This is a genomic window from Rhodovulum strictum (genome assembly GCF_009649175.1).
Lineage (GTDB): Bacteria > Pseudomonadota > Alphaproteobacteria > Rhodobacterales > Rhodobacteraceae > Rhodovulum > Rhodovulum strictum.
Genome location: NZ_WJPO01000009.1, coordinates 1 through 105,117 on the forward strand (window position 1 = coordinate 1; position 105,117 = coordinate 105,117).

A 105,117-nucleotide genomic window follows, 5' to 3' on the forward strand; every position below is an offset into this window, starting at 1 on the left:
GGCGATACATCTCCTCATACAACGCCCCGTCAACATGCGCTCCGCGCGCAAAATCAGGCGAGGGGGGGTAAAGTCTGGTCATCATCGTCATTCCTCCCTTCGGGCTTGCCGGGACGGATGCCGCACCCGCCCGGGCGCCCCGGTTCCTCTTGAACATTTCCTGTCCGGGGCCGGACCCCGGGGCAAATCGCGTCAGGCAGCCCGTGCACGACCATGCCGACCCGTGCACGGGCCCTGCGGGCGATGTTGCGCATCTGCCCGGGCTGGCGCAACTGCCCGATCCGCCGGTCGGCGCGGATCTGCCCCGGGTTGCGGCCGGTCCGCGCGCGCCGCCGGGGCAGGTCTGGCCCGGCGCGATACTTTACGGCGATCCGGCCTTTGGAACGCATTATGGAAAACAAGACGGCAAGAGCTTTTCAGGAAAGTGTTTTCCGGTAAATCTGGGGACTGGTTCTGTAAAGGCACAGGCCACGGAGGGAGAGGACATGCCACGCAGCGCGCTGACCGGCACGCGCATCCGCGAGCGGCGCGCCCTGTTGGGGATGCGTCAGGCCGATCTTGCGCGCCTGGCGGGTATCTCGCCGTCCTATCTGAACCTGATCGAGCATAACCGCCGCAGAATCGGGGGCAGGCTTCTGGTTGAACTGGCCCGCCATCTGGGAGTCGAGGCCAGTGCGCTGACCGAGGGTGCGGGGGCTGCGCTGATCGAGACGCTGCGCGAGGCCGCCGCGGTGCAGGAGGGCGGCAGCGCCGAGATCGACCGGATCGAGGAACTCGCCGGGCGATTCCCCGGCTGGGCGGCGCTGCTGGCCGCGCGTCACCGCCGGGTGCGCGAACTGGAACGCACCGTCGAGATGCTGACCGACCGGATGACCCATGACCCGTTCCTGTCGGCCTCGCTGCACGAGGTGATTTCGGCGGTCACGGCGATCCGCTCGACCGCGGCGATTCTGGCCGAGACCGAGGATATCGACCCCGACTGGCGGCGGCGGTTCCACCGCAACCTGTCGGATGACAGCCGCCGTCTGGCCGAGGGGGCGCAGGCGCTGGTGGCCTATCTGGACGAAGGCGCCGAGGATCCGGGTACCCAATCCTCGCCGCAGGAGGAGGTCGAGGCGTTCCTGAAGGCGCGCGAGTATCATCTGCCGGAACTGGAAGACGCCCGGCCCGCCGATCCCGCGGATATGGTGGCGGCGTCGCAGGAACTGACCTCTGCCCCGGCGCGCGAGCTGGCGCTGGGATTCCTTGTCCGCTATCGCCGCGATGCCGAGCGGATGCCGCTGGCGGAGTTCGCCGCGGCGGCGCGGGAGGAGGGGCTGGATCCCGGCCGGCTGGCGGCGCGCTTCGGTGTCGATCCGGCCGCAGCCTTTCGCCGTCTCGCGGCCTTGCCCGCGGCGCTGGCGGGCGGGCCTGTGGGGCTGGCAATGTGCGACGGGTCCGGCACGCTGACCTTCCGCAAGCCTGTCGAGGGTTTCGCGCTGCCCCGTTTCGGCGCGGCCTGCCCGCTCTGGCCGCTTTATCAGGCGCTGGCCCGGCCGATGGCGCCGTTGCGCGCGGTGGTCGAGCCGGGCGGGCCGATGCCGCCGCGCTTTCTGACCTATGCGTTGTGCCAGCCCGCGCTGGCTGCCGGATTCGATGGCCCGCAGGTGCTGGAGGCGGCAATGCTGATCCTGCCCGCCGAGACGGTCGCGATCCCCGAAAGCCCGGCCCAGCCGATCGGAACATCCTGCCGGATCTGCCCCCGGCGGAGCTGTGTGGCCCGGCGCGAGCCCTCGATCCTGGCCGATGGGTTCTGACGGGTTTTGACAGCGCCGCGCTTTGCGCGGATATTCGGGGGAAAGGCCGGCGAAGAAACGCCCGGGGGGAGGAATGACGGACCATGGGCAAGCGTGTCCTGCTCATCGAGGACGAACCGAACATCATCGAGGCGATCCGCTTCATCCTGTCGCGCGAAGGCTGGCGGGTGGACACCCATTCCGATGGCACCACCGCCTTTGACCGGGTGACCGCGGTCCGGCCGGATATCGTCATCCTCGACGTGATGCTGCCCGGCCGGTCGGGCTTTGACATCCTACGCGACATCCGCGCCGATGCCGGGCTGAACGGGTTGCCGGTGCTGATGCTGACCGCCAAGGGGCAGGTCAAGGACCGAGAGATGGCCGAAAGGGTGGGCGCGAGCCGGTTCATGGCCAAGCCGTTCTCGAATACCGAGGTGCTGGCCTCGGTGCGGGAACTGACGGGGGCCTGACGGCATGGGGCGCGCGACGCTGTTCCTGGCCCGCGAAGGGTATCGGCGGCGGCGTCTGGCGGACATGGCAAGGCTGTTGCCGCTCCTGGGGCTGGCGCTGTTCCTGGTGCCGGTGCTCGATGCCGAGGACGGGCTTACGGCGGCGATGCTGATCTATCTGTTCGCCGTCTGGGGGGGGCTGATCGCGCTGTCGGCGCTGGTGGCGCGGCTTCTGTGCCGTTCGGGCGCGATGGACGATGCCGTGCGCGCGCCCGAGGACGCGCCATGATCGCCTTCGATCTGCTCGTTGCGATTTGCCTCCTTTATGTCGCGCTGCTGTTCGGTGTCGCCTTTCTGGCCGACCGGCGCGCGGCGGCGGGCCGGGGTGGCTGGCTGCGCTCGCCGCTGATCTACACGCTGTCGTTGTCGGTCTATTGCACCGCTTGGACCTTTTACGGCGCGGTGGGTTATGCGGCACGCTCGGGGCTGGAATTCGTCACCATCTATCTGGGGCCGACGCTGATCTTCATCGGGTGGTGGTGGACACTGCGCAAGCTGGTGCGGATCGGGCGCACCCAGCGGATCACCTCGATCGCCGATCTGATCTCGTCGCGCTATGGCAAGTCGAACGCGCTGGGCGTGATCGTCACGCTGATCGCGGTCGTCGGTGTGACGCCCTATATCGCGCTGCAACTGCAATCGGTGACGCTGTCCTTTGCTGTCTTTGCGCCCAGCGGCGCCGGGCCTTGGGCGCTGACCGACCTGAATTCGACGGCGCTGACCGTGGCGGGGGGGCTGGCGCTGTTCACCATCCTGTTCGGCACCCGCAACCTGGATGCCAACGAGCGCCACCACGGCGTCGTGATCGCCATCGCGGTCGAGGCCGTGGTCAAGCTGATCGCGCTGCTGGCGGTGGGGGTGTTCGTGGTCTGGGGCCTTGCGGGCGGCGTCTCGGCGATGATCGAGCGGATCGAGGCCTCGCCGCTGGCGGGCATGCCGATCCAGCCGGGACGCTGGATCGGGCTGACCTTCCTGGCCGCCGCGGCGATCCTGACGCTGCCGCGGATGTTCCAGGTTCTTGTGGTCGAGAACGAGAACGAGCGCCACCTTGCCACCGCCTCCTGGGCCTTTCCGGCCTATCTCTGCCTGATGAGCCTGTTCGTCGTACCCATCGCCGTGGTGGGGCTGGCCGAGATGCCTGCGGGCGCGAACCCGGACCTGTTCGTGCTGACCCTGCCGCTGGCGCATGGCCATGACGGGCTGGCCGCGCTGGCCTTTCTGGGCGGGTTTTCCTCGGCCACCTCGATGGTGATCGTGGCCTCCATCGCGCTGTCCACGATGGTGTCGAACCATATCGTCATGCCGCTGTTCCTGAGCCTGACCAGAACCAGCGCCCCGATGTCGGGAGATGTGCGGATGCTGGTGCTGCGGGCGCGCCGGTTCTCGATCGGCGGGGTGCTGCTGCTGGGCTATCTCTATTACCGGATGTCGGGCGGCTCCGAGGCGCTGGCCGCGATCGGGCTGATCTCGTTTGCAGGCATCGCGCAGGTGCTGCCCGCGCTGGTCGGCGGCATCATGTGGCGCGGCGCCACCCGGCTGGGGGCGCTGGCCGGGCTGACGCTGGGTTTCGGGCTCTGGGCCTATACGTTGTTGCTGCCAAGCTTTGGCGGGGGGGCGGTGATGGGTCCGGCGCTGCTGGCCGAGGGCCCGTGGGGCATTTCCTGGCTGCGCCCGCAGGGGCTGTTCGGGCTCGATGGGCTCGATCCGCTTGTCCATGCGCTGGTGGTGTCGATGGCGGCGAATGTGCTGGGCTTCGTCACCGTTTCGCTGATGACCTTTCCCGATCCGATCGAGCGCATCCAGGCCGCGCAATTCGTCAATGTCTTCGACCATTCCTCGGCCGGGCCGGGCTGGCGGCAGGGCGGCGCCGAGGCTGAGGATCTGCTGTTGATGGCCCAGCGCATCATGGGCGCGGACGAGGCGCAGGCGCTGTTCCGGCGAAGCGCCGCCGATCAGGGCAAGCAGGGCTTCCTGCCCGACATCACCCCCGATTTCCTGCAACGGCTGGAACGCGCGCTGGCAGGTTCGGTCGGGGCGGCGACGGCGCATGCGATGGTCGGCCAGATCGTCGGCCGCTCGGCGGTTTCGGTCGAGGATCTGATGCGCGTGGCCGACGAGACGGCCCAGATGATGGAATATTCCAGCCAGCTCGAGGCCAAGTCCGAGGAACTGGCCCGCACCGCCCGGCAATTGCGCGAGGCCAACGAGAAGTTGACCGAACTGAGCGTGCAGAAGGACGCCTTTCTCAGCCAGATCAGCCATGAACTGCGCACGCCGATGACCTCGATCCGGGCATTTTCCGAGATCCTGATGGGCGCGGACGGGATGCGGCCCGAGGACATGGGCAGGTATTCCCGCATCATCCACGAGGAAAGCCTGCGGCTGACCCGGTTGCTGGACGATCTGCTGGATCTGTCGGTGCTGGAAAACGGTCAGGTCTCGCTGAACCTTCAGGAAGTGACGCTGGCCGATCTGATCGACCGGGCGGTGGCGGCGACCGGCAGCCTTCAGGGCGGGCTGACGATCCGGCGCGATGCGGCGGCCGAACGGGTGCGACTGATGACCGATGGCGACCGTCTGAGCCAGGTTTTCATCAACCTGATCTCGAACGCGCATAAATACTGCGATGCCGAAGGGCCCGAACTGACGATACGGGTGCGGGCGGCGCGGGGTGCTGTGGCGGTGGATTTCGTGGATAACGGCTCGGGCATCCCCGAGCGCAGCCAGGCGATCATCTTCGAGAAGTTCTCGCGCCTGACCGATCCGCGCAAGGCGGGCGGCGCCGGGCTGGGACTGGCGATCTGCCGCGAGATCATGGGCCGGCTCGGCGGCTCGATCGTCTATCTGCCAGGGCAGGGCGGCGCGGCCTTCCGCGTCAGCCTTCCGCAGGTCCGCGCCGAAGCGGCCTGAGCCCGGCGAAACGGTTTGTAAACCGGGATCGTGCGAAAGCTCTGGAAAGCAAGACCTGTGGGCGGCAGATGACCGAGAACGCACATCGCGCGATATTGCGACAGATACTGGGCGATGCCCGGGTTTCGATGCCTTCGGTCCGCACGGCCGAGTCGGGCAGCGACGGGCGTTTCGCGCTGCGCCTTGAAGCGGCGCGCGCGATCCGCGACGATTTCGGCATCACCGGCATGGTCGAGGATTGCGCCCTGTCGCGCCTGCGGCTCGAGGATCTGGGCGAGCAGGTAACGCCCGAGCGGCTGTCGATGGTGCTGCGCAACGGCAAGGGGCGGCTGGGGCTGGCCGTCTATTCGCCGGAACTGGCACTGGCGTTGCTGGAATGGCGTCTTCTGGGGATACTGGCGTCCGAGGCCGCTGCGCCGCGCAGCCTGACCGCGACCGATGCCGCGATTCTGGCCGACCTGACCGACCCGCTCTTGTCGCGCTTCGGCGCGGCGATGGCGGCGCTGCCGGGCGGGGACTGGGCGGCGGGCTATGCGCAGGGCAACGTGATCGAGGATGTGCGCCACCTGCCGCTGATCCTGGCCCAGTGCGGCTATCACGGCTACCGGCTGACGCTGAAGCTGGGCGAGGGGTTGCGCGGGGGCGAACTGTTCCTTGCGTTGCCCGAATCGGCCCAGCCCGAACAGCAGAAGACCCCCGAGAAGGACAGCGCCCCCTGGCCCGAGGCGCTGCGCTCGGGCGTGCTGGGGGCCGAACTGGTGCTGAACGCGGTTCTGTGGCGCACGCGGCTGTCGGCGGCCGAGATCGGGCGGCTTCGGCCGGGCGATCTGGTGCCGATGCCCGCAACCGCGCTGGGCGCCGTCCGTCTGGAAGGGCCGGGCCGGGTCGTCATCACCGAGGGGCGGCTTGGGCAGGCCAATGGCGAGCGCGCGGTCAAGATCGCGGGCCCGGACGAAGACCAGCCGGGCCTGTCTGCGCTGTCCGCCGCGCCGGATCATGGTGCGCCGCCGCCCGGTTTCGCGCCCGAGGAGGAAGATTCAGGTTTCCCCCTTGCCACGGATTTCCCGGCCATGGCGGATCTTCCGGACGAGACGGATTTCCCCGCAATGGCGGACTTTCCCGCGATGGGCGATTTCGACGCCGAGGAGTCAGATTTCGGCTTCGACTTCCCGGCGATGGCGCAGAACTGAGCCGCCGCGCCCGCGGCTACCGCTCTGCGGCCAGCGCCTCGATCCGCTGTTCGAGCCCGGGTGCGGCAAAGCCCGCGCGGGCCAGCGCCGCCATGATCTCGGGGGTGGGCCGATCTCCGGCCATGGCAAGTGCCCAGATCACGGACGAACGGAACCCCGCCCGGCAATATCCGAAATGCGGCCCCGGCAGGTCGGTCAGCGCCCGTCGCTGGGCCGCAATGGTCTCGGGCGTGATCCCGTCATGGGTCACCTCGACCACGGCAAAATCCAAGCCGGCCGCGCGCGCCGCCGCCTCGATATCGGCCGCCTGCTCGCCCGGGGCAACCTCGGCATCGGGGCGGTTACAGATCACTGTGCGGTAGCCCGCGGCCGCCAGCGCCGCCATATGCTCGGCCGAAACCTGCGGGGCGGCAGAGAAATCATCCGTAAGATGAACCATCGGCGGAAGATTGCTCATCTTTTCGCTCCTGCGGAGCGGTTCTGGAAACAAGCTCCGCTCGTGTCGGAAAAACTGCGCATTTTCAGGCGTCTCCTTGGAATCCCACCAGAGATTTCCGGCATTTCCGGTCGAGAATCAATGCCTGCGCAGCGGAACACGTCCGGGAATTGACGTGTGTCAAAGCCGGAGGCGTCCGGGCGGTGCAAAGGTCTGCCGCAGAGCGAACGGGGGACAGTCATGGCGACGCTTGGCGACAGAAAGCAACAGCTTCTGAACCGTTTGGCGGAGCTGGACGGCCGACTCCACGATATCGAGGCCGAGCTTGACACGCATCAGTCCAAGGACTGGGGCGAGCTCGCGGTCGAGCGTGAGGAGGACGAGGTGCTGGAAGGCATGGGCATCTCGGGTCTCGCCGAAGTTAAGCAGATAAATGCAGCTCTCGCGCGAATCGAGGATGGCAGTTACGGTTATTGCGTGCGTTGCGGGGAGGAGATCTCCGAGGAACGACTGGATGTCGTGCCGGCTACGCCGTTTTGCCGCATCTGTGCCCGGTGACTGCAGGTGTAAGGGAACGACCGAAAAATGAGCAACGCGAGCCAAGGCAGCCGTATGCCAGCCTATTCCAACAGCATGATGCATGATGAAACGCGGGCGATGATCCGGGCACGGATCGAGACGCTTCTGACCTCGGGGGCGGTGGCCAGTCAGGTCAGCCGCCGCCTGGTCACCAAGGGCTGTCAGAGCCCCTGGTCCGACACGCCGGACCCGTCCAGGATGGTCGGCACCCGTCCCGCGGAACGCAGCAGCGAAGGGAGATGCGGATGGCGTTCGAACAACTCAAGGCGGGAATCGCTCTGATCCTCGAAGAGATCGAGAAGCGTCCCGACGACCGCCATATCCTTCAGGAACAGTTGCGCGAGAAGATCGCCGAATTCCGGGCGCTGGGCCTGCCGGTACCCGAGGATATCCTGCGGCTCGAAGAGGAACTTGGCGACGACGACGCCGACGACATCTACGACAACATGCCGGTCTGACGCGGCCCCTGCCTGCAAGCGCGGGGGGTGTCATCCAGATGTTGCGTTTCCGGTCCCGCTGTCCCCTAATGGCGCCCAGCGTCTGAGCGCCCGCCTTTGGCGGTGCCGCTTTCCGTCAAGGGGACCGGACAGATGAGCCATCTTGTTGCGGTGGAAGAGCCTGCGCCGGGCATCCGGCGGCTGGTCTTGCAGAACGGCCCGGCAAACACGATGACGCCCGAACTGCTTGGCGCGCTCGACACCGCGCTTGAAGGGGCGCTTGCGACGCGGGGCACGCGCGCGGTGCTGATCGCGGCGCGGGGCGGGCGGGTGTTTTCGCTGGGTCTGAGCCCGACCGCCACGGGTGCCGGGGATGCCGCGCGGCTGCGCGCGATCTGCGCCCGGCTCGACGCCGCCGATATGCCGGTGGTCGCGCTGGTCGGCGGGATGGCGTCGGGGGGTGGGTGCGAACTGGCGCTGGCCGCCCATTACCGGGTGGTGCTGCCCGTCACCGAATTCTGCCTGCCCGACATCGCCATCGGCCTGCCGCCCGCGGCCGGAACGACCCAACGCCTGCCGCGGCTGATCCCGCCCGAAGCGGCGCTGGATCTGCTGCTGTCGGGCCAGCCGGTAGGGGCGGCGAAGGCGCGGCGGCTTGGTCTGGTCGATGCAGTGGTCGATGGCGATCTCGACGCGGCGGGGCTGCGCTTTGCCCTTGGCCTGATCGAGGAACGGGCCGGACCCCGCCCCGCCCCCGCCCTTGCCCTGCCGCCCTTCGAGCGGCTGCATGCCGCCGTGGCCGCCCGCCGCGAGGCGCTGCCTGCGGCCGGGCCGGTCGAGGCGCCCGCGCGCGTTCTGGATTGCGTCGATTCGGCGGCGATGCTGCCCTTTGCGGCGGCGCTCGACTACGAGGCGGCGGCGCATGAGGATTGCCGCGACAGCCCCACGTTCCGGGCCTTGCGCCACATCGCGTTGGGCGAGGCGGCGGCGCGGCGCCGGGCGACCGGCTGGGCCAAGGCCGCCCGCCCGGTCGAGACGGTGGGGATCTGGGGCTGGGGAATAGGTGCCGCGGCGCTGGCGGCAAGCGTTCTGACAGCGGGCCGGGCTGTGTGCATGGCCGCGCCCGATGCAGCGGCGCTGGCCGAAGGCGCGGCCCGTGTCGATGCGATTCTGGGCGCGGCAAGCGGCGGCGGGGCCAAGGATGCGACGGCGCGAAACGCAGCCTGGGCGCGGTTTTCGGCACGCACCGGGCCCGCGGGACTGGCGCGTTGCAGCGTGGTGATCGAGGCGGGGGCGGGGCCGTGGTCGGAGCGCGCGGGCGGGTTTTCGGCGCTGGCCGGTGTCGCGGCGCCCCAGGCGGTTCTGGTCGGTACCGGTGCGCTGGTCGCGCCCGCCTTGCTGGCCGAAAGCGGGCAGCGGCCCGAGGCGACGATCTGGCTGAACCTGCCCGATCTGGTGCCCGAGGCCACGCTGGCCGAGATGGTCTGCACGCCCGCGACCAGCGAGGCCGCGATCGCGACTCTGGGGGAAATCGTTCATGCAACCCAGCGCCTTGGCTTGATCGCCCATGGGGAAAGCCCGGTTCTGGGCGTCCTGATCGGTGCGCTCGAAGCGGCGGATGCGCTGGTCGAGGGTGGCGCCTCGCCCTATGCGGTGGACCGCGCGCTGCGCGATTGGGGGCTGAGCCATGGCCCTTACGAGATCGCCGACCGGCTGGGGCTTCAGACGCTTCTGGCGTTGCGCGCAGACCTACCCGGCGGTTCCGATCCCGAGGCGCGGCCGATCCTTGTGGCGGCGCAGCTTGTCGCCGAGGGGCGGGGGGGGCATGCGACCGGGCGGGGTTATTACGTCTATTGCGAGCCCGGCGCCCGCGGTCAGCCCGATCCCGCGCTCGATCCGCTGCTGGCCGAGGCGCGCGCGGTGCTGGGCCGCAACCCGCGCCCGGTCACCGATGCCGAGATCCGCGCGCAGGTGCTGGCGGGCATGGCGCAGGCCGGTGCGGGGCTGTTGCGGCGGGGTGTGCTGCGCCGGGCGGTCGAGATCGACCTGGCGCTGGTCCATGGCGCCGGGTTGGCGCGCTGGCGTGGCGGGCCGATGCGGGCGGCGGACGAACGCGGGTTGCTCTGGCTGCGGCGCACGCTGCGGCTGATGGCCGAACGGCCCGGCGGCGCCGCGATCTGGACGCCCGACCCGCTGATCGGCGATCTGATCAAGACCGGACGTCAGTTCTGCGATTTCGACGGGAGGGCCGCGGCCGCCCCTGCCGATGTCAGCCCAGCATGATCCCGATCACGACCATCATCAGCCCCAGCGCCGACATGCCCAGCGCGGCCATGTTCAGCGCGACCGCCTTTTGTAGCCGCGCGCGCAGTTCGGATTCTGACAGATTGGCGCCGCGCGCTGCACGCACCTGAAGGATCACCCGGACGATCCCCGCAAGCCCGGCCAGCGACAACGCCGCCCCGATCCAGATCAATGCCGCCATCGCACCCTCCGCCTTGGACTGGCCCAGCGCCTAGTTCATGGGGCGCGGGGGCGCAAGGGGCAGGGGGCTTGCGGGCGGGCGGGCGCGGCGCTAGGTCAGGCCTCCGACCCGCCAGAGAGGAGCCGCGAGCGTGACCGAGACGCCCACCGATATCAGCTATAACGTCACCGCCGAGGAATTGCGCCAGTTCATCGAGCGTTATGAACGGCTTGAGGCCGAGAAGAAGGACATCGCCGACCAGCTGAAAGAGGTGATGGCCGAGGCCAAGGGGCGCGGCTATGATACCAAGGTGCTGCGCAAGATCATCGCGCTGCGCAAGCGCGACCGCGACGAGATCGCCGAGGAAGAGGCGATGCTGGAGCTTTACAAGCAGGCGCTCGGGATGCCGTGACCGGGCGGGCAACGCCCCTGCGCGGTACTCAGACGGTGATGACCTCGACGCCCTTGATGGTGGCAATCGCATCAAGGTCCGCTTCGTAGCGGGCGGTCAGGTCCTCGACCAACTCGCCGAACCAGCCCGGCGCGTCGATTTCCTGATCCACGGCGTCGGGCAGGGCATATTTGTCGAGAAAGGCCGCAACGACGCGGCGGCGCTGCGCCTCGCTGACCGGCGGCTTCTCGTCGAGATAGGCGCGCAGCCGTTTCATGCCGGCGGGCTGCATGATCGTGTCCAGCAGATCGTCGGTCCCGCGCAGTTGCGTGCCTTCGGGCAGGCCCGCGATGCGGGTCATCAGCGCGGGCCAGATCAGCGGCGTGTCCTCGTTGCACCAGATCGTCAGCCGCGCCTTGGGCACCGCATCGCGGATCCGGCGCACCACGTCCGACCAAGTCAGCGAAAGGGGGTCTGTCCCCGCAAGGAAGTCACGGAAATCGCGTTCGGGTGACTTCGCAAAAAGCGCAGGCAGCAAGGTCGCGGGGTTGCGCAGCCCGAGAAAGAACGCGCAGGGCTGGTCGGGAAAGAGTTGCGCGAGCCAATGCGCCTTGGTGCCCGCCATCGGGTAAAGCGTGCCCTCGCCCAGCGCCTTTTGCGGCACGCACAGGAAGGACTGGTTCACCAGGATCAGTCGCTCTGCCTTTTCGCCATTCGTCGTCGCCTCGAAGATCATCTGCTGCATCTCGGCCGTCGCCGGGCGGCCGCGCAACGAGACGATCATTTCGCGCAGGATCGGGCGGTAGCGGCCGGGGCCCGGTACGGCGATGCCCTGCTTTGCCAGGATGCCGCGGTTCTTGAGCAGGCCCTTCAGCAGCCGCTCGTCATCGGTGCAATGCGCGCCGATGTGATAGACCAGTTCCATGCTGCCTGCGCCCCGTTTCTTCGGTCTTCGTTGCGCGCGAGTATACGGGCCGTTCTGGACAGGAAAATGCCTTTCCTGTAATCGCCGGGCATGGCAGCGAGAATTGATCCGGAAAACCGTCCGCAATCCGGGCTCGGGCGTCTGGCCCTGCTGCGCCTGCGGCCCGATCCGTGGTCCCTGGGCGCGCTTCTGATCGCGGCGCTGGTGCTGATGCCGATCCTGTCGGTGATGTGGATCGCGTTCACGCCCAAGCAGAACATCTGGCCGCATCTCGTCTCGACAACGCTGCCGCGCTATCTGTCGAACACGGCCTTTCTGATGGTGGGCGTGGCGGCGCTGGCCTCGGCGGTGGGGGCGGGGGCGGCCTGGCTGATCTCGGTCTACCGCTTTCCGTTCTCGCGCTGGCTGGAATGGCTGCTGCTGCTGCCGCTGGCGATCCCGGCCTATGTGGGCGCCTATGCGCTGGTCGATTTCCTGGAATATGCGGGGCCGGTGCAGACCGCGCTACGCGATCTTTTCGGTTGGCAGAGCGCGCGGGACTACTGGTTCCCGCAGGTCCGATCGCGCGAGGCGGCGGTGATCGTGCTGGCGGCCGCGCTTTACCCTTACGTCTATCTGTTGTCCCGCGCGGCCTTTCGCGAGCAGTCGGGCGGCGCCTATGAGGTGGCGCGCGCGCTGGGGGCGGGGCCGTTTGCGCTGTTCCGCCGGATCGGCCTGCCGCTGGCCCGGCCTGCCATCGCGGCCGGGGCGGCCATCGTGATGATGGAGACGGTGAACGATTTCGGCACGGTCCAGTATTTCTCGGTCCAGACGCTGACCACGGGCATCTTCTCGGTCTGGCTTCAGGGCGGCAATGCGGGCGGCGCGGCGCAGATCGCCATGGTGATCCTGGTGCTGATCCTGGTGCTGGTTGCGCTGGAAAAGATCAGCCGCCGCAACCTGCGCTTTCACAATCTGGGCCGGGCGCATCGTCCGCTGGTTCCGGTCCGGCTGACCGGCCCCGCTGCCTGGGCCGCGACGCTGGCCTGCGCGCTGCCCGTCGCGGTGGGCTTCGTGCTGCCGGTGGGCGTGATGGCGTCGCATGCGCTGGCCAATACCGCGGCCTGGGTCGATCCGGGGTTGCTGCGCGCATTGGCGAACACGCTGACGGTGGGCGGGATCGCCGCTGTGGGCACGGTCGCGGCGGGGCTCTTTCTGGTCTATTCGGTGCGGCTGACCGGGCGCACCCTGCCCAAGCTGCTGCTGCCGATCACCACCATCGGCTATGCGGCGCCGGGCGCGGTACTGGGGGTCGGTCTGCTGATCCCGATGGCGGCGGCCGACAACGCGCTTGCCGATCTGGTCGAGGGCGCCTTTGGCGTCGATATCGGCCTGGTGATGACCGGCTCGGCCTTTGCGATCATCTATGCCTATGGCGTGCGGTTCTTTGCCATCGCGCAGGGGGCCGCGGATGCGGCGATGGGCCGGATCGCGCCCAGCCTGCCGATGGCGGCCCGCTCGCTGGGGCGTTCGGCGCGGGGCACGCTGACTGCTGTCCACCTGCCGCTGATCCGTACCTCGGTCGGCACCGCGCTGCTGCTGGTCTTTGTCGATTGCGTCAAGGAACTGCCTGCGACGCTGCTGCTCAGGCCGTTCAACTACAACACCCTCGCGACGCGGGTCTATGAAAAGGCCAGCCTCGAGAATCTGGGCGATGCCGCACCCGCTGCGCTGCTGGTCAGCGCGGTCGGGCTGGTCGCGGTCGGGCTTCTGGCGCGCGCCAACCGCTGAGCGTGCCCTGCCGCGCGTTAAACCGTCATCTGCGTAAACACCTTGAACACCACTTGCCGTCAGGATGCGGGCAGGGGACCGGCGGGCTTTGCAGCGATTGCCGTTCGCAGCGGCGTCCCGGGGCCGATACGGCGCGGCGGATGGGCGGGGCGGCATTTCGATGGGACGGAACTTCGCCGGGATCGTTCTGACCGCGTGGGCCATGGTCCTTGCCGGGGCTTCGGGGGCGGCTGCCCTCGATCTGCTGGAGGATACCCATCTCATCGACATCCAGGCCGGATCGAACAGATCCTCGGCGGCGCAGGGGCTGAGCGTGGGGGGATACGAACTGGCAGATGGCGGCCGGGTGTCGTTCCGCGACTGGTACACCCCGCGTTTCCCCGACCTGTCGGTGCTTCTGCTGACCCAGGTTTCCGCGAATTTCGGGGTGATCTGGGGGTTCGGCACAGGCGAGCGGGCCCCCAAGTACCGGATCGAGCCCGCGTTTCATCTGGGCTTTGTCTACCAGACCCGGCCCTTCGACGGCGCGACCCTGTCGCTGAAGGCGACCCACCCGATCGGCGGGCGGCTGAGGGAATCGGCCTGCGTAGCGGATTACGGCGATATCGGCGGTGTCGTGCCGGTCAATTGCAGGCTGGCGGCAGACTTGCTGCCGCCAGAGGAAACGCTGAACTACCTGCTCCGTATGAAGGGGCGAAGCGATGCCCGGATCAGTCTGGATTTCGAGTTCCGGTTCTGATCACTTGATCGCGACGGGGGCCAGTGCCCGGGCAATGCTGGCCTCGCCACGGCCATGCAGAGCGGCGGAATAGTCCTTGATCGTGTCCTTGCGCGCGGTGTTCAGCAACTGGTTGGTGATCTGCGTCGGCGTTGCATTGGTGAACTTGCTGCCCAGAACCGCCGAATAGCCCGACACGATCGGGGCGGCAAAGGATGTGCCGTAAAGCCCGGTCGTGTTTCCGGTGACGCCGACGACAAGGAACTGATTCTGAACCGTCGCGTTGTTGCCCGCGGTGTTCGAATAGGAGGCCAGCGAGGCCGGCCGGTCCACCGAGCCATGCGCGCTGAGCGCGCCCACGAAGATCGCCGATTGCTTGCCGATCAGATCGCGGTTCAGGTAGTCCATATTGCCCGATGCGTTGGCGCTGCCGACCGCAACCCCGTCATTGCCGGCGGCCTTGACGACGACCGCCTTGCCGTCCCGGGCATAGGCGATGATCGAAGTCTCGCGCGCGCTCCAGCCGATTGTCGAATACCCCGCCTTGGCGACCATGCCATAGCTCAGGTTGAGGGTGTTCAGCCCCTTTTGCAGCGTCACGGCGCGGGTATTGGTGAAGTCTTGCGTGCGTACCGTCGCGCTCGGTGCCATCAGCTGGGCCTCGAGTGCGGTCCATTCCCCGTGACGAAGCCGTTCGGTCGTGCCGCGGAGATTGCCGCCATAGGTTTGCGTGCTGTTGAAATCGTCGATCACGGTGATCGTGGTGTTCTGCCCCTTGAACCCAAGGCTCCACGCCTGACCGATTTCCGACGGCATCCAGGGCCGAACCTCCTGCGCGGACGCAACAGAGGCAGTCAGTGTCAAGGCGGCTGCCTTCAGCGCCAGCGAGAGAGAGCGGATCAGCGTCATGCCGTCATTCCTTTCCTTCTGTTCCCCGCGACCGCAGCATTGCCGCAGAAGATGGCCGCAATGTGCCGTTTGCGGGCCCATTCCCGGGCGAGGACGCTTGCGCGCCGGGCTGCCGCCCCGTATCCCGGAACCATCGGCCCGGTTTGCGGACCGGGCCCGGACAGAGGTTCCGATGCGTCGCGCCCTTGCCCTGATTGCCGCCCTTGCCCTGGCCGCCTGTGTGCCGCCGGATCCGACAGCCGCGCCCGGGCCGATGCGCACCATGCGGGGCAATCTGGTGCTGCCAGACCCCTCCGATCCCGGCCGGTTCGAGGTCTTTGCCCGGGCGGGCGATTCCGGTGCGGATCTGTGGTGCGCGGCATCTGAGTTTGCCGAGCGCGAATTGCGCGTGCCGGTCAACCGGCGCATCTATGTCGTCACCCCGCGCGGCTCCAGCGCGGCCCGGCCCGGGGCCAGATCGGTCGTCTTCACCGTCGCACCCGATGCGGCCCTTCTGGCCGCGGCCGAGGCACTGCCCATGGGACTGACGATGGATGTAGGCCGGCCCGGGCGCAACTTCCTGCCGGTTCACGGGCGCACCGCCTGCCGACCGCTTTTCGAGCGCCGCTTCGGGCCAGGCTTCACGGTTCCGTGATCGCCCGGCCGAGAACGGTGCGTTTCCGGGAAAACCCGCCGGATGTGACAATTCGTGCCCCGGACAGCACCTGACTTTTGACGTAGGTCAAGTCCTTCGCACGAACATCGCTGTATCGACATCTCCCATGACACCCGATCCCCAGTCCTCGCGCCTTTCCGGCGGGCCCGGCGGTTTTCCGTTCGCGCCGCCGCTTCCGCTGTTCCTTCTCAACCCCATCCTCAGGCGGATCGTGCACCGTATCGCGGTGCAGAACCCCGACATGTTCGATCGGCTCGGGCCGCACCGGCATGCCTATTTCCTGATCGACCCGGTCGACATCCCGTTCATGCTGTATCTGCGCCCCGATCCCGAGGCGCTGGATTTCCGCGCCGTCGGCCGCAGGAATCCGCCACCGCATGCCGCGCGGATCTCGGGCAAGTTCCTCGATCTGCTGACGCTGATGGATACCGAGCAGGATGGCGACGCGCTGTTCTTCTCGCGCGATCTGATCGTGACCGGCGATACCGAGGCGGTGGTCTGCCTGCGCAATGCGCTGGACGATGTGGACGATCCGATTGCCGAAAGCGTGGCCGACATGTTCGGCCCGCCCGGGCGCGCCGCGCTGAACGCCCTGCGCCGTGCCGCCGAAAACGCCCAGAAACGGAAAGGGGCCAAGACATGAACGCCATGGTCAAGCCCGAGCTGATCTGCCCCGCGGGCACCCCCGCCGCGCTGCGCTCGGCGGTCGATGCAGGCGCGGATGCCGTCTATTGCGGCTATCAGAACGCCACCAATGCGCGCAATTTCGTCGGGCTGAACTTCACGCCCGAGGAGATGGAGAAATCCATCCGCTACGCCCATGACGGCGGCACCAAGGTTCTGATCACGCTGAACACCTTCCCGCCCGCGGGCAAGGTCGAGCTGTGGAAGGAGATGGTCGACCTGTCGGCGCGGCTGGGCGCGGATGCCTGCATCGTCGCCGATATCGCGGTGGCCGCCTATATCCGCGACAATTATCCTGACCTGCGGATTCACCTGTCGGTGCAGGCCGCCGCCTCGTCGCCCGAGGCGATCGAGTATTACGTCCGCGAATTCGGCGTAAAGCGTGTGGTGCTGCCGCGCATCATGACGATCAGCGAGATCAAGGGGCTGGTTCAGGAAATCCCCTGCGAGGTCGAGACCTTCATCTTCGGCAATCACGGCCTGATGGTCGAGGGGCGCTGTTCGCTGACCAACTATGTCACCGGCCAGTCGACCAACATGGACGGCGCCTGTTCGCCCGCGGCCTGCGTGAAATACGAACGCGCCGCCGATGGCAGCATGTCGACGATCCTGGGCGATTACATGATCGACCGCTTTGGCCCCGAGGAAACCGCAGGCTACCCGACGATCTGCAAGGGCCGCTACAAATGCGACGCGCGCGACGGCGGCTACTACGCCTTCGAGGAGCCGATCAGCCTGAACGCCTCGACCATGCTGCCCGACCTTATCAGTGCGGGGGTGCATGCCTTCAAGATCGAGGGGCGGCAGCGGTCGCGCGCCTATGTCAAGAAGGTGGTCGCCGCCTTCCGCGAGGCGGTCGATTCGATCATGGCCGGGCAGGAGCCGAAGCTTGCCGATCTCGTCGCGCTGACCGAGGGTCAGAAGCAGACCGAGGGCGCGCTCAAGACCAAGAAATGGAGGTGACGGCATGAACCCGTCTCTGACCCTGGGGCCGAACCTGTTTCACTGGCCGGCCGAGCAGAAGATCGACTTCTACAATCGCATCGCGGATGAAAGCCCGGTCTCGACCGTCTATCTGGGCGAGGTGATCTGTTCCAAGCGCACCCCCTATTTCGACGACGAGCACCTGCCCGCGGTGGCCGAGCGGCTGGAACGCGCGGGCAAGAAAGTGGTCTATTGCTCGTTCTCCGAGGTGGTCATCAAGCGCGAGCGCAACATCCTGATGGAATGGTCCCAGCAGGAAGGACGCGATCTGGAGGTGAACAATACCGCGGCCCTTCTGCACCTCAAGGACAAGCCGCACCGGATCGGCGGGCTTCTGAACGTCTATAACGAGGACACCATGGCCTATCTGGCAGGCCAGGGCGCAACCCATTTCAGCCTGCTGCCCGAATTGCCGCGCGCGGCCATCGCGCGGCTTGGCGAAAAGGCAAGGGAACTGGGTGTCGGCGTCGAGGTGCAGGTCTTTGGCCGGGCGTCGCTTGCGCTGTCGGCCCGCTGCTATCACGCCCGCGCGCATGAGCGGACCAAGGACAATTGCCAGTTCGTCTGCGGCGACGACCCGGACGGCATGACGCTGATGACGATGGACGAAAAGCCGTTCCTGACGATCAACGGCATCCAGACGCTGAGTTACGGCTATCTCGACCTGATGGCCGATCTTGACGACATGCGCGATATCGGGGTGACGCATTTCCGGGTGATGCCGCATACCTGTGACATGATCGCGGTGACACGGGCCTTCGACGACGTGCTGGCGGGCCGGATCGAAATGGCCGAGGGCGAGGCGCGCCTGCGCGGTCTCGGCATCGAGGCGCCCTTCGTCAACGGTTTCTATCGCGGCCGGGCCGGTCATGACTGGGTGCCGCGGGTGGCCGAACCGGCGTGACCCTTGCAGGTGGTGGGTTGACACCCACCCTACGCCTCTCACCCCACCCTACGCCTCTCACCCCATCGCACGCCCCGGCCCCGCGCCGGGGCGTTGCCTTTTGGTCCCGTCAGGCCCGTCGCCGCAACGCCGCAAGTCCGCCGAGCGCCGCCAGCAGCCCGAACCACGACGCGGGCAGGGGCGCCGACACCACGCTGGGGGTCTCGGTGAAGAAATCGTCGCCGGTCTCGTCGGAGAACAGGAACCACATTCCGGGCTGTGCGGTCATTGCCACCGAGGCGTCGCCGACGACGCAATCGGGGTCGGGTGGACAGGAATATGAATATTCGCCGTAGGAACGGACGTGGTCGCCTGCGGTGGAAGAGGCCGTGATCAAATCGTAGTCGATGGCCCCTGTCTGGATGAACAGCCACCAAGACGTTATGTTTGCCGACACATCCGTTGAAAATTCCACGAAGAAGAAGTTGCTGTAATGGTGCGTCCAGTCCCCATCGTCGAAAGTGAACTCGGTCAGTGTGGCGTTTGCGGACTGCCATGTCGAGCTGTGAAAGCCGCCCGATGCCAGTGGTGCGAACGAGATTCCGTTGGCCCCGGCCCAATAATAGGTCTCGGGGGCGAGGGCGAAATCCGTGTCGACATCGAGGCTGAAGGTCAGCGCCGTGGGATTGTCGAAGATTTTCGGAGTTATCCCGCCGCTCAAGTCCGGGTGAATAACGGCATTATAGGCGGTCTCGAAAGGAGAGCCCTGATAGACGAGAGTGGCGGCATCGGCGGAAGCGGGAAAAGTAACAGCGATAACAGGCAACAGCAAAAGAGGACGCAACATGAGAACCATCCGGAATGAACCTTAACCTCTGTTAAGGCTATCCCGGAAAGTGCTTGCTGTCTACGCGAATAGAACATTGGTTACAGCTACTTAAGGTTGATCTGCGCGGGATGCCGCGCCGTCATGGGCGTTCATCGCCCTTCCGCGAAGCGGCGCATGCGCCCCAGGGCCGACGAGGCTGGCGGGATTGTGCACGCAATGGACGCGGCCCTTGATCTCGCGCAGCGCCACGCGTATACGCCCCCGGTGGCCCGCTCGGGCCGCCCATCCACAATCAGGAAACGCCGTGGCCGCCCAACTCGCTTCGGGGGCGCGTCCGGCCAAGGAGAAGCGACATGAAACTGAATGAACTCCGTGACAACCCGGGTGCCGCGAAAAAGGCCAAGCGGGTCGGCCGTGGCCCGGGCTCGGGCAAGGGCAAGACCGCCGGGCGCGGCATCAAGGGTCAGAAATCGCGTTCGGGCGTGTCGATCAACGCCTTCGAGGGCGGTCAGATGCCGCTGTACCAGCGGCTGCCCAAGCGCGGCTTCAACAAGCCCAACCGCAAGGCCTATGCCGTGGTGAACTTGGGCCTGATCCAGAAATTCGTCGATGCCGGCAAGCTCGACGGCACGGTCGCGATCACCGAGGACGCGCTGGTGGCCTCGGGCCTCGTGCGCCGCAAGCTCGACGGCATCCGCGTCCTTGCCAAGGGCGAGGTGACGGGCAAGCTGACGCTCGACGTGACCGGTGCCTCGCGCGCGGCTGTCGAGGCGGTCGAGAAGGCGGGCGGCACGCTCAAGACCGCCGCCCCGGCCGAGGCGACCGAATAAGTGGTTGTTCGCAGGCCCCGGGCCGCTTACATCCTGACCTAGTTTTCCATTGCGCCGCCGGAGCCGGAAGACGGTTTCGGCGGCGTTGTCCTTGAACAGAGGCTCAGCATGGCATCTGCAGCAGAGCAAATGGCCGCGAACATGAGCTGGGGGGCCTTCGGCAAGGCCACCGAGCTGCGCCAGCGGATCTTCTATACACTCGGCCTTCTGATCGTCTATCGCCTGGGAACCTATATCCCGGTGCCCGGCATCGACGGCGTCGAGCTGCGCAACTTCATGGATCAGGCGGCGGCCGGTCTGGGGGGCATCCTGTCGATGTTCACCGGCGGCGCGCTGGGCCGGATGGGCATCTTCGCCCTCGGCATTATGCCCTATATCTCGGCCTCGATCATCGTGCAGCTTCTGGCCGCGATGGTGCCCCAGCTCGAACAGCTCAAGAAAGAGGGCGAGCAGGGTCGAAAGAAACTGAACCAGTACACGCGCTACGGCACGGTGTTCCTGGCGACCTTCCAGGCCTACGGGCTTGCGGTCAGCCTCGAGGCTGGGGGGCTTGCCTCGGATCCCGGCTGGTTCTTCCGCGCGGGCACGGTGATCACCCTTGTCGGCGGCACCATGTTCCTGATGTGGCTGGGCGAGCAGATCACCGCGCGCGGCGTCGGCAACGGCATCTCGTTGATCATCTTCGTCGGCATCATCGCGGAAATCCCCGCGGCGCTGGCGCAGTTCTTCAGCCAGGGCCGGTCGGGTGCGCTGTCGCCTGCGATCATCATCGGCGTGATGGTGATGGTGGTGGTGACGATCGCCTTCGTGGTGTTCATGGAACGCGCGTTGCGAAAGATCCACATCCAGTACCCGCGCCGCCAGGTCGGCATGAAGGTCTATGATGGCGGCTCGTCGCACCTGCCGATCAAGGTGAACCCGGCGGGGGTCATCCCGGCGATCTTTGCCTCGTCGCTGCTGTTGCTGCCGACCACCATCGCGACCTTCTCGCACAATCAGGCTGGCCCGGTGATGTCGGCGCTGCTGGCCTATTTCGGGCCCGGCCAGCCGCTTTACCTTGCCTTCTTCTCGGGCATGATCATCTTCTTCACCTATTTCTACACGTTCAACGTGTCCTTCAAGACCGAGGACGTGGCAGATAACCTGAAGAACCAGAACGGGTTCGTTCCGGGCATCCGACCGGGCAAGCGGACGCAGGAATATCTGGACTATGTCGTGACCCGCATCCTGGTGCTCGGCTCGGGCTATCTGGCGCTGGTTTGCATGCTGCCCGAAGTCCTGCGCGCCCAGCTTGCCATCCCGTTCTATTTCGGAGGAACCTCGGTGCTCATCGTCGTCTCGGTGACGATGGACACCATCCAGCAGGTTCAGTCCCACCTTCTGGCGCACCAGTACGAGGGGCTGATCGAGAAATCGCAACTAAGACGCAAGCGCAAAGGCGCAAGGAAAGGGACAGCGCGCAGATGAACATCATCCTGTTGGGCCCCCCGGGGGCCGGGAAGGGCACGCAAGCCCGCCGGCTCGTGGAGGAACGGGGCATGACCCAGCTTTCCACCGGTGACATGCTGCGCGAGGCGCGCAGCTCCGGCACCGAGATGGGAAAGAGGGTGGCGGCGGTCATGGATCGCGGCGAACTGGTGACCGACGAGATCGTGATCGGCCTGATCGCCGAAAAGCTCGAGGGCGGTGCCGGCGGCGGTTTCATCTTCGACGGCTTCCCGCGCACGCTGGCCCAGGCCGACGCGCTGGGCGCGCTTCTGGACAGCATCGGCCAACGGCTGGATGCGGTCATCGAGATGCGCGTGGATGACGAGGCCCTGGTGGCGCGGATCACCGCGCGTTCGACCTGCGCAAGCTGTGGCGAGGTCTATAACGACAACACCCGCCCGATTCCGGCCGATGGCAGATGCGTCAAATGCGGCGGGACCGAGTTCAGCCGCCGCGCCGACGACAATGCCGACAGCCTGCGCCAGCGTTTGATGGAGTATTACAAGAAGACCTCGCCGCTGATCGGCTATTACCACGCCAAGGGTCAGTTGTCCGGCGTGGACGGGCTGGGCGAGATCGACTCCGTTTCGGCCGAGATCAAGGCTTTGCTTGACAAGGCTTGACACTCCCCCTTGACGCGAAACGGGATTCGCCCTAGGCACGGCGTCTCGAACAGGAATCGACCTTTTGTCGCACGCGGTGGAAGCCGGGGTGGCAGGGGCAGAGCGGCCCGAAGGCAGCATGCTTTCGGGCCTCAGTTGTGAAAAAAGGCTCTGGCGCAACGGAGCCGCAACGAAAGGAAAGACACGCGTGGCACGTATCGCTGGCGTAAACATCCCCACCGGAAAGCGCGTCCCCATCGCCCTGACCTATATCCACGGAATCGGCCCGGCCTCGGCCGACGCGATCTGCACGGCCGTCGGCATCGACCTCACCCGCCGCGTCAACGACCTGACCGATGCCGAGGTGCTGGCCATCCGCGAGCATATCGACGCCAACTACACCGTCGAGGGCGACCTGCGCCGCGAAGTGCAGATGAACGTCAAGCGCCTGATGGATCTGGGCTGCTATCGCGGCCTGCGTCACCGCCGCAACCTGCCGGTCCGCGGTCAGCGCACCCACACCAATGCCCGCACCCGCAAGGGCCCGGCAAAAGCCATTGCCGGCAAGAAGAAATAAGGGAGGGCAGGACAGATGGCACGCGACAAGACCCGCATCCGCCGCAAGGAACGCAAGAACATCGCCGCTGGCGTGGCGCATGTGAACAGCTCGTTCAACAACACCAAGATCCTGATCTCCGATGTGCAGGGCAACGCGATTGCCTGGTCGTCGGCGGGCACCATGGGCTTCAAGGGCTCGCGCAAGTCGACGCCCTATGCAGCGCAGATGGCCGCCGAGGACGCTGGCCGCAAGGCGCAGGAGCACGGCGTCAAGACCCTCGAGGTCGAGGTCCAGGGCCCCGGCTCTGGCCGCGAATCGGCTTTGCGCGCGCTGGCCTCGATCGGCTTCAACATCACCTCGATCCGCGACGTGACCCCCATCGCGCATAACGGCTGCCGTCCGCCGAAGCGCCGCCGGGTCTGATCGGGACTTCTTTGCCCGGGCCGGATTCCCGGCCCGGGTTCGTCGCTATTTCCCTCGGGCGTTCTTCGCTGCGGACATGGGCGAAGGACAGGAATTGAGGAGACGCACATGATCCACAAGAATTGGCAGGAACTCATCAAGCCGGTGGCGCTCGAGATCAAGCCGGGCAACGATCCCGCGCGCCAGGCGACCGTCGTCGCCGAGCCGCTGGAACGCGGCTTCGGCCTGACGCTGGGCAATGCGCTGCGCCGGGTGCTTATGAGCTCGCTGCAGGGCGCGGCGATCACGTCCGTCCAGATCGACAACGTGCTGCACGAGTTCTCCTCGGTCGCAGGCGTGCGCGAGGACGTGACCGACATCGTGCTCAACCTCAAGGGCGTCGCGCTCCGGATGGAGGTCGAGGGGCCCAAGCGGCTGTCGGTTTCGGCCAAGGGGCCGGGCGTGGTCACCGCGGGCGACATCTCGGAAACCGCCGGGATCGAGGTGCTGAACCGCGAGCATGTGATCTGCCATCTCGATGACGGGGCCGACCTGTTCATGGAACTGACCGTGAATACCGGCAAGGGCTATGTCGCTGCCGACAAGAACCGCCCCGAGGATGCGCCCATCGGCCTGATCCCGATCGACGCGATCTACTCGCCGGTCAAGAAGGTCGCCTATGACGTGCAGCCCACCCGCGAGGGTCAGGTGCTCGACTATGACAAGCTGACTCTCAAGATCGAGACCGACGGCTCGGTGACCCCCGATGACGCGGTGGCCTTCGCCGCCCGCATCCTTCAGGATCAGCTGTCGATCTTCGTCAATTTCGACGAGCCTGAATCGTCGAGCCGCGAATCCGACGACGAGGGGCTGGAGTTCAACCCGCTCCTGCTCAAGAAGGTGGACGAACTGGAACTCAGCGTCCGTTCGGCCAACTGCCTGAAGAACGACAACATCGTCTATATCGGCGATCTGATCCAGAAAACCGAAGCCGAGATGCTGCGCACCCCGAACTTCGGCCGCAAGTCGCTGAACGAGATCAAGGAAGTGCTGTCGGGCATGGGGCTGCACCTTGGCATGGATGTCGAGGAATGGCCGCCCGAGAACATCGAGGATCTGGCCAAGAAGTTCGAGGACCAGTTCTGAAGGACGGTGGATTTCACCCACCCTACGCCAGACGGGTAGGGTGGGTGCCAACCCACCGCCGCGACGATACGGGCATTCCGCCCCAAGGAGAGCGGCCCGCACGCATGGGCTGCCGGACAAAGCAAAACCGCCCCAACGAGGGCAATGACGGAGAAAACACATGCGTCACGCTCGCGGCTATCGCCGCCTGAACCGCACCCATGAGCACCGCAAGGCGATGTTCGCCAACATGGCCGGATCGCTCATCGAACACGAACAGATCAAGACCACGCTGCCGAAGGCCAAGGAACTCAAGCGCATCGCCGACAAGCTGGTGACGCTGGGCAAGCGCGGCGACCTGCATGCCCGCCGCCAGGCCGCGGCGCAGCTGAAACAGGACGCGCATGTTGCCAAGCTCTTCGAGGTTCTGGGCCCGCGCTATGCCGAACGTCAGGGTGGCTATGTCCGCGTCCTGAAGGCGGGCTTCCGCTATGGCGACATGGCGCCGATGGCGATCGTCGAACTGGTTGACCGTGACCCCGAGGCGAAGGGCGCCGCCGACCGCGCCCGGGTCGAAGCCGAGGCCGAGTCCGAGGACTAAGCGTCGCAGGCACCGGATACGAAGAAGGCCCCACATGCCGGTGGGGCCTTCTTCATTTCGGGGGTCAGTCCGTGCCGGGCGCCCCGGCCGTGCCTCTCAGGCCATGATCTCGGCGCCCGCCCGGGGCTGGTTGTCCTCGATCATGCGGTCCACATCGAGCAACATTCGTTCGAGTTGGACGTCTGCAACGGGCGTCGCGCCCAGATATTCCAGAATGTCGGTGCGGATGCCGGCGGGCAGCCGCATGAGGCGATTGAAATGGTTGGGGTGGATTGTACGCACCGAATACTCCTTTAGACTATGACTTCACGCGCGTCTCCGCAGCGACAATTTAAGGTTGACTGAAAATCCTGCAACTTGTCTAAAAAGTCATGTTCGAGAAATCGGTGTTTGACAGGGAATTGAGGGTTCTCGACTCGTTGGCTCCTCAGGGGTACAACATCGGGCTACATATCAGGTTCACGTCCCCCCTGATGACCTTCCAGACGTATGATCCGGAGTGGCTGGTCTACTACACCGAACATGGATATGTCCTGCGCGACCCGATGGTGGCGTGGGGCTTCTCAACCACCGGCGCGACACGGTGGAGCAATCAGACAATCCCCGACCCGTTCGGCATCCTCAAGGAAGCGGCGCGGTTCGGCTTGAGGTACGGCGTGACGATCTCCTGGGGGCCGATCACCTCCAGGACCATTGCGAGCGCGGCACGAGCAGATCGGGAATTCGAGGATGCCGAGATCGCCAAGATCGAGTCCCTCGTGCGTCGGTTGCACGACATGACCGAGCCGCCGCAAGAGCTGACCAAGGCTCAGATCGAGGCGCTGAAATGCATCGCGGACGGCGACCGCCATGCGGCCGCTGCCGGCAAGCTGGGGATCTCGGAAAGTGCGCTCAAGGCTCGTCTGGCATCTGCCCGCGAGCGGCTGATGGCGCGCACGACCGCCGAAGCGATTCAGCGCGCAAAGGATTACAGGCTGCTTTGACGGCCGTCGCCCTCCGCAAGGTTTTCGACAACACCACCAACCCTGCAGGAGGCTCTTATGCAGACCACGACCCTTTCCTTCGAAAACATCCACAACCATGGCGAGCTGTTCGCCAACATGCTTCGTGCGCGGCGCGAGCTGTTCATCGAGCGCAACAAATGGGACCTGCCCGAGGCGCTGGGCATGGAATACGATCAGTACGACACCCCCGCCAGCCGCTGGGTCGTCGTCCATGACGAGCTGGGGCAGGTGCTGGCCGGTAACCGGCTGACGCCCACCACGGCGCGCTGCGGCATCTACACCTACATGATCCGCGACGCGCAGAAGGGGCTGCTGGACACGATCCCGGCGAACCTTCTGCACGACGAGGCACCGGTGGCCGAAACCGTCTGGGAAAGCTCGCGGCTCTTCGTGTCGCAGCGGGTGCCGCTGGCCCAGCGTCGGCCGATCTATTTCAACCTCGTGCAGGAACTGGCCAAGGCGGCCCGCAATCTGGGCGCCACGCAATGCCTGACGCTGCTGAACGCCAACTGGACCATGTGGTACAAGCGCGTCGGCATCGACATGACCGCGCAGGGCCCGGTGATGGAAATCGACGGCATCAAGAACCAGGTAGTGTCGATGAACTTCGCCTCGAACCTGCACTAGCCGCGTGTCGGCCTCCGCCGCGAGGGCGGGGGCCGTCCGGTCATTGCACTTGGCAGTCCGCACGCGCATATCCTTGGGCGAGCGCAAAAAAACGGATTGTGCCGATGACCCGCCTCGCTGTCCTTCTCTGCCTTCTTGTCCTTGCCCCGCCGCTTGCGGCCGAGGAACCGCGCGTGCCGGGCAGCCCGGCCGAGATCGCGCTGTCCTTTGCCCCCGTGGTGCGCCAGAGTGCGCCCGCCGTGGTCAATATCTACGCCCGCCGGGTGGTGGCCGAACGCCTGGGCCCGTTCGCGGACGATCCGTTTTTCTCTCAGCTTTTCCGCGATTTCGGCCGGGTCCAGCCGCGTGTCCAGAACTCGCTGGGTTCGGGTGTGATCGTGTCCGGCGACGGGCTGGTGGTTTCGAACTACCATGTGGTCGGCCAGGCGACCGAGATTCGCGTGGTGCTGTCGGACCGGCGCGAGTTCGATGCCGAGGTGCTTCTGGCGGATGAGGAATCCGACCTTGCCATCCTGCGCCTCAAGGGCGCGCAGGGTCTGCCCGCGCTGGCATTGCGCGACTCCGACACGGTCGAGGTGGGCGATCTGGTGCTGGCCATCGGTAACCCGTTCGGTGTGGGCCAGACGGTCAGCCAGGGCATCGTCTCGGGGCTGGCGCGTTCGGGCCTGTCGATCGGGGGCGGGCGGGGCTATTTCATCCAGACCGATGCCGCGATCAACCCCGGCAATTCGGGTGGTGCGCTGGTCGACATGGCCGGTCGGCTGGTAGGCATCAATACCGCGATTCTTTCGCGCTCGGGCGGGTCGAACGGCATTGGCTTTGCGATCCCGGCGAACCTGGTGATGCGCTTTGTCGATCAGGCGCGCGAGGGCCGCGACCGCTTTCAGCGCCCCTGGGCGGGTGTGTCGGGTCAGTCGGTCGATGCCGCGCTGGCCGAGGGATTCGGTCTTGACCTGCCGCGCGGGGTGGTGCTGACGCAGATTCATGCCGACAGCCCCTTCGGCAAGGCTGGGCTCAAGGTGGGCGATGTGGTGCTTGAGCTTGGCGGCGCGCCGGTGAACACGCCGCAGGAAATGCTGTTTCGCCTGTCGGCCGAGGGTGTCGGCGGCAAGATCGCCCTGCGCTACCTGCGCAAGGGACGCGAGGCAGAGGCGCGCGTTGTCCTGATCGCGCCGCCCGAGACGCCGCCCCGCGCGCCCGTGACGATTGCCGGGCGCAGTGTTCTGGCGGGGCTGTCGGTGGTCAACCTCAACCCCGCCGTCGCGCAGGAAACCGGCCTGCCCGGCGATGCGACCGGCGTTCTTGTCACCGATCCGGGCGAAGTCGGCGCGCGGGTCGGCCTGCGCGCGGGCGATATCCTGTTGCAGATGAACGACCGCGCGATCCAGACTACCCGGGATGTCGCCGAGGCCGCGCGCGCGGGCGGGCGCAACTGGCAGGTGGAATACCTGCGGAACGGCCGGCGCGGCCTGCTGCGCTTCCGGGTCTAGGCGGCAGGCATGGCCGATCTTTTCGACCGCATCGAGCCCGAGCAGCCCCACAAGGCTGGCCCCCGGCCGCTTGCCGACCGGCTGCGGCCGAGACGGCTGGCGGACGTGATCGGGCAGGAGCATATCCTGGGCCCCGATGGGCCGCTTGGCGTGATGCTTGCCTCGGGCAGCCTGTCTTCGCTGATCCTGTGGGGGCCGCCCGGCGTGGGCAAGACCACCATCGCCCGGCTTCTGGCCGACGAGACCGATCTGCATTTCGTCCAGATCAGCGCCATCTTCACCGGGGTCGCCGAGCTGAAGAAGGTGTTCGAGGCCGCCCGGATCCGCCATGCCAACGGGCAGGGCACGCTGCTGTTCGTCGACGAGATCCACCGCTTCAACAAGGCCCAGCAGGACGGCTTTCTGCCGCATATGGAGGATGGGACAATCCTTCTGGTCGGCGCGACCACCGAGAATCCGTCCTTCGAGTTGAACGCCGCCCTTTTGTCGCGCGCGCAGGTGCTGGTGCTGGACCGGCTGGATCTGGCGCATCTGGAACTGCTGGCCCAGCGCGCCGAACACGAGCTGGGCCGGGCGCTGCCGCTGACCGGGCCGGCCCGCGAGCAATTGCTGGAAATGGCCGATGGCGATGGCAGGGCGCTGGTGAACCTGATCGAGCAGATCGCGGCGTGGACGGTCGAGGGCGCGCTGTCGCCCGAGGCGCTGGCCAGACGGCTGCAACGGCGTGCCGCGCAATACGACAAGTCGGGCGAGGCGCATTACAACCTGATCTCGGCGCTGCACAAGTCGGTGCGCGGCTCGGACCCCGATGCGGCACTCTATTGGCTGGCGCGGATGCTGGAGGGGGGCGAGGATCCCCGCTTCCTGGCCCGCCGCATCACCCGCATGAGCATCGAGGATATCGGGCTTGCCGATCCGCAGGCGCAGACGATCTGTCTGGATGCCTGGGCCGTCTATGAGCGGCTCGGCAGCCCCGAAGGGGAACTGGCGCTGGCGCAGGCGGTCCTGTATCTGGCGCTCGCCCCGAAATCGAATGCGGGCTATGCAGCCTACAAGAATGCGCGGGCCGCGGCGAAACGCACGGGGTCCGAACCGCCGCCCAAGCACATCCTGAACGCGCCGACCCGGCTGATGAAGGAGCAGGGCTATGGCGCGGGCTACGAATACGACCACGATACCGAGGCCGGTTTCTCGGGGCAGGACTATTTCCCCGAGGCGATGAAGCGCGGGGTCTACTACAATCCCGTCGAGCGCGGCTTCGAGCGCGAGCTGAAGCGCCGGCTGGACTATTTCACCAAGCTGCGCGCGCAGCGGCAGGACGGCGGGTCGTAGCGGCAGGGGTTTCGCCCTGGCTTGCGCCAGGGCGACCGGCTGGGGGGCGCTGCCCCCCAGACCCCCCGGGATATTTGAGGCCAGAAGAAGGCAAGAGCGGGCGGTTGACAATTGCGGCCAAGGCGCAGATGGGAAGCCCATGACAGGCAATGGAACGATCCTTTCGGCGGCGCGGAGGCCGATGCCATGACCGGCGTGCAGACCCTGACCGTCGCCTCGGGCGAGGGCGAGCAGCGGCTGGACCGCTGGTTCCGCCGGCGCTTTCCGCATGTTCCCCAGACCCGCATCGAGAAGATGTGCCGCAAGGGCGAGATCCGGGTGGATGGCGGCCGGGTGAAACCCGCCACGAGGCTGGAAGAGGGCCAGCAGGTGCGCGTCCCGCCGCTGCCCGCGCCCGGCGAGGCGCCGCCGCGCGCCGCGGTCAGCGAGGCCGATGCCGCGATGATCCGCGCGGCCGTGCTTTTTCGCGACGACCATATCATCGCGCTGAACAAGCCGCCGGGGCTGGCGACGCAGGGCGGCAGCGGCCAGACCCGCCATGTCGACGGGCTGGCCGAGGCGCTGCGCTTCGGGCTGGACGAGAAGCCCCGGCTGGTGCACCGGCTGGACCGCGACACCTCGGGGGTGCTGCTGCTGGCGCGCACGCGTGCGGTGGCGGCTGCGCTGACCGCCGCCATTCGGGCGCGCGAGACGCGCAAGATCTACTGGGCCGCCGTCGCGGGCGTGCCGAGCCCGGCCATGGGCACGATCCGGTTCGGGCTTGTGAAGGCGCCGGGCCATGGCACCGGGGGCGAGGGCGAGAAGATGCGCTGCATCCATCCCGACAAGGTGGACAAGACCCCCGACGCCAAGCGCGCCGTCACCGATTACGCGGTGCTGTCGTCGCTGGCCAAGCGGGTGTCCTGGTGTGCGCTGGTTCCTGTCACCGGGCGTACCCACCAGCTGCGCGCGCATATGGCCGAGATCGGCCACCCCGTCGTAGGCGACGGCAAATATGGCGGCTCCGGCCAGGTGAACGAGGGCGAGGGCTGGGGCGCGCAGCTTGGCGGCGAGATCAGCCGCAAGTTGCACCTGCATGCCCGATACCTGCGGCTGGTCCATCCGGTCACCGGCAAGGCGCTCAGCCTCACCGCGCCGCTGCCCGAGCACATGAAACGCACCTGGGACATGCTGGGCTGGGCCGAAAGCGACGTGCCCGCCGACCCGTTCGAGGATCTCGCATGACCGGCCCAAGGCTGGCGCTGTTCGATGTGGACGGCACGCTGGTCGACAGCCAGTCCCATATCGCCGGGGCGATGGAGGCGGCCTTTGCCGCCGAGAACCTGCCCGCCCCCCGGCGAGAGGCCATCCTGTCCGTGGTGGGGCTTTCGTTGCCGCTGGCCATCGCCACGCTTGCTCCCGCCCAGTCCGAACCCGCCCGGGCCCGGATGCTGGACGCCTATCGCGAGACCTATTTCGGCCTGCGTGTCGGCACCGAGGCATCGCCGCTTTTCCCCGGTGCGCGTGCGGCGCTTGATGCGCTGGCCGGTGCCCCCGGTGTGGTTCTGGGCATCGCAACCGGCAAGTCGCGCCGCGGGCTCGAGGCGATCCTTGCCGCGCATGGCCTTTCGCAGCTTTTCGACACGCTGCAACATGCCGACGATCACCCCTCGAAGCCGCATCCCGCGATGGTGCTGGCCGCGCTTGAGGAAACCGGGGTGGCGCCCGGCGCTGCGGTGATGATCGGCGACACCAAGTTCGACATCGAGATGGGGCGCGCGGCGGGGGTGCGGACCCTGGCGGTGGGCTGGGGATATCATCCGGCTGACCGGTTGGCCGGGGCGGATGCGCGGATCGACGGTTTCGGGGCGCTGCCCGCGGCGCTTGACCGGCTCTGGGGAGGCAGCGCATGAGCGGATGGACCGCGAAACGGTTCTGGACGGCTGCCGATGTGGCCGAGGCCGGGGACGGGTTCACCGTGCTGCTGGACGGACGGCCCGTGCGTACCCCGGCCAAGGCCGAGTTCGTGCTGCCCACCCGCGCCATGGCCGAGGCCGCGGCCGCGGAATGGAACGCGCAGGAGGGCGCGTTGCGGCCCCAGACCATGCCCGTCACGCGCGCCGCCAATGCCGCCATCGACAAGGTGCGTGTCCAGCATGCCGAGGTCGCGGCACTGATCGCGGCGTATGGCGAAAGCGACCTGATCTGTCACCGTGCCGAAAGCCCTGCCGAACTGGTCGCCCGTCAGGCGGCAGGCTGGGATCCGCTGCTTGACTGGGCGCGCACGGCGCTGGGCGCGCCGCTCAGGCCGGGCCGCGGGGTTCTGCCTTGTGCCCAGCCCGGCGAAAGTCTTGCCGTGCTGGGCGGGCGGGTCGCGGCGCAGGACGCCTTTGCGCTGACCGCGCTGCATGACCTTGTGGCGCTGTCGGGGTCGCTGGTGATCGGGCTTGCGGCGTTGGAAGGGGCTGTGGCCCCGATCGAGCGGTTGTGGGATCTCTCGCGCATCGACGAGACTTGGCAGCAGGAGCAATGGGGCGTTGATGACGAGGCCGCCGAGGTTGCGGCGGCCCGGCGGCGCGACTTCCTTCAGGCCCGCCGCTTCCTCGATCTGGCCGCGCCGCCCGCCTGAGACCCGGTCCCGGCGCCTGACTGCCCATTCTTCGGGCGGGGCCGCTGCTGCGGCGAATGGCGTGCCGACGCAGGCCCGGATGGGGCAGTGCGGCCTTGACCTGTCGGCGGGAATTTGCCCAAACTTGGCGCGCCGAGGGGGAAGCGGCCTTATGTCTGCCTCCCTTCCAAACCCCGCAGGGGTCAAGAAAAGCCGCCCGAGAGGTGGATATTCAGGAAGAGGTAAACATGAAGTATTCCGTTTTTCTGGGCGCGCTGACCGGTGCCGGTCTTGCCGCCGGGGCAGTGGCGGCCGGGACGCTGGACGACGTCAAGGCCCGCGGCAAGGTGAATTGCGGCACCAATACCGGGCTTGTAGGCTTTGCTGCGCCGGATGCGAATGGCGAGTGGCAGGGTTTTGACGTTGCGCTCTGCCGGGCCGTTGCGGCGGCCGTCCTCGGCGATCACAGCGCGGTCGAGTTCGTCTCGACCACCGGCCGGACGCGATTCACGGCATTGGCCTCGGGCGAGATCGACCTTCTGGTGCGCAACACGACCTGGACCTTCACCCGCGATGTGGACCTGAAATTCACCTTCGTCGGCGTCAACTATTATGACGGCCAGGGCTTCATGGTGCCGAAATCGCTGGGCGTGACCTCGGCCAAGGAACTCGATGGCGCGACCATCTGCATCCAGACCGGCACCACGACCGAACTGAACCTTGCCGACTTCTTCCGCACCAACAACATCAGCTACGAGCCCGTCCCGATCGAGACCAATGCCGAGGGCCAGCAGCAATACCTGGCCGGGGCTTGCGACGCCTATACCACCGACATTTCGGGGCTGGCCGCGACCCGCGCCACGTTCGAGGATCCGACCGCCCATGTGATCCTGCCTGAGATCGTGTCCAAGGAGCCGCTGGGCCCGCTGGTCCGCCACGGCGATGATGAATGGGCCGATGTGGTGCGCTGGACGCTGTTTGCGCTGATCGCGGCCGAGGAATATGGCGTGACCTCGGCCAATATCGACGAACTGGTTGCCAATCCGGCCTCCAACCCCGAGATCAGCCGCCTGCTTGGCACCGAGGGCGATCTGGGGCCGATGCTGGGCCTTTCCGTCGACTGGGCCGTAAAGGCGATCAAGGCCGGCGGCAATTACGGCGAGTTGTTCGAGAAGTTCATCGGCCAGAACACCCCCATCGGCCTGCCGCGCGGGCTGAACGCGCAATGGACCGATGGCGGGCTGCTTTACGCCCCGCCGTTCCGGTAGGGCCAGATCACAAGGGCGCGGGACATCCCGCGCCCTTCGCCTATCTGGCACTGGGACAGGAAAAACCCGGGCAGGGTGCGCCACCGGCAGGGGTGCCCAGGACAGGTCATCGCCCGGGGGCAGCCACAGGGAGCGCCCGCCATGACCATGATGACAGCCCCGCCGAAGCAGACCTTCCGTGTGGGCATGCTGATCCATGACACGCGCTATCGGTCGCTGACGATCCAGATCGTCGTGCTGAGCGCCGCGATGCTGATGGCCGCCTGGCTCATCAACAACACGATCCAGAACCTTGCCGTGCTGGGCAAGCCGATCAGTTTCGGCTTCCTGTCCTCGGCCGCGCAATACGACATCAACCAGATGCTTGTGTCCTATACCAACCAGGACACCCACCTGCGCGCCGCCTTTGTCGGGCTTCTGAACACGCTGCTGGTGGCGGTGCTGGGCTGCGCGCTTGCCACCGTGCTGGGCGTGCTGATCGGCGTGCTGCGGCTGTCGAAGAACTGGCTGGTGGCGCGGCTGATGACGGCCTATGTCGAGATCTTCCGCAATGTCCCGGTACTGCTCTGGATCGTTTTCGCCATGGCGATCCTGATCGAGACGCTGCCCACCCCGCGCGACTTCCGCGGCGAGGAGGCGACTGCCTCGATGCTGCTGGGCGACAGCATCGCGATCACCAATCGCGGCGTCTACATCCCCGAACCGCTGTTCTCCCGCTCGCTGGGCGATCTGCCCCTGCCCGGCGCCGTCGCGATCAGCCTCGATCTTGTGGCGATCCTCGCGCTGTTGGCGGGCGGGCTTGCCGCCAGTGCCGCCATCCGCCGCCGGGCCGAGCGGATCCAGAACGCCACCGGCAAACGCCCCGCAACATGGCATCTGCGGCTTGGCGTGATCGTGCTGCCGCAGGCCGCGCTGCTGGCCGCGCTGGGCTTCCATCTGGGCTACCCGGAACTGCGCGGCTTCAATTTCCAGGGCGGTATCCATCTGCGCAACTCGCTGCTGGCGCTCTGGCTGGCGCTCTCCTTCTACACCGCCGCCTTCATCGCCGAAATCGTCCGCGCCGGGATTCTGGCCATCGACCGGGGCCAGACCGAGGCCGCCGCCGCGCTGGGCCTGCGCCCGGGCCGGATCATGCGGCTGGTGATCCTGCCCCAGGCGCTGCGCGTCATCATCCCGCCGCTGATCTCGCAATACCTGAACCTGACCAAGAACTCCTCGCTCGCCATCGCGGTGGGCTACATGGACATCACCGGCACGCTGGGCGGGATCACGCTGAACCAGACCGGGCGGGAACTGGAATGCGTGCTGCTGCTGATGCTGGTCTATCTGGCGATCTCGCTCATCATCTCGGCGGTGATGAACTGGTACAATGCCCGTGTCCGGTTGGTGGAGCGCTGAGATGCCGGGCCAACCCTTCGTCCGCAGCCATATGCTGCCCGAACGCGCCCCTCCCGCAACCGCCGCGGGACCGCTGCTGTGGCTGCGCGAGAACCTGTTTTCCTCCTGGTTCAACGCGATCCTGACGCTGCTATCCTTGGGGTTCGTCTGGTATGTGCTGGCCCATGCGCTGCCCTGGATCGTGCAGTCGAGCTGGACCGCCAATTCGCTGACCGAATGCCGCCAGCAGATCGCCGCCAGCCACGGGCCGGGCACCTCCGGCGCCTGCTGGGCGGTGATCCGCGAACGCTATCTGCAACTGATCTTCGGCTTCTATCCCTCGCGGCTCTACTGGCGGCCGATCCTTGCCTTCGGCCTGACGCTGGCCGCGCTGGCCCCGATCCTGTTCCCCGCGCTGCCGCGCCGCCTGCTCTGGCTCTCGTCCACGGTGCCCTTCCTCGTGCCCTGGCTTTTGTGGGGTGGCTCGCTCTGGCTGCCGGTCTCGATCGCGCTGGGGGCCGTGCTGGGCTATGCCGCCCTGCGGCTTGTCACGCCGCTGGCCGGGTCGCTGGCGGGGGTGATCGCGGCGGGGCTGGTGCCGGTGCTCTGGTGGCTTTTCGGCGCCGGTCCCGCGACCGGTCTGCTGCAATCGGCACTGCCGCTGGCCATCGACAGCGTGCAAAGCCGCGCCTTCGGCGGCTTCATGCTGTCGATCACCATCGGCATCGTCGCGATCACCTGTTCGCTGCCCATCGGCATCCTGCTGGCGCTGGGGCGGCAATCGGACCTGTTCATCGTCAAGACGCTTTGCGTCGGCTTCATCGAGTTCATCCGCGGCGTGCCGCTGATCACGCTCCTGTTCGTGGCCTCGCTCCTGCTGAACTATTTCCTGCCGCCGGGCACCAGTTTCGACATCATCCTGCGCGTCATCATCATGGTGACGCTGTTCGCCGCCGCCTACATGGCCGAGGTGATCCGCGGCGGGCTTGCCGCCCTGCCCAGGGGCCAGTACGAGGCCGCCGCCGCGCTGGGGCTGGATTACTGGAAGGCGCAGCGGCTCATCATCATGCCGCAGGCGCTGAAGATCTCGATCCCCGGCATCGTCTCGACCTTCATCGGGGTGTTCAAGGACACCACGCTGGTCTCGATCATCGGGCTTCTCGACCCGCTCGGCTTCTCCAACGCGATCCGCGCCGATACCGCCTGGAACGGCATCGTCTGGGAGCTTTACGGCTTCATCGCCGCGCTGTTCTTTGTCTTCTGCTTCGCCATGTCCCGCTATTCGATGTATCTCGAGCGCAAGCTCGCGACCGAACACCGCTGAGGAGGTCCGCGCCATGTCCGACCCGAGCAATGCCCGCGACATCGACCGCTCGCGCATGGCCGTCCGCGACGAAGTCGCGATCCGGATCGCCGGCATGAACAAGTGGTATGGCAGCTTCCACGTCCTGCGCGACATCGACCTGACCGTGCATGTCGGCGAACGCATCGTGGTCTGCGGCCCCTCCGGCTCGGGCAAGTCCACCCTGATCCGCTGCATCAACCGGCTGGAGGAACATCAGTCGGGCAGCATCGTCGTGGACGGGATCGAACTGAGTTCGGATCTGAAGAATATCGACAAGGTGCGCTCCGAAGTCGGGATGGTGTTCCAGCATTTCAACCTCTTTCCGCATCTGACGATTCTGGAGAACTGCACGCTGGCGCCGATCTGGGTGCGCAAGGTACCCCGCAGGGAGGCCGTCGAGACGGCGATGCATTTCCTCGAAAAGGTCCGCATCCCCGAACAGGCACTGAAATATCCCGGCCAGTTGTCGGGCGGCCAGCAGCAGCGCGTCGCGATCGCGCGCGCGCTGTGCATGCGGCCCCGGATCATGCTGTTCGACGAACCGACTTCGGCGCTCGATCCCGAGATGATCAAGGAAGTGCTCGACACCATGATCGCGCTGGCCGAAGAGGGCATGACGATGCTGGTGGTCACCCACGAGATGGGCTTTGCCCGGCAGGTCGCGAACCGCGTGATCTTCATGGATCAGGGCCAGATCGTCGAGCAGAACGCCCCCGAGGCGTTTTTCGGCAATCCGCAATCGGACCGCACGAAACTGTTCCTGAGCCAGATCCTCGGGAATTGAGGCGGGTTTCGGCTTGCCCTGGCAAGCCGACGCGGCCGGGGGGCGCTGCCCCCCGGAACCCCCCGGGGTATTTTGGCCAAGAAGAAGGGGATGTCGGCTTTGCGACGCGGATCGGACAGAAAAGCCGACGACAGCCGGAAATAGGGGCGGTTTCGGGCATCCGGTGCCTTGGCATGATTCCTGCTTGGGGCGGGTAGCGAGCTTCGACCGGTTCGCCCCCCAGAGATCCGCCCGCCGGGCAGCCACAGACAGGAAAAGCAAATGGCCATCGTGACTTTCTCTTCGCCGCTGATGCACAAGGACAAGGCGGTCTACGCCATCGCAGGCGACACCAAGACCATCCTTGCCCTTGCCGAAGAGCACCGGATCCCGATTCCCTTTGAGTGCCGGGACGGAAATTGCGCGTCCTGCCTGATCGAGGTGAGCTATGACGAGCCCGAGCGGAAGAAGGCCATCATGCTGACCGAAAAGGAAAAGACGACGCTGAAGGAGCTGGGCAAGCTGACCGCGCAGGAGATCGAGGATGCCGAGGTGCGCGACATGCCGCCCCGCTACCGGCTGGCCTGCCAGTTCATCGCGCGCGACGAGGACGTTACCATTACCTTTACCGGAACGCCCGGCGGCGCCGATTGAGGTGCGGCTTCCGGCCGGGTCAGGGAGTGATGTCGCGCGGTGTGACGAACTCGACGACCCGGCCGGTGCCCGGGATGACCTCGCTCCAGTCGGCGGCGTCGAATTCGGCCACCAGCGTCGCACAGGTTGGATAGGTCACAAAACGCTGCGTTCCAGGCGGCCGCTGCAACAGCCGCGCGGCGAATTCGGCAATGCCGGGATTGTGGCCGAGCATCAGGACCGGCGATGCGGCGCAATGCTTCAGCACGTCCAGCATGCGTTGCGCAGGCGCGTGGTAAAGAGCGGGATCGCGCCGCATCACCGCGCAATCGCCCAGCACCGGGGCCATCAGTTCCCAGGTCTCGACCGTGCGCCGCGCGGTCGAGGCGACCACCTCGGCCGGGACATGCCCACGCGCGGCCAGCCATTCGGCGATCCGGGGGGCGGCGTCGCGGCCGCGCGCGTTCAGCGGGCGGTCATGGTCATCCTGCCCCGGGTCGTCCCAGCTCGATTTCGCATGGCGGACCAGGATCAGGCGCAGGGTCATCGGCGGGCCGTCTTGCTGCTCGTCGGGTGGGGGCATCCTGTCACAGCTTTCCCGGGCCGACTAGCCCGTTTGACGCGGCGCGCGGATCAGCGATCCCGCCCCGTGATCGGTGAAAAGTTCCAGAAGACAGGCGTTCGGCGCGCGCCCGTCCAGGATCACCACGGCCCGCACACCGCCTTCGATGGCGGCCAGCGCGGTTTCGGTCTTGGGGATCATGCCGCCCGCGATCACGCCTTCTTCGGTCAGCGCGCGGATATGGTCGGGCGTCAGTTCGGTCACCACCTCGCCGCCCGCATCCTTGACCCCGGCCACATCGGTCAGCAGCAGGAGCCGGTCGGCCTTGAGTGCAGCGGCAATCGCACCCGCCGCGGTGTCGCCATTGACGTTGAAGGTCTCGCCCTCGCGGCCCGCACCGATGGGGGCCACGACCGGGATCATGCCCGCGTCGAACAGGCTGTGCAGCACGCGGGGGTTCACCTCCGACGGTGTGCCGACATAGCCCAGCGAGGCGTCGGTCTGATCGCAGATCATCAGCCCGCCATCCTTGCCCGACAGCCCCACCGCACGGCCGCCCTGATCGTTGATCGCCTGCACGATGCGCTTGTTCACGCGGCCCGAGAGGACCATTTCCACCACCTCGACGGTGGCGGCGTCGGTCACCCGCTTGCCGCGCACGAACTCGGACTGCACGCCAAGCCTGGCCAGCATCTCGTTGATCATCGGCCCGCCGCCATGCACCACAACCGGGTTCACGCCGACCTGGCGCATCAGGACGACATCGCGCGCGAAACTCTCCATCTCCTTGTCGTCGCCCATGGCATGGCCGCCGAACTTGATGACGACGATGGCGCCCGTATAGCGCTGAAGATAGGGAAGCGCCTCGGACAGCGTCCGGGCGGTGGCGATCCAGTCGCGATTCATGGCGGTCTGTTTTCTCATCTGGCATGTCCGGCTTCTGGGCGCATGTGTTATCCCGCCCGGACCCGCGCGCCAAGGGTGATTGTCTTTTTGCAATGCGCGCGTAGGGTTGCGCGGCCAGAGGGAAATGCGCGATGGACCAGAAGATCCTGCTCTTGACCGGTGCAAGCCGGGGAATCGGCCATGCCACGGTCAAACGCTTCTCGGCCGAGGGATGGCGGGTTCTGACCTGTTCGCGCCAGCCCTTCGACCCGCGCTGCCCCTGGCCCGGCGGGGCCGAGAACCATATCCAGATCGACCTGGCCGATGCCGCCGCGACGAAACGCGCGATCGAGGTGATCCGCGGCAAGCTGCCCGAGGGCAAGTTGCATGCGCTGGTCAACAATGCCGGGATCTCGCCCAAGACGGAAACGGGCGGGCGGCTGAACACGCTGGAAACCGACCTGCGCACCTGGGGACATGTGTTCAACGTGAACTTCTTTGCCTCGATCGTTCTGGCGCGCGGGCTTCAGGATGAACTTGTCGCGGCGAAAGGTGCGGTCGTGAACGTGACCTCGATCGCGGGCAGCCGGGTGCATCCCTTTGCGGGTGCGGCCTATGCCACGTCCAAGGCCGCGCTGGCCGCGCTGACCCGCGAGATGGCGCATGATTTCGGGCCGCTGGGGGTCAGGGTGAACGCCATCGCACCGGGCGAGGTCGATACCTCTATCCTGTCGCCCGGTACCGAAAGGATCGTCGAGACCCTGCCCTTGCGCCGCCTTGGCCAGCCCGACGAGGTGGCAAGCGTGATCCATTTCCTCTGTTCCGACGAGTCGAGCTATGTCACCGGAACCGAGATCGAGGTGAATGCCGGGCAGCACGTCTGAGGCCGGTGGCCTCAGCCGATGCCCGCGATGATCGCGCGCAGCGTGGCGATGCCGTCGCCCTTTTCCGACGAGGTCAGCACGATTTCGGGAAAGGCCGCCGGGTGGCGGGCCAGCGCGCCGCGCACCTGGTCCAGCACCTTCTCGCGGTCCTTGTCCTTCACCTTGTCGGCCTTGGTCATCACCACCTGAAAGGTCACCGCCGCCCCGTCGAGCAGGCGCAGGATCTCCTCGTCCACCGCCTTGACCCCATGGCGCGTGTCGATCAGCACGAAGGCGCGGCGCAGGGTCTGGCGGCCCGCCAGATAGGCCTTGAGCAGCCGCTGCCATTTCTCGACCACCGCCACCGGCGCCTCGGCATAGCCATAGCCGGGCAGGTCCACCAGGTAATGGCGCTCGCCCAGGGTGAAGTAGTTGATTTCCTGCGTGCGCCCCGGCGTGTTCGAGGCCCGCGCCAGCGCCTTGCGCCCTGTCAGCGCGTTGATCAGGCTCGACTTGCCCACATTCGAGCGGCCCGCGAAACAGATCTCGGCTCGGTCGGCAGGCGGCAGCCCGTCCATCGCGACCACGCCTTTCAGGAAATCGACGGGTCCGGCGAACAGCTTGCGCCCGTATTCGGCGGCCTCTGTGTCGGGCTCGGGGGCCAGCGGGAAGGGCAGGGTGGTCATCGTGCGGCCTCCAGCGCGGTCAGGTCGCTGCCGCGTATGGCGTTCAGGTTGCGGTCGATCTTTTCGGTTGGCCAGTCCCACCACGCGATGGCCAGAAGCCGCGCGATGGTGGCGTCGTCGAAGCGGCGCCGAACCTCGCGCGCGGGATTGCCGACGACCACGGCATAGGGCCGTACGTCGGAGGCGACCACCGCCCCAGCGGCGATGATCGCACCCGCGCCGATGGTCACGCCCGGTATCAGCCGCGCCTCGGTTCCGATCCAGACATCGGGGCCGATCACGGTGTCGCCGCGGTTCTCGGCTTCCCATGTCGCGGGGTCGAACCCCTGTTCCCACCCGCCGCCGAAGATGTTGAACGGAAAGGTGGAAAAGCCCGACATCGCATGGGTGCCGCCATTCATGTGGATCTGCACGCCATGGGCAATGGCAACGAAATCGCCGATCACCAGCCGGTCGCCGACGAAATCGAAATGATGCAGCACGTTGCGGTCAAAGAAATCGCCGGTTTGGTGGCGGTCGTCGTAATAGGAATAGCGCCCCACGGCGACATTGGCGCGCCCCTCGGCCAGCGGACGCAGGAAGGTAACGGCGGGGGCCGCCGCCATCGGGTGCAGGCGGTTCGGATCGGGGGCCATCAGAGCAGCTCCACCCGGTCGTCCAGCGCCACGCGCCCGCCGGCGACCACCTTTGCATAGACGCCCAGATCGGTATGGCCCCAATGCGAGTCCAGTACGCCCAGCGTGTCGGTATCGCGCTTGCCGGTCTCGGGGTTGACGGTGGTTGCCATGCAACGCCCGATCCGCTCGCAGATCTCGACCTCGGCCGCGCCCAGACGCAGCCGCCGGCCGATCCAGTCGAATTCTTCCCAGGGGGCCAAACCTTCGACCCAGAAATTCCCGCGAAACCGCCGCGGATCAAGCGGGCGGCCCACCGCATCCGACAGTGCCCGCAGCGAGGACAGGCCCAGAATGCTGACCGAGGGGAAATCGGTATCGGTCATCCCCCGCCCCGGCACCCGCACGATTCGTACCGGGGCCGCGCGGTCCGCGGGCATCAGCGGCGCCACCCAGTCGAGAAAGGCCGCGGCCTCGCGGTCGGGGGAAAAGGTCAGGTCGGGCCGCGCCGGATGGCTCAGCGTCACGGTTTCCGCCGCCTCGTCCAGCCGCGCCATGATCGCCATCAGTTCCGGCGCCTTCGCCCCGCGCGAGAAATTCGCACATGGCGCCCAATCGGTACCATCGGTGCGGGCGGCGTCATGCGCCACCGCCCATTCCCTGTCCCAGGGCAGCGGGCGCCCCGGCTCCAGCGTGACTGCCCCGAGCGCCTCTGCACCGTGCCCCTTGACGGGATGGCGCCAGATTTGCGCGAGGCGGGCCGTCATTTCTTGCTCGGCTCGGGCTTCTTCTTCTGGAAGCTCGATCGGATATTGCCGAACACGTCCGGTTTGTAGCCATGGCTGCGCATGATCACGTATTGCTGGACGAAGGTGATCAGGTTGTTCGCGATCCAGTAGATGATCAGGCCAGAGGCAAAGCCGCCCAGCATGAACATGAAGATCCAGGGCAGCCAGGCAAAGACCATGGCCTGGGTCGGATCGGTCGGCATCGGGTTCAGCTTCTGTTGCAGCCACATCGAGACGCCGAAGATCAGCGGCAGGATACCGATGAAGACCAGCGCCAGGATCGAGCCGGGCACCGGCGCATCCCAGGGCAGCAGCCCGAACAGGTTGAAGATCGAGGACGGGTCAGGCGCCGACAGATCCTTGATCCAGCCGATCCAGGGCGCATGCCGCAGTTCGATGGTGACGAAGATCACCTTGTAGAGCGAGAAGAAGATCGGGATCTGCACCAGCAGCGGCAGACAGCCCGCCGCCGGGTTCACCTTTTCCTTCTTGTAAAGCGCCATCATCTCCTGCTGAAGCTTCTGGCGGTCGTCGCCTGCGCGCTCCTTGATCTTCTCCATCTCGGGCTGAAGTTCCTTCATCTTCGCCATCGAGGTGTAGGACTTGTAGGCCAGCGGCAGCACCGCAGCCTTGATGATCAGCGTCAGCGCGATGATCGCCCAGCCCATCGCACCGGCCACGCCCAGTTGCACCAGGCTCGCATGCAGCCAGTGCAGCAGCCAGAAGATCGGCTTGGTGAAGAAGAAGAACCAGCCCCAGTCGATCGAGTCGATGAAGCGGTAGATACCCTGCTCGCGCTCGTAGCCGCGGATCGTCTCCCACTCCTTGGCACCGGCAAACAGCATCGATTCCGAGGTCACGCTTTCGCCCGGCGCCAGCGTGAACAGCGGCATGCGGGTTTCCACCTGATAGATGTCCGCGCCCTCGACATATTTCACGACCGAGGTGAATGGCTGGCCCGGCTGCGGGATCAGCGTCGTCATCCAGTACTTGTCAGTGAAGCCGATCCAGCCGTTCTGCTCGACCGGCACGATCTCGGCGCGCGCGGCCTCGCGGTCCATGAAGGACAGGTCGACCAGCTTCTTGTATTTCAGTTCCGACAGCTCGTTGTCGGCCTGCCGTACAACGCCCTCGTGCAGGATGAAGAAGTTCACCGTGTCAGGCTTGCCATGACGCGCGACGATGCCATAGGGCGCCAGACGCACGGTCTCGCCGCTGCGGTTCTCGACGCTCTGCGCGATGGTGAACAGGTAATCCTCGTCCACGCTGATCGTGCGGCGGAAGACCAGCCCGGCGCCGTTGTCCCAGACCAGCGTCACGGGACGGTTCACCCCAAGCGTGCTGCCGCTCTCGACGGTCCATTCGGTATTGGCGCCCGGCACCTGCTCATAGCTCAACTGCCCGGCCGGGGCCCAGCCATGCAGCGCGTAATAGGGGCGCGCGCTGCCGACCGGCGACAAGAGCCCGACAATGCCCGAATCCGGGTCGATCGTCTCGTTGTAATCCTTCAGCGCAAGCTGGTCGATCCGCCCCCCCAGCAGCGAGATCGCCCCGGTCAGGCGCGGGGTGTCGATCTCGAGCCGCGGCACATCGGTCCCGGGGGCGGTTTCGGCGGCGGCCGCGGGCGGTGCCTCTCCGGTGGTGGCGGCAGGCGGCGTCAGTGCCATGCCGGGCACGGCGCTTTCGGCGGGCGTGCCAGGAACGGCCTCGCTGCTTTCGACCGCAACCTGCTCGGGTTCGGGGAACCACTCGGGCATGACCCTCGGCCCGACGGTGTACCACAGAAGGATCACCAGAAAGCTCAGCGCCGTCGCAAAGAGAAGGTTCTTGCCTTGTTCGTCCATGGGAAACCGCCGCCCTGTCCGTTGGAGGTGTGCGTGGTTCAACAGATTGCGCCCGGCGAGGTCAAGCGGTTTTGCCGACGCATGCGGGCGGGTTCGCGCCTGCCTGTCCCCGCGCCCGGCGCATCGCTGTCCCGGACACGAACAGTCCGGCTTTCCTCTTGGCAAAAATACCCAAATCTCGACCGTGCGGCCAGGCGCGCCGTCAGGGCAGGGGCGGGACGTTTCCGGCTGCGGGGGCGGGCCGCGTCAGCCCCGCGAAATCGAACAGCGCCGGGTCAAGAAGGTGTGAGGGTCGCGCGTTCATCAGCGCGCGGAACATCTTCTGGCGGCGGCCGGGATGGTTCGCCTCCCACTGGTCGAGCAGCGCCTTGACCTGCATCCGCTGCAACCCGTCCTGGCTGCCGCACAGGTTGCAGGGGATCACCGGATAGTTCATCGCGCGCGCGAAGCGTTCGCAATCTGCCTCGGCGACATGGGCCAGCGGGCGATAGACGAACAGATCGCCTTCCTCGTTCACCAACTTGGGCGGCATCGTTGCCAGCCGCGAGCCATGGAAAAGGTTCATGAAAAAGGTTTCAAGGATGTCGTCGCGATGATGGCCCAGCACGATGGCCGAACAGCCTTCCTCGCGAGCGATCCGGTAAAGATGGCCGCGCCGCAGCCGTGAGCAGAGCGCGCAATAGGTCCGGCCTTCGGGCACCTTGTCCATCACGATGGAAAAGGTGTCGCGATACTCGATCCGGTGCGGCACCCCCATTCGGGTCAGGAACTCGGGCAGCACGGTCGCCGGAAAGCCCGGCTGGCCCTGGTCGAGATTGCAGGCCAGAAGGTCCACGGGCAACAGCCCGCGCCATTGCAATTCGTGAAGCGCGGCCAGCAGCGTGAAGCTGTCCTTGCCGCCAGACAGGCAGATCAGCCAGCGCGCGCCGCGTTCGATCATGCCGTATTGCTCGATCGCCTCGCGGGTCTGGCGCACGATCCGCTTGCGCAGCTTGCGGAACTCGATCGAAGAGGGCGCACCGAAGAACAGCGGGTGGATATCGTCTTCGGCATCGTCAAGCATGGCGCGCGCATCCTGGGGTCGGAATTGCACGCCATATCGCAAGCGCCGGGCCGCGCGTAAAGTCCTTTGCGATTCGCGCCTTCGGGGCGAGAGTGGGGCGTCCTTGCAGGCTACGGGAGAAGATAGGCCATGGATTACGTCTTCAGCGTGCGCAACATCCGCCGCGGCACGTTCGGCTCGGAACCCGGAGCGAGCCATTTCCTCGAGGTGCCGCAAGACGCCGCCGCGCCCGACCCCGCACACCGGATCACCAAGCGCGACTGGTTCGCCAAGGTCCAGGACAAGGCGAAATCCGGCATGCTCGACGGTCATCCGGCGGGCGATATCGTGATGTATGTCCATGGCTACAACAACAGCCAGACCACGATGCTGGCCCGCCACCGCAAGATCCGCAGGGGGCTGGAGGCGCATGGCTTCGGCGGTGTCGTGGTCAGCTTTGACTGGCCCAGCGCGGACAGCGCGCTGAACTATCTCGAGGACCGCACCGACGCCAAGAAGACCGCGTTCCGTCTGGTGGACGAGGGCATCGCGTCCTTCGCGGCGCTGCAACGCCCCGATTGCCGGATCAACATGCACCTGCTGGCCCATTCCATGGGCTGCTATGTCCTGCGCGAGGCGTTCGACGATGCCGATGACCGCCCGGCCGTCGCCGCCCATAGCTGGTCGGTCAGCCAGATCATGCTGGTCGGCGCCGACGTGTCGGTCGACTCGATGGAGGAGGGCAATCCGAAAAGCTCGTCGCTTTATCGCCACTGCGTCCGGCTGACGAACTACTACAACCCCTATGACAACGTTCTCTCGCTGTCGCACATCAAGCGGATCGGCGTGTCGCCGCGGGCGGGGCGGGTCGGCTTGCCCGACCGGCGGCCCGAGAAGGCGGTGAACATCTATTGCGGTGATTATTTCGACCGCCACAAGGACATGCTGGGCGACCATCCGAACGTCGCGCATAGCTGGTATTTCGACGATGCCCATTTCCTGCAGGACGTGTTCCTGACGGTGCAGGGCGCCATGGACCGGCACGAATTCCCGACCCGGTTGCCCACGACCCAGGGCAATCTGGCGCTCCGGCCCTGAGCCTCAGCCGTCCTGCGCCTTGTTCTTCGGTTCGGGCACCGGATCATAGCCGCAGCCGCCCCACGGGTTGCAGCGCAGGATGCGCCAGGCTGCCATCGCGCCGCCCTTGATCGCGCCATGCTTTTCCAGCGCCTCCAGCGCGTAGGCCGAGCAGGTCGGCTGATAGCGGCAGTTGAACCCGACCCATGGGCTGAGGATCAGCCGATAGGCCCGGATCGGCAAGGCCAGCAGGCGGGCCAGCGGGGTCATCGCGCGCGCCCATGCACCTTGGCCAGCGCGCGTTTAAGGTCGGCCTGCATGGCGGCGAAATCGCGGGTGGCGGTGATCTCGGGCCTGCCGACCAGGACGTAATCCCAGCCTTCGCGGCCATGGGCGGGCAGAACCAAGCGGGCAATCTCGCGCAAGCGGCGCTTGGCGCGGTTGCGGGCGACGGCGTTTCCGACCTTCTTCGAGCAGGTGAAACCGACGCGGATGCGCTCGGCCTCGGCCTCGCCCTCGGCGCGTTCGCGGGCCTGAAGGATGAAACCGGGCGCGGACTGACGTAGGGCGCGTGCGGCACGCAGGAAATCGACGCGCTTGCACAGCACCTTCGGACACAGAGAAGCCGCCGCAGGCGTTTCCGTGGACCCCGGCGTTTCGCCTGCCACGTTCGCCCCCGGCGGTCTCATTGTGTCCGGACTGGTCGGCGCGTGTCTTACGCGCTCAGCCGCTTGCGGCCGCGGGCGCGGCGGGCGTTCAGGATCTTGCGGCCGGCCTTGGTGGCCATGCGCGCACGGAAGCCATGGCGCCGCTTGCGGACCAGGTTCGAGGGCTGGAAGGTGCGTTTCATCGCGCTTCGCTCCGTTCGCTCAGGCCCAAACCGCGTGCGGATTCGAAGGCCCCATGTTGTTCGAAGCCCGGTCTTTAGGGGGTCGGGCCGGACAAGTCAATTCATCCCTGCACGGAATTGTTGCAACAGATGGCGGATTCCATGGCCCCGAATGTTACGGCCGCGTTGCGAATCCCTGCCAAAGCCTGTCCCTTTCGTCACCGCCGATCAAGGCCGCGTGAGGCCCCTGTCAGGAGCATGGCCCGCGGCGCATCTTGCGAGGGCGCGAGACAAGCCGGAAAGAGCCCGAAGGATGAGCGACATGACCGACACGCCAAGGCCCGGCCTGGCCCGCCGCCTGCCGCTGATCGCGATCCTGCTGGTCGCGGCATTGGGGGCGCTGACGCTGCGCGAGCATTTGTCCTTCCAGGCGCTGGCCGAGCATCGCGAGGCGCTGATCGCGTTTCGCGACACCCATCTGGTTGCGACCGTCCTGGGCTTTCTGGCCGCCTATGTGCTGATCGTCGCCTTCTCGCTGCCCGGGGCGCTGGTGGCGACGCTGACGGGGGGCTTCCTGTTCGGGCTGTTCCCGGGCGTGCTGTTCAACGTCAGCGCCGCGACCCTTGGCGCCGTCCTGATCTTCCTTGCGGCCCGCGCCGGGCTGGGCGAACGGCTGGCCGCGCGGCTCGACGCCTCCGAAGGCCGGGTCAAGCGGCTGCGCGAGGGGCTGCGCGAGAACGAACTGTCGGTCCTGTTCCTGATCCGGCTGGTGCCTGCCGTGCCCTTCTTCGTGGCGAATCTGTTGCCCGCGCTGGTCGGCGTGCGGCTCGACCGGTTCGCGCTGACCACCTTCTTCGGCATCATGCCCGGCGCGCTGGTCTACACTTGGGTCGGCGCCGGGCTGGGCGAGGTGCTGGCCCGCGGCGAGAGCCCGAATCTGGGCCTGATCTTCGAGCCGCATATACTCGGACCCCTCCTCGGCCTTGCCGCGCTGGCCGCGCTGCCGATGATGGTCCGCCTTGTCCGCAAGGCCCGCTGAGATGGCGCGCATCAGGACCGATCTGTGCATCCTCGGCGCAGGCTCGGGCGGGCTGTCGCTGGCGGCGGGGGCGGTGCAGATGGGCGCCCGCGTCGTGCTGGTCGAGGGGCACCGGATGGGCGGGGATTGCCTGAACTATGGCTGCGTGCCCTCCAAGGCATTGCTGGCGGCGGCGAAACAGGCCCAGAGCATGCGGCAGGGCGGCTGCGGCATCCCGGGGGTCGCGCCGCAGATCGACTACGCCGCGGCCATGGCCCATGTGCAGGCCACCATCGCCACCATCGAACCCCATGACAGCGTCGAACGGTTCGAGGGGCTGGGCGTGCGCGTCATCCCGGCCTGGGGCCGCTTCCTGAACGAAGGCGAGGTCGAGGCCGGCGGGCACATCATCCGCGCTCGCCGCTTCGTGATCGCCACCGGCGCGCGCCCCTCCATCCCGCCGATCCCGGGGCTCGATAAGGTGCCCTATCTGACGAACGAAACGCTGTTCGACCTGCGCGAGCGGCCCGGCCACCTGCTGATCCTTGGCGGCGGCCCGATCGGCATGGAAATGGCGCAGGCGCATCGGCGGCTGGGCGCCGAAGTCACCGTGATCGAGGCCGAGCGCGCGCTGAACCGCGAAGACCCCGAACTTGCCGCCATCGTTCTGGACCGTCTGCGCGCCGAAGGCGTCCGGCTGATCGAGGGCACCCGGGCCGAGCGCATCAGCGGCCAGCCCGGCGCCGTAACGGTCGAGACCGCCCGGGGCCCGCTCACCGGCACCCATCTTCTGGTCGCGACCGGCCGCCTGCCCGCGCTCGACCGGCTGGACCTTGCCGCGGCGGGGATCGAGGCCACGCAAGCCGGGGTCAGCGTCGGCCCCGACCTGCGCAGTTCCAATCGCCGCGTCTATGCCATCGGCGATGCGGCGGGGGGGATGCAGTTCACCCATGTCGCGGGCTATCACGCGGGCGTCGTGATCCGCCCGATCCTCTTGGGCCTGCCCGCAAGGGCCGGGACCGCCCATATTCCCCAGGTCACCTATACCGACCCCGAACTTGCGCGGATCGGCCCGACCGAGGCCGAGGCCCGCGCGACGCATGGCCCGCGGCTGGAAATTGCCCGCTTCGCCTTTTCGGGCAATGACCGCGCCATCGCCACCGGCCGGACCGAGGGGCTGATCAAGGTGATGGTCCTCCGGGGCCGCCCCATCGGTGTGTCCATCGCGGGCGAGGGGGCGGGGGATCTGATCGGGCTGTGGGCGTTCGCGCTCGCCAATGGGCTGAAGATGGCCGATATCGCGAAGATGGTTGCGCCTTATCCGACGCTGGGCGAGGTTAGCAAGCGGGCGGCAGGTGCGTACTTCTCGCCCAGATTGTTCGAGAATCCCTGGGTCAAACGGGCCGTTCGCATCACGCAGCGCCTCTTGCCCTGAGCCCTGGGGGGCATGGGCGTGTGTGATGTTCCTGAATTCGCTCTCCGGCCGGTTCCTGATGCTGACGATCCTGTTCGTCATGCTGGCCGAAGTGCTGATCTTCCTGCCCTCCATTGCGCGGTTCCGCGAGGATTACCTGCTGTCGCGGCTGGAACGGGCGCAGATCGCCTCGCTTGCACTTCTGGTCACCGACGAGATGATCGACGAGGATATCGAGGCGGAACTGCTGGCCAATGCGGGCGTCTACAACGTCGCGTTGCGCCGCGATCAGGCGCGCGAACTGGTCCTGTCCTCGCCGATCCCCGAGCCGGTCCACCAGAGCTATGACCTGCGCGACCCGGGCGCGGTCGAACTGATCGTGGATGCGTTGCACGAGCTTACCGATCCGGTCCCGCGCGTGATCCGCGTGATCGGCGAACCGGTGCGCGATGCGGGCCTGCTGATCGAGGTCACGATGGGCACCGAATCGCTGCGCGCGGCGATGATCGAGTACGGGTTGCGCATCCTGTGGCTCTCTGCGGTGATCTCGGTGATGACGGCGCTGTTGCTGTTCCTTGCGGTCCAGCGGCTGATGGTGACGCCGATCCGGCGCGTCGTGCGCGCCATGCAGCTTTACGCCGAGGCGCCCGAGGACACCCGCCGCATCATCTCGCCCACCGCCCGGGTGCGCGAGTTGAACGAGGCCGAAACCGCGTTGCAAAGCCTTCAGAACGAACTGACCGGCGCGCTGCGCCAGAAGGAACGGCTGGCCCAGCTTGGCGCCGCCGTCGCCAAGATCAGCCACGATCTGCGCAACATCCTGGCCACCGCCCAGTTGTTCGCCGACCGGATGGAGGCCAGCGAGGATCCGGGCGTCAAGCGTGCCGCGCCCAAGATCGTCGGCGCGATCAGCCGCGCGGTGAACCTGTGCGAGACGACGCTGGCCTTTGGCCGCGCGCAGGAACCGCCGCCCCGGCTGGAACGGGTGCGGCTGGCCGCCATCGTCAACGATGTGGTGGATGCCGAACGGCTGGCTGCGGGCGACGAGGATATCAGCTTTGCCGAGGATGTGCCCGCGGGGCTGGTGCTGCGCGCCGATCCCGAACAGCTGCACCGCGTCCTGACCAACCTGATCCGCAATGCGCGTCAGGCGATTCTGGCCAGCGGCAAGCCCGGCGAGATCGGTATCCGCGCCGAGGAGGACGAGGCCACCTGGACCATCCATGTCACCGATACCGGCCCTGGGCTGCCGCCCAAGGCGCGCGAGCATCTGTTCCAGCCCTTTCAGGGCGGCACCCGCAAGGGCGGCACGGGGCTCGGCCTTGCGATCTCGGTCGAACTGGTGCGCGGCCATGGCGGAGCGCTGGTGCTGCGCCGCTCGGACGCCACCGGCACCGATTTCGAGATCAGGCTGCCGAAATCCGAAGCGGTGCTGTTCGGACAGGACCAGAAGGCTTCGTGATCCGTTGCACCGCGCGGTCGGTTTGCCCCTTGCAATGCCCCGGCGCGGGCGTTACATCCCCCTTCCACGCGCTGGTAGCTCAGTTGGATAGAGTACTTGACTACGAATCAAGGGGTCGGGGGTTCGAATCCTCCCCAGCGCGCCACCTCTCCCGCAATGAGCTGATTTAGCGGCGCTTTTTTGTGGCGTTTGCACTTTGCGCGGGGGAGTTTGCAACGTTCTGTTCCTGTTCCTCCCCCATCACGGCCGCCTGGCGCTGAGTCGCGCGCGTGCAGTGCTCGGCCTCCTCCAGAGTGACGTGGCCCGTCCAGACGGCGATCTGGTGGGGCGTGGCGCCCGCCTCGGCCAGCGCACCACCTCTCCCTACCCAATTCTTGGCCCGGCAACCTGCTGATCCGAATCGGGGCAACCCGTTCATCCGGCCCGATTTTCTGCTCCTGACGCTCTGCGGGCGGCCTGGCACCCCTGCCTGAACCGGTTTCAAGCCCTCACAACGCCCCGGGGCCGCGTATCAGCGTCGCAGGGGGGCCGACTCTGGATGCCATTGGCGTCGGGGCGCGCTATTGTCCCGCGTGGTCGGCGGCGCTGCGCTGTCCCGAGGGGAAAGGCCCCTTCGGGACGGGCTGATGCTTCATGGCCTGCGCGGGCGGTATCTGGGGCCCCCGCCGGAACCCTCAGGAGGACGTCCTGCCGTGGGGCGTGTGTGCTGCGCCCGGGCAGCGGACAGAAAAAGGATGGAAGATGGCCAATAACTCTCAAAACCTGATCCGGCTGATCGTTGCCGCTCCGGCGATCGGTCTTGCGATCGTCGCCGTGAACTACAGCTCTGCCCCGCCGCCCGCCCCGGCCCCCGCCGTCGAGGCTCCGGCCGAGGACGCGGTCGTCGAGGACGCGATCGCCGAAGAGGCCGTTGCCGAGGAAGTGACCGAGGAAGAAGCCGCCGAGGACGCCGCCGAAGAGGCGCCGGCCGAGGAAGAGGTCACTGAAGAAGCCGCTGCGGAAGAAGTCGTCGCGGAAGAGGCTGCCGAAGCGGTCGCCGAGGAAGCCGTCGAAGAGGCTGCCGCGGAAGAAGAAGTTGCGGAAGAGGCCGTTGAGGAGGAAGCCGTCGAGGACGTTGCCGAGGAAGCCGCCGTCGAGGCGCCCGCGGTCGACACGCCGGAAGCCGTCGCCTCTGCCATGAGCCTGGCCGAGCAGGCCGCTGCGCTGGCCGCGGAGTATTCCGACCTTGCCGCCCGCGCCGCGGCGCTTGCCGGCCTGTCCGCCGCCATCGTCGAGGCACCGGCGGAAGAAGCGGTCGCCGAGGAAGTGACCGAAGAGGCCGCGGAAGAAGCGGCTGCCGAGGAAGTGACCGAAGAAGCCGCGGAAGAAGCGGTCGCCGAGGAAGTGACCGAGGAAGCCGCGGAAGAAGCGGTCGCCGAGGAAGTGACCGAAGAAGCCGCGGAAGAAGCGGTCGCCGAGGAAGTGACCGAGGAAGCCGCGGAAGAAGCGGTCGCCGAGGAAGCGACCGAAGAAGCTGCGGAAGAGGCGGTAGCCGAGGAAGTGACCGAAGAAGCCGCGGAAGAAGCGGTCGCCGAGGAAGTGACCGAAGAAGCTGCGGAAGAAGCGGTTGCCGAGGAAGCGACCGAGGAAGCTGCGGAAGAGGCGCCCGCCGAGGAAGTGACCGAGGAAGCTGCGGAAGAGGCGGCGGCCGAGGAAGTGACCGAAGAAGCCGCGGAAGAAGCTGCGGCCGAGGAAGCTGCCCCCGCCGTCATGGCCGTGGCCTTCAGCGGCGATCCGGCCGCGGGCGAGGCGGCGTTCCGTCAGTGCACCACCTGCCACACGGTCACCAACCCGGCGGGCGAAATGCTGGCGGGCCGTGGCCTGGCGGTTGGTCCGAACCTCTACGGTGTTGCAGGCCGTCCGGCCGGCGAGGTCGAGGGCTTCAAATACTCGGCTTCCATGGCGGCGGCCGGGGCTGCGGGTCTTGTCTGGACCGAGGACCAGTTCGTGAGCTATGCGGGCAACCCGACCGCGTTCCTGCGCGAATACCTTGCCGATCCCCGCGCGCGTGGTGCCATGACCCACCAGGTCCGCCGCGAGCAGGAATCCTTTGACGTCTACGCCTATCTCGCCACGCTGGCGCAATAAGGCCCATCCGGCCCGCGTGGCCTGGACGTCCTGAACAAGAAGCCCCGTCCCGGCCACGCGCCGGGGCGGGGTTTATCTTGTCAGACCGGCGTAAAGCATCGGCAGCCGTTCGGGCAGGCGCTCGACATTTTCCAGAACCAGATAGTTCCGCTGCCCGAAGATCTGCGCCACATACTGATCGGCGCGCGGATCGAGCGTCAGGCAGAACGGGATAACGCCCATCCGCGCCACCTCCTGCACCGCGGCGCGGGCGTCCTGGCGCAGGTATTGCGGATCGCGCGCGTCGATATCGGCAGGCGCCCCGTCGGTGATGACCAGCATCAGCTTCTTGTTCGCCGCCACCCGGTTCAGATGCGCCCCGGCATGGCGGATCGCGGCGCCCATGCGGGTGGAAAGCCGCCCCTCCATCCCGGCAAGGCGGGCCTTGGGCAGATCGCCCCAAGGTTGGTCGAAATCCTTGTAGCGCAGGTAGAAGACATTGTGCCGCCCGTCCGAACAGAAGCCGTGCAGCGCAAAGGCATCGCCGACCTTGTGGATCGCCTCGGACAGCAGGACGGTGGCGGCGCGGGTCAGGTCCAGAACGGTCTGATCCTGCCCCGCCACCTTGTCATTGGTAGATTCCGACAGATCCAGTAGCGTCATCACCGCAATGTCGCGGACCTTGCGCACGGATCGCATCATCACCCGCGGATCGGGCTGCTGGCCCATGCGGATATCGACCATCGCCTGCAAGGCGGCGTTGATGTCCAGTTCGTCCCCGTCCTCGAGCTTGCGGATGCGCTGTACGCCCTGCGGCTGCATCGCGTCCAGCAGGTGGCGCATGCGCTGGGTCAGCTTGCGGTTCTCGGTCAGGATCGCGTCGATCTCGGCCGGATCGCCCAGCCGCGGGCGCTTTTCCAGCACGGTCGCCCAGGCCGGGCGGGCCATCTGGATCTGATAATCGAACTCGTCATAGAAGACCGGGGGCGCGACCGGCTCCTTGCCTTCCTTCTCGTTGAAGGAAATGCCGTTATCGTCGAACAATTCGTTCTCGGCGACCCAGATTTCCTGTGCATCCTCGCCCGCGGTCTCGACCTCGACCTCGTTCACCATCTCCATCAGCGAGACATATTTGCGAACCTGTTCCGGGGCCTGCGCAAATCCCTTGTCCCAGTCGATTTCTTCGAATTCCCAGACATAGCGGTTGTCGTCGCGATAGGGCGCACCCTGAACGTCGCGATACGCGGAATAGGGCCGGTCGCGCAGCCGATGGGCAAGCTCCAGCCCCAGATCGCGGGACATGCTAGAATCCGACAGTTCGGCCCCGGCGATCCGCTCCCGCGCCCAGAGTGCCAGCGGATCCTCGGTCGGCCAGTCTGGAGCCAGCAGGGCCAGCGCGATCCGGTCGAACTGCGCGCCCATCGACCCGTCATCCGTGGGCGCGTGGAACCGCCGCCACAGATCGCGCAGGCGGGGAAAGCGCGCGATGGCCAGCGTTTCCACCCGCGCATCCTCGATCAGCCCGATGCACGCCTGTTGCAGCGCGTTCAGACCATCCCCCGGGATCGCGGCCGTGGTCGCAACCACATGGGCGGCGGCATGCGCGGCGGCAGCGCGATAGAGATCGAGCCCCGGCACGCCCCGCCAGTCGTCATAGGCATCCGGCAGGTGCAGGAACCAGTCCGCGATGAAGGGGCGCACGCCTTCGCGGCTTTCGAAATCGCCCGCGGTGGGGCGCATCAGGAAATCCCGGCCCCAGAGCGCGCGCAGATACATCCCGATCCGGCGATGGATATCGACGAACAGCGTGCCTTTGCGTTCCTTTTGCAGCACGGCCTGCGATTCCGCGCTTTCCAGCCCGAAATAGCGCGTCAGTTCCTCGAAATCCGTGCGATGCGCCTGCGCGCCCCAATTGGCCCAGCGCCTGAGCCCGCCCAGCGTCAGCACATCCAGCAATTCCTCCAGATGCTCCAGCATGGGCCTCAGGCCGCGCGGGGCCTGGGCCAGAAGCTGGTTCAGCAATTGCAGATAGGCGCGAAACAGATCCGGGTCGGACAGCCGGCGCGATGCGACGGGCGCGGTCGCGATCACCCGCTCGATCACTGCCCCCGAGGTGCGCGAGGCAAAGCCCAGCAGCGTCTGGGCGAAATCGGGGATCACATCCTCGCCCAGATCGCGGGCAAGCGTCGGGGCCACCTCGATCCAGGTGCGCACGATATGATCGCCGCGCCCCATATGGCCCAGCGCGACCGCGCCCTTCAGCCAGTTGTCCAGCCCCCGCGGCGACAGCACCCGGATCGCATCGGGCCAGCACTGGTCGAGGATCGCGTGCTGGGCCTCGTCCAGTTCGGCGGTCAGCTCGGCGAAATCGGCGAGCGTGGCCATGGTCTAGAAATAGGTGGTGACGGCCGCGTCCAGCGCGTCGCGCATGTCCGGGTCGTCGGTGATGGGGCGCACCAGCGCCATCTGGCAGGCGGCGACAGCAGGAATGCCCTGCGCCATCAGCGACCCGGCATGGATCAGCATCCGCGTGGAAATGCCTTCGTCCAGCCCGTGCCCCTTGAGGTTGCGCGCACGTTCCGCGATCGACACCAGCTTGTCGGCGTCCTTCGGGTCCACGCCTGCCTCATGGGCGACGATCTCGACCTCCACGGCATGGTCGGGATAGTTGAAATCCAGCGCGCCGAAGCGTTGCTTGGTGGATTGCTTCAGATCCTTCATCAGGCTCTGATAGCCCGGGTTGTAACTGATGACGAGGTGGAAATCCGGATGCGCGCGCAGCAATTCCCCTTTCTTCTCAAGGGGAAGCACGCGGCGATTGTCGGTCAGCGGGTGGATCACTACGGTCGTGTCCTGGCGGGCCTCGACGATCTCGTCGAGGTAACAGATCGCCCCGTGCCGCGCCGCGAAGGTCAGCGGCCCGTCCTGCCAGCGCGTGCCATCGGCATCCAGCAGGAACCGGCCCACGATGTCGGAGGCGGTCATGTCCTCGTTGCAGGCCACCGTGACCAGCGGCTTGCCCAGCTTCCAGGCCATGTGCTCGACAAAGCGGGTCTTGCCGCAGCCTGTCGGGCCTTTCAGCATCACCGGCATCCTGGCGGCATAGGCCGCCTGAAACATCGTGACCTCGTTCGCGACGGGGCGGTAATAGGGCTCGGCCGCCACGCGGTATTGCTCGATCATCTCGTTCATTCTCGCCTCCGCTCGGGGTGCCCGCCGCGCAGATCACGCGGCGGGCAGATGTCTCAGACCGGGGTGCCGCGATAGACCACCATGTTCGCGCCCTGGCTCTGGCTGAAATTGTTGTAGCCGATCAGGCGGACATGGTTGTCCGGGTTCGCCTCGTGACAGGCCTTCAGTTCGGCCAGGATCACGTCGACATCGGTTTCCCCGAACATCGGCAGCTTCCACATGTACCAGAAATTCGACATCGCATATTCCGGCTCGGTGTGTTCGATGGCCGGGTTCCAGCCATGTTTCACGATCCATTCCACCTGCTTGCGAATCTGCGCGTCATCCATCGGCGGCAGATAGGAAAAGGTGCCCATCTTGCGGCTTGCGGGATCCGACAGCCGCGAATTGTAGTCCTGAACCTTGCTCATATTCTCTCTCCCTCTGGGCGATCAGCGGTGCTGGGTGTCCAGCTTGTCCACGGTGTCGAACTCGAACTTGATCTCCTTCCACGTTTCCATGGCGATCTTCAGTTCGGGGCTGTGCTGGGCGGCGGCGATCAGGATGTCCTTGCCCTCCTTCTCGATCTCGCGGCCCTCGTTGCGCGCCTGCACGCAGGCTTCCAGCGCCACCCGGTTGGCCGCGGCACCCGCCGCGTTGCCCCAAGGGTGGCCCAGCGTGCCGCCGCCGAATTGCAGCACCGAGTCGTTGCCGAAGATCGAGACCAGCGCCGGCATGTGCCAGACATGGATCCCGCCCGAGGCCACCGGGAACAGGCCCGGCATCCCGCCCCAGTCCTGATCGAAGAAGATCCCGCGCGAGCGGTCTTCCTTGATGTATCGGTCGCGCATCAGGTCGATCCAGCCCAGCGTCGCCTCGCGGTCGCCTTCCAGCTTGCCGACGACGGTGCCCGAATGCAGGTGGTCGCCACCCAGCAGGCGCAGCAGTTTCGTCAGCACGCGGAAGTTGATGCCGTGGTTCGGGTTGCGGTCCATCACCGCATGCATGGCGCGGTGAACGTGCAGCAGCAGCCCGTTGTCCCGGCACCATTTCGACAGCGAGTTATGCGCCGCCCATCCGATTGTCAGGTAATCCGACATGATGATCGGCGTGCCGATCTCCTTGGCGTATTCGGCGCGCTTGAACATCTCTTCCACGGTCGGCGCGGTCACGTTCATGTAGTGACCCTTGCGCTCGCCGGTCTCGATCTCGGCCTTCTCGATGGCTTCCTGGCAGAAATCGAAGCGGTCGCGCCAGCGCATGAAGGGCTGGCTGTTCACATTCTCGTCGTCCTTGGTGAAGTCGAGACCGCCGCGAAGGCATTCATAGACCGCGCGGCCGTAATTCTTGGCCGACAGGCCCAGTTTCGGCTTGATCGTGCAGCCCAGCAGCGGGCGGCCATACTTGTCCAGCTTGTCGCGCTCGACCTGGATGCCGTGGGGCGGGCCGAAGCAGGTCATCACGAACCACAACGGGAAGCGCACGTCCTCAAGTCGCAGTGAGCGCACCGCCTTGAAGCCGAACACGTTGCCCACGATCGAGGTGAACACGTTGACGACCGAGCCTTCCTCGAACAGGTCCATCGGGTAGGCGATGAAGGCGTAGAACGCATCATCCGAACCGGGCACATCCTCGATCGCGTAGGCGCGGCCCTTGTAATAGTCCAGATCGGTCAGAAGGTCGGTCCAGACCGTCGTCCAGGTGCCGGTCGAGCTTTCGGCCGCGACCGCAGCGGCGGCTTCCTCGCGGTCCACGCCGGGCTGCGGGATCACCTTGAACACGGCCAGAACGTCGCTGTCCTTCACCTTGTAATCGGGTTCCCAATAGGTCGACCGGTATTCCTTCACACCGGCATCGTATTTCTTGGCAGACATGGTGCCTCCTCCGCGAATGATCCGTCATCGCCCGATCCGAGTCGGGTCGCGGGCACTATGGCGGCTTGTGTCATTATGGAAAAATGAATAGTTCTTATTTCCAGAATAGACGAAAGATTATGATCCATGCCCGTCACCATCCGCCAGTTCCGCGTCTTCCAGTCCGTCGCCCGGCATGAAAGCTACACCCGCGCCGCCGAGGAACTGAACCTGACCCAGCCCGCCGTCTTCGCCCAGGTCCGCCAGCTCGAGGACCGGCTGGGCATGGTGCTGCTCGACCGGGTGGGCAAGCGGATGTTCCTGACCGATGCCGGCCGCGTCGTGCTGGAGGGCGCGCGCGAGACGCTCGAAGGGCTGGAGCGGATGAAGATGCGGCTGGCCGACATGCGCGGGCTGCGCGAGGGGCGGCTGCGGCTCGCTATCGTGTCCACCGCGCAGTATTTCATGCCCCGGCTGCTGGGCGATTTCTGCACCCGAAATCCCGGCATCGAGGTCGCACTGACCGTGACCAACCGCCAGGCGATCCTCGACCGGCTGGGGGCCAGCGAGGACGATCTGTGCGTGCTGGGCACCGTGCCCGACGGGCTGGACGTGATCGCCACCGCGATTGCCGACAACCCCATCGTCGCGATCGCGCGCTACGATCACCCGCTGGTCGGTGAACGCAACATCGCGCCCGAACGGCTGGCGCTGGAACCCTTCATCCTGCGCGAAGCGGGCTCGGGCACGCGGCTTGCCGCCGAACGCTTCTTCCGCGCCCGCGGGCTGACACTGCCGATGCGGATGGAACTGGGCTCGAACGAGGCGATCAAGCAGGCGGTGATCGGCGGGCTGGGGCTGGCGATGCTCTCGCGCGACACGCTCGCGCTGGAGGGTCAGACCGGCGTTCTACAGGTGCTGGATCTGGCCGGTTTCCCGCTGATGCGGCAATGGCAGGTCGCCTATCCGCGCGGCAAGCACCTGTCGGTCGCGGCCGAGGCGTTCATGGATCATCTTGTCACCCATGCCCGCGCCGCGGTCGAGGCCGGCCCCGAACTGCCCCCCGCGCTGCCGGCAAAGATGGGCGGGAAGGTCGCCTGAACCGGCGCCGGGGTCTTCCGCGCTCCCTAGTCCAGCGCAGTCACGCTGCGCGTGGAGTAATCGACCGACCAGCGCTGCGCGAGGCTGGGGCAGCAATGCGGATCGTCGGGGCCGGGCATCGAGGTGGTCAGTTCCATCCGCTCGGCGTGAAAGACCGGATCGCGCGGCTCGGCGCCGAACAGCCCCTCGACCGGGCCAGCAAAGCGCAGGCCGGCCGCATCCCGCGCGTAAAGCCCGGCATGGATCGTGAAGCCGCTGGCCGAACCCGGGATATGGGCATAAAGCACGGCCAAGGCGCGCATCGCCTCGGCCGGATCGGCATTGTCGGGCAGCCAGTAGCTGCCCAGCGTCTCGCCCCCCGGCGAAAGGTCGCGCGCCAGTGCGGCGTCCAGATCGCCCCAGTCCTGGGACAGTGCCGGGCTTGCGGCCGCGAGAACACAGCAAAGAAACAGGGACTTCATGCGCGCGCTCCTTCGATGCTAAGAGCGTGTTGTCTTGTCCGCGTCCTGTCAAGCGTCGTCCCGGAGGCCTAATGCCCGCCTTGCCCCCTGACCAGCCCGCCAAAGCGCCCCCCGATGCCGCCGCCCGCCGTGCCGCGCCCCCGGTGATCTGCTACCCGGACGGCACGCTGCCGCGCCCCGATCTGGCGCTTTATGCCCGGGCGCGGGCGGGCGCGGAAAAGACCGCCGAGATGCTGGTCCCGCCGCGCGAGGCACGTTGTTTCCGGGTCGCGGCGGGGCAGTTCCTGCGCATCTCCTGCCCCGAAGGGTCACAGGTGGGCGATCTGAACCTCTGGGCGGCGGGTGATCTGTCCGAACGGTTCTTTTCCGGCAAGACGCGTGCGCTGCATGGCACGCATGTTGGTGTTGGCGACCGGCTCTGGTCCTGCCTGCCCTGGCTGCGGCCGATGGCGACGATCACCACCGACAGCCTTGGCTGGTACGGGGTCGATGCCGACGGGGCGGGGGTGCATGACGTGATCGGCACCCGCTGCGATCCCTATACCAACGCATTGCTGACGGGCGGGCAGTATCACCACCACTGCCATTCCAATCTGATCCGCGCGCTTGCGGCCGAAACCGGCCTGACCCCGGACGCGGCCGAACCGCATGTCCATGACGTACTGAACCTGTTCATGTGCACAGGCTTCACCCGCGACACGCAACGCTATTTCACCAAGGCCAGCCCCGCGCGCGCGGGCGATCATGTCGAGTTCTTCGCCGAGATCGACCTGCTGGGCGCGCTCTCGGCCTGTCCGTGGGGGGATTGCGGCACGAACAGCCCCGCCACCGCCACCTGCCACCCGCTGATGGTCGAGATCCTCGCTCCCGCCCCCGGCGCGCTGTCCGGCTGGCGCTCGCCCGCCCCCGCCCCCTATGACCGCAGTCACGGGCTCTGACCCCCTGGTCTTCTTCTTGGCAAATATACCCATGTCGCGCCCGTGCCACAGGCGCGACGTTGGTCAGGCGAAAGCGGCCTCAAGCGCGATTTCCACCATGTCCCCGAAGCTGCTTTCCCGGTCCGCCGGGGGCAGGGCGGCACCCGTCAGCAGGTGGTCGGAAACGGTCAGCACCGCCAGCGCCCGCACGCCATGCCGGGCGGCCAGGATGTAAAGCTCGGCGGCCTCCATTTCGACCGCCAGAACCCCGTGGCGGGTCATCTGTTCGTTCAGGTCGGGGCGTTCATCGTAGAACACGTCCGACGAATAGATGCCGCCCACATGGGCCGCGATGCCGCGGTCCGTGGCCGCCGCGTGGGCCGCCGACAAAAGGCCGAAATCGGCGCAGGGGGCGAAGTTCAGGTCGCGGAAGATGCCGCGCGAGGGCGTCGAAAGCGTCGAGGCCGTCATCGCCAGCACGATGTCGCGCAAACCCACATGGGGCTGCATCGACCCGGCCGAGCCGATGCGGATCAGCGTCCTGGCGCCAAAATCGCGGATCAACTCGTTGGCATAGATCGACAGCGAGGGCATGCCCATGCCGCTGCCATGGATCGTCACGCGATGGCCCCGCCATGTGCCGGTAAAGCCCAGCATGCCGCGGATGCGGTTGATGCAGACCGGATCGGTCAGGAAGGTCTCGGCCGCCCATTGCGCGCGCATCGGATCGCCCGGCAGCAGCACGGTTTCCGCGATCTGGCCGGGTTCTGCGCCGATATGGATGCTCATGGGGGCTCCGGTGCTGATCGTCCGAGGGTAGCGGCTGGCCTGGGCAAGGCCAAGTGCAGAGCGCTCAATGGGTCGCCTTGCGCGGCAAGGCGACCAATGGGGGCGCTGCCCCCGCCGCCGCCGCCTGCGCGGCGGCTCCCCCGGAATATTTCAGGCCAGAAGAAGGCGCGGGGGCGTCTATTCCGCGGCGGCTGGTTCGGGGACGATCAGCCCGACAATATCGAACATGATGCGGTTCAGTTCGAAATCCTTTGGCGTGTAGACCTTGGCCACGCCCATCGCCCGCAGACGCTTTGCGTCGTCCTCGGGGATGATGCCGCCGACCACGACGGGCACATGCGTCAGCCCGGCCGCGCGCATTTCGGCCATCAGGCTTTCCATCAGCGGGATATGGCTGCCCGACAGGATCGACAGGCCGACGATATCCACATCGCCCTCGCGCGCGGCGGCGACGATCTCGGCCGGGGTCAGGCGGATGCCTTCGTAATGGATTTCCATGCCGCAATCTCGGGCGCGGGCAGCGATCTGTTCGGCGCCGTTGGAATGACCGTCGAGGCCGGGCTTGCCGACCAGGAATCTTGGCCGCCGCCCCAGCCGGGCGGCCACGGCGTCAACCGCGGCGCGGATGTCGTCAAGACCCTCGGTCCGGTTCGAGGGGTTCTTGGACACGCCCGTCGGGCCGCGATACTGGCCGAAGACGTTGCGCATCACGTCGCCCCATTCGCCGGTGGTGACCCCCGCCTTCGCCGCCGCGATCGAGGGCGGCATGATGTTGGCGCCCGTCGCCGCGGCCTCGCGCAGCGCCTTGAGCGCGTGCTGCACGGCATCGGCGTCGCGTTCGGCCCGCCAGGCATTCAGGCGCGCGATCTGGTCGGCCTCGACCGCCGGATCGACCACCATGATCGCGTCCTCGCCCGCGGTCAGCGGCGAGGGCTCGGCCTGGGTCCAGCGGTTGACTCCGACCACCACCGTCTCGCCGGTCTCGACGCCGACGATGCGCTCGGAATTGCTCTCGACGAGGCGCGATTTCATGTAGTCGATGGCCGCCACCGCGCCGCCCAGCGCGTCGATCTGGGCGAGTTCGGTGCGGGCATTGGCCTTGAGTTCCTCGACCCGCGCCGTCACCGCCGGGTTGCCGTCGAAGAGATCGCCATATTCCAGAAGGTCGGTTTCATAGGCGAGGATCTGCTGCATCCTCAGCGACCATTGCTGGTCCCAGGGGCGCGGCAGGCCCAGGGCCTCGTTCCAGGCGGGCAACTGCACGGCGCGGGCGCGGGCGTTCTTCGACAGGGTCACCGCCAGCATCTCGATCAGGATGCGGTAGACGTTGTTTTCCGGCTGCTGTTCGGTCAGGCCGAGCGAGTTCACCTGCACGCCATAGCGGAAGCGGCGGTATTTCGCGTCCTCGACGCCATAGCGGTCGCGGCAGATCTCGTCCCAGAGTTCCACGAAGGCGCGCATCTTGCACATCTCGGTGACGAAGCGGATGCCTGCGTTCACGAAGAACGAGATGCGGCCCACCATGTCGGGGAAATGTTCGGGCGCGACCTTTGTCGTCAGATCGTCCAGCACCGCCGTCGCGGTTGCCAGCGCAAAGGCCAGCTCCTGTTCCGGCGTCGCGCCCGCCTCTTGCAGGTGGTAGGAACAGACGTTCATCGGGTTCCATTTGGGCAGATGCTCGCGGGTGTAGGCCGCGACATCGGTGATCATCCGCAAGGACGGTTTCGGCGGGCAGATATAGGTGCCGCGCGAAAGGTATTCCTTGATGATGTCGTTCTGGACGGTGCCCTGAAGCTGCGCGATGTCGGCGCCCTGTTCCTCGGCCACCGCGATATAGAGCGCCAGAAGCCAGGGCGCGGGCGCGTTGATCGTCATCGAGGTGTTCATCTGTTCGAGCGGGATCTGGTCGAACAGGGTTCGCATGTCGCCCAGATGTGCCACTGGCACGCCGACCTTGCCGACCTCGCCGCGGGCAAGCTCGTGGTCGCTGTCATAGCCCGTCTGGGTGGGCAGGTCGAAGGCGACGCTGAGGCCGGTCTGGCCCTTGGCGAGGTTCGTGCGGTAGAGCGCGTTCGACGCCTTGGCGGTGGAGTGGCCCGCATAGGTGCGGAACAGCCAGGGGCGGTCTTTCGTCGTCTCGGTCATGGCGCGCCTCGCAGTCGGTTGGCAAGAAAATTTCGCTTCCGCCGAGATAAGGGTAAGGATCTGGCGATGTCAATTCGCTGCATTGCGGCAAGTCTGGATCGGACGGGACATAAAGTTACCAAGATCGCCCCGAATTTCGTTGCAATGTTGCGTGACGCCTTCTATCAGACCGGGGCATCCGCGTCGATTCTGCGCCGCGGCATGAATTTTCACCGATCAAGGAGGCCCCGATGGCTTTGGACACGAACCCGTCGATCACACCCTACGAGGCGCCCGAGAAAGAGCTTTACGAGATCGGCGAGATGCCGCCGCTCGGATACGTTCCGCCGAAGATGTATGCCTGGACGATCCGGCGCGAGCGTCATGGCGAGCCCGACAAGTCGTTCCAGGTCGAGGTGGTCGAGACGCCCGCGATCGACAGCCACGAGGTTCTGGTGCTCGTGATGGCGGCGGGCGTGAACTACAACGGAATCTGGGCGGGCCTCGGCGTTCCGATCTCGCCCTTCGACGGCCACGGCGCGCCCTATCACATCGCGGGCTCGGATGCCTCGGGCATCGTCTGGGCGGTGGGCGACAAGGTGAAGAACTGGAAGGTGGGCGACGAGGTCGTGATCCACTGCAACCAGGACGACGGCGACGACGAAGAGTGCAACGGCGGCGATCCGATGTATTCGCCCACCCAGCGGATCTGGGGCTACGAGACGCCGGACGGGTCGTTCGCGCAGTTCACCAACGTGCAGGCGCAGCAATTGCTGCCCCGGCCCAAGCACCTGACCTGGGAGGAATCGGCCTGCTACACGCTGACGCTGGCCACCGCCTACCGGATGCTGTTCGGCCACCACCCGCATGAGTTGAAGCCGGGCCAGAACGTGCTGGTCTGGGGTGCCTCGGGGGGGCTCGGCTCTTACGCGATCCAGTTGATCAACACTGCGGGCGCCAACGCCATTGCCGTCATCTCGGAGGAATCGAAGCGCGACTTCGTGATGAATCTGGGCGCTAAGGGCGTGATCAACCGCAAGGACTTCAAGTGCTGGGGGCAACTGCCCAAGGTGAACACGCCGGAATACAAGGAGTGGTTCGCCGAGGCGCGCAAGTTCGGCAAGGCGATCTGGGACATCACCGGCAAGGGCGTGAATGTCGACATGGTGTTCGAGCACCCGGGCGAGTCGACCTTCCCGATCTCGACCTTCGTGGTCAAGCGCGGCGGCATGGTGGTGATCTGTGCCGGGACCACCGGGTTCAACCTGACGATGGACGCGCGCTATGTCTGGATGCACCAGAAGCGCATCCAGGGCAGCCACTTTGCCCATCTGAAACAGGCGGCGGCTGCCAACCGGCTGATGTGCCAGCGTCGGCTGGATCCCTGCATGTCCGAGGTCTTCCCTTGGGCCGAGATCCCGGACGCGCACATGAAGATGATGCGCAACGAGCACAAGCCCGGCAATATGGCGGTACTGGTGCAGGCGCCGCGTACCGGGCTGCGCACCTTCGAGGATGTGCTGGAGGCCGGCAAGGGCGCCTGATGCCCGCCGGGCGGGAAACCCGCCCGACCTGATCGAATCGGCCCGGACCAGCCAAGCTGATCCGGGCCGAACTGCTATGGGCGTGCGCTTGGAGTCCGGATCTGCGTCGACGCCCCGCCGCCAAACCATGCCAACCCTTTAGCTGAAGCCCCCCTCGCCAGATCTGGGGAGGGAAAATCGGCGAATTTCAACAAAAGTTAACTCGTGCTATGCTTGTGTTAACGGTTCATTAACCACTTGGGGAAGAAAACCATGAAGCATGAGTGGCTGATCGACATTCTCGGGGATCTGAGGAACTATGCCCGTAAGAACGGGTTGGTCGCTCTGTCGGAGGAGCTTGCCACCTGCCAGGCATTGGCAGCGGTAGAGATATCTTCGCTGGAAGCTGCGCCCGCACGGGCCGAAATCGGAGGAAGCGGCTCCTGCCGGGTGCCGTTGGGTTTGAAGTCGGGCGATGAAAGACGTCTTAGAATCGTTCCTCGATCGCTTGCAACAGGCAACGACGCTTGAGCATCTGCAACAATCCACCGAGGATCTTCGGGACCATTACGCCATCACCCATGTGGTCTATCACTGGGTCAGCAGCGTCGGGGAGCAATACGGGGCAGGCACCTACAGTACCGAATGGGTCGACCGCTACCTGGAGCGCGGCTATGTGAGGGTGGACCCCGTCGTCCAGGGGTGCCTTCACCGCTTTCATCCTGTCGACTGGAAGCAGCTTGACTGGTCCGGGCGCGTGGCCCGGGAACTTCTGGCCGACGCTCTGGCGCATGGGGTCGGCAATCAGGGGTTCAGCATTCCGATTCGCGGGCCCAACGGCCAGTTCGCGGTCTTCACGGCCAATCACAGTTGCAGCGACGTGGAATGGGCGCGCTTCGTTCAGGGGAACATGCGTGATCTCATCATCATTGCGCATGACTTCAACAAGAAGGCCCTGGAATTCGAGGGCAAGCGCGACCTCGCTCCGTCGACGACACTTTCGCCGCGGGAAACCAGCGCTCTGACGCTTCTGGCCAAGGGGCTGAGCAGGGCGCAGGCGGCCGATCAACTCGATATATCGGAGCATACGCTGCGGGTCTATATAGAGGCCGCGCGGCACAAGCTGGGCGCGCTCAACACCACCCATGCCGTGGCCCGGGCGCTCAATGCGGGGCTGATCGTGCTCTGATTGCAACGGGCAGGGCAGCAATCTGCAACTTTTTCACGTTTTGTTCCCGCGTGTGCGATGGTTTAGGCCGTTGGTAACGGTCTCCTTCGTAGCTTCTGCCCTGTCATCGGCTGGCAAAGGGCTACTCAACATGCTGCGTTACATCTACGGCGTCGACCTGCACAAGCATCCCCTTCTGCGTGACACGATGTTCCGCGACCGGGCGATCCAGTTCCACGAACGTCTGGGCTGGGACGTGTCGGTGGACGAGAACGGCGAGGAGCACGACCAGTACGACACGCTGAACCCGCTTTACGTGATCTGGGAACAGCCCGGCGGGCGGCATGGCGGCTCGATGCGGTTCCTGCCCACCACCGGGCGGACCATGGTGAACGAACATTTCCTGCATGTGACCGGCGGCGTCCGTATCGAAAGCCCGCTGATCTGGGAATGCACGCGCTTCTGCCTGGCCCCCGATGCGGGGCGCGAGGTGTCGGCGGCGCTGGCGCTGGGTGGGGCCGAGATCATGGCGAATTTCGCGGTCGAGCATTTCGTCGGCGTGTTCGACGCGCGCATGGTCCGCATCTACCGGCTGCTCGGCATGGCCCCCGAGGTGATTGGCCAGGTCGGCGAGGGATCGGATATCCTTGCGGTCGGGCTGTGGGGTTGGGACGATGCGTTCTGGCCGCGCACGCTGAAGCGTCTGGGCATTGAGCGCGAGACCTCGCTCGACTGGTTCCGGCAGTCCTTCTCGGCCATCCCGCCGACAAAAAAGCGGATCCTCGAGGCGGCCTGATCGCGCTGGCACCCCGCGGGCGGCGCCTGTAGGCTCCGCCCATGACGCTTGCTCCCCTGACCTTTTCCGACGACCAGGCCGAGGCCCATGACCGCGTGGCCGAGATGCTGCGCGGCCTGGGTGTCGACATCGACGCCGGGGCGCTGAGCCCGCGGGCAGAGGATGCGCAGGCGCTGCTGGCGATCACCGGAAAGGCCGGATCGGGCAAGACGATGCTGCTGGCGCGCCTTGTCGCGGCGCTGGCGGAAGCCGGGGTAGAGATCGTCTCGGGGGATTACGAGGGGCGGCGGCGACGCGACCGCCGGACGCTGGCGATCCTGGCACCGACCAACAAGGCGGCGAGCGTGCTGCGCACCCGCGGCGTGCCCGCCACAACGATCCACCGGATCATCTATACGCCGGTCTATGACCCCGAATACGAGAAGATCGCCCAATGGCTGACCGGCGAGGGCGAGCGCCCCGCGGTCGAGGGGTTGACCGATGCGGCGCTGGACCGTGCCTTTGCGTTCTATCAATCCGTCAAGTCGGTGCCCGGCGCGCTGGCCGCCGCGGGATTGCGGGGCAGCGATTTCATCCGCGGCTGGAAGCGGCGCGAGGAACCCCTGGATATCGGCTTTGTCGACGAAGCCTCGATGCTGGATGAACGCCAGTTCGAGGATCTGAAGGAGCTGTTCCCGGCGCTGGTGCTGTTCGGCGATCCCGCGCAGCTTGCTCCGGTGAACCAGTCCGGCAAGATGGTGTTCGACACGCTGCCCGCGGTGCAGAAGCTGGAGTTGCACCGGGTCCACCGGCAACAGGATGACAACCCGATCCTTGATCTGGCCCATGCGCTGTCCGATCCGGCGCTGGAGTTCGAGGGGTTCGAGCGGATGATCGAACGCGCGGCGGCGCGTGATTCGCGCGTCGTGGTGGCCCCGCGGGTCGATGCCGACCTGATGGCGCGCTCGCCGGTTCTGGTCTGGCGCAACGCGACGCGGATTCGGCTGATCCACGCCTTCCGCCAGGCCCATGGCGCCCCCGAGGATGCGTTGCTGCCGGGCGAGCCGTTGATCTGCGACGGGATCGAACTGCCGCTCAAGCACCGCAAGAAGCGGCTCGATCTCGAGGCGCGGGGGCTGATCAAGGGCGCGCAGGTGATCTATCTGGGCCCCGGCCGCAAGCCCGGGTTCTCGCGGCTGCATGTGATCGGGGCAGAGGAGCCGCAGATTTCGGCCGCCTCGATCGTCAAGATCGAACTGCCCGAGGAGGAGGAGCCCTTCATCCCCTATGCCGCGAACATGGGCGCGGCCTTTCTGCACGGGGCGGCGGTGACGATCCACAAGGCGCAGGGCTCGCAGTGGGAGACGGTGCAGGTCTTTGCCCCGGATCTTTATGCCGCCGCACGGGCCGGGCGCAGCGAGGCGGGGCAGCCCCTGTGGAAGCGGCTGGCCTATGTCGCGATCACCCGGGCCGAGACGCGGCTGATCTGGGTCACGCGCTATCGCCTTGCCCGGCCTGCCGGGCCGCTCGGAACCGACGATCTGGTGACGATGGCGGCGCCGCTGACGCTGTCGGCCGGGCTCGACGGGGACTGAGCTAGCCCCGGATCAGCCGGAACGCCGCCGAGGCACCCCAGCCCGCCGCGATGGCAATGGCCAGCGAGAGGATGCCGTAGAGCAGCGGTTGCTCGTGGGCCAGCAGGTAGGTCCAGCGTTCCAGCCCCACCTTGCGCACCGCGATCACGGTCTCGAAGGCGTCGATCACCTCACCCTCGCGGGTCAGGAAGATGCGCGTCTGGTAGTCGCCTTCGGTCAGGTTCGCGGGCAAGGCGACCGAGGTGCGGAACAGCGTGTCCTCGGTCAGCGACACCTCGCCCGGCAGCACCTGGTAAAGCCCGTTGCTGCTGCGGATGCGGATCAGCGCCTCGACGAAGCTTTCGGCATCCGCGGCCTGGGCGGCGGTGCCGACCGCCCGGATCGCCCGCGGGATCGAGACCTTGTGGCGCAGATCCTCGGTCTGCGACAGCGCCTCGGACAGCGGCGCGGTACTGGCCACGGCGTAGAAACTGGGGGCGGCGTCGATCTCGACCGCTTCGGTATTGACCCAGATGCCCAGCCGCCGGGCCTTGCGCCGGACGGTGACGGGGCCAGAGGGGCCCGCGACGGTGACGACGACATGCAGCGCGCCCTCGGGCAGCGGCGCCTCGCGCCGGACCGCGCCGAAGATCAGGATTTCGGACCCCGAAAAACTCGTGGTGATCGCGACATGGGTCTGGCTGAGCCCGGCCACCACCCGTTCGGCCCGCGCGGGCAGCGCGGCCATCAGGCAGAGCAGAAGCAGGATCAGCCGCATCAGAACCTCCCCACCGAAAGCGAGTAGATCTCGGCCGGTTCCAGCAGCAGATCGAGCGCCAGCTTGCCGCAGACCGCCAGCACCAGCAGCGCCAGCAGGATGCGCAACTGTTCGGCCTTCATCCCGACCCCGATCCGCGCACCGACCTGCGCCCCGATCACGCCGCCGATCAGCAGCAGAAGCGCCAGCCCCAGATCGACGGTGAAATTCGTCGTGGCATGCAGAAGCGTGGCAAAGGCGGTGACGAAGATGATCTGAAAGAGCGAGGTGCCGACCACGACCTTGGTGGGCATCCCCAGCAGATAGATCATCGCGGGCACCATGATGAAGCCGCCGCCCACCCCCATGATCGCCGCCAGTATGCCGACCAGCGCGCCCACCGCCAAGGGTGGGATGACCGAGATGTAAAGCCCCGAGGTGCGGAACTTCATCTTGAAGGGCAGGGCGTGGATCCATGTCCGCTGACGGCGCCTTGGCGCGGTCTTGCCGCTGCGCAACCGGCGGATCGCGCGCAGGCTTTCGACGAACATCAGCGCGCCGATGATGCCTAGGAAAACGACATAGCAGAGCTTGACCAGCAGATCGACCTGACCCATCTGGCGCAGCATGTTGAAGATGGCGATGCCGATCCCGGCGCCGACCAGCCCGCCGATCATCAACACCGTGCCCATCCGGAAATCGACCGTCTTGCGCCGGACATGGGCCAGAACGCCGGAAAAGGACGAGGCGACGATCTGCGCGGCCTCGGTCGCGACGGCCACCGCGGGCGGGATGCCGATGAAGAACAGAAGTGGCGTCATCAGGAAGCCGCCGCCGATCCCGAACATCCCCGACAGCACGCCGACCAGCCCGCCCATTCCCAACAACAGGAAGGCGTTCACGGAAACCTCGGCGATGGGCAGGTAGATCGTCATGTATCGTCCCTAAAGCCTGTCGCCCCCGCCTGGCAAGGTTATCGCCTTACCGCTCCTTTACATAGGGCTCGCCCCCTGCACGCGGCGGGATCGCGCGCCCGACAAAGCCCGCAAGGATCACGACGGTCAGCACATAGGGCAGGGCGTCCATCACCTGCACGGGCACGACAACCCCGCCCAGGTCGATATTCTGATAGCGCAGCGCGATCGCCTGCAGGAAACCGAACAGAAGCGTGGCCCCCAGCGCCTGCCAGGGCCGCCACTTGGCAAAGATCAGCGCGGCCAGCGCGATGAAGCCGCGCCCGGCGGTCATGTCCTTGACGAACCCTGCCTGTAGCGCGGTTGCAAGATAGGCGCCCGCGATGCCGCACAGCACGCCGCAGATCGCGACGGCGGCATAGCGCGTCGCGACCACCGAGACGCCTGCGGTATCCAGCGCCTCGGGGCTTTCGCCCACCGCGCGCAGGCGCAGCCCGAAGCGGGTGTGGTAAAGCACCCACCAGCTCACCGGCACCAGCGCAAAGGCCAGATAGACCGGCAGCGTGTGGCCCGAGATCAGCTCGTGATAGATGGGGCCGAGGATCGGGACGGGTTGCAGGGTTTCGGCCAGCGGCAGGGTGATCGGCTCGAACCGCGCGGCGCCGATCAGCGAGGGCGTGCGCCCGCCCTGCGAAAACCAGGTCTGGGCGATGACCACGGTCAGCCCGGCGGCCAGGAAATTGATCGCGACGCCCGAAATCAACTGGTTGCCGCGGAAACTGATCGAGGCCGCGCCATGGATCGCCGCCATCACCAGCGAGGCGGCGATGCCCGCACCAAGCCCCAGCCAGACAGACCCCGTCACCGCCGCCACCGCCGCCGAGAAGAAGGCCGAGGCCAGCATCTTGCCTTCGAGCCCGATATCGAAGATGCCCGCCCGTTCGGAAAACAGCCCGGCAAGGCAGGCCAGCAACAGGGGCGTGGCCAGCCGCACGGTCGAGTCGAGGATTTGCAGGACGGTCGCGAAATCCATCACGCCCGCCCCCGGCGCAGCGCAAGGAACAGCCGTTCCAGCGGCATCCGCACCATGTTGTCCAGCGCGCCGGTGAACAGGATCACCAGCGCCTGGATCACCACGATCAGTTCGCGCGGGATATCGGTCCAGAGCGCCAGTTCAGCCCCGCCCTGATAGAGAAAGCCGAACAGAAGTGCGGCCAGGAACACGCCGAACGGGTGGCTGCGCCCCATAAGCGCGACCGCGATGCCGATGAAACCCGCCCCCTCGACCGCGTTCAGCACCAGCCGCTCGGCCTCGCCCATCACGTTGTTCACTGCCATCAGCCCTGCCAGCGCGCCCGAGATCAGCATCGCCGCCATGACGATGCGCACCGGCCGGATCCCGGCATAGATCGCGGCGGGTTCCGACTGGCCATAGGCGCGGATCTCGTAGCCCAGCCGCGTGCGCCAGACGATCAGCCAGACCAGCACACAGGCCGCAATCGCGATCAGGAAGGTGATGTTGGCCGGCGCCGCGCGCGAGAACGCGATGCCGAAGGGGGCCAGCAGGTCATGCAGGCTGGGCAGATGCGTGCCCGACGGGAATTTCGCGGTCGCCGGGTCCATCGAACCGATGGGCCGCATCACGTTCACCAGCAGGTAGTTCAGCACCGCCGCGGCGATGAAATTGAACATGATGGTGGTGATGACGATATGGCTGCCGCGCGTGGCCTGTAGCCAGGCCGGAACCGCCGCCCAGGCCGCGCCGAACAGCGCCGCGCCCAGCGCCGCGGCAGGCAGCGCCAATGCCCAATGCGGCCAGGGCAGGGACAGGCAGATCAGCGCGACGCCAAGCCCCCCCAGCATCGCCTGCCCCTCGCCCCCGATATTGAACAGCCGCGCCTGGAACGCGACGGCGACGGCCAGCCCGGTAAAGATGAAATTCGTCGCGTAGTAAAGCGTGTAGCCCCAGGCATAGGTCGACCCCAGCGCGCCCGAGACCATCATCCGCACCGCCGCCACCGGATCCTCGCCGATGGCCAGGATCACAAGCGCCGACAGCCCAAAGGCCAGCACCAGGCTGACCAGCGGGATCAGCACCAGATCGGCCCATTTCGGCATCGCATCGCGCATCAGGCCGCCTTTCCCCGCATGCCAGCCATCATCAGGCCAAGATCCTTCTCGTCGGTCTCCTCGGGCCGCCGCTCGCCCATGATCCGGCCGTCGAACATCACCGCGATGCGGTCGGACAGCGACAGGATCTCGTCCAGTTCGACACTGACCAGCAGGATCGCGGCGCCCGCGTCGCGCAGTGCGATCAGGCGCTGGTGGATGAACTCGATCGCGCCGATATCGACGCCGCGGGTGGGCTGGCCAACGATCAGCAGCGCGGGATTGCGCTCGATCTCGCGGGCCAGGACGATCTTCTGCTGGTTGCCGCCCGAAAAGCTGCGCGCGGGCAGGTCGGGGTCGGGCGGGCGCACGTCGAAGCGGGCCATCCGCTCGGCGGTCATCGCGCGGATCGCGGCATTGTCCATCAGCGCGCGGTTGCGCTGGCAGGCCGGGTCGTGGTGATAGCCGAAGATCATGTTCTCCCAGGCCAGGAATTCCATGACCAGCCCCTCGCGCTGGCGATCCTCGGGAACATGGGCGATGCCCGCCGCGCGCCGGGACTGGCCCGCATCGCGCGCGGCAAGGTCGATTTCCCGCCCCTCGATCCGCACGGTTCCGCTGCCGCGTAACGTGCCGCCCAGCACGCCCAGAAGCTGCGACTGCCCGTTGCCCGCGACCCCGGCGATGCCCAGGATCTCGCCCGCCCGCACCGACAGCGACACGCCCCTGAGCCGCTCGACCCCGTCGATATCGGTCACGCGCAGGTTCTCGACCGCCAGAACCGTGCGTCCTGGTGCGGCCGGTTTCTTGTCCATATGCAACAGCACCTTGCGGCCGACCATCAGTTCCGCAAGCTCGCCGGGGCTGGTCTGCGCGGTCTCAAGCGTCGCCACCATCTGCCCGCGGCGCATGACGGAAACCGTGTCGGTGATCGCCATGATCTCGCGCAGCTTGTGGGTGATCAGGATGATGGTCTTGCCCTGGGACTTGAGGTTTTCCAATATCCGGAACAGGTGATCGGCCTCGGCCGGGGTCAGCACGCCTGTCGGTTCGTCCAGGATCAGGATATCGGCCTGCCGGTACAGCGCCTTGAGGATTTCGACCCGCTGCTTCATGCCGACGCCCAGATCCTCGATCCGTGCATCGGGGTCGACATGCAATTCGTAATCCTCGGCCAGCCGCTTCAACGCGCCACGCGCCCGGGCAAGCGAGGGGCGCAGAAGCCGGCCGTCCTCGACCCCCAGGATCACGTTTTCCAGAACGCTGAAGGGCTCGACCAGCTTGAAATGCTGAAACACCATGCCGATGCCCGCACGGATCGCGGCCTGGCTGTCGGAGATCTGGTTTGGCTGTCCACCGATGCGGATCTCGCCCGCATCGGCCTTGTAGAAGCCGTAAAGGATCGACATCAGCGTGGACTTGCCCGCGCCGTTCTCGCCCACGATGCCGTGGATCGTGCCGGGCATCACTGTCAGCGAGATGTCGCGGTTCGCCTGCACCGGGCCGAACGCCTTGGAGATGCCGCGCAACTCGATGGCGGGGACGCGCTGCCCCCCGGCCGCCCCCGCCATGCCGGTTACTTCACCGGGCAGGCGTTGTCGGTCATGTAGTCATGCACGGCCAGATCGCCCGAGACGATCCGCGCCTTGGCCTCCTCGACCGCGGCGATCATCTCGGCGCTCACCAGATCCTTGTTGTGCTCGTCCAGCGCATAGCCCACGCCGTCTTCGGCAAGGCCGAGGACGAAATAGCCGGTTTCCAGATCGGCCCCCGCGGTGAATGCCTCGTAGACCGCCAGATCGACCCGCTTGATCATCGAGGTCAGCACCTGACCGGGATGCAGGTGGTTCTGGTTGCTGTCCACGCCGATCGACAGGATCCCCTGATCGGCCGCGGTCTGAAGCACGCCCACCCCGGTCGAGCCCGCGGCGGCATAGATCACGTCGGCCCCCTGCGCGATCTGCGCGCGGGCCAGTTCGCCGCCCTTGACCGGATCGGCCCAGGCGGCGGGCGTGGTACCGGTCATGTTCTGGATCACGGTCGCGTCCGGGTTCACCGCCTTGACCCCCTGGGCATAGCCGCAGGCGAATTTGCGGATCAGCGGAATGTCCATGCCGCCGACAAAGCCCACAGTGCCGGATTTCGAGGCCATGGCGGCCATCATGCCCACCAGATAGCTGCCCTCATGCTCGGAATACTCGATGGCGCGCACATTCGGGGCATCGACGCGGGTATCGATGATCTGGAATGTCGTGTCGGGATAATCGGCCGCAACCTCCTCCAGCACCGAGCCGAAGGCAAAGCCCGCCATCACGATCGGGTTCAGACCGGCCTCGGCAAAGCGGCGCAGGGCCTGCTGGCGCTGGGCCTCGGATTGCAGTTCGATCTCGCGATAGCTGCCGCCGGTCTCGGCCTTCCAGCGTTCCGCCCCGTTGAAGGCCGCCTCGTTGAACGACTTGTCGAACTTGCCGCCCAGATCATAGATCAGCGCCGGTTCGGCCAGCGCAGCCCCCGCGCACAGGGCCAGCGCAGCGGTCGCGCCAAGGGCTTTATGAAACAGCGTCATCGAAATCACTCCCGGTTGGTTGGCGGACAGGGCAGGGGGCCGCATTGACCTGATTTAGCGACGAGCCCCGACAGGGCGTCAACCGGTTTCTGGCCTCAGCTCTCCAGCGCCCGGGTCAGGATCAGTGCGTCGATGCGGCTGCCATCGGGGGCGGTGCAATAGCCCGGCCTGCGGCCTGCCTCGGCATAGCCCGCCGCCTGATAGAGGGCGCGCGCGGCCGCATTGTCCAGCGCGACCTCCAGAAAGGCATGGCTCGCCCCGCGCGCCTGCGCCTCGGCTTCGAACCGGGCGATCAGGCTGCGGCCAAGACCCCGGCGCCGGGCCTCGGGAGGGACCGCAATCGTCAGCAATTCTGCCTCGCCCGCGATGGCACGGCCCAGGGCGAAACCTGACTCCTCCGTCACCAGAAAGACACCGGGGCCGGGCAGCAGCGCCGCGAATTCGGCCGCCGACCAGGGTCGGGGATGAGTGAAGCACAGCGCATGCAGCGCTGCCAGCGCCTCGGGCGTCACGGCAGGATCACCGGCGGGGGATCGGCGGGGGGCGCGGCATCGGCGGGCCGCAGGTAAAGCGGCGCGGGCCGGGGCAGGTTCTGGCCCAGCCGCGCGGCGGCGATCCGCGCGATCCGGGGCGCGATGCCGTCGAAACCGCCCGGCCCGATCCGCCGCGCCCCCGGCGGCAGCGCATCCGCGATATCCTCGGGCGCAACCTGGCGGGGTGGGGCCAGCGCCGTGCCATCGGCCAGCGGCTGAAGATAGACCGTCCCGCGCGGACCGGGCAGCGCCACCAGCACCGGCCCCGCCTCGCCCTCGGCCATCGCCTCGAAGCCCGAAACCCCGACCGCAGGCACCGAAAGCCCCAGCGCCAGCCCGCGCGCGGCCGCAACGGCAATACGGATCCCGGTGAAATTGCCCGGACCGATGCCAACCCCGATCCCATCCAGCGCGTCCCAGCCCAGCCCGGCCTCGGCCAGCACCCCTTGCAGCAGCGGCATCAGCCGCTCGGCCTGCCCCCGACCCATTTCCTCGTGCCGCTCGGCGACGATCCGGCCCGTGCAGAGCAAAGCGGCCGCGCAATGCGCGGCCGATGTGTCGAAGGCCAGGACCGTGGGGGCGTCCATCACACCTCTTCGGTGACCGGGCGCACCTCGGTAACCTCGGGGATATAGTGACGCAGCAGGTTCTCGATGCCCATTTTAAGCGTCAGCGTCGAGGACGGGCAACCCGCACAGGCGCCCTGCATGTGCAGATAGACCACCCCCCGCTCGAAGCCGTGAAAGGTGATGTCGCCACCATCCTGGGCTACCGCAGGACGCACGCGGGTATCGAGCAACTGCTTGATCTGGTTCACGATATCGGCATCCGGTCCGTCATGCGCGGCATGCGCCTCGGCCGCCGCGCCGATGATCGCGGGCTGGCCCGACTGGACATGCTCCATGATCGCGCCCAGGATCGCGGGCTTGATGTGGTCCCACTCGACCCCGTCCGTCTTGGTCACGGTGACGAAATCAAGCCCCATGAACACGGCGCGCACGCCCGCGACCGAGAAGATGCGCCGCGCCAGCGGCGAGCGGTCGGCCCCCTCGGCCTCGGGCGAGGGGAAATCGGCGGTTCCCGCCTCAAGCACGGCCTGACCGGGCAGGAATTTCAGCGTGGCCGGGTTCGGGGTGGATTCGGTCTGGATGAACATGAAAACGGTCCTCGGATCAGAGGTGGGATATGCGCTCGCTCGGGCGCTGTGTCAAGTTTGCAACGATTCCAGAGGCTCAGCACACCGCCTCCAGCCCCTCCTTCGACAGTCCGCCGGGAACGATGGTCATCGGCACCGGCAGCATGCCCGCGCTTTTCGTCAGTTGCGTCACCAGGGGCCCCGGCCCCTTCTTGTCGGTGCCCGCACCCAGTACCAGAACGCCGATCCGGGGATCGTCGCGGATCTGGGCCAGGATCTCGGGCACCGGCTCGCCCTCGCGGATCACCAGTTCCGGATCGACCCCCTGCCGGTCACGCATCCACTTGGCAAAGACCTCGAAATGCGCCTCGATCCGCTCACGCGCCTCCTCGCGCATGATCTCGCCCACACCGATCCAGTGATTGTATTCCTCGGGCGGGATCACCGACAGGATCTGCACCCCGCCCCCGGTCCGCGCCGCGCGCAACGCGGCAAAGCGCATCGCGTTCAGGCATTCGCGCGTGTCGTCGAGGATCACGAGGAACTTGCGCATCCGCGCCCTCCAGGGAAATCGCGCCCCAGAATGACCGAGCCGCGCCGCGCTGGCAATCCCGCGCAACCGCACCGGCGCCGCCCCCGAATACCTCCGGATTTCTTCTTGGTCAAAATACCCCCGCCGGAGGCGCGCGGCCGCAAGGCCGCGCCACCCCCAACCCCGGACAAGCGGGGCTTCAGCGCCCCGCGCCGGCCGGGGGCGGGAGTGCCCCCTCAGCCGCCCGAATGCGCCCAGTCCCAGTAAAGCTCGCGCACCTTCTGGGTCATCGGCCCGGGCTGGTACTGCACATCGTCGAACGCCCTGACCGGCGTCACCTTCATCATGTTTCCCGACAGGAACACCTCGTCGGCCGCGCGCACATCGTCAAAGCCCAGCACCGTTTCATGCACCGCGATCCCCGCGGCGCGCAGATTGGCAATATGCCGCGCCCTCGTGATGCCCGCCAGGAAGGTGCCGTTCGGGATCGGCGTCAGAACCTGGCCACCCTTCACGATGAACACGTTGGCCGTGGCTGTCTCGGCGACATTGCCCAGCGCGTCCGCCACCAGCGCATTGCCGAACCCCTTGGCGCGTGCCTCGGCCAGCATCCGCGCATTGTTGGGATAAAGACAGCCCGCCTTGGCATTGACCACCGCGCAGTCCAGCGTGGGCCGGCGGAACCGCGTCGTGGTCAGCGTCGTGGCGCTGCCCGGGGCCGCCATCGCGATTTCCTCCAGGCTGATCGCAAAGCCCGTCGCACCCGGCTTCGGCACGATCCCCAGGAAATCGCCGTCAAGCGCCCAGTACATCGGCCGGATATAGACCGCGGCATCCTCCGGATAGGTCTTCAGCCCCTCCCAGATCAGGTCATGCATCTGCTGCGCACTGAGCGTCGGCGTGATCATCAGCGCCTCGGCCGAGCGGTTCACCCGTTCGCAATGCGCCATCAGGTCGGGGGCGATCCCCTCGAAATAGCGCGCGCCATCGAACACGGTCGTCCCCAGCCAACTGCCATGGTCGGCCGCGCGCATTACCGCCAGGTCCGAGCGGTGCCAGCTGCCCTCGAAATAGGTGCGGATGTTGTTGCCGGTTGCCATGTCTGACCCCTTTCCTGAACCAGGGCGCAGCCTAGACCCGGCCTGCGGGGGCGTCCAGACCGGAAGGCAGACACCCCCGGCGGGGCGGCCGGGGGCGCCGTACCGCGCGGGCCAGGGCAGGGACCGCGCGACAAGAACCCGGGACAGGCGCGGGCGGATCGGGTGCGCCGGACTTGGGGAATCGGGCCCCGGGGAACCGGATGGGTGACCGGTCGCGCCCATCCTCCACCGGCCGCGAGTCGTCCGCATGTCGGGCCGGTATCGGTTTCGTGAAACTGGCGCTGCGCTATCCGCCCATCGGGCTGCACAGCTCGACCAGACAGCCGTTCGGGTCGGTCACATAGGCCGTGGTCTGCCCCCAGGGCTCGTCGCGCGGCGCCTGCACCAGCCGCGCCCCCGCGGCCAGCGCGCGCTCCACCGCCCCGGCGACATCCCCGGTCTCGAAGGCGATCTCGAAGACCGGCGCGGCGGGATCGGGCTGGCCGGGATGTTTGCCAAGCTCGGTCATCAGCCGCACCGAGGAAAAAGCCAGCTTCGTCTCGCCCGTCGCAAGCTCGCCATACTCGCCGCTTTCATGCAGGAAGCCCGTCGTCATGCCGAATGCGCGCCCGTAGAAATCCAGCGTCGCGGCAACGTCGGGCACGTAGAGGATCGTGTAGCGAAAGCGCATCGGCAGCCCCCTTTGGGTAGTCTGCCATGGCGACGGGGCGTTGTCCCGTACGAATCGCCGCGGATCAGCCTTGGGCGGCGCAGCGCAGGCGACGCAGCAACGCTGAGACGAGTGCCTGGCCAAAGAGCCCGAGCAGGGATGCAAGCAACCCGGCCAGCGCTGCCAAGAGGTGCGCCACGGCGTCAGTGATCTGCACGGCAAGGCGCAGAAGGCGCGACTTGCCCAGCACCTCCAGCCCGGCGATGCTACGTGCGGGCGCGGCCTCGGCGATGGTCGCAAGGCGGCGCAGGTCGCCTGCATCCTCGGCCGCGCCAAGCAGGTGCAGCGTGCCCGCGAGCCCGACCGCGGTCTTCATGCGCCCGCCATCCTCCAGCAGATCAAGCGCCGGCCGAAGCCGCTCGGGTCGCATCAATGCCTTCAGGTCCGCGGCGCTGCGCGCGTCTGGCAGGCGCTGCCAGTCAAGGCCATCCCGGGCGGCGTCCGCAAATGTTTGCGTGAGCCTTGCCGGCAGGCGCCCCATTCCATGGGCAAGTTTCGCCACGCCCGCGCCCAGCTTGACCGCGCTGCTGCTGCCTCCGGTCGCCGGCACCAGCACGGCCGCCGAAAGACCCAGGGCCGAAAGCAGAACGTCGACGCGGTCAACCGCATCCCCGCGCAGGTAGGCAACGCCCTCGCGCGCCAGGGACTGCACGTCGCCCACAGGCGACAACTGGACCGCCGCCCCGCAGAGCAGCGCGGCGGACAACTCGCAGTCGGCCACATTGCGGCCGCAGCGCAAGCAGGCCCCGGCCATCCTCAGCGTGCCGTTATCGGCGTTGCGCAGGCTTGCGCGCCGGGTCTCCAGTTCCGGCGGCAGCGCCACGTCCTGCCGCGCCAGTTCCTCGGCCACGGCGTCGATCGCCAGCCAGTTGCGCGGGGTCTCGTCCAGAAGCGCATCGAGCCGTGCGATCATGCGCCCGTCACCGGCGGCCCGGGCCAGTTGCCGAACCAGCCCCGCCTCGATCCGCGCGGCCCCGGCGTCGATCACGGCGCTGCCCGGCCAGCCGGCCGCGAGCCGCCAGCCCGACCAGAGGAAAAGCGCAAGCGAAAGGGCGAGCAGCAGCGTCAGGATGGCCCGCGCCGCCCGCCGCATGGGTCTAGGCGCCCCGGGCGCCCACCATGCCCACAATCTCGTAGCTGCGCTTCAGGATCGGCGCCGCGATCTCGTTCGCGCGCTCGGCGCCCGCGGCAAGGATGCGGTCGATCTCGGCCGGATCCTGCATCAGCCGCGCCATCTCGGCGGTGATCGGCGCCAGCCGTGCCACCGCCAGATCGGCAAGCGACGGCTTGAAGCTGCCGAATTGCTGGCCGCCATGTTCCGCGATCACCTGTTCGGGCGTCAGTTCCGCAAGGGCGGCGTAGATGTTGACCAGATTGCGCGCCTCGGGCCGTCCCTCCAGTCCCTCCGGCGTCTCGGGCAGGGGCTCGGGATCGGTCTTGGCCTTGCGGATCTTCTTCGCGATGGTGTCCGCGTCATCGGTCAGGTTGATCCGGCTCATGTCCGAGGGGTCGGATTTCGACATCTTCCTCGTGCCGTCGCGCAAGGACATCACCCGCGTCGCCGCGCCCTCGATCACGGGTTCGGGCAGCGGAAAGAACTCCACCCCGAAATCGTTGTTGAACTTGGCCGCGATGTCGCGGGTCAGTTCCACATGCTGTTTCTGGTCCTCGCCCACCGGCACATGGGTCGCGTGATAGACAAGGATATCGGCCGCCATCAGCGCCGGATAGGCAAAGAGCCCCAGCGACACGTTCTCGGAATTCTTGCCCGCCTTGTCCTTGAACTGGGTCATGCGCTGCATCCAGCCCAGTCGCGCGACGCAGTTGAAGAGCCAGGCCAGTTGCGCATGGGCAGGCACCTGCGACTGGTTGAACAGGATCGAGCGGGCGGGGTCGATCCCGCTGGCGATGAAGCCCGCGGCAAGCTCGCGCGTGGCATGGGTCAGCTTCTCGGGATCCTGCCAGACGGTGATCGCGTGCATGTCGACGATGCAATAGACCGTCTCGATGCCGCCTTGGTCCTGGGTCTCGACAAAGCGCTTGAGCGCGCCGAGATAGTTGCCCAGCGTCAGCCCGCCCGAGGGCTGGATGCCGGAAAAGACGCGCGGTGTGTGGACCACCTCGGCCATGGGGTCATCTCCGTCTGGAATTTGTTGCCTCGCTCGCTTACCCATGCGGGGCAACACCGTCAACCGAGGCCCGTGCCGCATGTCCCCCGATCCGAACGCCCATCCGCTGAATCCGCTGCCCGCGGTGATCTGGCTTCTGGTTCTGCCGGTCATCGCGATGGAGGCGGTCCTGAGCCTTGGGGCGCGCGGCATCCTGGGCGGGCCCGAGGCCGTGGGCTGGCGGCTGGCGGCGTTTCAGGATTATGCCTTCTCGGGGCAGGTGCTTGACTGGATGCTGGCCGAGGGCCGCTTTCCGCCGCAGCATCTGATGCGCTTCGTGACCTATCCCTTCGTGCATGGGGGCGTGACGCATGCTGTCTTTGTCGTCGTCTTCATCCTGGCGCTGGGCAAGATGGTGGCCGAGATCTTCCGGCCCTGGGCGGTGCTGGCGGTGTTCTTCTGCTCGGCGATCATGGGGGCGCTGGCCTATGGCCTGCTGCTGGACGATCCTGCGCCGCTGGTGGGTGGTTTTCCGGCGGTCTACGGGCTGATCGGGGCCTTCACCTTCCTTCTGTGGGTGCGGCTGGCCGGGACCGGGACGAACCAGTATCGCGCGTTCTCGCTGATCGGGGTTCTGTTGGGCATCCAGCTTGTGTTCGGCCTGTTGTTCGGCGGCAGCAATGACTGGCTGGCCGATCTTGCAGGGTTCGGCACCGGCTTCCTGATGTCCTTTGTCGTCAGCCCGGGCGGCTGGGGCCGGGTGCGGGCACGGATCCGTCACCGCTGACGGCTGAGCGCGCGGCGGAACTCGGACAGGCGGAACGCGCCCAGCAGGTGGCCCGCGCCGAAATAGGCGACCATCCCGATCCCCACCAGCCCGGCCAGAGCGGCATAGCGGATCCGGCCCGCCTCCAGCCAGGGCGCCAGCGCCGAGGCCGCGGCCCAGAGCACCACCCCCATCAGCGCCGAGGCCGCGAGGATACGCCAGATCCGCGCCCGGAACCGGCTGTCCAGCGTCGCTGCCGCGCCATAGCGGCGTGACCCGGCCCAGAGCAGCCCGACCATCGCCCAGCCCGCCAGCGTGGTGCCCCAGGCCGCCGCGATATAGCCGATGAAGGGGGCAAGACCGATGGCAAGCCCCGCATTCACGACCAGCGCCCAGAGCGCGTAATAGAACGGCCGCCGCGTATCCTCGCGCGCGAAGAACAGCGGTTGCAGAACCTTCTGCATCACGAAGGCGGGCAGGCCCGCGCCATAGACCGCCACCGCCAGCGCCGTGGCTGCGGCGTCGGCGGCATCGAAGGCGCCGCGCTGGAACAGTACGCCGACGATCGCGCCGGGAATGACGGCCAGCGCCACCGCCGCCGGGACGGTCAGCGCCAGCGCCATCTCGCCCGCGCGGTTGAACGCATCGCGCCCGCCATTGGTATCCTCGGCCCGCAACCGGCGCGACAGGTCGGGCAGCAGCACCACGCCGATGGCGATGCCCACGACGCCCAGCGGCAACTGGTACAGCCGGTCGGCATAGGAAAGCCACGCCACCGCACCTTCGAAGAAACTGGCAACCTGACGGCCGATCAGCAGGTTCACCTGCACCACGCCGCCCGCCAGCGCAGCGGGTGCGGCGATGATCGCCAGCCGCTTCAGCTCGGGCGTCATCCTGGGCCGCCGGATGGTCAGCCGGAACCCCGCGCGCGAGGCTGCGACCCAGACCAGCGCAAGCTGCGCGATCCCCGCGACCGGCACGGTCCAAGCCAGCGTGTCGCCGATGGGCCAGCCGATCCGATGCGCCGCCACCATCGCCAGAACGAAGAGCAGGTTCAGCAGCACCGGCGCGGCGGCAGCGGCGACAAAGCGCCCGGTGGCGTTCAGCACGCCGGACAACAGCGCGGCGAGCGAGATGAACAGGATATAGGGAAAGGCGATGCGGCCATAGAGAACGGCCATGTCGAACCGCTCGTCCGCGACAAAGCCCCCTGCCATCGCCAGCACCAGAAACGGCATCGCCACTTGGGCGATCAGGGTCAGGACGATCAGGATGGTGGCCAGCCCGGTACAGGCATCGCGGGCAAAATCCAGCGCGTCGTCGCCCCCTTCCAGCTTTTTCGCGAACATCGGTACGAAGGCCATGTTGAACGCGCCTTCGGCAAAGAAGCGGCGGAACATGTTGGGCAGGGAAAAGGCGATCAGGAACGCCTCGGCCACCGGCCCCGCGCCCAGATAGGCCGCGATCAGGATGTCGCGCACGAAGCCGACGATACGGCTGACAAAGGTCCAGACGCCGACCGTCACGAAACCTTTCACTAGTCGGATCGGCTGCATCAGGCGCTGGCCCGTTGCGCGCCCCGCTCGATCGCGGCGCGCAGCTTCTTCTCAAGCGATTCCTGGCGCGCGCGGGCATGCAGCTTCAGCCCGAAGCTGTCCTTGACATAGAAGTTGTCGACCACCTGCGCGCCGAAGGTCGCGATCACGGCCGAGGCGATGTACACGTTGCTATCGGCCAGCACGCGGGTCAGGTCATATAGCAGGCCCGGTCGGTCGCGGGTGTCGACCTCGATGATCGTGTAGATCTCGGACCCCTCGTTGTCGAAGGTGATCGAGGTCGGGAAACGGAAGCTCTGTTCGCGCTTTTTCAGCTTGTCGCGGTCGGCAAGCTTTTCGCGCGGCCGGATCTCGCCCGCCAGCGTCTTCTCGATCATCTGGCGCAGGCGGGGCAGGCGGGCGCCCTCGTAGGGGGTACCCTCGGAATCCTGCACCCAGAACACGGCGGTCGCATAGCCGTCCTTGGTGGTATAGGTGCGCGCGTCGACCACATTGGCGCCGACCAGCGCCAGCGCGCCCGCCAGCCGCGAGAAGATGCCCGGATGGTCCGCCAGCGCGAAACAGACGCGAGTGGCGTCGTGGTCGGCATCCTCGGCCAGGTCGATGCGGATCTCGTCATCGCCCAGATCGCGCAGCAGCCGGGCAAAGATCGCATGCGTGCCGCCGGGCAGGCCGGTCCAGTAGGGCGGGTAGTGGCGGGCGGTCTCGGCGCGCAGATCCTTCTTGTCCCAGTCGGTCAGCGCCTCGCGCAGCGCGCGCTTGGCGTGGTCCTCGCGGGTGCGCCGGTTGACGGCCTCCAGCCCCTTTTCCAGCGCCGTCGCGGTTTCGCGGTAAAGCTGGCGGATCAGCTGCGCCTTCCAGTTGTTCCAGGTTCCGGGGCCGACGCCGATGATGTCGCAGACCGTCAGCACCGTCAGCAGGTCCAGCCGCTTGCGGGTCTGCACCGCCTTGGCGAAATCGCGCACCGTGCGCGGGTCCGACAGGTCGCGCTTCTGCGCCATGTCGGACATCAGCAGGTGATAGCGCACCAGCCATTCGACGGTTTCGCATTCCTCGGGTTTCAGCCCCAGCCGCGGCGCCACCTTGCGCGCGATCTGGGCGCCCAGCACCGAATGATCCTCGGGCCGCCCCTTGCCGATATCGTGCAGCAGCAGCGCGGCATAGATCACCCGCCGGTTCACCCCCTCCTTGAGGATGCGCGACGCGATGGGCAGTTCCTCGACCAGTTCGCCGCGTTCGATCTGCGCCAGCGTCGAGATGCACTGGATGATGTGCTCGTCCACCGTGTAATGGTGGTAGAGGTTGAACTGCATCATCGCCACGATGGGCTCGAATTCGGGGATGAAGGCGGCCAGCGCGCCCAGTTCGTTCATCCGCCGCAGCGCTCGTTCGGGATTGCCGTGCTTGAGCATCAGGTCAAGGAAGATGCGCTGCGCCTCGGGATCGGCGCGCAGGCTGTCGTCGATCAGGTGCAGGTTCGCCTTGACCAGCCGCATCGCATCCGGGTGCAGCAGCGTGCCCGCCTTCAGCGCCTCCTCGAAGATGCGCAGAAGGTTCATCTTGTCGGCCAGGAAGGTCGCGGGATCGGCCACGTTCATCCGGTTCTGGGCGATCTCGTAGCCCTCGGGCATCTTGCGGCGGCGCCGGAACAGGCCCAGAAGCCGCGGCTCGCTCTTGACATGCGCGGCTTCCAGCTTGGTCAGGAAGATCCGGGTCAGATCGCCCACCGTGGTCGCGTGGCGGAAATAATGCTGCATGAAATGCTCGACCGCGCGCCGCCCGCCGTGATCGGCAAAGCCCATGCGCGCGGCGACCTCGACCTGAAGATCGAATGTCAACTGGTCCATCGCCCGGTCGGTAATCAGGTGCAGGTGGCAGCGCACCGCCCAGAGGAAGCGCTCGGCGTTCACGAAGCCGCGGAACTCCTCTTCGGTGAAGAAGCCCAGCCCGACCAGACGCGAGGCGCGGTCGGCGCGATAGATGTATTTCGCGATCCAGTAGAGCGATTGCATGTCGCGCAGACCGCCCTTGCCCTCCTTGACGTTGGGTTCCAGGACATAGCGCTGCCCGCCCTGCTTGCGGTGGCGCTCCGACCGCTCGGCCAGCTTGGCCTCGATGAAATCGCCCTCGGTGCCGTCGAACAGGTCGCGCCAGAGCGCATCGTTCAATTCGCGATCCAGCGGTGCATGCCCCGCGAGAAAGCGGTTTTCCAGCAGCGCGGTGCGGATCGTGTAATCCTCGCGCCCCAGCCGCACGCAATCCTTCACCGTGCGCGAGGCATGGCCGACCTTCAGCCGCAGATCCCACAGCATGTAGAGCATCGATTCGATGACGCTCTCGGCCCAGGGGGTGATCTTCCAGGGCGTCAGGAACAGCAGATCGACATCTGAGTGCGGCGCCATCTCGCCCCGGCCGTAGCCGCCGACGGCAAACACGGCCAGCCGCTCGCCCTCGGTCGGGTTTGGCTTGGGATGCAGGTGGGTGCGGGCGATCTCCAGCGTCGCTCGCACAAGGCAATCGGTCAGCCAGGTATAGGCGCGCACGGTGGGGCCCGCGTCGAAGGGCCGTTCGGCAAAGGCGGCGGCGATGGCCGCGCGGCCGCGGATGCGGGCCTCGCGCAGGTGGCGCACCATCGCATCGCGCAGCGCGCGGGGCTCGGCGCCCTCGGCCCCGAGCCGGGCGAGTTCCGCGGCAAAGGCAGCCCTGTCGAATATCTGGTTCGCCGGACAGATCAGGCTGTCCGGCGCCGGGTCTTCGGCTGTGGTCGGGGCGTTACCCGGTCTGGCGGGCCTATGATCCGGCGCCGGCGAAGCTTCTGGGGGCGGGGTCAATCACGATCACCTGGTTGTTCCGGATTTCGGCGACCGCCAGCCCACGTTCGTTGGTGCCATCGGGTCGCAGGCGGAATACACCGTTCACCCCGGCAAATCCAGAGGGCTGGGTCAGCGCCCGGACGGTCAGCGCATCCGAACTGCCCTGACGCACGAGCGCCCCGATTGCCGCGATGCCGTCATAGGCCAGCCCCGCGGTCGGATGGGCAGGCTCGCCATAGGCGGCCATGTAGCGGGACTCGAAACGGCGGGTCAGATCGGGGTCGGGCAGCGCGAACCAGCCCCCCTGCAAGCCCGGCAGCGCCAGAGTCGAGGGCGGAATGTCCCAGCGCGTCAGGCCGATGAATTTCACGCTGGCCGGATCGACGCGGTTCTCGGGCAGAAGCTGCGCCAGCAAGGGCAGCGCGCCCGCGGTTGCCGCGGTGAAGAACACCGCATCCGCCCCGGCCCCCCGCGTGCGTGCGGCAAGCGTCGGGATCGCCTGGACCACCCCGTTCTGCGACAGTTCATAGGTGCCGGTGCCCGCAACCCGCCCACCGCTGCGGGCCACCGCCTGCTCGATCGCCGAGCGCCCGGCCTGGCCCGCGACATCGGGATCGTGGATCACCATGAAACTGCGCCGTCCCTGCGCGACGGCATGGCTGGCCAGCCGGTTCGCGCTGTTCTCGAAGGTCGGGCCCAGCACGAAGACATTGCCGCCCGCGATCTGGGTATTGTTCGAGAAACTCAGCACGTTGACCCCGCGCGGCGCCACGGCAAGGCCAACGGCATTGGCGGATTCGGCGTAAAGCGGGCCAAGGATGATCTTGGCGCCATCCGCCACTGCCTGCTGTGCCGCGGCTGCTGCCCGGTCGGGCCGCCCGGCGGTGGGATACACGCGAAGGTCGATCTCGACCCCCTGCAAATCGGCAATGGCCAGCCGTGCGGCATTTTCCAGATTGCGCGCGATCACCTGATCGCCCGCCGAGGCCGAGCCGCGCGGCACCAGGAGCGCCACCGGCACCGCCTGGCGTGTGTTGATGCTGGGCCCGGTGCCCACGACAGAGGTCGGCTGGCAGGCGGCCACCAGCACCAGCGCGGCCATCAGCAAGGCCAACCGCTTGCCTGCGGTACGGAAAACGGCGAACATGGGCACTTCCTCGCAACGTCTTTCGGGTCGGGGCGAGCCTAAGCGGATCGGCCGCCCAAGTAAACGTCAGACAAAACCCAGAGGCCCGGCCTGGACATCCAGCACATATCCCTGCCCCCCGGCATCCATTTCGTCGCCACCCCCATCGGGGCGGCGCGCGACATTACCTTGAGGGCGCTCGACATCCTGGCCTCGGCCGATGTCATCGCAGCCGAGGACACCCGCACCGCGCGCCACCTGATGCAGATCCACGGCATCGCGCTGGGCGACCGGCTGCTGATCGCCTATCACGACCATTCCGCGCCGGGCGTGCGCGACAAGCTGATCGCGATGGCCGCCGCCGGCAAGTCGGTCGCCTGCGTCAGCGAGGCAGGCACCCCGATGGTGGCAGATCCGGGCTATCCGCTGGCCCGCGACGCCATTGCGGCGGGCGTCCCGGTCCATACCGCGCCGGGGCCATCGGCGATGCTGGCGGCGCTGACAGTGGCGGGGCTGCCCAGCGACCGGGTGCTGTTCGTGGGCTTTCCGCCGCCCCAAGCCGCAGCGCGGCGCGCACTTTTCGACGAGATCGGCGGGATCGCGGCGACACTGGTGTTTTACGAATCGCCCCGGCGTGTTAGGAGAACATTAAGGGAACTTTCGGATGCTCTGGGAGAGATGCGCCCGGCGGCGGTGTGCCGGGAACTGACCAAACGCTTCGAGGAAGTGACACGCGGCACGCTGGGCGAACTGGCCGCGGCCTTCGAAGGGCGCGAGGTGAAAGGCGAGATCGTGGTGGTCGTGGGCCGGGGCATGCGCGCGGCTGCGGCGCTCGAGGACATGGAGGCGGCGTTGCGGGCGGCACTGGCGCGCGGATCGGTCAAGGATGCGGTTGCCGAAGTGGCGGCCGCACTGGATCTGCCGCGCCGCGACGTCTATCGCGCAGCGCTGCGGCTGGAGGGCAAGGAATGAGCGGGACGGTCGGATTTCATGCGGGGCTTGCAGCCGAGGACAGCGTTGCGCGCGGCTACGAACGGCGCGGGCTGGCGATTGCCGCCCGGCGCTGGCGCGGCCGGGCGGGCGAGATCGACCTGATCGCGCGCGAAGGGGACGAGGTGATCTTTGTCGAGGTCAAGCAAAGCAGCAGCTTTGCCCGCGCTGCCGAACGGGTCTCGCCCCGGCAGGCCCGCCGGATCATGGCCGCCGCACAGGAATTCCTTGATGGCGAGCCCCGCGGCCAGCTGACCGATATCCGGTTCGACGTGGCACTGGTCGATGCCATGGGCCGGATCGAGATCCTCGAGAACGCCTTCGCCGCCTGAGCGGCGTTGCAAAGCCCTTTCCGCTCGGCCATGAAGGGCCGAAACGGGGAGGGTTCCGATGCCGCTCAAGGTTGCCATCCAGATGGACCCGATCGGGTCCATCGACATTGCCGCCGACACCACGTTCCGTATCGCCGAGGAAGCACAGGCGCGCGGGCACAGCCTGTTCTACTACACGCCCGACCGGCTTTTCTGGAATGACGGGCGGGTGATGGCGCGGGGCTGGCCGCTGGAACTGCGCCGGGTGGTGGGTGACCATTACGCGCTGGGCGCCGAGCAGGAGGTCGATCTGGGCGATTACGATGTCGTCTGGCTGCGCCAGGATCCGCCCTTCGACATGGGCTACATCACCACCACACATCTGCTGGAACATCTGACGCCGAAGACGCTGGTGCTGAACGATCCGTTCTGGGTGCGCAACTTCCCCGAAAAACTGCTGGTGCTGAAATTTCCCGCACTGATCCCGCCGACGATCATTGCCCGCGATCTGGCCACCTTGCGCGCCTTCAAGGCCGAACATGGCGACATCATCCTGAAACCGCTTTACGGCAATGGCGGCGCGGGCATCTTCCGGCTGGAGCATGGCGACCGCAACCTTGCCTCGCTGCATGAGCTGTTCACCGGCATGAGCCGCGAGCCGCTGATCGCGCAGAAATTCCTGCCTGCGGTCGAGAAGGGCGACAAGCGGGTGATCCTGATCGACGGCGAGCCGGTGGGGGCAATCAACCGCGTGCCCGCCGAGGGCGAGACGCGCTCGAACCTGCATGCGGGCGGGCGGGCAGAGCGGGCGGCACTGTCGGCGCGCGATCTGGAAATCTGTGCTGCCATCGGGCCGACGCTGCGCGAGCACGGACAGATGTTCGTGGGAATCGACGTGATCGGCGACTGGCTGACCGAGATCAACGTCACCTCGCCCACCGGCTTGCAGGAGCTTGAACGCTTCGACGCGCGCAACCTAGCGGCCGGGCTGTGGGAGCGGATCGAGGCGAAGCGCGCCTGACACGCGGCCCCGGGGCGGATCTGTACGGCCTGTTGCCAACGAAACCCGGGCTTGTACGCGTACGTGCGTTGCGAACCCTGGGCTTTGGCATAGGTCGGTCTGCATGATCCGGCGCGCGAGGACGCGTGGCCGGCTGCACGGAGAATTCAGGATGAATCGCGACTACATGAAATGCACCGGGACCACCGGTGCAACCGGGTTCGGCATAGGCGAGGGCCGGGTGGCCCGAACGGCAGAGGTCATTCCCCTGCATGGCCGGGGCTATGCGGCCCCGATCGAGCCCGACGAGGCGGCGCTGCACGCCCTCGACCGGCTGCTGGGGCTGCTCGACGAGACGATTGCCCTGGTGGGCCTGTCCGACAATCCCGCCGCGCAATACCATTTCGATCAGTTCGCCCTGGAGGCCGTGCGCCTTTTTGCCGATGTGACCGCCCGGTGCGGCGCGTCCTCGACCCGGCGCTGACCCCGGCCGATCTGTCATATTGCTGCATCGCGCCTGGCCAAGCTAGTCTTGGCCAGATTGGTTTGCCGAGTTTGCGCGATGCCCCAGATGCCCGGCTCTCAGGCTCTGTCCTCCCCGGAAGATGTGGGTTCGGCCGCTGTCGGCTCTGGCATCGGCGAACAGGTCGAGCGGCTTCTGCGCGCCGGTGTTCTTGAACAGGGGTCGCGGCGGCATCGGTTGCTGGACTACCTGATCGCGCACAATCTTTCGACAGCGCCGGGCACGAAGCTCAAGGAATATGCGATTGCGGTCGATGTGCTGGGCCGTACCTCCGGGTTCGACCCGGCGACGGATGGCATCGTGCGTGTCGAGATCGCCCGCCTGCGCAAGGCGCTGGACGCCTATTTCGACGGGCAGGGCCGGGGTGATCCGCTGGCGCTGCGGATCCCCAAGGGACAGTACGAAATCGAGGTGGTATGCCGGTCACCGCCGCAGCAGGGGCATTCGCGTCCCGCGTCCGGTCGGTTGCGGCGGGTTGCCACGGGGCTGGTGGCGCTGGCCGTGGCCGGTGCCGTCCTGTTTGCGGTGGTTTCGCCCCCTGAACAGATCACGCCGGGGCCGGGCTATCCGCTGGTTCGGCTCGAACCCATCGAGGATCGCCGTCCCAATACCCTGGGGCCCTATCCCGCCGCCGGGATTGCCGGTTTTCTGGCAAACGAGTTGTCGCATTACCGCAGCCTGCGCGTGACCTCGCCGGGTATCGCGGGGTTCGAGAACGGGCGCTCTCCGGATTTCCTGATCGGTGCCACGCTCCAACCCGGGGCAGAAGGCCCCCTGTTGAGCCTGAATCTGATGCGCGGGGGCGACCGGAGCATCCTTTGGTCCACCCGTCTTGCGCTGGGCGGGAATGGCAGCCAGGGCGCCGAGGCGTTGCAGGACAAGCTTGACAGGCTGGTTGTGCAGATCGGCGGCCCCTTGGGCGTGATCGAGTCCGAGGCGCGGGCGCGGCTCAGGGAAAGCCGCCTCGATTGGCATGAGGGCAGCGTCACCGAGTTCCAGTGCTACCTGATGTGGCAAAGCTACGATCTTACCAAGGATGCGGGCGACCGGCGCCGCGCCCGCGACTGCCTGAGGCGCCTGACGGACGCGGGCAGCGGGGTAGGCCAGATCTGGGCGGCGGCGGCGTTCATGCAGTTTCTCGACTGGGTCGAGGCCGGCGCGGCCCAGACGCCCGCCATGCTCGACGCCGCGCTCAGGGCCGCGAACCGGGCAGTCTTGCTCGATCCCAACGGGTCCAACGGATACGAGACGCTGGGTTCGATCATGACCGCGCTGGGCCGGTTCGACGAGGCATCGGCGGCGCTTGAGCGGGCGGCGTATTTCAATCCCTCGCATCCCGAGATCCGGGTCCGGCGGGGCTGGCTTTTCTGTCTGACCGGAGATTGGGACAAGGGCGTGGAATTGCTGCGCGGGGTTGTGGCGGAATGGCCGGTGGTGCCGGGATGGTACCGCATCCCGCTTGCCCTTGATGCGTTCCAGCGCGGGGACCAGGCGGGCTTTGCCACAGAGGCACGGCGCATCGTCGAAAGCGGCGATCCCCGCGGGCTCGTGCTGGCACTGGCTGCGGCGCGCCTGAGCGGTGACCTGCGCGAGGCCGCGCGGACGGACGCCCGGCTGGAGGAGCAGGGCAAGACCGTCGCGCGGGCGCTCGAGGAGATTGCGATGGTGTTTCCCGACCCGCCGATCATCGCGGCCCTGGCCGGGATTCTGGACGTCGTCGGTCCCGGCTGAGCAGGCCGCTTGCCGCCCCGGTTCAGGCGTCGGCCACCGACAGCCGGAAGCTGACTGCCTCGGCCACATGGGGCCGGGCGACGGTGGCGGCACCATCCAGATCGGCAATCGTGCGCGCGACCCGCAAGACCCGGTGATAGCCCCGCGCCGACAGCCCGAAGCGTTCCGCCACCCGCGCCAGCAGGGCGCGGCCCTCGGCGTCGGGCGCCGCGATTTCCTCAAGCAGGGCACCCTCGGCCTCGGAATTGACGCGGATGCCGTGATGCCCGTCAAAGCGGGCGGCCTGCGCGGCGCGCGCCTCGGCGACGCGGGCCGCGACCGTGGCCGAGCGTTCGCCGGTGGCGGGCAGGTCCAGATCGGCCCAGGCCACCGGTGGCACCTCGACGCGCAGATCGAACCGGTCCATCAGCGGCCCCGAGATGCGGCCCAGATAATCCTCGCCGCAGGCGGGCACCCGGGCGCAGGCGCGGGCCGGATCGGCCAGGTAGCCGCATTTGCAGGGGTTCGCCGCCGCAACGAGCAGGAAGCGGCAGGGATAGCGCATATGGGCATTGGCGCGGGCGACCACGACTTCGCCCGTCTCGATCGGCTGGCGCAGGGTTTCCAGCACGGCGCGGGGAAATTCGGGGAACTCGTCCATGAACAGTACGCCGTTATGCGCCAGGCTGATCTCGCCCGGCTTGGCGCCACGCCCGCCACCGACGATGGCGGCCATCGACGCGGTGTGGTGTGGCTCGCGGAACGGGCGGTGGCGCGAGATGCCGCCCTCGTCCAGCAGCCCGGCCAGCGAGTGGATCATCGAGGTTTCCAGCGCCTCGACCGGTGACAGGGGCGGCAGGATGCCCGGCATCCGCGCGGCCAGCATCGATTTGCCCGAACCGGGTGCGCCGACCATCAGCATGTGATGGCGCCCCGCGGCGGCGATTTCGAGGGCGCGCTTGGCCCGTTCCTGCCCCTTGACGTCGGACAGGTCGCGCGCGGCGGGACCGTCCGCGACCTCGCCCGGCTCGGCCGGGGCCAGCGGCGCCTGTCCGGTGAAATGGCGCACCACGGCCGCCAGATCGGGCGCGGCCAGAACCTGCGTGCCGCCGACCCAGGCGGCCTCGGCCCCGCAGGCGCGCGGGCAAAGCAGCGCGCGGTCCTCCTCGGCGGCGGCCATCGCGGCGGGCAGCGCGCCCAGCACCGGCACCAGGCGGCCGTCCAGCGACAACTCGCCCAGCGCGACGCAGCCCTCGGCCGCATCGCGTGGGATCACGTCAAGCGCGGCCAGCAGCGCCACCGCGATCGGCAGGTCGAAATGCGAGCCTTCCTTGGGCAGGTCGGCGGGCGAAAGGTTCACCGTGATCCGTTTCGAGGGCAGCGCCACCCCCATCGATACTAGGGCCGCGCGCAACCGGTCGCGCGCCTCGCTCACCGCCTTGTCGGGCAGTCCGACGACCGAAAAGGCCGGCAGGCCGGGCGCGACCGCGCATTGAACCTCGACGATCCGGGCCTCGACGCCCTCGAAGGCCACGGTGAAGGCCCGCGCAACCATTCTGTGCTCCCGCGCTCAGGAATGGTTAACGGCTACGCCCGCTTGGTTACCGAAGGGTTAATTTCCACCGCTGCCCATGAGAAATCTGCCAGCCTGCGGTTTTGCCGCGGCCCGGGCGGGCGGCTCGGATCTGCCCAAGCCTTGTGCAGAATGGCCCGGCGGGGCCGGATCTCACACAATCGTGTGTGCGCCTGCACACACTTTCTGCGGGATTGTTTTGAGCCATTCGAGATTGCGTGTGATCCAATGCGCGTTGAGCATCGTAAACAAAAGCAAAACGATCTGGGAACCGGATACGAAACATCATGACCGGGGGGTTACCGATGGCTCTGGATGGATATGACACCTCCGCGATGTCGCGCAAGGCGATGAAGGCGGAACTCTTGGATGCCGAGACCGAGTTGAAGCTGGCCTATGCTTGGCGCGACGAGCGTGACGAGGCCGCGCTTCACCGGCTGATCACCGCCTATATGCGGCTGGCGATCTCGATGGCGGCCAAGTTCCGCCGCTACGGCGCGCCGATGAACGACCTGATCCAGGAGGCGAGCCTTGGCCTGATGAAGGCGGCGGACAAGTTCGACCCGGACCGCGGCGTGCGCTTTTCGACCTATGCGGTGTGGTGGATCAAGGCGTCGATCCAGGACTATGTGATGCGCAACTGGTCGATGGTGCGCACCGGGTCCACCTCCAGTCAGAAATCGCTGTTCTTCAACATGCGCCGCGTCCAGGCCCGGCTAGAGCGCGAGGCGGCCGGGCGGGGCGAGACGCTGGACCGTCACCAGTTGCGCCAGATGATCGCGACCGAGGTGGGCGTGCCGCTGGCCGATGTCGAGATGATGGAGGGGCGGCTTTCGGGCTCGGACTTCTCGCTGAACGCCACGCAATCGAGCGACGAGGACGGCCGCGAGTGGATCGAGACGCTGGAGGATGACGCGGCGCAGGCGGCCGATATCGTGGAAACGGGACGCGACCGCGCCCAGTTGCGCGGCTGGCTGGTCAATGCCCTGTCCGAACTGAACGAGCGCGAGCGGTTCATCGTGCAGGAACGCAAGCTGCGCGACGAGCCGCGCACGCTGGAAAGCCTGGGCAACGAACTGGGCCTGTCCAAGGAGCGGGTGCGCCAGCTCGAGGCCGCGGCCTTCGGCAAGATGCGCAAGAGCCTTGAAGCCCGCGCGCCAGAGGTGCAACACTTCCTGGTGTGAGACAGGTTTTCCTTTCCAGCGCCCTTGCGCTTGTCACCACCACAGCCGCCGGGGCCGAGCAGATCGCCCCGGCGGCCTTGTCGCAATTGCCCCCCGCCGATGTGGTGATCCTGGGCGAGACCCATGACAACCCCTGGCATCATGCCAATCAGGCCGCGGCGGTGGCGGCCTTGCAGCCCGCGGCGCTGGTCTTCGAGATGCTGACGCCCGAACAGGCGGCATTGGTCACCCCCGATCTGCGCGGCGATGCGGCCGCCCTTGGCGCGGCGCTGGGCTGGGCAGAGTCGGGCTGGCCCGATTTCGCGATGTATCACCCGATCTTCACCGCCGCGCCCGAGGCCGCCATCCATGGCGCCGCGCTGCCGCGCGACGAGGTGCGCCGCGCCGTGTCCGAGGGGGCGGCGGCGGTTTTCGGGGCCGCTGCGGCGGCTTACGGTCTGGACGATGCGCTGCCCCCCGAGGAACAGGCCTCGCGCGAGGCCGAGCAGATGGAGGCGCATTGCAACGCGATGCCCGCCGCCCTGATGCCCGGCATGGTCGAGGCGCAGCGGCTGCGCGATGCCGCGCTAGCCCGGGCCACGCAACAGGCGCTGTCCGAAACCGGCGGGCCGGTCGCGGTCATCACCGGCAACGGGCATGCACGCACCGATTGGGGCATGGTCCAGCCGCTTGCCCGCGTCGCGCCCGACGCACGCATGCTTGCCATCGGCCAGTTCGAGGCCGCGCCGTCAGACCCTCCGCCCTTCGATCTGTGGCTGGTCACCGAACCGGCCGAGCGGCCCGATCCCTGCGCGGTCTTCCGCGGCGAGTAAGCTTGTCTCGCCCCCGGGGGCGACCTAGACATGGGCCATGGTTGCAGCAGGGGCGGGCGATGCTGTCTGGCAAACGGGTTCTTCTTATCGTCTCGGGCGGGATCGCCGCCTACAAGGTTCTGGACCTGGTGCGCCGCTTGCGCGAGCGTGGCGTGGCGGTCAGCCCGGTGATGACGCGGGCGGCTGCCGAGTTCGTTACCCCTCTGTCGCTGTCGGCACTGGCGGGCGAACAGGTCTACCGCGAGCTGTTCGACCTGACCGACGAGGCCGAGATGGGGCATATCCGGTTGTCGCGCTCGGCCGATCTGGTGGTGGTGGCGCCTGCCACGGCGGATCTGATGGCCAGAATGGCGGGGGGGCATGCCGACGATCTTGCCTCGACGCTCTTGTTGGCCACCGATACGCCGGTGCTGGTTGCGCCCGCGATGAATGTGCGGATGTGGCAGCACCCGGCGACCCGGCGCAATGTCGAGACGCTGCGCGCGGACGGGGTGCGGTTCGTCGGGCCGAACGAGGGCGACATGGCCTGCGGCGAATACGGGCCGGGGCGCATGGCCGAGGTGCCCGAGATCATGGCCGCCATCGAGACCGCGCTGGCGGACGGGCCGCTCAGGGGGCGGCGCATCGTCGTGACCTCGGGGCCGACGCATGAGCCGATCGACCCGGTGCGCTACATCGCCAACCGGTCCTCGGGCGCGCAGGGCACGGCGCTGGCGCGCGCGCTGGCGGGGCTGGGGGCCGAGGTGGTGTTCGTCACCGGCCCCGCAACCGTGCCGCCCCCCGCGGGGGTCGAGGTGATCCGCGTCGAGACCGCGCAACAGATGCTGGCCGCCGTGCAGGCCGCGCTGCCCGCGGATGCGGCGGTCTTTGCGGCTGCCGTGGCGGACTGGCGCGTGGCGAACGCCGCTGACCGGAAGGTGAAGAAGGACGGATCGGGGCGCGCGCCCGCGCTCGATCTGGCCGAAAACCCCGACATCCTGGCCAATGTCGCGGGGATGGGGCAGGGCCGGCCGCGGCTTGTCGTGGGCTTTGCCGCCGAAACCCATGATGTCGAGGCCCATGCACGGGCCAAGCGCGCGCGCAAGGGCTGCGACTGGATCGTGGCCAATGATGTCTCGCCCGGCACGGGCATCATGGGCGGGACCGAGAACGAGGTGACGCTGATCACCGAAGACGGCGCCGAGACCTGGCCGCGGCTGACCAAGGACGAGGTTGCCCAGCGCCTCGCGCAGCGGATCGCCGAGGCGCTGGCATGATCCCCACCCTGCGCATCCTGTGGGAGGACTGGGCCGACCGCGACCTGCCCTTGCCCTCCTACGAAACCGCGGGCGCGGCGGGGGCGGATATCCGCGCCAACCTGCCGCCCGACATCCGGGCCGAGGGGTTCACCCTTCAGCCGATGGAGCGGCGCATCGCGCCCACCGGCTTTCGCATGGCCTTTCCGCCGGGGTTCGAGGTGCAGATCCGCCCGCGCTCCGGCCTTGCGCTGAAGCACGGGATCACGCTGCCGAACACGCCCGGCACCATCGACAGCGACTATCGCGGGCCGCTGGGCGTGCTGCTGGTGAACCTGGGGGATGCGCCCTACACGATCCATCATGGCGACCGGATCGCGCAGATGATCGTGGCGCCGGTGGTGCAGGCCGCGTTCTCGGTCGTCGCGGATCTGGACGAAACCGCGCGGGGCGAGGGCGGCTTCGGCTCGACGGGGCGGGGCTGATGGGGCTGGTCCTGGGGCTGGCGCTGGCGCTCTGGGGGCTTGGTGCGCTGATGAAGGTCTCGGCCTGGGTGCGCTGGGGCATGATTGGCGCGCTTTATGCGGGTGTGCTGGCGGTGCAACTGACGTTGCCCGCAGCGCATCCGTTGCGCACGGCGCTGGGCGGCACGCCCGAGGGCTGGGCCGCGCTGGGCGTGGCGGCGGGGCTGGCGCTGGCCTATCGCATGGGGCTTGGCGCGCTGCGCCGCCGGGCGCGGCAGCCCGCGCCCGAGCCGACCCAACCGGGTCCGTTCCGCCCCGCCGAACTGGACCGCTATGCCCGCCATATCGTATTGCGCGAGATCGGCGGGCCGGGGCAGCGGCGGCTGAAACAGGCGCGCGTTCTGGTGATCGGGGCAGGGGGGCTTGGCTCGCCCGCGCTTCTGTATCTGGGGGCGGCGGGGGTGGGCAATCTGGGGGTGATCGACGACGACATCGTGTCGAACTCGAACCTTCAGCGGCAGGTGATCCATACCGATGCCCGGATCGGGATGCCCAAGGTATTCTCGGCCGCCGAGGCGATCGCTGCGCAGAACCCCTTTGTCACGGTACGGCCCTATAACCGGCGGCTGGACGAGGCCGTGGCGCGGGTACTGTTTGCCGAACATGACCTGATCCTGGACGGGTCGGACAATTTCACGACGCGCTATCTGGTGAACCGTGTCGCGGCGGAACTGGGCAAGCCGCTGATCGCTGCGGCGATGAGCCAGTGGGAAGGGCAGATCAGCCTCTATGATCCCGCCCGGGGCACGCCCTGCTATGCCTGTGTCTTTCCGCAGGCGCCTGCGCCGGGGCTTGCGCCCTCTTGCGCCGAGGCGGGGGTTCTGGGGCCCTTGCCGGGCGTGATGGGGGCGATGATGGCGCTGGAGGCGGTCAAGGCGCTGACCGGGGCGGGCGAGGGGCTGCGCGGGCGGATGCTGATCTATGACGCGCTTCAGGGCGAGACGCGGGTGATCGGGTTGAAGCGGCGGCCGGGTTGCGCGGTTTGCGGTGCCGGGTCCGCCTGACGGCGGATGCCTCCGGCGGGGATATTTCCGGCCAGAAGAAGGCTCAGGGCGCGGTTTTGCGGGCCGGGTCGAAATGGATGATGACGTCGGCGCCGGGAAACTCGGCAAGGATGGCGTGTTTCAGCGCCGCACCGATGGCATGGGCAGCGTTCAGGCTCTGGTCGCCGTCGAGTTCGACATGGAGGTTGACAAAAAGCCGTGAGCCCGAGCGCCGCGTCTTGAGGTCGTGAAAGCCGTGGACGCCGGGCTGCGTGCGGGCCAGTTCCGCGATGCGGGCGATGATCACCGGATCGGCGGCGCGGTCCATCAGCGCGTCCCACGCCCCCTTGCCGATGCCCATGGCGCCGACGGTCAGCATGGCGGCGGCGGCCAGCGCGATGGCTGAATCCAGGCGCACCAGTCCGAACTGCGCCGAGGCCCAGAGCGCGAGAATGGCACCGAAATTGGGCAGCAGATCGCCCAGATAATGCAGGGAGTCGGCCTTGACCACGCGGTTGCCGGTCCGCGCCGCAACGCGCCGCTGCCAGAGCACCAGCGCCAGCGTCAGCACGATCGAGACGACCATCGCCACGATGCCGCGGGTTTCCGAGGTCAGCGCCACCGGCTCGGGCGCGAGCAGCCGGCCGATTGCGGCAAAGGCGATCACCCCGGCCGAGGCAAGGATGAAGGCCGCCTGGCCGAGGGCGGCAAGATCCTCGGCGGCGGAATGGCCGAAGGCGTGGTCCTCGTCGGGCGGGCGGGCGGCATAGACGATGGCGGCGAGCGCGCCGAGCGACATCATCAGGTCAAGCGCGCTGTCCGCGAGCGAGGCCGCCACCGACAGCGACTGCGTCTCGCCCAGCGCCCAGAGCTTGATCGCGACAAGCGTGATTGCGGTCGCGACCGAGGCGATCCCGGCAGAGAGATTCAGGCGGGCTGGGCTGGACATGGGCGGGGTCCGTCGCGCGGTTCGGCCCCGCATAGCGCGCCCGGGCGGGGGGGCGCAAGCCTAGTCGCGGATCTCCTCGGGATCGACGCCCCAGAGCGCGCCCTTGGGCGCCCAGCCCGAGCGGCCCTCGGCCGAGATCCGGCACCAGCCCGGCTGGCAGGCACCGAGTCTTGCGATCACGCCGCGTTCGGCCTGGGCCACGATCGGGGCATCCTCGCGCGGTGTCCGGCGCATCGGGACCATGTCCTCCTCGACCAGGACGGTGCGCACGCCCGACAACAGCGAGTAGTGCATCCAGCCGCCCGCCCCGTCGCGATCCTGTACCCGGCGCCAATGGCCGTATTCGGCGGTGATCTGCAACGGCATGCCGCGCTGGGTATAGACCCAGTCGACCCGGTGGCTGAGGCTGGGGCCGCGCCGGACATTGCTTTCCCCCGCCTTGAGCGAGACATAGCGGGGCAGCGGCAGGTTCGTGACCGGCCCGCGTTCGGTGGCCTGAACAGGCACCGCGAGAGCCATCATGCAAAGAAATAGACCAAGGGCCGATCCCGCGATCCGCCCGGTTGCGCGCTGCGCCATGTCTGTCCTGTCCGTTCCTGCCCCGGGGTCTTGTGCCCTGCCCCGAACTTCGACAGTTTGCCACTGACGCCGCGGATTGGAAAGCAGGAGGAGACACGAGGATGCCCGCTCAACGTCTGAGTGTTGTCGTGACGCGACGCCTGCCCGAGCCGGTCGAGACCCGGATGACGGAGCTGTTCGAGGTCGAGCTGAACGAGACCGACACCAGGATGGACCGCGAGGCGCTGATCGAGGCGATGCGGCGAGCCGATGTGCTGGTGCCCTGCGTGACCGACCGGATCGACCAGTCGATGCTGGCTGCGGCGGGCGACCGGCTGAAGCTGATCGCGAATTACGGTGCGGGGATCGACCATCTGGATATCCAGACCGCGCGGCAGCGGGGGATCCTCGTCTCGAACACGCCCGATGTCGTGACCGAGGACACGGCCGACATGACCATCGCGTTGATGCTGGCGGTCACAAGGCGCATCCCCGAGGGGCTGGCGGTGATGCAGGCGGGCGCGTGGCGCGGCTGGGCGCCCACCGCCTTCATGGGCGGGCGGATCGGCGGGCGGCGGCTGGGCATCCTCGGGATGGGCCGGATCGGGCAGGCGGTGGCGCGGCGGGCCCGCGCCTTCGGGATGCAGATCCATTACCACAACCGCAAGCGCCTGCGCCCCGAGATCGAGGACGAGCTTGAGGCGACTTACTGGGACAGCCTCGATCAGATGGTCAGCCGCGTCGACGTGCTGTCGATCAACTGCCCGCACACGCCCTCGACCTTCCATCTGCTGAACGCGCGGCGGCTGAAGCTGATGAAGAATGATGCGGTGATCGTGAACACCTCGCGCGGCGAGGTGATCGACGAGAACGCGCTGACGCGGATGCTGCGCACGGGCGAACTGGGCGGTGCCGGGCTGGATGTGTTCGAACATGGCCATGAGATCAACCCGCGCCTGCGCGAACTGCCGAATGTCGTGCTGCTGCCGCATATGGGATCCGCGACCATCGAGGGGCGGATCGAGATGGGCGAGAAGGTCATCATCAACATCAAGACCTTCGCCGACGGCCACCGCCCGCCCGATCTGGTCCTGCCCTCGATGTTCTGACAGGCGGATCGCCGGGCGCCCCGGCCAGCCCCTGACCTTGCGATTCCCGGCAGGCGCAGCCCATGCCCGCCGCTTCCTCCTTCTTCTGGCCGCAAATATCCCGGGGGGAGTCCGAAGGACGGGGGGCAGGGCCCCCCTTTTTCTGCTGTCCTGCGCCGGGGTACTAGTCCGTCGCCGCGGCGCGCGCCTGCCCGGGCCGCTCAAGGTCGTTTTCGCGCGACGCGAAGTCGGATGGACATCGCGGCCGCCCGGTGAATTCCTCTAACTGTCCGCTAGCGGGACCAGATTCAGTGAGGCGAGCCCATGAAGACCCATGTCAAAGCCCTTGTCGTCGGTGGCGGTGCCGTCGGTGCATCGATCGCCTATCATCTGGCCCGGGCGGGCTGGGACACGATTCTGCTGGAACGCGACGAGCTGACCTCGGGCAGCACCTGGCATGCGGCGGGGCTCTTGCCCTATTTCAACATGTCCTTCGCGACGACCCATATCCACGACTACTCGATCCGGTTCTACAAGGGGCTCGAGGCCGAGACGGGCCTGAACCCCGGTTTCTTCGTGGTGGGCAACCTGCGGATGGCGCAAAGCCGGGCACGCATGGACGAGTACATGCTTTACGCCACCACCGCCGAAACCTGCGGCGTGCCCTATGAATGGCTGACACCCGAAGAGATCAAGGCGCGCTGGCCGCTGGTGCGCACCGACGATCTGGTGGGCGCGCTGTTCCATCCCACGGATGGCTACATCAACCCCGCCGATGTCACGCAGGCCATGGCCAAGGGCGCGCGCCAGTTCGGCGCCGTGATCGAGCGCAAGTGGCAGGTGGACGGCTATGAATGGACCGGCTCGGAATGGCGGGTTACGGTCACGCGGATGGCCGAGAAGGGCGGCAACCTTGTCGCGACCGAAGAACGCGCCGTCATCACCGCCGAGCATGTCGTCACCGCCACCGGCAACCACGCCCAGCGCACCGCCCGGCTTCTGGGGATCAGGACGCCCGCGATCCCGGTCGAGCATCAGTTCATCGTGACCGAGCCCGATCCCGCGCTGGTCGCCTGGCGCGAGGCGGGCAATCCCCAGCACCCGGTCCTGCGCGATGCCGATGCGAAATGGTATGTGCGCGAGGAACGCGGCGGCTGGATTCTCGGCCCCTATGAACGCGGCGCGCCTGCGCGGTTCGAATATGGCTGCCCCGACAGCTTCCGCGCCGACCTGTTCCCGCTGGATCTGGAACGGATCGAGGCGGAATACATGTCGATGATCCACCGCATCCCGTCCTCCGAGCATGTCGGGCTCAAGGACGATTTCAACGGCCCGATCTGCTACACGCCCGATGGCAACCCGCTGCTCGGCCCCGCGCCGGGCCTGCGCAACATGTGGCTGGCCGAAGGCTTCAGCTTCGGCATCACCGCGGCCGGGGGGGCGGGGCATTACCTTGCGCAACTGATGGTCGAGGGCGAGGCAGAGATCGACATGGGTGCGCTCGACCCCCGCCGCTTCGGTGGCTGGATGACGACCGAATACGCCGCCCGCAAGAACGAGGAGGCGTATGAGCACGTCTTCATCCTGCACCATCCCGACGAGGAACGGCCCGCCTGCCGTCCGCTGCGCACCTCGCCCGTCTATGACCGGCAGAAACGCCTTGGCGCGCAGTTCGGGCAGGTCAACGGCTGGGAGCGGCCCAATTATTACGGCCCCGAGGATGCGTCCGAGACATTCGACCATGATGCCCGCAGCTTCCGCCGGGGCGGCTGGTGGACCCATGCCGCCTATGAGGCCAAGGCGATCCGCGAACGCGCCGGGCTGATCGACGCCACCGCCTTTACCAAACATCTGGTGCGCGGACCCGGCGCGACCGCGTTTCTGGACTGGTTCACCTGCAACGCCCTGCCCAGGATCGGCCGCGTGAACCTGACCTATGCGTTGTCGGTGGCCGGGACGGTGCGGACCGAATACACCATCGTCCGGCTGTCCGAGCACGAATACTACCTCGTCTCCGCAGGGGCCTGGCAGGCTTATGACCACGATTTCCTGGTCAAGGCCGCCGAGGACAAGCGCGCCGAATTCGGTTGGATCGACATTCACGACGTCTCGACCCAATGGGGCGTCTTCGCGCTGGCCGGGCCGAATGCGCGGGCGATCCTGAACGATGTCGTGCGTGATGCCGACCCCGCCACCGTGCTTTCCAACAAGCGGTTTCCGTGGCTGTCGGCGCGCGATATCGAACTGGGCATGTGCCCCGTCCGCGCGCTGCGGGTGGCCTATACGGGCGAACTGGGCTGGGAGTTGCATCACCCCATCGAGATGCAGAATTACCTGTGGGATCTGCTGATGGCGGCAGGCGAGAAGCACGGCATGGCGCTGGTCGGCGCGCGGGCGCAGAACTGGCTCAGGCAGGAAAAATCCTACCGCGCCTTCGGCGCCGAGCTTGGCCGCGACGCAACCCCGCTGGAAGCCGGCCTCGATCGTTTCGTGGATCTCTCCAAGGATTTTCACGGCAAGGCGGCGATGGCCGCCACGGGCCTCCGGTCGAAATGCGTGACGCTCCTGGTCGACGGGCCCGAGGATGCCGACCCCTGGGGCCGCGAGGCGCTTTACGATGGCGCAACGCGGGTCGGGCGGCTGACCTCGGGCGGCTGGTCGGTCGTCTTCGGCCGCTCGATCGCGATGGGCTATGTGCGGTCCGATCTGGCCGTGCCCGGCACCCGGTTGCAGGTCCGCATGTTCGACCGGCTCTGGCCCGCCGAGATCGTCGAGGACAGCCCGCACGACCCCGCCAACGCCCGCATCCGGGCGGATGGCTAGTGTCGGGACCGACCGTGACAATCCCCGACATGACCGCCCTCCCGAAGGGATCGTCGCAGACCCGCCATGGCACATCGATGCCACCGGAGGGCGGTCACATCATCAAGGCCCGTATGACCCCCCGGAACAAGGCCGCACCCGGCCACTGGTCCGGCCCCCGGGAAGTCAACGGGCCGACGCGGCGCCTATCCCGCACTTCCGTCACGCGGTCATAACGGGCCTTCCTTCCCTGTCCAACCCGACCGCCAGACGCGCCGGATCGGCGATTTGTGGACGCGTTGGCATAACGGCCTTGTTCTTGCCAATCCAGCCCGCTACAAGCGTCGCCGGAGACGTGGCCGAGTGGTCGAAGGCGCTCCCCTGCTAAGGGAGTAGACGGGAAACCGTCTCGTGGGTTCGAATCCCATCGTCTCCGCCACTTGCCCTCGCGAAAGCTTTCTCCCGATCCGGCTGCGGCCGGATTTTTCCGTTGTTTTCGAGGGTTATGTGGGTTGGGCTGCGCACTGGCCCCGGCGCCAGGCTACCCGAAAGCGGTCTATCCGGGCCGATATTCTCCGGAGCTCTCGACTGCCCGATTTTGGTGTAGAGCCTGTAAGCCTCAGAAAATAAGAGAACAAATCGAAGGCTGACCTGAACACTTCGATGCCAGTGGCGCTATCGAGATGGAACCGGGATCGAACAACTCTGTCGCGCTTTGGCCTGAGCGCCAGACCTATTCTGCCGGCTCGGCGACGGCCCCGTGCTTTGTAACGATGTCCTGCACCTCGCCCGGCTTGAACGCGACATCCCAAGCCCAGCGTCCGAAACCGCCTGCTGCGTTGATCGCCTTCACCCATTCGTTCAGCGCGTCCCGCTTGGCCTTGTTCTGAGGACTGTCGGTGCCCTTGATCTCGAGTGCGAGGATCGTGCCGCCAGCGAGACGGACCAGGAAATCCGGGACGTATCGCCGCCGGGAGCCCGCCCACATGTAGTAGATCTGGAAACCGAGGTGATCGTTCTTGGCGTAGGAGAGAACGTCCTCGCGCTTCTCGAAAACGTTGGTCGCGTGGCCCTCCCAGGCAGAATCTCCAACCAGATGGCTGATGTGCGATTTGGTCGTCGGAAAGCACGGCTTGGTCGTGTACCAGGTGCGCATCAACCCGGTTGCACCGATCGGGTTTTCCTCGTCGAACACTGGCGTCAGGCGTTCCGTGTTCTGCTCGGTCACGTTGCTCAGCACATGCTGCACCACGAGATCGATGTTGAGCGCGATCAGTATCCTCCGCCGAAGCCGATCGGAGTGAAAGAGCGACGGGATGTCGAGTCGGTCGGAGTTGAGGAACGCCTCGACGATCCTGACCAGCTGCGCCGCCAGATACTCGTGCGTGCCGGAGAACCCATGGCTCAGCTCGGCAAACGCCTTCCGCGCAGCCTGGAATACGAGGCGCTGCAGACGGAAGCCATCAGGTAACTTCTCGAGGTCGATCGCGGTGACCTTGCCCATGTCCGTCGCGCCGCCGAGAGCCGGGGCAAGTTCGGCGCTGATCGGTGTGCTGGCGGGATCGAGCACGAGCGGCTGCACCTTGCTCCAGTCAATGGTGAGCTCCGGTTTAACGACCGTTTCCACGCGCAGGACGTTCGGCCAGCGAAGTTCCAGATGGGCCCGGTCGGGCACCACTTCGATCTGCGTCGTGGGCTTCGGCGGGGGCGGCGCCTCACCGCCTTCACCGGTTTCCGAGATGGAGAGCGGCACGCCGAAGACGTTGACGTATTCCGGCAGGAACAGGCCGTTCTCGTCGGTGTCGTAGGATACTCGCCGCAACCCGCGCCCGACGACCTGCTCACAGAGCAGCTGCGACGTGAAGGCCCGGAGCCCCATGATGTGGGTGACGTTCTTGGCGTCCCACCCCTCAGACAGCATCGCAACCGATATGACGTTCTGAAGGTCCTGACCGGCGGCGCCCCTCTTCCCAACGTTGTCCACGATCTCGCGCAGCAGTTCCTCCTTCTTCAGAGCGAGGAACTGCTGGCGGCGGGTTTCGGGCAGGTCTGCCGCGTCGATGATCTCCTTCAGGCGCGCCTCGTAGTCCTTGTCGGATGAGGCGGTTTCGCCGATCTCGGCTTTCTCGAGCACCTTCGAGTCGACGCGAAGCGTGCGGTCTGGCGCGTGCAGCTCCGGCCAGTGCGCATCGCCCTTGTTGAAATAATTCTCGATTCGGGCCGCGGTCTCGGTGCGGTTGCAGACCGTGAGCATGACAGGCGGCGAATGGTGCCCGGCCTCCAGCCAACGCGCCCGGGTTTCTCGCCAGTCGGCGCCGAGCAGCGTGTAGGCATCCTGGACCAGGGTCGTGTCGCGAATGCTGTGGAAATTCTCTGGCGGCATGCTCCGGGCATGTGAAGGTTCGTGTTCTCAGGCGGCGA

At 67.1% G+C, this 105,117-nt stretch carries 103 protein-coding genes, 2 tRNA genes and 1 pseudogene; 62 read left to right on the top strand and 44 right to left on the bottom strand.

Annotated elements, in window-relative coordinates; genetic code table 11:
- Nucleotides 1–485 precede the first annotated feature (485 nt).
- The 5 genes from GH815_RS07630 to GH815_RS07650 all read left to right on the top strand — a co-directional run bounded on the left by GH815_RS07630 (nucleotide 486) and on the right by GH815_RS07650 (nucleotide 6,387).
- Nucleotides 486–1,796 carry an XRE family transcriptional regulator gene (locus tag GH815_RS07630; RefSeq protein WP_153748176.1) on the top strand — a complete coding sequence of 437 codons (1,311 nt, stop codon included), beginning with the start codon at nucleotides 486–488 and terminating at the stop codon, nucleotides 1,794–1,796.
- A gap of 83 nt (nucleotides 1,797–1,879) precedes the next feature.
- Complete coding sequence (locus tag GH815_RS07635) at nucleotides 1,880–2,248, top strand: response regulator transcription factor (protein ID WP_153748177.1); 369 nt, start codon at nucleotides 1,880–1,882, stop codon at nucleotides 2,246–2,248.
- A 4-nt stretch (nucleotides 2,249–2,252) separates the two neighbouring features.
- Nucleotides 2,253–2,516: a hypothetical protein gene (locus tag GH815_RS07640; protein WP_153748178.1), complete on the top strand. Its 264-nt coding sequence runs from the start codon at nucleotides 2,253–2,255 to the stop codon at nucleotides 2,514–2,516.
- Nucleotides 2,513–5,197: an ATP-binding protein gene (locus GH815_RS07645; RefSeq protein WP_153748179.1), complete on the top strand. Its 2,685-nt coding sequence runs from the start codon at nucleotides 2,513–2,515 to the stop codon at nucleotides 5,195–5,197. Before GH815_RS07640 ends, GH815_RS07645 begins: the two co-directional genes overlap by 4 nt.
- A gap of 68 nt (nucleotides 5,198–5,265) precedes the next feature.
- The gene (locus GH815_RS07650) at nucleotides 5,266–6,387 is read left to right on the top strand and encodes a FliM/FliN family flagellar motor switch protein (RefSeq protein ID WP_153748180.1); all 1,122 of its coding nucleotides are present in this window, start codon (nucleotides 5,266–5,268) and stop codon (nucleotides 6,385–6,387) included.
- Between the two features lie 16 nt (nucleotides 6,388–6,403).
- On the opposite strand, the gene GH815_RS07655 is transcribed toward GH815_RS07650, so the two are convergent.
- Nucleotides 6,404–6,844: a TIGR01244 family sulfur transferase gene (locus GH815_RS07655; RefSeq protein ID WP_153748181.1), complete on the bottom strand. Its 441-nt coding sequence runs from the start codon at nucleotides 6,842–6,844 to the stop codon at nucleotides 6,404–6,406.
- Between the two features lie 219 nt (nucleotides 6,845–7,063).
- On the opposite strand from GH815_RS07655, the gene GH815_RS07660 reads away from it, so the two are divergent.
- The 3 genes from GH815_RS07660 (at nucleotide 7,064) to GH815_RS07670 (ending at nucleotide 10,122) form a co-directional block, all read left to right on the top strand.
- The gene (locus tag GH815_RS07660; protein WP_153748182.1) at nucleotides 7,064–7,381 is read left to right on the top strand and encodes a TraR/DksA family transcriptional regulator; all 318 of its coding nucleotides are present in this window, start codon (nucleotides 7,064–7,066) and stop codon (nucleotides 7,379–7,381) included.
- 266 nt (nucleotides 7,382–7,647) lie between these two features.
- Nucleotides 7,648–7,860, top strand: coding sequence for a hypothetical protein (locus tag GH815_RS07665; protein ID WP_153748183.1), 213 nt, complete (start codon nucleotides 7,648–7,650; stop codon nucleotides 7,858–7,860).
- 132 nt (nucleotides 7,861–7,992) lie between these two features.
- Complete coding sequence (locus GH815_RS07670) at nucleotides 7,993–10,122, top strand: enoyl-CoA hydratase-related protein (RefSeq protein ID WP_153748184.1); 2,130 nt, start codon at nucleotides 7,993–7,995, stop codon at nucleotides 10,120–10,122.
- On the opposite strand, the gene GH815_RS07675 is transcribed toward GH815_RS07670, so the two are convergent.
- On the bottom strand, nucleotides 10,109–10,324 hold the full coding sequence (locus tag GH815_RS07675) for a hypothetical protein (RefSeq protein WP_153748185.1): 216 nt from the start codon (nucleotides 10,322–10,324) through the stop codon (nucleotides 10,109–10,111). The genes GH815_RS07670 and GH815_RS07675 overlap by 14 nt on opposite strands.
- Nucleotides 10,325–10,454: 130 nt before the next feature.
- Here GH815_RS07675 and GH815_RS07680 point away from each other — a divergent pair, with 130 nt between their 5' ends.
- The gene (locus GH815_RS07680; RefSeq protein WP_343030712.1) at nucleotides 10,455–10,715 is read left to right on the top strand and encodes a DUF2312 domain-containing protein; all 261 of its coding nucleotides are present in this window, start codon (nucleotides 10,455–10,457) and stop codon (nucleotides 10,713–10,715) included.
- A gap of 28 nt (nucleotides 10,716–10,743) precedes the next feature.
- On the opposite strand, the gene GH815_RS07685 is transcribed toward GH815_RS07680, so the two are convergent.
- Nucleotides 10,744–11,619, bottom strand: a complete 876-nt coding sequence (locus GH815_RS07685; protein WP_153748186.1) for a hypothetical protein — start codon at nucleotides 11,617–11,619, stop codon at nucleotides 10,744–10,746.
- A gap of 90 nt (nucleotides 11,620–11,709) precedes the next feature.
- Between GH815_RS07685 and GH815_RS07690 the strand changes: the two genes are divergently transcribed.
- Nucleotides 11,710–13,389: an ABC transporter permease gene (locus GH815_RS07690; RefSeq protein ID WP_153748187.1), complete on the top strand. Its 1,680-nt coding sequence runs from the start codon at nucleotides 11,710–11,712 to the stop codon at nucleotides 13,387–13,389.
- Nucleotides 13,390–13,549: 160 nt separating this feature from the next.
- On the top strand, nucleotides 13,550–14,128 hold the full coding sequence (locus tag GH815_RS07695) for a hypothetical protein (protein WP_153748188.1): 579 nt from the start codon (nucleotides 13,550–13,552) through the stop codon (nucleotides 14,126–14,128).
- Here GH815_RS07695 and GH815_RS07700 read toward each other — a convergent pair whose 3' ends face one another.
- Nucleotides 14,129–15,016 (bottom strand): S8 family serine peptidase, encoded by an 888-nt coding sequence (locus GH815_RS07700; RefSeq protein WP_170290318.1) that lies wholly within the window; start codon nucleotides 15,014–15,016, stop codon nucleotides 14,129–14,131.
- 172 nt (nucleotides 15,017–15,188) lie between these two features.
- Here GH815_RS07700 and GH815_RS07705 point away from each other — a divergent pair, with 172 nt between their 5' ends.
- The 4 genes from GH815_RS07705 (at nucleotide 15,189) to ubiV (ending at nucleotide 18,243) form a co-directional block, all read left to right on the top strand.
- Nucleotides 15,189–15,650: a hypothetical protein gene (locus GH815_RS07705; protein ID WP_153748190.1), complete on the top strand. Its 462-nt coding sequence runs from the start codon at nucleotides 15,189–15,191 to the stop codon at nucleotides 15,648–15,650.
- A 127-nt stretch (nucleotides 15,651–15,777) separates the two neighbouring features.
- Complete coding sequence (ubiT, locus tag GH815_RS07710; protein ID WP_246176353.1) at nucleotides 15,778–16,314, top strand: ubiquinone anaerobic biosynthesis accessory factor UbiT; 537 nt, start codon at nucleotides 15,778–15,780, stop codon at nucleotides 16,312–16,314.
- Nucleotides 16,315–16,319: 5 nt separating this feature from the next.
- The gene (gene ubiU / locus GH815_RS07715) at nucleotides 16,320–17,318 is read left to right on the top strand and encodes a ubiquinone anaerobic biosynthesis protein UbiU (protein ID WP_153748270.1); all 999 of its coding nucleotides are present in this window, start codon (nucleotides 16,320–16,322) and stop codon (nucleotides 17,316–17,318) included.
- Nucleotides 17,319–17,322: 4 nt separating this feature from the next.
- The gene (ubiV, locus tag GH815_RS07720) at nucleotides 17,323–18,243 is read left to right on the top strand and encodes a ubiquinone anaerobic biosynthesis protein UbiV (RefSeq protein ID WP_153748191.1); all 921 of its coding nucleotides are present in this window, start codon (nucleotides 17,323–17,325) and stop codon (nucleotides 18,241–18,243) included.
- Between the two features lie 109 nt (nucleotides 18,244–18,352).
- Here ubiV and GH815_RS07725 read toward each other — a convergent pair whose 3' ends face one another.
- Entirely contained in the window at nucleotides 18,353–19,069 is a 717-nt protein-coding gene (locus tag GH815_RS07725) for a hypothetical protein (RefSeq protein WP_153748192.1), read from the bottom strand.
- Nucleotides 19,070–19,404: 335 nt separating this feature from the next.
- Between GH815_RS07725 and rplO the strand changes: the two genes are divergently transcribed.
- The 7 genes from rplO to rplQ all read left to right on the top strand — a co-directional run bounded on the left by rplO (nucleotide 19,405) and on the right by rplQ (nucleotide 24,658).
- Nucleotides 19,405–19,881 carry a 50S ribosomal protein L15 gene (gene rplO, locus GH815_RS07730; protein WP_153748193.1) on the top strand — a complete coding sequence of 159 codons (477 nt, stop codon included), beginning with the start codon at nucleotides 19,405–19,407 and terminating at the stop codon, nucleotides 19,879–19,881.
- Nucleotides 19,882–19,989: 108 nt separating this feature from the next.
- Complete coding sequence (gene secY, locus GH815_RS07735; RefSeq protein WP_153748194.1) at nucleotides 19,990–21,348, top strand: preprotein translocase subunit SecY; 1,359 nt, start codon at nucleotides 19,990–19,992, stop codon at nucleotides 21,346–21,348.
- Entirely contained in the window at nucleotides 21,345–21,992 is a 648-nt protein-coding gene (locus tag GH815_RS07740; RefSeq protein ID WP_153748195.1) for an adenylate kinase, read from the top strand. The genes secY and GH815_RS07740 overlap by 4 nt, the downstream gene beginning before the upstream one ends.
- A gap of 187 nt (nucleotides 21,993–22,179) precedes the next feature.
- Nucleotides 22,180–22,548 (top strand): 30S ribosomal protein S13, encoded by a 369-nt coding sequence (rpsM, locus tag GH815_RS07745; protein WP_343030714.1) that lies wholly within the window; start codon nucleotides 22,180–22,182, stop codon nucleotides 22,546–22,548.
- A gap of 15 nt (nucleotides 22,549–22,563) precedes the next feature.
- Nucleotides 22,564–22,953 (top strand): 30S ribosomal protein S11, encoded by a 390-nt coding sequence (gene rpsK, locus GH815_RS07750; RefSeq protein WP_153748196.1) that lies wholly within the window; start codon nucleotides 22,564–22,566, stop codon nucleotides 22,951–22,953.
- A 108-nt stretch (nucleotides 22,954–23,061) separates the two neighbouring features.
- The gene (locus GH815_RS07755) at nucleotides 23,062–24,078 is read left to right on the top strand and encodes a DNA-directed RNA polymerase subunit alpha (protein ID WP_153748197.1); all 1,017 of its coding nucleotides are present in this window, start codon (nucleotides 23,062–23,064) and stop codon (nucleotides 24,076–24,078) included.
- A gap of 160 nt (nucleotides 24,079–24,238) precedes the next feature.
- Nucleotides 24,239–24,658: a 50S ribosomal protein L17 gene (rplQ, locus tag GH815_RS07760; protein ID WP_153748198.1), complete on the top strand. Its 420-nt coding sequence runs from the start codon at nucleotides 24,239–24,241 to the stop codon at nucleotides 24,656–24,658.
- A 96-nt stretch (nucleotides 24,659–24,754) separates the two neighbouring features.
- Here the strand turns inward: rplQ and GH815_RS07765 are convergent, their stop codons facing one another.
- Entirely contained in the window at nucleotides 24,755–24,940 is a 186-nt protein-coding gene (locus GH815_RS07765; protein WP_153748199.1) for a hypothetical protein, read from the bottom strand.
- Between the two features lie 89 nt (nucleotides 24,941–25,029).
- Here GH815_RS07765 and GH815_RS07770 point away from each other — a divergent pair, with 89 nt between their 5' ends.
- The 12 genes from GH815_RS07770 (at nucleotide 25,030) to GH815_RS07825 (ending at nucleotide 37,105) form a co-directional block, all read left to right on the top strand.
- Nucleotides 25,030–25,641, top strand: a complete 612-nt coding sequence (locus GH815_RS07770) for a helix-turn-helix transcriptional regulator (protein WP_153748200.1) — start codon at nucleotides 25,030–25,032, stop codon at nucleotides 25,639–25,641.
- Nucleotides 25,642–25,698: 57 nt separating this feature from the next.
- Nucleotides 25,699–26,289 carry an acyl-homoserine-lactone synthase gene (locus GH815_RS07775; RefSeq protein ID WP_153748201.1) on the top strand — a complete coding sequence of 197 codons (591 nt, stop codon included), beginning with the start codon at nucleotides 25,699–25,701 and terminating at the stop codon, nucleotides 26,287–26,289.
- A 104-nt stretch (nucleotides 26,290–26,393) separates the two neighbouring features.
- On the top strand, nucleotides 26,394–27,779 hold the full coding sequence (locus tag GH815_RS07780) for a Do family serine endopeptidase (protein ID WP_153748202.1): 1,386 nt from the start codon (nucleotides 26,394–26,396) through the stop codon (nucleotides 27,777–27,779).
- 9 nt (nucleotides 27,780–27,788) lie between these two features.
- Nucleotides 27,789–29,111, top strand: coding sequence for a replication-associated recombination protein A (locus GH815_RS07785; protein WP_153748203.1), 1,323 nt, complete (start codon nucleotides 27,789–27,791; stop codon nucleotides 29,109–29,111).
- Nucleotides 29,112–29,297: 186 nt separating this feature from the next.
- Nucleotides 29,298–30,335, top strand: a complete 1,038-nt coding sequence (locus tag GH815_RS07790) for an RluA family pseudouridine synthase (RefSeq protein ID WP_153748204.1) — start codon at nucleotides 29,298–29,300, stop codon at nucleotides 30,333–30,335.
- Entirely contained in the window at nucleotides 30,332–31,003 is a 672-nt protein-coding gene (locus GH815_RS07795) for an HAD-IA family hydrolase (RefSeq protein ID WP_153748205.1), read from the top strand. The genes GH815_RS07790 and GH815_RS07795 overlap by 4 nt, the downstream gene beginning before the upstream one ends.
- On the top strand, nucleotides 31,000–31,719 hold the full coding sequence (locus GH815_RS07800; RefSeq protein WP_153748206.1) for an ATP12 family chaperone protein: 720 nt from the start codon (nucleotides 31,000–31,002) through the stop codon (nucleotides 31,717–31,719). Before GH815_RS07795 ends, GH815_RS07800 begins: the two co-directional genes overlap by 4 nt.
- Nucleotides 31,720–31,946: 227 nt before the next feature.
- Entirely contained in the window at nucleotides 31,947–32,966 is a 1,020-nt protein-coding gene (locus GH815_RS07805) for an amino acid ABC transporter substrate-binding protein (RefSeq protein ID WP_153748207.1), read from the top strand.
- 141 nt (nucleotides 32,967–33,107) lie between these two features.
- On the top strand, nucleotides 33,108–34,364 hold the full coding sequence (locus GH815_RS07810) for an amino acid ABC transporter permease (RefSeq protein ID WP_153748208.1): 1,257 nt from the start codon (nucleotides 33,108–33,110) through the stop codon (nucleotides 34,362–34,364).
- A gap of 1 nt (nucleotide 34,365) precedes the next feature.
- Nucleotides 34,366–35,667, top strand: coding sequence for an amino acid ABC transporter permease (locus tag GH815_RS07815; protein WP_153748209.1), 1,302 nt, complete (start codon nucleotides 34,366–34,368; stop codon nucleotides 35,665–35,667).
- 13 nt (nucleotides 35,668–35,680) lie between these two features.
- Nucleotides 35,681–36,472 carry an amino acid ABC transporter ATP-binding protein gene (locus GH815_RS07820; protein WP_153748210.1) on the top strand — a complete coding sequence of 264 codons (792 nt, stop codon included), beginning with the start codon at nucleotides 35,681–35,683 and terminating at the stop codon, nucleotides 36,470–36,472.
- A 261-nt stretch (nucleotides 36,473–36,733) separates the two neighbouring features.
- Nucleotides 36,734–37,105 carry a 2Fe-2S iron-sulfur cluster-binding protein gene (locus tag GH815_RS07825; protein WP_153748211.1) on the top strand — a complete coding sequence of 124 codons (372 nt, stop codon included), beginning with the start codon at nucleotides 36,734–36,736 and terminating at the stop codon, nucleotides 37,103–37,105.
- Nucleotides 37,106–37,124: 19 nt separating this feature from the next.
- Here GH815_RS07825 and GH815_RS07830 read toward each other — a convergent pair whose 3' ends face one another.
- On the bottom strand, nucleotides 37,125–37,631 hold the full coding sequence (locus tag GH815_RS07830) for a SixA phosphatase family protein (protein WP_153748212.1): 507 nt from the start codon (nucleotides 37,629–37,631) through the stop codon (nucleotides 37,125–37,127).
- A 60-nt stretch (nucleotides 37,632–37,691) separates the two neighbouring features.
- Nucleotides 37,692–38,570 carry an acetylglutamate kinase gene (argB, locus tag GH815_RS07835; protein WP_153748213.1) on the bottom strand — a complete coding sequence of 293 codons (879 nt, stop codon included), beginning with the start codon at nucleotides 38,568–38,570 and terminating at the stop codon, nucleotides 37,692–37,694.
- A 113-nt stretch (nucleotides 38,571–38,683) separates the two neighbouring features.
- On the opposite strand from argB, the gene GH815_RS07840 reads away from it, so the two are divergent.
- Nucleotides 38,684–39,415, top strand: coding sequence for an SDR family NAD(P)-dependent oxidoreductase (locus tag GH815_RS07840; protein WP_153748214.1), 732 nt, complete (start codon nucleotides 38,684–38,686; stop codon nucleotides 39,413–39,415).
- Between the two features lie 11 nt (nucleotides 39,416–39,426).
- Here the strand turns inward: GH815_RS07840 and yihA are convergent, their stop codons facing one another.
- The 5 genes from yihA to ttcA all read right to left on the bottom strand — a co-directional run bounded on the left by yihA (nucleotide 39,427) and on the right by ttcA (nucleotide 44,389).
- Nucleotides 39,427–40,080, bottom strand: a complete 654-nt coding sequence (yihA, locus tag GH815_RS07845; RefSeq protein WP_153748215.1) for a ribosome biogenesis GTP-binding protein YihA/YsxC — start codon at nucleotides 40,078–40,080, stop codon at nucleotides 39,427–39,429.
- On the bottom strand, nucleotides 40,077–40,715 hold the full coding sequence (locus tag GH815_RS07850) for a CatB-related O-acetyltransferase (protein WP_153748216.1): 639 nt from the start codon (nucleotides 40,713–40,715) through the stop codon (nucleotides 40,077–40,079). Before GH815_RS07850 ends, yihA begins: the two co-directional genes overlap by 4 nt.
- The gene (locus tag GH815_RS07855; RefSeq protein WP_153748217.1) at nucleotides 40,715–41,461 is read right to left on the bottom strand and encodes an MOSC domain-containing protein; all 747 of its coding nucleotides are present in this window, start codon (nucleotides 41,459–41,461) and stop codon (nucleotides 40,715–40,717) included. Before GH815_RS07855 ends, GH815_RS07850 begins: the two co-directional genes overlap by 1 nt.
- A complete protein-coding gene (gene yidC, locus GH815_RS07860) occupies nucleotides 41,458–43,326 on the bottom strand; it encodes a membrane protein insertase YidC (RefSeq protein WP_153748218.1) in 1,869 nt (622 codons plus the stop codon). The genes GH815_RS07855 and yidC overlap by 4 nt, the downstream gene beginning before the upstream one ends.
- A gap of 202 nt (nucleotides 43,327–43,528) precedes the next feature.
- Complete coding sequence (gene ttcA, locus GH815_RS07865) at nucleotides 43,529–44,389, bottom strand: tRNA 2-thiocytidine(32) synthetase TtcA (RefSeq protein ID WP_153748219.1); 861 nt, start codon at nucleotides 44,387–44,389, stop codon at nucleotides 43,529–43,531.
- Nucleotides 44,390–44,518: 129 nt separating this feature from the next.
- On the opposite strand from ttcA, the gene GH815_RS07870 reads away from it, so the two are divergent.
- Entirely contained in the window at nucleotides 44,519–45,466 is a 948-nt protein-coding gene (locus GH815_RS07870; RefSeq protein WP_153748220.1) for an alpha/beta hydrolase, read from the top strand.
- 3 nt (nucleotides 45,467–45,469) lie between these two features.
- Here the strand turns inward: GH815_RS07870 and yidD are convergent, their stop codons facing one another.
- From yidD to rpmH, 3 genes are read right to left on the bottom strand one after another with little or no spacing between them, the layout of a single operon-like run.
- The gene (gene yidD, locus GH815_RS07875; protein ID WP_153748221.1) at nucleotides 45,470–45,715 is read right to left on the bottom strand and encodes a membrane protein insertion efficiency factor YidD; all 246 of its coding nucleotides are present in this window, start codon (nucleotides 45,713–45,715) and stop codon (nucleotides 45,470–45,472) included.
- The gene (rnpA, locus tag GH815_RS07880) at nucleotides 45,712–46,134 is read right to left on the bottom strand and encodes a ribonuclease P protein component (RefSeq protein ID WP_153748222.1); all 423 of its coding nucleotides are present in this window, start codon (nucleotides 46,132–46,134) and stop codon (nucleotides 45,712–45,714) included. Before rnpA ends, yidD begins: the two co-directional genes overlap by 4 nt.
- 26 nt (nucleotides 46,135–46,160) lie before the next feature.
- Nucleotides 46,161–46,295 carry a 50S ribosomal protein L34 gene (rpmH, locus tag GH815_RS07885; protein WP_132462430.1) on the bottom strand — a complete coding sequence of 45 codons (135 nt, stop codon included), beginning with the start codon at nucleotides 46,293–46,295 and terminating at the stop codon, nucleotides 46,161–46,163.
- Nucleotides 46,296–46,587: 292 nt separating this feature from the next.
- Between rpmH and GH815_RS07890 the strand changes: the two genes are divergently transcribed.
- From GH815_RS07890 to GH815_RS19165, 5 genes are all read left to right on the top strand, one after another.
- Nucleotides 46,588–47,313: a TVP38/TMEM64 family protein gene (locus tag GH815_RS07890; RefSeq protein WP_153748223.1), complete on the top strand. Its 726-nt coding sequence runs from the start codon at nucleotides 46,588–46,590 to the stop codon at nucleotides 47,311–47,313.
- 1 nt (nucleotide 47,314) lies between these two features.
- On the top strand, nucleotides 47,315–48,727 hold the full coding sequence (locus tag GH815_RS07895; protein WP_153748224.1) for a dihydrolipoyl dehydrogenase family protein: 1,413 nt from the start codon (nucleotides 47,315–47,317) through the stop codon (nucleotides 48,725–48,727).
- Nucleotides 48,728–48,752: 25 nt separating this feature from the next.
- Nucleotides 48,753–50,168, top strand: a complete 1,416-nt coding sequence (locus GH815_RS07900) for a sensor histidine kinase (protein ID WP_153748225.1) — start codon at nucleotides 48,753–48,755, stop codon at nucleotides 50,166–50,168.
- 68 nt (nucleotides 50,169–50,236) lie between these two features.
- Nucleotides 50,237–50,313: transfer RNA gene (locus GH815_RS07905), tRNA-Arg, on the top strand.
- A gap of 488 nt (nucleotides 50,314–50,801) precedes the next feature.
- A complete protein-coding gene (locus GH815_RS19165; protein WP_246176355.1) occupies nucleotides 50,802–52,295 on the top strand; it encodes a c-type cytochrome in 1,494 nt (497 codons plus the stop codon).
- Nucleotides 52,296–52,367: 72 nt separating this feature from the next.
- Here GH815_RS19165 and GH815_RS07915 read toward each other — a convergent pair whose 3' ends face one another.
- The 4 genes from GH815_RS07915 to GH815_RS07930 are packed head-to-tail and all read right to left on the bottom strand — an operon-like array spanning nucleotide 52,368 to nucleotide 57,319.
- The gene (locus GH815_RS07915) at nucleotides 52,368–54,659 is read right to left on the bottom strand and encodes a nitric oxide reductase activation protein NorD (RefSeq protein WP_153748226.1); all 2,292 of its coding nucleotides are present in this window, start codon (nucleotides 54,657–54,659) and stop codon (nucleotides 52,368–52,370) included.
- Between the two features lie 3 nt (nucleotides 54,660–54,662).
- The gene (locus GH815_RS07920; RefSeq protein WP_153748227.1) at nucleotides 54,663–55,466 is read right to left on the bottom strand and encodes a CbbQ/NirQ/NorQ/GpvN family protein; all 804 of its coding nucleotides are present in this window, start codon (nucleotides 55,464–55,466) and stop codon (nucleotides 54,663–54,665) included.
- A gap of 53 nt (nucleotides 55,467–55,519) precedes the next feature.
- Nucleotides 55,520–55,876, bottom strand: coding sequence for a ribulose bisphosphate carboxylase small subunit (locus tag GH815_RS07925; RefSeq protein ID WP_132695484.1), 357 nt, complete (start codon nucleotides 55,874–55,876; stop codon nucleotides 55,520–55,522).
- A 21-nt stretch (nucleotides 55,877–55,897) separates the two neighbouring features.
- Complete coding sequence (locus tag GH815_RS07930; protein ID WP_153748228.1) at nucleotides 55,898–57,319, bottom strand: form I ribulose bisphosphate carboxylase large subunit; 1,422 nt, start codon at nucleotides 57,317–57,319, stop codon at nucleotides 55,898–55,900.
- A 126-nt stretch (nucleotides 57,320–57,445) separates the two neighbouring features.
- Between GH815_RS07930 and GH815_RS07935 the strand changes: the two genes are divergently transcribed.
- Nucleotides 57,446–58,399: a LysR family transcriptional regulator gene (locus GH815_RS07935; protein WP_153748229.1), complete on the top strand. Its 954-nt coding sequence runs from the start codon at nucleotides 57,446–57,448 to the stop codon at nucleotides 58,397–58,399.
- A gap of 26 nt (nucleotides 58,400–58,425) precedes the next feature.
- Here GH815_RS07935 and GH815_RS07940 read toward each other — a convergent pair whose 3' ends face one another.
- Nucleotides 58,426–58,860: a hypothetical protein gene (locus GH815_RS07940; protein ID WP_153748230.1), complete on the bottom strand. Its 435-nt coding sequence runs from the start codon at nucleotides 58,858–58,860 to the stop codon at nucleotides 58,426–58,428.
- 71 nt (nucleotides 58,861–58,931) lie between these two features.
- On the opposite strand from GH815_RS07940, the gene GH815_RS07945 reads away from it, so the two are divergent.
- Complete coding sequence (locus tag GH815_RS07945; RefSeq protein ID WP_153748231.1) at nucleotides 58,932–59,798, top strand: urea carboxylase-associated family protein; 867 nt, start codon at nucleotides 58,932–58,934, stop codon at nucleotides 59,796–59,798.
- Between the two features lie 63 nt (nucleotides 59,799–59,861).
- Here GH815_RS07945 and deoD read toward each other — a convergent pair whose 3' ends face one another.
- Together deoD and GH815_RS07955 are read right to left on the bottom strand one after the other, a co-directional pair.
- A complete protein-coding gene (gene deoD / locus GH815_RS07950) occupies nucleotides 59,862–60,566 on the bottom strand; it encodes a purine-nucleoside phosphorylase (protein WP_153748232.1) in 705 nt (234 codons plus the stop codon).
- A gap of 177 nt (nucleotides 60,567–60,743) precedes the next feature.
- Nucleotides 60,744–62,759, bottom strand: coding sequence for a protein meaA (locus GH815_RS07955; protein WP_343030723.1), 2,016 nt, complete (start codon nucleotides 62,757–62,759; stop codon nucleotides 60,744–60,746).
- A 182-nt stretch (nucleotides 62,760–62,941) separates the two neighbouring features.
- Between GH815_RS07955 and ccrA the strand changes: the two genes are divergently transcribed.
- From ccrA to GH815_RS07975, 5 genes are all read left to right on the top strand, one after another.
- Nucleotides 62,942–64,234 (top strand): crotonyl-CoA carboxylase/reductase, encoded by a 1,293-nt coding sequence (ccrA, locus tag GH815_RS07960; RefSeq protein WP_153748234.1) that lies wholly within the window; start codon nucleotides 62,942–62,944, stop codon nucleotides 64,232–64,234.
- Nucleotides 64,235–64,486: 252 nt separating this feature from the next.
- The gene (locus GH815_RS18840; RefSeq protein WP_170290317.1) at nucleotides 64,487–64,744 is read left to right on the top strand and encodes a hypothetical protein; all 258 of its coding nucleotides are present in this window, start codon (nucleotides 64,487–64,489) and stop codon (nucleotides 64,742–64,744) included.
- Complete coding sequence (locus GH815_RS07965; RefSeq protein ID WP_153748235.1) at nucleotides 64,689–65,402, top strand: helix-turn-helix transcriptional regulator; 714 nt, start codon at nucleotides 64,689–64,691, stop codon at nucleotides 65,400–65,402. The genes GH815_RS18840 and GH815_RS07965 overlap by 56 nt, the downstream gene beginning before the upstream one ends.
- A gap of 130 nt (nucleotides 65,403–65,532) precedes the next feature.
- Nucleotides 65,533–66,177 carry an acyl-homoserine-lactone synthase gene (locus tag GH815_RS07970; protein WP_153748236.1) on the top strand — a complete coding sequence of 215 codons (645 nt, stop codon included), beginning with the start codon at nucleotides 65,533–65,535 and terminating at the stop codon, nucleotides 66,175–66,177.
- 41 nt (nucleotides 66,178–66,218) lie between these two features.
- The gene (locus GH815_RS07975; protein ID WP_153748237.1) at nucleotides 66,219–67,751 is read left to right on the top strand and encodes an AAA family ATPase; all 1,533 of its coding nucleotides are present in this window, start codon (nucleotides 66,219–66,221) and stop codon (nucleotides 67,749–67,751) included.
- Between the two features lies 1 nt (nucleotide 67,752).
- On the opposite strand, the gene GH815_RS07980 is transcribed toward GH815_RS07975, so the two are convergent.
- The 14 genes from GH815_RS07980 to trpS form a co-directional block, all read right to left on the bottom strand.
- Complete coding sequence (locus GH815_RS07980; protein ID WP_153748238.1) at nucleotides 67,753–68,508, bottom strand: TIGR02186 family protein; 756 nt, start codon at nucleotides 68,506–68,508, stop codon at nucleotides 67,753–67,755.
- Nucleotides 68,508–69,422: a sulfite exporter TauE/SafE family protein gene (locus GH815_RS07985; protein ID WP_153748239.1), complete on the bottom strand. Its 915-nt coding sequence runs from the start codon at nucleotides 69,420–69,422 to the stop codon at nucleotides 68,508–68,510. Before GH815_RS07985 ends, GH815_RS07980 begins: the two co-directional genes overlap by 1 nt.
- Before the next feature lie 46 nt (nucleotides 69,423–69,468).
- Nucleotides 69,469–70,434, bottom strand: a complete 966-nt coding sequence (locus tag GH815_RS07990; RefSeq protein WP_153748240.1) for an ABC transporter permease — start codon at nucleotides 70,432–70,434, stop codon at nucleotides 69,469–69,471.
- Complete coding sequence (locus tag GH815_RS07995; protein WP_246176356.1) at nucleotides 70,434–71,531, bottom strand: ABC transporter permease; 1,098 nt, start codon at nucleotides 71,529–71,531, stop codon at nucleotides 70,434–70,436. Before GH815_RS07995 ends, GH815_RS07990 begins: the two co-directional genes overlap by 1 nt.
- Nucleotides 71,531–73,081 (bottom strand): ABC transporter ATP-binding protein, encoded by a 1,551-nt coding sequence (locus GH815_RS08000; RefSeq protein WP_153748241.1) that lies wholly within the window; start codon nucleotides 73,079–73,081, stop codon nucleotides 71,531–71,533. Before GH815_RS08000 ends, GH815_RS07995 begins: the two co-directional genes overlap by 1 nt.
- Nucleotides 73,082–73,086: 5 nt before the next feature.
- Nucleotides 73,087–74,076, bottom strand: coding sequence for a BMP family lipoprotein (locus GH815_RS08005; protein WP_153748242.1), 990 nt, complete (start codon nucleotides 74,074–74,076; stop codon nucleotides 73,087–73,089).
- A gap of 95 nt (nucleotides 74,077–74,171) precedes the next feature.
- Nucleotides 74,172–74,588, bottom strand: coding sequence for a GNAT family N-acetyltransferase (locus GH815_RS08010; RefSeq protein ID WP_343030717.1), 417 nt, complete (start codon nucleotides 74,586–74,588; stop codon nucleotides 74,172–74,174).
- Nucleotides 74,585–75,199, bottom strand: coding sequence for a tRNA (adenosine(37)-N6)-threonylcarbamoyltransferase complex dimerization subunit type 1 TsaB (gene tsaB, locus GH815_RS08015; protein WP_343030719.1), 615 nt, complete (start codon nucleotides 75,197–75,199; stop codon nucleotides 74,585–74,587). The genes GH815_RS08010 and tsaB overlap by 4 nt, the downstream gene beginning before the upstream one ends.
- Complete coding sequence (locus tag GH815_RS08020) at nucleotides 75,196–75,765, bottom strand: NifU family protein (RefSeq protein WP_153748244.1); 570 nt, start codon at nucleotides 75,763–75,765, stop codon at nucleotides 75,196–75,198. The genes tsaB and GH815_RS08020 overlap by 4 nt, the downstream gene beginning before the upstream one ends.
- A gap of 76 nt (nucleotides 75,766–75,841) precedes the next feature.
- Complete coding sequence (locus GH815_RS08025; protein ID WP_153748245.1) at nucleotides 75,842–76,297, bottom strand: universal stress protein; 456 nt, start codon at nucleotides 76,295–76,297, stop codon at nucleotides 75,842–75,844.
- Nucleotides 76,298–76,512: 215 nt separating this feature from the next.
- Nucleotides 76,513–77,376, bottom strand: coding sequence for a branched-chain amino acid aminotransferase (locus tag GH815_RS08030; RefSeq protein ID WP_153748246.1), 864 nt, complete (start codon nucleotides 77,374–77,376; stop codon nucleotides 76,513–76,515).
- A 286-nt stretch (nucleotides 77,377–77,662) separates the two neighbouring features.
- On the bottom strand, nucleotides 77,663–78,046 hold the full coding sequence (locus tag GH815_RS08035) for a VOC family protein (RefSeq protein ID WP_153748247.1): 384 nt from the start codon (nucleotides 78,044–78,046) through the stop codon (nucleotides 77,663–77,665).
- Nucleotides 78,047–78,110: 64 nt separating this feature from the next.
- Nucleotides 78,111–79,178, bottom strand: coding sequence for a hypothetical protein (locus GH815_RS08040; RefSeq protein ID WP_153748248.1), 1,068 nt, complete (start codon nucleotides 79,176–79,178; stop codon nucleotides 78,111–78,113).
- Nucleotides 79,179–79,182: 4 nt separating this feature from the next.
- Nucleotides 79,183–80,214, bottom strand: a complete 1,032-nt coding sequence (trpS, locus tag GH815_RS08045) for a tryptophan--tRNA ligase (RefSeq protein WP_153748249.1) — start codon at nucleotides 80,212–80,214, stop codon at nucleotides 79,183–79,185.
- Nucleotides 80,215–80,293: 79 nt separating this feature from the next.
- Here trpS and GH815_RS08050 point away from each other — a divergent pair, with 79 nt between their 5' ends.
- Nucleotides 80,294–80,980 carry a rhomboid family intramembrane serine protease gene (locus GH815_RS08050; RefSeq protein ID WP_153748250.1) on the top strand — a complete coding sequence of 229 codons (687 nt, stop codon included), beginning with the start codon at nucleotides 80,294–80,296 and terminating at the stop codon, nucleotides 80,978–80,980.
- Here the strand turns inward: GH815_RS08050 and murJ are convergent.
- From murJ to GH815_RS08065, 3 genes are read right to left on the bottom strand one after another with little or no spacing between them, the layout of a single operon-like run.
- Nucleotides 80,971–82,515 (bottom strand): murein biosynthesis integral membrane protein MurJ, encoded by a 1,545-nt coding sequence (gene murJ, locus GH815_RS08055; RefSeq protein ID WP_153748251.1) that lies wholly within the window; start codon nucleotides 82,513–82,515, stop codon nucleotides 80,971–80,973. The genes GH815_RS08050 and murJ overlap by 10 nt on opposite strands.
- Nucleotides 82,515–85,346: a [protein-PII] uridylyltransferase gene (locus tag GH815_RS08060; RefSeq protein WP_153748252.1), complete on the bottom strand. Its 2,832-nt coding sequence runs from the start codon at nucleotides 85,344–85,346 to the stop codon at nucleotides 82,515–82,517. Before GH815_RS08060 ends, murJ begins: the two co-directional genes overlap by 1 nt.
- Nucleotides 85,306–86,475, bottom strand: coding sequence for a penicillin-binding protein activator (locus tag GH815_RS08065; RefSeq protein ID WP_153748253.1), 1,170 nt, complete (start codon nucleotides 86,473–86,475; stop codon nucleotides 85,306–85,308). The genes GH815_RS08060 and GH815_RS08065 overlap by 41 nt, the downstream gene beginning before the upstream one ends.
- Before the next feature lie 90 nt (nucleotides 86,476–86,565).
- Here GH815_RS08065 and rsmI point away from each other — a divergent pair, with 90 nt between their 5' ends.
- From rsmI to GH815_RS08090, 5 genes are all read left to right on the top strand, one after another.
- Entirely contained in the window at nucleotides 86,566–87,426 is an 861-nt protein-coding gene (gene rsmI, locus GH815_RS08070) for a 16S rRNA (cytidine(1402)-2'-O)-methyltransferase (RefSeq protein ID WP_153748254.1), read from the top strand.
- Entirely contained in the window at nucleotides 87,423–87,776 is a 354-nt protein-coding gene (locus tag GH815_RS08075; RefSeq protein WP_153748255.1) for a YraN family protein, read from the top strand. The genes rsmI and GH815_RS08075 overlap by 4 nt, the downstream gene beginning before the upstream one ends.
- Nucleotides 87,777–87,834: 58 nt before the next feature.
- On the top strand, nucleotides 87,835–88,776 hold the full coding sequence (gene gshB / locus GH815_RS08080; RefSeq protein WP_153748256.1) for a glutathione synthase: 942 nt from the start codon (nucleotides 87,835–87,837) through the stop codon (nucleotides 88,774–88,776).
- A gap of 151 nt (nucleotides 88,777–88,927) precedes the next feature.
- Nucleotides 88,928–89,239 (top strand): hypothetical protein, encoded by a 312-nt coding sequence (locus GH815_RS08085; protein WP_153748257.1) that lies wholly within the window; start codon nucleotides 88,928–88,930, stop codon nucleotides 89,237–89,239.
- A 78-nt stretch (nucleotides 89,240–89,317) separates the two neighbouring features.
- Nucleotides 89,318–91,009, top strand: a complete 1,692-nt coding sequence (locus GH815_RS08090) for a tetratricopeptide repeat protein (RefSeq protein WP_153748258.1) — start codon at nucleotides 89,318–89,320, stop codon at nucleotides 91,007–91,009.
- 22 nt (nucleotides 91,010–91,031) lie between these two features.
- Here the strand turns inward: GH815_RS08090 and GH815_RS08095 are convergent, their stop codons facing one another.
- Nucleotides 91,032–92,543, bottom strand: a complete 1,512-nt coding sequence (locus GH815_RS08095; protein ID WP_153748259.1) for a YifB family Mg chelatase-like AAA ATPase — start codon at nucleotides 92,541–92,543, stop codon at nucleotides 91,032–91,034.
- Nucleotides 92,544–92,866: 323 nt separating this feature from the next.
- Between GH815_RS08095 and GH815_RS08100 the strand changes: the two genes are divergently transcribed.
- The 5 genes from GH815_RS08100 to GH815_RS08120 are packed head-to-tail and all read left to right on the top strand — an operon-like array spanning nucleotide 92,867 to nucleotide 97,320.
- On the top strand, nucleotides 92,867–93,745 hold the full coding sequence (locus GH815_RS08100; protein ID WP_153748260.1) for an RNA polymerase factor sigma-32: 879 nt from the start codon (nucleotides 92,867–92,869) through the stop codon (nucleotides 93,743–93,745).
- A complete protein-coding gene (locus GH815_RS08105; RefSeq protein WP_343030720.1) occupies nucleotides 93,742–94,557 on the top strand; it encodes a ChaN family lipoprotein in 816 nt (271 codons plus the stop codon). Before GH815_RS08100 ends, GH815_RS08105 begins: the two co-directional genes overlap by 4 nt.
- 59 nt (nucleotides 94,558–94,616) lie before the next feature.
- Nucleotides 94,617–95,813, top strand: coding sequence for a bifunctional phosphopantothenoylcysteine decarboxylase/phosphopantothenate--cysteine ligase CoaBC (gene coaBC, locus GH815_RS08110; RefSeq protein ID WP_153748261.1), 1,197 nt, complete (start codon nucleotides 94,617–94,619; stop codon nucleotides 95,811–95,813).
- Nucleotides 95,810–96,277: a dUTP diphosphatase gene (dut, locus tag GH815_RS08115; protein ID WP_153748262.1), complete on the top strand. Its 468-nt coding sequence runs from the start codon at nucleotides 95,810–95,812 to the stop codon at nucleotides 96,275–96,277. The genes coaBC and dut overlap by 4 nt, the downstream gene beginning before the upstream one ends.
- Nucleotides 96,277–97,320, top strand: a complete 1,044-nt coding sequence (locus GH815_RS08120) for a HesA/MoeB/ThiF family protein (RefSeq protein WP_153748263.1) — start codon at nucleotides 96,277–96,279, stop codon at nucleotides 97,318–97,320. The genes dut and GH815_RS08120 overlap by 1 nt, the downstream gene beginning before the upstream one ends.
- Before the next feature lie 43 nt (nucleotides 97,321–97,363).
- Here GH815_RS08120 and GH815_RS08125 read toward each other — a convergent pair whose 3' ends face one another.
- On the bottom strand, nucleotides 97,364–98,248 hold the full coding sequence (locus GH815_RS08125; RefSeq protein ID WP_153748264.1) for a cation diffusion facilitator family transporter: 885 nt from the start codon (nucleotides 98,246–98,248) through the stop codon (nucleotides 97,364–97,366).
- Nucleotides 98,249–98,308: 60 nt separating this feature from the next.
- Entirely contained in the window at nucleotides 98,309–98,770 is a 462-nt protein-coding gene (locus GH815_RS08130; protein WP_246176357.1) for an SH3 domain-containing protein, read from the bottom strand.
- A gap of 158 nt (nucleotides 98,771–98,928) precedes the next feature.
- Between GH815_RS08130 and GH815_RS08135 the strand changes: the two genes are divergently transcribed.
- The 3 genes from GH815_RS08135 to GH815_RS08145 all read left to right on the top strand — a co-directional run bounded on the left by GH815_RS08135 (nucleotide 98,929) and on the right by GH815_RS08145 (nucleotide 103,135).
- On the top strand, nucleotides 98,929–99,915 hold the full coding sequence (locus GH815_RS08135; protein WP_153748266.1) for a 2-hydroxyacid dehydrogenase: 987 nt from the start codon (nucleotides 98,929–98,931) through the stop codon (nucleotides 99,913–99,915).
- 303 nt (nucleotides 99,916–100,218) lie between these two features.
- Nucleotides 100,219–102,717, top strand: a complete 2,499-nt coding sequence (locus GH815_RS08140; protein WP_153748267.1) for a GcvT family protein — start codon at nucleotides 100,219–100,221, stop codon at nucleotides 102,715–102,717.
- Between the two features lie 328 nt (nucleotides 102,718–103,045).
- Nucleotides 103,046–103,135, top strand: a tRNA-Ser gene (locus tag GH815_RS08145).
- 294 nt (nucleotides 103,136–103,429) lie between these two features.
- Here the strand turns inward: GH815_RS08145 and GH815_RS08150 are convergent.
- Nucleotides 103,430–105,040, bottom strand: a pseudogene (locus GH815_RS08150) (restriction endonuclease); the annotation flags it as partial.
- Nucleotides 105,041–105,117 lie beyond the last annotated feature (77 nt).

Bases quoted from the DNA above. Each gene is read 5' to 3' on its own strand.
- GH815_RS07630 (WP_153748176.1), top strand. From the start codon at position 486: ATGCCACGCAGCGCGCTGACCGGCACGCGCATCCGCGAGCGGCGCGCC.
- GH815_RS07635 (WP_153748177.1), top strand. From the start codon at position 1,880: ATGGGCAAGCGTGTCCTGCTCATCGAGGACGAACCGAACATCATCGAG.
- GH815_RS07640 (WP_153748178.1), top strand. From the start codon at position 2,253: ATGGGGCGCGCGACGCTGTTCCTGGCCCGCGAAGGGTATCGGCGGCGG.
- GH815_RS07645 (WP_153748179.1), top strand. From the start codon at position 2,513: ATGATCGCCTTCGATCTGCTCGTTGCGATTTGCCTCCTTTATGTCGCG.
- GH815_RS07650 (WP_153748180.1), top strand. From the start codon at position 5,266: ATGACCGAGAACGCACATCGCGCGATATTGCGACAGATACTGGGCGAT.
- GH815_RS07655 (WP_153748181.1), bottom strand. From the start codon at position 6,844: ATGAGCAATCTTCCGCCGATGGTTCATCTTACGGATGATTTCTCTGCC.
- GH815_RS07660 (WP_153748182.1), top strand. From the start codon at position 7,064: ATGGCGACGCTTGGCGACAGAAAGCAACAGCTTCTGAACCGTTTGGCG.
- GH815_RS07665 (WP_153748183.1), top strand. From the start codon at position 7,648: ATGGCGTTCGAACAACTCAAGGCGGGAATCGCTCTGATCCTCGAAGAG.
- GH815_RS07670 (WP_153748184.1), top strand. From the start codon at position 7,993: ATGAGCCATCTTGTTGCGGTGGAAGAGCCTGCGCCGGGCATCCGGCGG.
- GH815_RS07675 (WP_153748185.1), bottom strand. From the start codon at position 10,324: ATGGCGGCATTGATCTGGATCGGGGCGGCGTTGTCGCTGGCCGGGCTT.
- GH815_RS07685 (WP_153748186.1), bottom strand. From the start codon at position 11,619: ATGGAACTGGTCTATCACATCGGCGCGCATTGCACCGATGACGAGCGG.
- GH815_RS07690 (WP_153748187.1), top strand. From the start codon at position 11,710: ATGGCAGCGAGAATTGATCCGGAAAACCGTCCGCAATCCGGGCTCGGG.
- GH815_RS07695 (WP_153748188.1), top strand. From the start codon at position 13,550: ATGGGACGGAACTTCGCCGGGATCGTTCTGACCGCGTGGGCCATGGTC.
- GH815_RS07700 (WP_170290318.1), bottom strand. From the start codon at position 15,016: ATGACGCTGATCCGCTCTCTCTCGCTGGCGCTGAAGGCAGCCGCCTTG.
- GH815_RS07705 (WP_153748190.1), top strand. From the start codon at position 15,189: ATGCGTCGCGCCCTTGCCCTGATTGCCGCCCTTGCCCTGGCCGCCTGT.
- ubiT (WP_246176353.1), top strand. From the start codon at position 15,778: ATGACACCCGATCCCCAGTCCTCGCGCCTTTCCGGCGGGCCCGGCGGT.
- ubiU (WP_153748270.1), top strand. From the start codon at position 16,320: ATGGTCAAGCCCGAGCTGATCTGCCCCGCGGGCACCCCCGCCGCGCTG.
- ubiV (WP_153748191.1), top strand. From the start codon at position 17,323: ATGAACCCGTCTCTGACCCTGGGGCCGAACCTGTTTCACTGGCCGGCC.
- GH815_RS07725 (WP_153748192.1), bottom strand. From the start codon at position 19,069: ATGTTGCGTCCTCTTTTGCTGTTGCCTGTTATCGCTGTTACTTTTCCC.
- rplO (WP_153748193.1), top strand. From the start codon at position 19,405: ATGAAACTGAATGAACTCCGTGACAACCCGGGTGCCGCGAAAAAGGCC.
- secY (WP_153748194.1), top strand. From the start codon at position 19,990: ATGGCATCTGCAGCAGAGCAAATGGCCGCGAACATGAGCTGGGGGGCC.
- GH815_RS07740 (WP_153748195.1), top strand. From the start codon at position 21,345: ATGAACATCATCCTGTTGGGCCCCCCGGGGGCCGGGAAGGGCACGCAA.
- rpsK (WP_153748196.1), top strand. From the start codon at position 22,564: ATGGCACGCGACAAGACCCGCATCCGCCGCAAGGAACGCAAGAACATC.
- GH815_RS07755 (WP_153748197.1), top strand. From the start codon at position 23,062: ATGATCCACAAGAATTGGCAGGAACTCATCAAGCCGGTGGCGCTCGAG.
- rplQ (WP_153748198.1), top strand. From the start codon at position 24,239: ATGCGTCACGCTCGCGGCTATCGCCGCCTGAACCGCACCCATGAGCAC.
- GH815_RS07770 (WP_153748200.1), top strand. From the start codon at position 25,030: ATGTTCGAGAAATCGGTGTTTGACAGGGAATTGAGGGTTCTCGACTCG.
- GH815_RS07775 (WP_153748201.1), top strand. From the start codon at position 25,699: ATGCAGACCACGACCCTTTCCTTCGAAAACATCCACAACCATGGCGAG.
- GH815_RS07780 (WP_153748202.1), top strand. From the start codon at position 26,394: ATGACCCGCCTCGCTGTCCTTCTCTGCCTTCTTGTCCTTGCCCCGCCG.
- GH815_RS07785 (WP_153748203.1), top strand. From the start codon at position 27,789: ATGGCCGATCTTTTCGACCGCATCGAGCCCGAGCAGCCCCACAAGGCT.
- GH815_RS07790 (WP_153748204.1), top strand. From the start codon at position 29,298: ATGACCGGCGTGCAGACCCTGACCGTCGCCTCGGGCGAGGGCGAGCAG.
- GH815_RS07795 (WP_153748205.1), top strand. From the start codon at position 30,332: ATGACCGGCCCAAGGCTGGCGCTGTTCGATGTGGACGGCACGCTGGTC.
- GH815_RS07800 (WP_153748206.1), top strand. From the start codon at position 31,000: ATGAGCGGATGGACCGCGAAACGGTTCTGGACGGCTGCCGATGTGGCC.
- GH815_RS07805 (WP_153748207.1), top strand. From the start codon at position 31,947: ATGAAGTATTCCGTTTTTCTGGGCGCGCTGACCGGTGCCGGTCTTGCC.
- GH815_RS07810 (WP_153748208.1), top strand. From the start codon at position 33,108: ATGACCATGATGACAGCCCCGCCGAAGCAGACCTTCCGTGTGGGCATG.
- GH815_RS07815 (WP_153748209.1), top strand. From the start codon at position 34,366: ATGCCGGGCCAACCCTTCGTCCGCAGCCATATGCTGCCCGAACGCGCC.
- GH815_RS07820 (WP_153748210.1), top strand. From the start codon at position 35,681: ATGTCCGACCCGAGCAATGCCCGCGACATCGACCGCTCGCGCATGGCC.
- GH815_RS07825 (WP_153748211.1), top strand. From the start codon at position 36,734: ATGGCCATCGTGACTTTCTCTTCGCCGCTGATGCACAAGGACAAGGCG.
- GH815_RS07830 (WP_153748212.1), bottom strand. From the start codon at position 37,631: ATGACCCTGCGCCTGATCCTGGTCCGCCATGCGAAATCGAGCTGGGAC.
- argB (WP_153748213.1), bottom strand. From the start codon at position 38,570: ATGAGAAAACAGACCGCCATGAATCGCGACTGGATCGCCACCGCCCGG.
- GH815_RS07840 (WP_153748214.1), top strand. From the start codon at position 38,684: ATGGACCAGAAGATCCTGCTCTTGACCGGTGCAAGCCGGGGAATCGGC.
- yihA (WP_153748215.1), bottom strand. From the start codon at position 40,080: ATGACCACCCTGCCCTTCCCGCTGGCCCCCGAGCCCGACACAGAGGCC.
- GH815_RS07850 (WP_153748216.1), bottom strand. From the start codon at position 40,715: ATGGCCCCCGATCCGAACCGCCTGCACCCGATGGCGGCGGCCCCCGCC.
- GH815_RS07855 (WP_153748217.1), bottom strand. From the start codon at position 41,461: ATGACGGCCCGCCTCGCGCAAATCTGGCGCCATCCCGTCAAGGGGCAC.
- yidC (WP_153748218.1), bottom strand. From the start codon at position 43,326: ATGGACGAACAAGGCAAGAACCTTCTCTTTGCGACGGCGCTGAGCTTT.
- ttcA (WP_153748219.1), bottom strand. From the start codon at position 44,389: ATGCTTGACGATGCCGAAGACGATATCCACCCGCTGTTCTTCGGTGCG.
- GH815_RS07870 (WP_153748220.1), top strand. From the start codon at position 44,519: ATGGATTACGTCTTCAGCGTGCGCAACATCCGCCGCGGCACGTTCGGC.
- yidD (WP_153748221.1), bottom strand. From the start codon at position 45,715: ATGACCCCGCTGGCCCGCCTGCTGGCCTTGCCGATCCGGGCCTATCGG.
- rnpA (WP_153748222.1), bottom strand. From the start codon at position 46,134: ATGAGACCGCCGGGGGCGAACGTGGCAGGCGAAACGCCGGGGTCCACG.
- rpmH (WP_132462430.1), bottom strand. From the start codon at position 46,295: ATGAAACGCACCTTCCAGCCCTCGAACCTGGTCCGCAAGCGGCGCCAT.
- GH815_RS07890 (WP_153748223.1), top strand. From the start codon at position 46,588: ATGAGCGACATGACCGACACGCCAAGGCCCGGCCTGGCCCGCCGCCTG.
- GH815_RS07895 (WP_153748224.1), top strand. From the start codon at position 47,315: ATGGCGCGCATCAGGACCGATCTGTGCATCCTCGGCGCAGGCTCGGGC.
- GH815_RS07900 (WP_153748225.1), top strand. From the start codon at position 48,753: ATGTTCCTGAATTCGCTCTCCGGCCGGTTCCTGATGCTGACGATCCTG.
- GH815_RS19165 (WP_246176355.1), top strand. From the start codon at position 50,802: ATGGCCTGCGCGGGCGGTATCTGGGGCCCCCGCCGGAACCCTCAGGAG.
- GH815_RS07915 (WP_153748226.1), bottom strand. From the start codon at position 54,659: ATGGCCACGCTCGCCGATTTCGCCGAGCTGACCGCCGAACTGGACGAG.
- GH815_RS07920 (WP_153748227.1), bottom strand. From the start codon at position 55,466: ATGAACGAGATGATCGAGCAATACCGCGTGGCGGCCGAGCCCTATTAC.
- GH815_RS07925 (WP_132695484.1), bottom strand. From the start codon at position 55,876: ATGAGCAAGGTTCAGGACTACAATTCGCGGCTGTCGGATCCCGCAAGC.
- GH815_RS07930 (WP_153748228.1), bottom strand. From the start codon at position 57,319: ATGTCTGCCAAGAAATACGATGCCGGTGTGAAGGAATACCGGTCGACC.
- GH815_RS07935 (WP_153748229.1), top strand. From the start codon at position 57,446: ATGCCCGTCACCATCCGCCAGTTCCGCGTCTTCCAGTCCGTCGCCCGG.
- GH815_RS07940 (WP_153748230.1), bottom strand. From the start codon at position 58,860: ATGAAGTCCCTGTTTCTTTGCTGTGTTCTCGCGGCCGCAAGCCCGGCA.
- GH815_RS07945 (WP_153748231.1), top strand. From the start codon at position 58,932: ATGCCCGCCTTGCCCCCTGACCAGCCCGCCAAAGCGCCCCCCGATGCC.
- deoD (WP_153748232.1), bottom strand. From the start codon at position 60,566: ATGAGCATCCATATCGGCGCAGAACCCGGCCAGATCGCGGAAACCGTG.
- ccrA (WP_153748234.1), top strand. From the start codon at position 62,942: ATGGCTTTGGACACGAACCCGTCGATCACACCCTACGAGGCGCCCGAG.
- GH815_RS18840 (WP_170290317.1), top strand. From the start codon at position 64,487: ATGAAGCATGAGTGGCTGATCGACATTCTCGGGGATCTGAGGAACTAT.
- GH815_RS07965 (WP_153748235.1), top strand. From the start codon at position 64,689: ATGAAAGACGTCTTAGAATCGTTCCTCGATCGCTTGCAACAGGCAACG.
- GH815_RS07970 (WP_153748236.1), top strand. From the start codon at position 65,533: ATGCTGCGTTACATCTACGGCGTCGACCTGCACAAGCATCCCCTTCTG.
- GH815_RS07975 (WP_153748237.1), top strand. From the start codon at position 66,219: ATGACGCTTGCTCCCCTGACCTTTTCCGACGACCAGGCCGAGGCCCAT.
- GH815_RS07980 (WP_153748238.1), bottom strand. From the start codon at position 68,508: ATGCGGCTGATCCTGCTTCTGCTCTGCCTGATGGCCGCGCTGCCCGCG.
- GH815_RS07985 (WP_153748239.1), bottom strand. From the start codon at position 69,422: ATGACGATCTACCTGCCCATCGCCGAGGTTTCCGTGAACGCCTTCCTG.
- GH815_RS07990 (WP_153748240.1), bottom strand. From the start codon at position 70,434: ATGGATTTCGCGACCGTCCTGCAAATCCTCGACTCGACCGTGCGGCTG.
- GH815_RS07995 (WP_246176356.1), bottom strand. From the start codon at position 71,531: ATGCGCGATGCGATGCCGAAATGGGCCGATCTGGTGCTGATCCCGCTG.
- GH815_RS08000 (WP_153748241.1), bottom strand. From the start codon at position 73,081: ATGGCGGGGGCGGCCGGGGGGCAGCGCGTCCCCGCCATCGAGTTGCGC.
- GH815_RS08005 (WP_153748242.1), bottom strand. From the start codon at position 74,076: ATGACGCTGTTTCATAAAGCCCTTGGCGCGACCGCTGCGCTGGCCCTG.
- GH815_RS08020 (WP_153748244.1), bottom strand. From the start codon at position 75,765: ATGTTCATCCAGACCGAATCCACCCCGAACCCGGCCACGCTGAAATTC.
- GH815_RS08025 (WP_153748245.1), bottom strand. From the start codon at position 76,297: ATGCGCAAGTTCCTCGTGATCCTCGACGACACGCGCGAATGCCTGAAC.
- GH815_RS08030 (WP_153748246.1), bottom strand. From the start codon at position 77,376: ATGGCAACCGGCAACAACATCCGCACCTATTTCGAGGGCAGCTGGCAC.
- GH815_RS08035 (WP_153748247.1), bottom strand. From the start codon at position 78,046: ATGCGCTTTCGCTACACGATCCTCTACGTGCCCGACGTTGCCGCGACG.
- GH815_RS08040 (WP_153748248.1), bottom strand. From the start codon at position 79,178: ATGCGGCGGGCGGCGCGGGCCATCCTGACGCTGCTGCTCGCCCTTTCG.
- trpS (WP_153748249.1), bottom strand. From the start codon at position 80,214: ATGGCCGAGGTGGTCCACACACCGCGCGTCTTTTCCGGCATCCAGCCC.
- GH815_RS08050 (WP_153748250.1), top strand. From the start codon at position 80,294: ATGTCCCCCGATCCGAACGCCCATCCGCTGAATCCGCTGCCCGCGGTG.
- murJ (WP_153748251.1), bottom strand. From the start codon at position 82,515: ATGCAGCCGATCCGACTAGTGAAAGGTTTCGTGACGGTCGGCGTCTGG.
- GH815_RS08065 (WP_153748253.1), bottom strand. From the start codon at position 86,475: ATGTTCGCCGTTTTCCGTACCGCAGGCAAGCGGTTGGCCTTGCTGATG.
- GH815_RS08075 (WP_153748255.1), top strand. From the start codon at position 87,423: ATGAGCGGGACGGTCGGATTTCATGCGGGGCTTGCAGCCGAGGACAGC.
- gshB (WP_153748256.1), top strand. From the start codon at position 87,835: ATGCCGCTCAAGGTTGCCATCCAGATGGACCCGATCGGGTCCATCGAC.
- GH815_RS08085 (WP_153748257.1), top strand. From the start codon at position 88,928: ATGAATCGCGACTACATGAAATGCACCGGGACCACCGGTGCAACCGGG.
- GH815_RS08090 (WP_153748258.1), top strand. From the start codon at position 89,318: ATGCCCCAGATGCCCGGCTCTCAGGCTCTGTCCTCCCCGGAAGATGTG.
- GH815_RS08095 (WP_153748259.1), bottom strand. From the start codon at position 92,543: ATGGTTGCGCGGGCCTTCACCGTGGCCTTCGAGGGCGTCGAGGCCCGG.
- GH815_RS08100 (WP_153748260.1), top strand. From the start codon at position 92,867: ATGGCTCTGGATGGATATGACACCTCCGCGATGTCGCGCAAGGCGATG.
- coaBC (WP_153748261.1), top strand. From the start codon at position 94,617: ATGCTGTCTGGCAAACGGGTTCTTCTTATCGTCTCGGGCGGGATCGCC.
- dut (WP_153748262.1), top strand. From the start codon at position 95,810: ATGATCCCCACCCTGCGCATCCTGTGGGAGGACTGGGCCGACCGCGAC.
- GH815_RS08120 (WP_153748263.1), top strand. From the start codon at position 96,277: ATGGGGCTGGTCCTGGGGCTGGCGCTGGCGCTCTGGGGGCTTGGTGCG.
- GH815_RS08125 (WP_153748264.1), bottom strand. From the start codon at position 98,248: ATGTCCAGCCCAGCCCGCCTGAATCTCTCTGCCGGGATCGCCTCGGTC.
- GH815_RS08130 (WP_246176357.1), bottom strand. From the start codon at position 98,770: ATGATGGCTCTCGCGGTGCCTGTTCAGGCCACCGAACGCGGGCCGGTC.
- GH815_RS08135 (WP_153748266.1), top strand. From the start codon at position 98,929: ATGCCCGCTCAACGTCTGAGTGTTGTCGTGACGCGACGCCTGCCCGAG.
- GH815_RS08140 (WP_153748267.1), top strand. From the start codon at position 100,219: ATGAAGACCCATGTCAAAGCCCTTGTCGTCGGTGGCGGTGCCGTCGGT.